Consider the following 111,170-nt stretch of genomic DNA (forward strand, 5'->3'; position numbering starts at 1 on the left):
ATTTTACACAAAATATTATAACCAAAAAATAAAAGAGGTGTTTGCTGTCAGATACAAGTAGGCTGCTCTAATCCTTTATGGGATTAATCCTTAAATTATCTGCGGTTTTTTCGCATAACGTTCCGGCGGTAACTGACGTTTTTGCTTTTGCGATAAGGAAACTGCGAAGCAGTTTCTTGCAAAAGCAAAAATGTGGCGGAACAAAAACGCACAAAGGGCGTAGCCCGACTGCGTTTTTGTGTAGCCCGAGCCGCCGTAAGGCGGCGAAGCAGTTACCGACCTGTTAGGCGACGTACCACCCGTATTTTATATACATATATTTTATTGTTTTATTTTTTGTTGAATAATTTTATTTAAATTTTCCCTACATTTATCAATCCATGTTTTTACATTTAAATTTTTACAAAGATTATCACAAAATAAACTTACATCTTCACCTGTAACGCTAATAACATTACGTCCATCAATTGATGCTTTTGAAAACTTTTCCAATATATCCAATAAAACAATCATCGAATTTCCATCATAATTAATTGACCAAATGTATTTTTCAATTTCCCTAAATACAAGACGATATTCTTCAGGCAAAGATTTATATAATTTCTTATATTCCTTATATCCAGCCCTACCATTTTTCCATTGTTTTATTGAATTAATTAACTTTTTCATTTTTACTCCTTATTATAATGTATTTAACCACCTAAAAATACTATATTCCCAAAATTTTATTATGTCAATCCCTTATTTATTCCATTTAGCGGCGATAGCCGCTTGGTATAATTTTCCAACCAATTTAGGGTGGTATGTTGCCTAACGTTCCGGCGGTAACTGACGTTTTTGCTTTTGCGATAAGGAAACCGCGCAAGCGGTTTCTCGCAAAAGCAAAAATGTGGCGGAGCAAAATACCACAAAGGGGCGAAGCCACGACTGGTATTTTGCGTAGTCCGAGCCGCCGTTAGGCGGCGACGCAGTTACCGACCTGTTGTGCGAAGCTTTTTGCGTAAATAAAGTTTTATACAATAATATATTATTGTATATTTATCCAACCTGATTTTGTATTTGCTGTATTAAGTCTAATACGTAAGTTAGATAGTACAGTATTTTTTTTAACCTCAACTGTTATCCAACCTCGTAATACATCACCCTTTTCAATTGTACCATTTACATCTATTTTTGGTTCTGCCACATCCCAAATACCAGGAGTATATGTAAAACCTTCAGAATCCTTTATCTCAAAACTGCCCAAAAAAAGATTAAGGCTTATGTCTGATTTCCCCTTCTCATTATCAATAAATATATCAAACCCAACAAATTTCATTCCCTCTTCTGGTTGAATGAATTCATTCTTTGATACAAGCTCACGTGCTTCTTTTATCGTAATTAAGCCGCCATTTTCTATCTTTGCTGAATCTTTTGAAATGTTTTCAGACTTTGCAGAACCATTTGAATTGTTTCCCGAAGCTGATTCTGCCGTCCCAGATTTCTTACCTTCACAGGCAAAGAATAAACAAACTAATGTAACAACTAAGATAAACCCAAAAATATTCCTTCTCATTTTACCCTCCTAACGGTAAATTATTTATATTTTACGATGAAAATGTACACCGCAATAATATACTATTTCAAGTTTTTAAATAATACAATATTTTCATTTTATCGTCAATATGTAGAATTACAATATTATACCAACTCAAAAAGTTTCGCACAACTCCATATTTAAGCAATGCGTGTTATTTTTCCAATAATAGTTAATTCAAAAGATTCGGTTTTTCTATTGCGCTTAATATTTTCTTTAAATTTTGGCCAATGCCTTAAGTCTCCATGCTATCTCCCAAAAATTATAATTCATCCAAGGATAGATGCTCTACAACAATACCATCATCTCCTTCCAGAAATTTGAGAGTCTTTGCAAGTTTGGGCAGAATATTATTATCAAGCAGCTTTATTCAATCCGCAATTTGCTTTTTTACAAAAGCGCTATTTTTACGCATATTGACAAAACCTACCTGAGAAATTATTTCTACGAAGTTAATTATTCTATTTCTATTGAACCAAACAACTCTATTTCTTTCCGTCCTCATACCCGGTTTTTCCGCAATTTGTGCGGGAGCCGTCTTTCCTATGGTACTCCTGACAAGCCTTACAGTTTCCGTGCCTTGCACAGCCATAGGGGCATTTACATTCATTGTTTTTTTCAGGCATATTTTTCTCCTTCTTTTATATACTCCATACAGTCTTTGGCCGACGGGGAACAATCAACCGCGCCCCGTCAAGGGGCGTAGCTGAACTAAATCCAAACGTTCTCTGACCACTAAAACATCACAGAATGTTTATTGTAAATACATGAATAATTGTGATGTTTTAGTGGTCAGACGGGCAAAGTGAGGTATGCAACAACCGCAAAGTCTGTAATGAACACTAATAAAACTCCTCGACTCCCGTCTTAAACTTTTTTATAAAATTAACAAAAACTATAAACCAGTAACAGTTTTTAGTTAATTTATTCTAAAGCGGCCGACGGGAGTCGAACCCGCGTCACGAGCTTGGGAAGCTAGGGTAATGCCGTTATACGACGGCCGCAATTTTTCAAAAAGCCTTCAGTACTTTAATCTTGCAGTTTTGCGCCCCGCGCAAAACTGCTAAGCCAGACCACATAAACGAAGTTTATGTGGTCTGGCAATGATCCAGGGCTGACTCGAACAGCCGACCTGCCGCTTAGGAGGCGGCCGCTCTATCCCCTGAGCTACTGGACCTGTATAAACAGATTATCACCCTGTATAGGTTATTGTCAACGAGCTTAAATTATCTGTAAAACGCTTGCAATAAACCTTGATTTTAACTAATATAATAGGATAAAATTGTTTGCAGAGGTTAATTTTGATAAAACGAGGGATATTCCTGTTTTTTATATTCATAGCGTGTTTAGCTCATCTTTTTGGCCAGGAAATAATAACTGCAGAAGCGTACCTTGGAATGGTATCGGATAATTACTCGACTATCAGAGATTATGAGGCTTCTGTCACTATCCGTTCTGGAAATAGCGAAATGGCGGGAAACGTAAGCTATCTGTCGCCATGCTTTATGCGTATTGATTTTACAAGACCGTCGGGGCAGGTTATTATTTTTAACGGCGATGTACTGATTGTCTACCTGCCTGAATTCAGAGCCGTGTTAAATCAGAATATTAACAGAAGACCGGGAACATCCGGAGCGGGATTGGCAACATCCCAGGGGCTTTCACTATTAAAGCGCAATTATGTGGCGTCGTTTGTTACAGGTCCCAATCCAGAACTTTTGGATGGCGGGTCGGGAGAGAGAGTCGTAAAATTGCGCCTTACAAGACGTTCTGTTTCGGAAGGCTTTAGGGAAATTATTTTAAATATAAATCCCGAAACAAAATTAATCCGCCGGATTGAAGGACGGACAATTGGCGAGAGTGAACTGCGTTTTGATTTTACGAATATCAGATTAAATGTCGGCATTCCTGAGGCGCGTTTTGCCTATGATATCCCGCCTTCGGCAAATATGTATGATAATTTCTTGTTTAGAGATTCTAATTAGAGCGGAGGAAAATTAATGGAATCTCTGGGCGAAAAATTAAAAACAACGCGCGAAGAAAAAGGGCTGACGCTTGATCAGATCAGCCGCGAAACAAATATTTCTATTCGTTATCTTGAAGCGTTAGAGACGGAAAATTTCGCTATCTTTCCGGGCGAACCGTATGTAATCGGCTTTATAAAAAATTATGGCTCGTATCTTGAACTTGACAATCAAAAACTAATATCGCTTTACAGGGCGCTCCGTATTCAAGAACAGCCGATCCCTGTAGAACAGCTTTTAAAAAGTCCACCAAAACTGCCAAGGTTTATCATTCCTATGGTAATAATACTGGCAGTTTTAGGCGCTGGCGGTTGGCTTGTCCGTTCTATAATTTTAAATAAACAGAATAATCCTGTTCAAAGAAAACCCGCCGGCCAAACATCCGCCGAATACATAATGGAAGGCAATTCCATGAAACGGCGTTTGTACAAAAATGACTCTGTTTTAATTTCTGTAGATAATGAAACATACAAACTGGAACTTTACAATATGGGCGAAGCTGTAACAATTCGCACTCCGGCGGGTCAGGAAATACTGGATTTAAGCCAGGAAGTTACAATCGATCTTAACAATGACGGAATTCCCGAATTGCGCGTAACGTTAATTGATTTTGCTAAAAATAAAGCCGATATGGGAGCGTTACTCGATTTCTATTTGATGGACGCCGCCGCTTACACGGGTTCGGAACCGGAACAACATTCTCCGCGAACAGAAAATACGGTAACCGCCGCAAGCACTACAATTTTTCCCGCTTCAGTAAGCGCGTATCCTTTCACTTTACAAATCGGTTTCCAGGGGTATTGCATGTTCCGTTGGGAAATCCTTAATGAAAGGGATCGCAGAGGTTCTACCCAGCGTTATTTCCAGCGCTCGGAAGTTCTTGATATTCAGGCTCAAAACGGCATTCGCATTTGGGCGTCTAACGCTCAGGTTGCGAAACTTCAGGTAATCGGCGGCGGGCGTGTGGTACCTGTAGAAGTTGGCTCTGCTGGCGAAGTTGTCGTAGCTGAAATCCGCTGGGTAAGAGATGATGAAAACCGTTACCGGCTTGTTCTGATGCGGCTGGAACTATAATTCTCCACCGTTAAATAAATGCGCTATTTTCTTGATCCTTTCGGCTGTGTAAAAAATCAGGTTGACGCTGAAAACATGATGGCTCACCTTAACAAGGAAGGATGGGAAAGCGTATCCGAAGCGGAACAGGCAGATTTAATTATAATCAACTCCTGCGGATTTATTGAAAGCGCGAAACGCGAATCAATTAACGCGGTTTTCGAATGGCGTAAACTCTACCCCGGCAAAAAAATACTCCTTGCAGGCTGTCTCGCGCAACGTTATGCGAAAGAACTGGGCAAAAACATGCCGGAAGCGGATGAGTTTTTTGGCGTGGAAGATATTTCGCAAATAACCCAAATAGCTGCAAGCCTTGTAAACGGCGAAGCGAAATTATCACATAACGCTATTCCGTCTGCGGGAGAGCGTCCGCTTTTATCACTGCCCGGTTCGGCTTATGTAAAAATAAGCGAAGGGTGTAACAACCGCTGTTCTTTTTGCGCCATTCCGCTTATTCGCGGCGGCCTTGTAAGCCGTAAAATACCCGATATTTTAGAAGAATGTAATACGCTATTGGATCGCGGTATTAGGGAAATATGCATCATCGGACAGGACATTGGCGCTTTTGGGACAGATGCCGCTAAAGGCTTCGCCTCAGTCTCGAACTCTGCTTCAAACGCCGCTAAAGAGTCTGTCTTTAACATTGCCGACGAAATTGTTACAGGCGCAAATACCGCCTCAAATTTGCCGGAACTGCTTGAGGCGATTTCTTCCCTAAAAAGGAAAGAGCGTTTTTGGGTGCGCCTGTTGTACATTCATCCCGACCATTTTCCTTTAAAAATACTCAATCTTATGGAAAAAGATACGCGTTTTCTTCCCTACTTTGACATTCCCTTCCAACACGCATCTTCCAAAATACTTACCGCTATGAACCGTCACGGAAACGCTGAAAAATATCTTGCGTTACTCGAAACAATCCGCGCAAGACTGCCAAATGCCGTTATACGATCTACTTTTCTGTTGGGTTTTCCCGGCGAAACAGAAGAAGATTTCGCGCAGTTACTCGATTTTCAGGAAAAAGCCAATTTAGACTGGCTTGGCTGTTTTGTGTATTCAAGAGAAGAAAGCACTTCGGCGTATTCGATGAAAAAGCGCGTTCCCGTTAAAACCGCGGAAAAACGCAAACAAGTAATTGAAGAGCGGCAAATCCCTATTACGGAAAAAAATATGGATCGCTTTGTTAGTCAAAATATGGAAGTGTTAGTTGAAGAGCAATTTGCCGCAGACGAAACCGACACCGACAGAAATGCCGCCGGCAGAAATGCCGCTGACTCTATCTCATCAGAAGAAAGTGAGACTCTCTGGCTGGGGCGGCTGTACTGCCAGGCGCCGGACATTGACGGCGCGGCAGTAATTGTAAAAAGTAAAACAGGCAAATCAAATCCCCAGCCGGGAACTTTCGTAAAATGTCGGGTTGTATCGCGGCGGGGATTTGATTTGGAAGTGAGCGTTTAAATAATTCTCCAAAATCCTAAGCTGTTTATTTTGACATAACGCTAAATCGTGTCACGTTTTAGTCCGCGGAAATTAGTTGTTTAAATTTGATTTTTTTTATATATTTAGATATATTGGTAAATAGTGCAAATAAGATTTATTTATAAGTGATATTAACGAGTTATATTATGGAAGGAGAATTCATTATGATAAAATGTAAAAAATCATCAGTTAAGTTATCGATACTTGTAACGATTTTTGTTATTAGTTTATCCGGCTGTTTTAGCGAATGGCAGGGAGATTTGGCGAAAATCGTTATTTCATTCGGCAACGCGGAACGTGCCGCTTTTTATAATACAAATCCCGAAAACCCTTAACCAACTTAGGCATGATATTGTACTTACAAGCGCTACGGGAAAACTGGAGTTCAGTTTTACAGGCACAACCTTTGAAGCCTATATAGCTCCGGGTAAGTGGAATGTATCGGTTTATTCCTGGTTGGGAGATGATATTTATGCGGTAGGCTCCGAGGATGTAATTTTAAAATCAGGGCAGGATAACAGAGAAAAAATAAAAATGTATCAGGCGCACATGGTAAAATTTAACTCCGATGGCGGGAGTAATGTGCCGGATCAGATAGTGCGTCACGGCTTCCCCGCTAAAAAACCTGACCACAATCCTACAAATCCCAATAGTACTCTCAACTTTGGTGGATGGTATTATGGGACAGATGATGAAAGGCAACTATTTGATTTTGATGATGTTGAAATAAATAAAATAACGAAAGACATTACTCTTTACGCGTACTGGAGCGAAGACTATTTCGTAACATTCCACTCCAACGGCGGCATTTTTAAAGAGGGATCGTCAATACACACGTCAATACAAAAACAAGTAGTTAAAGGCGGCAGGTTGACCGATTTGCCCCCTAATCCTACTCGTAGAAGTTATGAATTTACTAAATGGACGTTGGGACTTAATGGGCCAGAGTTTAATTTAAATAGTGTAATAAACAGTAACATTGATCTTTACGCGGCATGGGGAGACTTCATTACTGAAGCTCGCGGCAGTACGCTAACGGACAAATTAAACTGGCTTTATGATAATGCGATTGTGGCAGGGAACTATACCGTTACTATTACAGACACTCAAAACCTTAATTCTGAAAGCTTGCTTAGTTACAAGGATGATTATGATCATGCTATAGAAAATGTAAAAATCACCCTAACTGGCAAAGGTACTGTTCAGTTAGGAAGCAGTGCTACAAGTTATGGATGGATTAAAATTGATTCTGGAGTTACGCTTACGCTTGAAAGCATTACGCTAAAGGGCTTTACAACTAACGTTAATCCTGCGGTTTATGTAAGCGGCACGCTGATAATGAATAGTCTTGAGGCTGCAATCACTGATAATACAAATAATAGCGCAACAGAGATGACCGGCGGCGGCGTGTATGTTGCCAACGGTGGAAACTTCACCATGAACAATGGAAATATTACCAATAATAGCGCTGATAATGGTGGCGGCATAGTAGTTAGCAATGGCGGACAATTTACTATGAATGGGGGAACAATCAATCTGAATAATGCTGACTCCGGCTTGGGTGGCGGGGTATATGTAAACGGTGGAACCTTCAATATGAGTAGTAGCGGTAGCGCGGAACTCTACCATAATACAGCCAAATACGGCGGCAGCGTGTATGTTGCCAACGGCGGAATATTCACTATGAGCGGCGGAGAAATCAAAGAAAATACAGCCACTTATGCCGGCGGCGGCGTGTGTGTTGCCAACGGCGGAATATTTAATAAAACAAGCGGTACAATCTATGGTTACATTTCAACTAATAATAAAAGCAATAAGGTTGAAAATAATAATCAAATTTTAGAGAAGAAAGGTCATGCGGCTTGTGTCTTAGATCAAAATAATGGAGTACCTTTATGGAAGGATTCTGATGTTGTAACGACTGCTCCTTTGGCTTATAACGGCTCAACTACTCCACCAACCTATAGCGGAGGTTGGGATGAAGAACAATTGACTCCAATTACTATTATTGTATCAATTGGCGATATAAATGGAGCGACTGACTCTGAACCGCTGAAAAATGAGCCTGTTTATGTTGATATAAATGATTCTGCGGAATTAACAGTAATTGGACATAGCGCGGATTTTGGCTATACATTTGCTTGGTATATAGGAGGAAGTCTTCAAACAGAAGTAACAACTTCTTCCTATACCTTTACTGCTGAAACGGCAGGAATATATGACATAACCGTAGTTGTAAAAGACAATAGTCTTGATTGGGAATGGAGCGTATCTGGCTCCTGTACAATAATAGTACGCTAATTGGGGGAAAAAATGAAGGAAGTAATTATTAATATGGAAAAAATATTAAAGCGGACAACGGTTATTATGGGAATAATAATCTTTGCGTTGGTGTTTTCAACCTGTAAAGAAGGTCTTGAGAACTTGCAGGAGCGTACAACTCCCCCTGCGGGAATGGTAAATGTTACAATTAATATTGTTAATAATAATGAAAGGACAGTATGGCCTAGGGTGAATATAGAGGATATAACCAGTATTAAAATATCTATTTATGATTATATAGATGAAAAAATAGGAACATTCATAGGTGAATCTTCCCCTGCATTTAATATTAATATGCCTATCACTGTGTATGTTTCAGTGCCGCTGGGGGGGGGATTATATATTTTTTGTGGAGGCTTATAATAGAGATAATAAAAAAATATTTGCTAACGTATCTGATCCTGTTTATACCTCTTTTCAAAGTGCTACTAGTATTCTACTTAATCCCGTGGAAAGTGAAGGAGGAACAGGCGCGATAGACCTCACTTTTACATTCCCTAGCTATGCGGGGGTTACAAAAGTTATCGCATTTTCCAATAAATATTTGCCTGACTTCGAAACGACAAATGGCTCTAGGCAAGAGTTTGATATAAATAATACAGTTGTCTTCGAAACTACAGGCGATGAAACGACATTTCGTTTTTACAAAGATAATGTTGATGCAGGCGATTATTTTGTCACTTTTATATTTTACAAAGGCATTAAAAGATTAAGAGTAATCTCTGAAGTTGTAAAGGTGTGGAATAATTTTACTAGCGCTAAGGATATAGATGTAAAGATATTTCAAATAAATGTTCCGACAGTTGATAGTTCTACCAGTGCTCCTCTAGCTTTTACAGACAGATTGGATTGGATTAAGACCCACGCACAGAGTGATGTTGAGTATATTATTGAGGTGATTAGTGTTTATGGTGCGGATTTTGTTGAGACAATTGCTCCATATACTCTTTATCTTAACAACGGCGCTAGTAATGTAATTGTAACCTTAAAAGGAATTAAAGATGATGAGAGGTCATCAACCCCAACCATTAAGCTTTTAAGTAAAGGCTCGCTATTTATTGTGAACCAGGGCATTACGCTAAATTTGGACGGATACATTGACCTTGAAGGAATTGATGGTAATATCGTCCCGCTTGTTAATGTAAGTGCAGGGGGGCATTGGTTATACGTGGTGGATTAAATTCAGAAATAGTTATTCATTTTAATAAAACCAGCACCTATGGCGGCGGGGTATATGTGGCTGAGGGCGGAACCTTCACCATGTATGGCGGACAAATCGTTTACAATTCTGCATCTAGCGGCGGTGGTGTGTACAATTTAGGAACCTTCAATATGTATGGCGGAGGAATCCACGACAATTTTAACACCAGCAACGGTGGCGGTGTGTACAACGAAGGAACCTTCAACATGAAAGGAGGAAATATTTACGAAAATACAGTCAGTATTAACGGCGGCGGTGTGTACAACGAAGGAACCTTCATCATGGATGATGGAAAAATTTACGAGAATAAAACCACTGGTACTGGATCGATTACCAATACCTATGGTGGCGGAGTATATATTAGCGCTAATGGAAGTTTTACCATGAATAGCGGAGAGATTTATAGTAATGAAACCACTAAGGGTGGCGGTGGTGTATATGTGTCAAGCTTAGGAACCTTTATCATGCAAGGCGGTAGTATCTATTCCAATAAAACAAAAGGAGATAATAGTTTTGGTGGCGGTGTGTGTTTGAACGAATGGGCAAATTTCTCTAAAACAAATGGGATTATTTATGGAGGAACTGGTATTAAACCTAATATGGTGGTAAATTCGAATAATACTACTATTAATAATAAAGGTAACGCTGTGTGTATTATAGACAGTAACATGGCCGTCATTATATACAAGGATAGTGACTCTGACGAGAATGATATTCTGTCTTATGACAATGAAAATGGAGCTACCCCTTCTGCTGCATGGATATCATCACCTTAATAGCATAAGGACTATAAACAACATGAAAAAGAACGTAATTATAACAATCTTTCTCCTCATCATCTGCGCCGCGTTACACGCGCAAACCGCTGATGAAATACAGACGTATTTAAAAACTCCTGCCGTAAGTTACGCGCAGGCGGCGCGTTTTGTGCTGGAAGCGGCGGATGTTACGGGAGATTATGATAAAAAAGACGGACAGGACGCGGTACGTTTTGCGATTGAAAAATATTGGCTGCCAAAAAAAATCAATGCACAGGACGCTATTACTTTGGAAAAATTTTCTCATCTTGTAATGAAAGCTTTTGGCTTGAAGGGCGGGCCGATGTATACTTTGTTTAACAGCGCCCATTACAGTTACCGCGAAATGGTTTTTCAGGATTTGATACAGGGGCGAATCGATCCGCACATGAAAGTGTCAGGCGAAAGAATGCTTTTTATCGTCAACCGCCTGTTGTACCGTATCGAAGACAACCCTTGGGAATTTCCGCGCGAGTTGACGGCGGAAGAAATCAGGAAAGAGGAAAATATCGCGCTGGCGGGGCAAATAACCGCCAAACTTGAAGCGATGGAAGTCGCAAATACTGATGTTCGCATAACGGAAGAAGGCGTAACAATCAGCATTTCCAACATTCAATTTTTGGCTAATTCTTCGGAGTTGCCGGAAAAAGAAAAAGCGGAAATTGCCGAAATCGCGCGGATACTCAGTTCCATTCCCGGCAGAAAAATCCTTGTTGCCGGGCATACCGCGCTTGCCGGAACACCGCAGGAAAGACTTCGCACGTCGCGTGAAAGAGCGCAGGCGGTAGCGGATTATCTTGTGCGTTTGGGAGCGCGAAAAGCGAATGAAATCGTCGTTAGGGGATACGGTTCTGAAAAACCCATCGCTGACAACAACACGCCCGAAGGCATGGCGCTTAACAGACGTGTGGAAATTACATTGCTGGAGGACGCTCAATGAAAAAATTATTACTCATCCTTGCCGCTATTTTTCATTTAGGCGCGTTTTCGCTTAACGCTTTTGATTTTGGGCTTGTTTTCAGCCAGAGTGCGGACATTGACGTGCCGTCCTTTGATTTTGAAAAAACCAATTTCGACATATATGGCGTTTTAATGCCGAGGTTTACCGCGCTGATTGGAGAAAAAGGCAGTTTGTTCATTTCCGCCGCGATAAATTATGAAGTTGAGAGCAGTACTGATTATTTTGCGATAATACCGGAACTGACAAGAACCGATATTAACTTTAATTTGGGAAGCATAAATTTAAATATAGGACGGATGTTCTACAGCGATCCATTAAGAATTACAGCAAACGGCCTATTTGACGGAGCTCAGGTTTCATTTATTACACGTAACGGAAATATCAGCGTCGGCGGCTGGTACACCGGCCTTTTATACAGGGATAGAGCGGCGATTACAATGACACCTAACGAATTGAAATCCAGTAATGATAAAGTTGATTATGAAGATTTTGTCAACACCTACTTTGCCCCTCCCCGTGTTTTAGCCGCCCTTGAATACGATAACCCGTCTCTTGCCGGATTCCTCGGCTTAAAAGTTTCGTTATTATCCCAGTTTGATGCGGGCGACGAAAATTTAAACAGCCAATATCTGACGGCGGCATTATCTGTTCAGGGAAAATCCCTTATTTTTGATTTAGGCGGATGTCTGGAGTTAATCGAGTATAACGATGAAATAACTCCCGCGTTTGCCGCGGATGTTGCACTAACATTTATATTACCGACAAAACTGGAAAAACAGATAAAATTATCGGGGCGCTATTCAAGCGGGGTTAGCGAAGATAAATCAATAGGCGCGTTTTTGCCCATAACAACAGTTTCTCAGGGAGAGCTTACAGAAGCAAAACTTTCAGGCTTGTCTTTATTATCCCTAGACTTTACGGGCAGACTGACAAACTCATTATCCGCGAATATGGCTATCACGTATTTTATCAGGAATGATTTGGGAACATACAAGTATTATCCCGTAATCGAAGAAGACTCAAAAGGATTTTTTCTTGGAGCGGAAATATTCGGGCGGCTTATATGGACTATAACTTCAGGCATCCGCTTAAACTTTGGAACAGGCGTATTCATACCCGCGTTAGGCGACGCCGCCCCCGACGCGGATATTTTATGGCGCACAAAACTTAATTTGGTATTTTCAATATATTAATTATAGGAGTAAGAAAATGAAAAGATTATTGTTTGTAACAATCTTTATTTTAACAGGTTTGTATGTGTTCGCTCAGGACGCGTTCATTGAAGAGCTTACAGGCACGGTAGAAATCAAGCAGTCAAAAGACGCTTCGTTTAAAACAGCTAACAAAGGCGATAAAATTTTTAAGGACACTGTTATAGCAACAAGTTTTAAAAGTTACGCCATAATTAAAATTGGCGGCACAACAATAACGGTGCGTCCTTTAACGACTTTAACGTTAGCTGAAATACAAAAGATAGAAGAAACTGAAACTCTGAATGTAAATTTGCAATCGGGAAGGGTCCGCGTAGACGTAAAGCCGGCTGCCGGAACAAAAGCGTTAACCACGGTAAGTTCGCCGTCTTCAACAGCGTCTGTCCGTGGAACCAGCTTTGAATTTGATACCAACAACCTTTATGTAAACGAAGGCAAGGTCAGTTTTGCCGGTAACAACGGGCAGTATGTTATTGTCAGCGCGGGCGGAAGCAGCCAAGTGGATCAGACTGGACAGGTGACAACGCCAAGAGACGAAAGAACCGCAAACTTAATGCCCCCAAGCCCGGTAGGAACAAGCGCGAGAGAAATGTCCGCATCAACCCCAGCCGCCGCGAATACGCCTTTTACTTTCGAGCTTGAATATCAGCCTTAACAGTGAACTAATCAAAAAATTTCACACAAAGGACACAGAGGAAGAGAAGAACACAAAGAGGAATTAAAGGTTTTTGTCCGTTATCTTATCGTGAAACTCACGCTTAGATTTGAACAAAAACACCTTCCCTCTTCTTTGTGATCTTTGTCTCTTTGTGATCTTGGTGTGAATCTCTTGCGATAAAACTTATTTCTGTTACAATTAGCGAATGCGCGAAGCTGACTATCCTTCTTATCTTGACACGCTCAATAGCGAACAACGCCGCGCCGTTCTGCACACGGGGAAACCGTTGTTGATACTGGCGGGCGCGGGTTCCGGCAAGACAAGAGTGATTACCACAAAGATAGCGTGGTTAATCAGGGATAAGGGAATGGATCCGCGTTCAATTCTGGCGGTGACATTTACAAACAAAGCGGCAAGAGAGATGGCTGAACGCGCAAAGCAAATTGACGAGCGCGCGGGAGACGCGATGCTGCGGACTTTTCACTCTTTTGGAGCGTGGTTCCTGCGGCGTAATGGCGCTCTTGCCGGTCTTGATTCGGGTTTTGTCATTTACGATGATGATGATGTCGTCTCCCTTCTTTCATCAATTTTGGAAAACACGCCTAAAGCCGACGTGAAACATTACGCGCACAACATTTCCAGAGCGAAAGATTATTTTCTCACCCCCGACGATCCCGCGCTTGCGATTATCGATCATAGTAAAAAGTTCCGTGACATTTACAAACGCTACGAAGAACGCATGGCGCAAATAGGCAATGTCGATTTTGGCGACTTGATAAAAAAACCGGTTGAGATTCTCCGCAGTCAACCGGAAGTGGCGCGGCGTTTCCGCGAGCGGTTTCGGGCAATAATGGTAGACGAGTATCAAGACGCGAACGTGGCGCAATTCAGTCTGTTAAAAGAACTGTGCGGTCCCGATACTTATGTTTGCGTGGTCGGCGATGACGACCAATCCATTTACCGTTTCCGCGGCGCGGAAGTAAAAAACATTCTTGAGTTTCCCAACCGTTTTTCTGGCGCGGACGTTATTCGCCTTGAGCAAAATTACCGCTCAACATCAAACATTTTAAAAGTAGCGTCCTCCGTAGTCGATTACAATCACGACCGTTTGGGAAAAACCCTTCGCGCCGAAAAAGGAGACGGCCCTCTGCCCGTACTTGCCTACCTTCCCGACCAAAACGAGGAAGCGTCTTTTTGCGCGGATAAAATCATCGCCTCCGTAAAAAAGAAAGAAACAAATTGGTCGGATTGGGCAATCCTTTACCGCACCAACGCGCAATCAGCGGGGTTTGAAACTCATTTCCTGCGGAAAAACATTCCCTACCGTGTTGTCGGTTCATTAAAATTTTATGAGCGCGAAGAAATAAAAGACTCCATCGCGCTTTTGGCTTTTCTGGTAAATCCCCGCGATGAAGTAGCTTTTCGCCGCATAGTGAACAAACCCACAAGAGGCGTAGGCACGGCAACAGTTGATAAGCTGACAGGAGCTTCTGGCGAACACGGCGGCAACTTGCTTGAATCAAGCCGCGCATTGGACTGCTCCGCAAAAGCGCGTAAAGGCCTTGATGAGTTTATAAAGGTAATTGAAGACGCGAAAAAATTGTTAGCTCAATCTGCGCAACATCAGGAAGAAAATGTAAATGACGAAACGAAACACCTCACTGTAAAAAAAACCGCGATAAAGAAACTCAAGGCGGAAACTCAGTTACTGGAAAAACGCTCGTCAAGAAAACAGACTGAACTTATTTCGGGCGATAAACTTTCGGTTCTTGTTACAAAAATTATTAATGATTCCGGCCTTGCCGAATATCACAGAACGCAGGATGATGTTTCCGGAAACAACAAAATTGGCAATTTACAGGAACTTGTGAATTCGGCAAGTGATTATCCGCAAACCTACGAAGGTCTTGCTGAATTTCTTGAGAACATAGAACTTGACCGCTCAATGGAAGACAAAGCAAACGAGGACAAATCCGGCGGCGCGCAAAACGCCGTAACGCTGATTACTTTTCACAACACCAAAGGTTTGGAATTCAAGCGCGTAATAATGACAGGGCTTGAGCAAGGCATCTTTCCAAGAGAAGACAAAAAAGACGACGAGCTTGAAGAAGAGCGCCGTCTCTTTTATGTAGGAGCCACCCGCGCCATGGACGAACTCTATTTAACAACCTGCGCTGAACGGCGAATGTACGGAAAAACCGCGCAAATGCAGCCGTCGTTATTTTTGCGCGAGATAGACAGAAATTATTTGCAAATAAAAGAGATTGAGGTAACGCGGAGTTTCACCGCGCCGCAGTACTCAGGCGGAAGACCATTCATCGGGAGAAATTTTAACCCGCTTAATCCGCAAAACTTACGCGCAAGCGGCGCAAGAAGCGGCGCAGATAGTGGCGCAAGCGGTTACGCAGGCAGAGCAAGCGGCGCAAATAGCGCGTATAGCGGAGCAACCCGCGCAAATAGCGACGCAAATAGCGAACTTGAAAAACGCGCCGGTTGGCAAAGGGGACAGCGCCTGTTTCACGAAGATCACGGTTACGGCGCGGTCATGGGAGTAATGGATAGTGAAGACGGCCCTGTTGTGCATGTCCGTTTTGATTCAGGACAGGACAAACGTTTTTTAAGCGAACATCAGGGCAGAGCTTATGAAAAAATTAGAGATAGTGATTAAAAGACTTTGCGTTTTTGCTATGACAAATTAAGGCTAATGAGTATAAAATAGATAGTATGGAAATAAAAGACGATCTTAATCTTTTAAGAGAAATCCCCACTGTTCTTCGCGCAAGAGGCTTCCGTCTTTATTTATCCAACGGCAAACGTTTAGTCGATCTTTGGCTAAACGGCGGCGCGGCAGTCTTGGGTCACACTCCGCCAAACATTTTACGCGAACTGAAAAATACCGCGAGCAGAGGCTTATATGCGCCCTTCCCCCACTTCACCGAAAGCCGTTACCTGAAATCGCTGTCAAAAATTTTCCCGGGACGTGTTCTTCGCCTATACGCCGCGCCGCCGCAGAAATTATCCCTACTTTTCAACAACGGAGACGCCAAACTTTGGCGCCCTTTTTCCAACCCAACATCACCATTCGCGGTGACAGATAACGCCCCTATTCTTATCCCCGTACTCCCCGGCATTCAACTCTGGCGCGGCGGACTGCCGCTTGGCTTGTGCATAACAGCCATTGAATCTGGAAACCAACTTGCCAATTTACCGCAAAGCGACATTCTTCCCCCCGTACTGCTTGCAACCGCTACGCGCGGAATCTACGACCTGTTCGCCGCGCCGAATAGGGCAACCCCTCAATTACAGCGCGTTGAAAAAGTTTTAAAAAAAAGCCGATGGCAACAGCGCGGCATTTATCTTGAGTTGAGAGAAAAAGCAGAAACAGAAAATTGGACAACGCTATTTCAAAAATTTATGGAAGCGGGATTTTTATTGCCGCCCGCTCAGTCATTTCCGCTGATTCTTCCGGGAGAGCTATCTGACGGAGAAGAGGCGAAATTGGCGGCGGTGTTGGGAGAGGGGTAGAAAGAGGTTTTCATAATTTCACACAAAGATCACGAAGGAACAAAGAACACAAAGAAGGAAAAAGATATTTGTCCCTCATCTTATCGTAAAACCAACGCATAGCCCTCGAACAACAATACCCCCTTTGTGATCTTATCTTCCTTTGTGTGCTTTGTGAGAATCTTTTCGAGTAAATTCTAACTATTCCTCTTTTCCCGTTCTAGTACTATTCTCATAATTAATAATTTCCAGCAGCTGCCGCTTAAAATAGCCTTTAAAGAAGGGATTTAACTGGCGGTAAAGATTTACAATTTCCTCAATTTCCCGATCCGGCTCGCTTGCGAACATTTCCCCTTTTCCGGTTTCCAGCCATTTTGCGCTGATGCCGGTAGTTAGGTTGATGAGCTTGATCATACGGGAATTGATTTTACGCTCTCCTATCTCCATAGAACATAAAAATCCCGTACTAACACATATTTTTTCAGAAAATTGGGCTTGGGTTAAGTGCAGTTTCTTTCTGGCGTAGGCTAACCGCTCATTTACCTTCATTATCATAGTTTAGCAAATATCATCATAGAGAACAAGAAGAGTAAATTTTCAAGGCAAAATTACAGTTTTAAGCAGTTGACAAATATTTTCTATGAGAATATTATTATTCCTATGAAAATATCGGGAAATATTATTTTGGACGGAGATAATTTAATTCTTATTTACTCAGGTTTAGGCAGTATCAGCGACAAGGGGCGAAAACATCTTAAAAACATCGCTCAATCACTTATTGCAATACAGAATCGTCCGGGGACTCCTGTGCCTGACAGTATTGGAAGGGAAATCATGAGGGATTCAATGAAGGATTTATTAATGGAGGTGAAATGAAAAAATTTAATTAAGCGTTTAGTTATGTGCCATAAAATTTAAATTTATTGGGGATAATTAAATTATTTAATTATTACGGAACACCCAAAATATTGAGATTTTATAAATTTAAACACATAATATATACTTTGTTGCCAAGGTAAGGAGGAAAAACTATGGTAAACAAAAGATTTTGGCTGGGAATACTGGTACTGGTGCTAGTATTAGGATTTACGGTTATTGGTTGTGGGGAAGAGGATGTCCCACCGCCACCACCACAGCCACCGCAGCCTGGTGATACCTCTTCCAACCCGATAGACCGTGTTGAAAGCATTGATCTGGGAGATATGACTTCGGAAAACAGCGGTTGGAAGCAATTACTTAATTCTATTCAGAGCAGTATGAAGTATATCAATCTTGATCTTTCCGCCTGCACAATGGACGGAACGTCATTTGATCCGGCCCCCACCGTAATAGATGCAACAGGAAGGATAGTTTCTATTATTTTACCTGAAGCCGCAACAAGCATAGCGGATGGGACTTCTTCTTCAGGGACTTTTAGAGACTTCTTTAATCTTATATCCATAAGCGGGGCAAATATAAACACAATCGGAAAATATGCTTTTAATTATACTGGTAGTGTAAGGCTTCAAACTGTGAACTTTCCAGAGGTGACAACCATTGACGAGGGTGCATTTTATTTGTGCAGTAACCTAACTACTTTGAATTTTCCAAAAGTAACAACTATTGGCAAGAGTGCATTTGGTGGGTGTATTAAGCTAACTACTTTGGATATTCCAAAAGTGACATCTATTGGTGAAGAGGCTTTTATGCGTACATATTCAGAAAGTACATATTTGACTATTACCATGGGAACTACCGCACCTACTCTTGGTACATCTTTATTTAGATTTCTTAGTTCTTCTATAACCGTTACGGTTAAAGTTCCTGCCGGCGCTACCGGTTATACTCCATTTACTGGTACAACTATTACTGTCTCTTCCGGTAATACACAAAATTGGGCTAACGGTTTCCGCGGAGCTGGTTGGAACGGGTCTGCTTTCGTGGGCGAATATATTTACCAAAACATCACTTTGACTATTCAATCGCAGTAAGGTAATGGAGTATAAAAATGCCCAAACCAATTTGCCTTGACAGGAGTAAATACAATGGAAATTGAGCCTGTTACTGTAAAAACTCCGAATAAAGGCGATGTGGTTTGGGCTTTTCGTTTTCCTTATTTCCATTGCGGTATATATGAAGATGAAAATTCCGTTATTCATTTTACACCGACTGAAAATGCTTCAAAATCAAAGGAAACCGCTATTATATGTAAAACATCTCTTGAAAAATTTGCTGATGGTTTTCCTGTTTTCGTTGTTGAATTCCCAAATGAGAAATGCTTTTCTCCCGATGAAGTTATAAACAGGGCTCGCTCACGTTTAAATGATACTGGTTATAACTTGCCTTTGAATAACTGCGATCATTTTGCCACATGGTGTAAAACAGGCAAGCATAACTCTATTCAAATTGGTTTTATCAAGGAAATGGTTATAGCTATATGCAAAGCATTGGACAATTCAGGGAATAAGAAAACAGAATTTGCAAAATATGCGGAAATTGCCATTAAAATATACGAAATTGCGGAAATATTTGTATCGCTTGAAATCAAAAATAAACTATAGAATATTGAATCGTATGTGGAGGAGCATAAAACTTCCCTCTTTCCCCCTTTGTGATCTTTGTTCCTCCGTGTTCTTCGTGAGAATCTTTCCTAATAAAATACCTATTGATTAAATACAATTATTATGATATAATATTGATATATAATTTTTAGGAGGGTTTTATGCCTACAATTAGACCAAGTGCGGATTTAAGGAATAAATATAATGAAATTTCTGAATTATGCCATAAATACGCTGAACCTGTCTTTATTACCAAAAATGGAACAGGCGATCTTGCTGTAATGAGCATTGAGACGTATGAATTTTTGGCAGGCAAACTGGAGTTGTATACATTAATTGATAAAGGTCTTGCACAAGTTAAAGAAGGACGAGTTAAGCCAATGAAAGGGGCAATAAAATCTATTCGAGAAAAAATTAAAAAATGAAGTATTCGTTAAATATTACGGATATAGCCGAAGAAGATATTTTATCTACAGTAAGATACATCGCCAATGAGTTAAAAAACAACGTGTAGAATGTTGATTTTTTCTATTCTCTTCTTTGTGGTCTTCTTTTCCTTTGTGTTCTTTGTGAGAATCTTTTCGAATCAAATCCCTACGTACGTTGTACTAACCACTTTTTTACGATATAATTAAAGCAGGAGGATCGTATGGGAAGTGTATCCGCAGAAATCACCGTTAAAAACGCAGGTGATCTAATTCGTCTCAAAGATGGACATATAACCGAAAAAGAAGTCCGTACCGTAACATTAACCGCCGTAGTCGATACCGGAGCCACAACATTGGTAATCACAGAGGACACATTCAAACAGTTAGGAGTGTCGGAAGTTGAAAAACGCGAAATAAACCTTGCCGGAGGCGGAAAAATAGAATGTAAAGTTACCGATCCTGTACAAATTCAATGGAAAGACCGTTTTGCTTCGGTTAATGCGGTAGTATTACCCGGCGGGAAAACGCTTCTTGGCGTAATGCCATTGGAATTTATGGACCTGATAGTTGATCCTGTCCGCCGTGAACTGGTCGGCGCTAATGGCGATAAAGCAGTTTTAATGGCAATGTAAGAAATTCCTCAAAAATAAATACCTACTGTTCCAACCGCACAAGCCGCCACTGTTCACGCTCAATCTTGTACAGGTCATAAACATAACCACGACAAAAAGAAATTATCTATTGACAGTATTTTATTTTCATAATAAAATGTAAGGAAAGTAAGGAGTTTTTATGGAAGTTGCAAGAATTACCTCAAAAGGTCAAGTAACAATACCTCGTGATATAAGGGTAAAAATGGATTTGAAAAAGGGGGATAAGATATTATTTTTTGAAGAAAACGGGAAATATTTTCTTCAAAATTCGGCATCAATTGCATTAAAAAATTTTCAAAACATTATGAAGGGCGAAGCAAAACAAGCCGGGTTTAACGATCCTGATGATGTTGTAAAATATATTAAATCTCGCAGAAAAATAAAAAATAAATAATATGCGTATAATGGTAGACGCAAATATTATTGTTTCGGCAGTATTATTTCCAAAATCAATAATCTCAACTGTACTTAACCATTTGATAGACAATTATTCTTTAGTATTAAGTGAGTATACTATTCGTGAAGTAGAAGATGTATTTAATGAAAAATTTTCACATAGAATATTTGAAATGAAAAGTTTTTTGCAAAAAACACCTCATGAATTATTTATTTTTAACAAAACCAACAATAAAAAATATCCAAATATAAGAGATATTGATGATTTACCTGTATTGGCAAATGCAATTGAGTCAAAAGTTGATTTGTTAATTACAGGAGACAAAGATTTTGATGATGTAAAGATTGCGAGACCAAAAATAATAAATCCTCGTAAATATATAGATGAATATATGTCCCAAATTGAAAATAATCAGGAAAAGACAATAATACATTCACTGGAAAAAATAAATAAAAAATACGGAGCTGTTTTAAGACGGCTTGGTGAATGAAAATGGTCAAATTTTTGACATTATCTGAAGTATTGCTCATATTGGATGATCAAAAAAAAGAGAAAAATAAATAAATAATAAATCGAATTTACGTTTTTTCCCTCTTCTTCCACGGATAAACAGGCGGAATCAACCACCATGTCATTAGAACGGCTATCCCAAAAACACAGTAAGCAATTGTGAATACAATTTGCGGAAAATTATAAAAGATTAATAGATGAATCAACCTCGCGATAAATGATCCACTTGCAACATTTTGTTGTCCTGCCGCAATACGGAGTTCGTATTCCCAATCCGTCAACGGGCATGAAATTCCAAATAGCGTTTCTAAAACAACGAGAAGGATCATCGCAAGATGAATTGCCCTGAACCAAAAATTTTTGATAAAACGCCATTTAAAAATGCCTCCGAGTATAATTACAAAAAGTCCGCCGACAACAGTTATAACATATCCAAAGTGAATCGACACAATCAAGTCGGCAATTAAAGTCCTATTCATATACAACCGCTTCCGTACAACTCCCTATCATTTACTCGTTCTGCACAAACTCCGGTAAAGCCCCTCCTGTTCAATCAATTCCGCATGGCTCCCCGATTGTACAATTCGCCCTTTTTCAAAAACGTAAATAACATCCGCGTTACGAATGGTAGAAAGCCGATGCGCGATTGTTACGATGGTGCGGCTTCCAGCTATTTCATTGATCGCCTGCTGTATCTGCTCCTCGGTGTGTACGTCAACAGACGCGGTCGCCTCGTCAAGAATAAGCACCGGAGCCTGGCACAGTACCGCTCTTGCTATCGCTATGCGTTGCTTTTGTCCGCCTGACAACTTAACGCCGCGTTCGCCTATCTGCGTCTGATACGCTTCCGGCATCTGCATTATGTCATCATGAATCCTTGCGGTCTGCGCCGCTGTTTTCACCTCTTCAAACGAAGCGTCCGGTCTTGCAAACGCGATATTCTCTTCAATAGTTCCGTTAAATAAAAACGTGTCTTGCAAAACTAAAGAGATATTACTTCTCAGGCTTTCCAAAGTAATGTCACGCAAATCATGTCCGTCAAGACATACCTTTCCGCCTGTCGGATCATAAAACCTTGATATAAGTTTGCTCAATGTGGTTTTTCCCACGCCTGTCGCTCCTACAAACGCAGCCATTTGCCCGGGTTTAATTTCAAACGATACGTTATCAAGAACAGAAACGCCTTGAATGTAAGAAAAACTGACATTCTCAAAAGTAATTTGACCCTTCACTTTTCCGATTGCTTTTGCCGTGGGGCTGTCCTTGACGCTTTGCGGCGCGTCTAAAATTTCAATCACGCGCTCCGCTCCGGCAAGCGATTGCTGGGCGGATTCCAAAAGCTGGGCGGCGCCTGTAATCGGCGCGTAAAAAAGGGCAAGGTACAAAAGAAAGCCGACAATTTCAGAGACGGAAAGCTGATTTTTATACGCTAAAAATCCGCCGAAGCCGACGACAATTACGCTGCCAATGGAAGTTAAAAACTCCACGCTTGGATGAAATATGGCGCTTAACTTCAAGGCGCGGAGCATGTTATTTGTAAAATCCTTGCCTTTTTTTAAAACTTTTTCAGACGCGTAAGTTTGTCTGCCAAAAGCCTGTATCTCCTGAATACCCGATAAATTATCCTGTAGCTGCGCGGATAATTCCCCCTGCGACTTCTGCGTTTTTTGAAAATTGGGGCGCACCTTGCGGATAAAAAACCACCCTGATAGCAGAATGAACGGAATGGGAATACAGGTGATAAGCGCAAGACGCGCGTTTAAATTAAAGAGAATAATTGTCACGCCTGTGAGTGTGACAAAATTTGTTATAATATCGGGAGTGATGTGGGCGTAAATCAATTCAAATGTAGCGACATCGTTCATTACTCTGCTTAACAACTCGCCCGTTTGCTTGTTGTGAAAATAGTCCATGGAAAAAGATTGAATCGCGTTGTAGGCCTTTATCCGCAGTTCAAGCACAAGCCGCCACGCCGCCCTGTGCGAACAGTAATTGGATAAAAAACGGAACAGAATGCGTATCAGGAATAAACCTAACAATCCGCCCGCCATCCACAGTACGGAGATCAAATTTTCCCGCGTCATGCCGGCTGCCACAAGTCCCGTCATATTCGCCATTATTCTTGGGGCAATCAGATTGACTGTCGTCAGCATAAGCGTGCCAAAAATAGCCAGCAACAGCCAGCCTTTGTATCTGACAGCTTCTTTTGCTATACGCCATAAAGTTTTCATTTTTTCCTTATAACTCTAACCGCGTAAGGCAGCCGTTTTACGCTCAATTTGGCATTGGTCATGTTTAGATTATAGTCAAAAACCTTGAATTTGTCTTGTATGGCGGCTTTTAGAGCCGCTTTTGCCTATTTACCGACTACTTGAAACTCCTTCCAAAATCCGCGATAATCTTATTACATGAACAAGTTTATTTTCGTCTCGGGCGGCGTTTGTTCCAGTTTGGGGAAGGGTGTTGCCGCTTCTTCAATAGGAGCCTTGCTTGAAAGCAGGGGGCTTAATGTCCGAATGGTAAAATGCGACCCCTATATCAACGTTGACGCTGGAACAATGAGTCCCTATCAGCATGGCGAGGTCTACGTTACCGACGACGGGGCGGAAACCGACCTCGATCTAGGCAATTATGCCCGCTTTACAAAAGGCCGCCTGAGCAAGGCAAACTCAATAACAACGGGACAAGTTTATGAGGCGGTAATCCGCAAGGAAAGGGAAGGTCAGTACCTCGGCAGATGCGTGCAGGTAATCCCCCACATCACCGACGAAATAAAAAGCCGTATTTTGGCGGTATCAAAAGAAGAAAACGACACCGATGTCGTCATTGTAGAAATCGGCGGAACTGTCGGAGACATTGAGTCCATTCCGTTTTTAGAAGCGGCACGTCAAATTATCCACGAGCAAAATAAAAACGATGCAATCTCAGTTCACCTAACATTAATTCCAGAAGTGGCGAGCGGCGAATTAAAAACAAAACCGACACAACACTCCGTAAAGTCAATGCAGGAAATGGGAATTCAACCCGACATTTTAATCTGCCGCGCTCCGGTAATGTTGGAAGAAGCGACACGGCGGAAGATCGCGCTTTTTACCAATGTTGACATTGACGCTGTGTTTACTTCACCGGATATTGATACGACCATTTATCAAATACCGATGGTTTTCTTTGATCAAAAACTTGATCAGGTGATTCTTCGCAAGATGGGCGTTGAAAGCCGCCATGCCGATATGCGCCCGTGGCATTCAGTGATGGAACGTTTCATGGCGCGTAAGGGAAAAGTGAGGATCGGCGTTGTCGGAAAATATATGGAGTTACACGACACTTACACATCGTTATACGAAGCGCTGTTTCACGCAAGCCTTGAGTGCGGAGTGAAAATGGAGCTTGTAAAAATAGACTCGTCTAAACTGGAGGAAACTGAAAATACTAACGCTATTTTGGGGCACGGAGACTCCGCTAAAAACAGCATGTTTCAGGTTGACGGCATTTTGGTTCCCGGCGGCTTTGGCGAGCGGGGAATCGGAGGCATGGTAAGAGCGGCGGCGTGGGCAAGGACAAATAAAGTTCCGTATCTGGGAATTTGCCTAGGTATGCACATAATGTTAATTGATTGGGGACGCAATGTGCTTAATTGGGCAGACGCTGATTCAACTGAATTTACCCGTGACTCTAAACACCCTGTTGTGAGTCTTCTTGAGGAACAGGTAAATGTAAAAAATTATGGCGGTACTATGCGTCTTGGCGCGATGGAAACGGTAAACGAAGACGGCACTCATATTTTAGCGGCATACGGTGAAAAGCGCATAATGGAGCGCCACCGCCATCGCTATGAATTGACAAACCAGTACCGCGAAGAAATGACAAAGACCGGACTTATACTTGCCGCTTTTAATTCAGACGGTTCTTTAGTTGAATGTGTTGAATGGCCTGATCACCCATGGGGCGTAGCTGTTCAATTTCACCCCGAATTTAAATCTAAACCGACCGCGGCGGCTCCACTGTTCAGGGATTTTATCGCCGCGGTTAAGAAGTGCAAATGAAAAAGAGAATAAATCCCGTGTATGGGGCAATTTGCATATTGATATTTCTCATAACGCTTTCATGTACGTTTGATTACGGGGAAACAGACTCTTCGGAAAGAGTACTGCCCGATTTAGTAATGATAAATGTTGAATATATACGCGTAAGGTCGGCGGATCCGATAGCGAGGGTTTATGCGGAACGCGCGGAACGTTATGAGAAACAAGGCGTCATGAAACTGGAAAACTTTACTTTTGAACAATACGGAGATAAGGGCAGCGAAGTAAACACAATGGGAAGCGCGGGAAATGCTTCGGTAGATATTAATTCCGGCGATATTCAGATGACAAACGGAGTAAGGCTTGAAGTTGAATCTGAAGATATTATAATAGAAACAAACCAGCTTGATTGGAAAGATGAATCGCATATTCTTTCAACGGGAACTGAGGACGAGGTTAATATTTACCGCGAAAACGGCACGCATTTTTTAGGCACAGGCCTAACTGCGGACGCGCGCAAGCGTACATTTGAATTTTTTAGCGATGTAAGCGGCTCTTACATTCAAGAAGACGATAAAGACGATGAAATCGGTAAAGTTGGTGAAACCAATGAAACCAATAAAGCCGATGAAACCGAGAAACAGGAAGTAACTGGTGATGAATAACTATAAATTATCAAATTTAAATCTTTATAAACCTGTACAAGAAAAAAAGAAATATCAATATATACGTTTGTGCGGCTTGTGTTTAATTTTCTTCTTTTTCTTTCGCGTTCAATACGTTAACGCTGACACTTTTACTTTTAAAGCGGATAAAATGTCCGGTTCAAAGGCGCTGGGCAACGAGACGACAATTTTAATAGGGCATGCGGAAGTCCGCTCTGACAATCTGCTGTTACGCGCCGACAAAATAGAAATACAGGGAAAAAATAACCAATTTATCGTATGTACAGGTAATGTGTGGGGACATGAAGAAGATAAGAATATTTTATTTTTTACAGACAAACTTCGTTACGACCGCAAATTAAAAATAGCGCGGCTTGAAGGCAATTCATCTATGGAGGACAGAGATAATGAGATTGTAACAAGAGCGCGATTTATTGAATATGACGATAAAAAAGAAATCGCTGTTTTTCAAATTAACGTGCGCCTGTTCAAAGACGACATGGTTTGCCGTTCCGAATACGCGATTTATCACCGTAAAGAAAAATTACTAGATCTTTCAGGTTTTCCTGTAGTATTTAAAAAGGACGATGAATTCCGCGCGGATAAAATCCGTGTGGATTTAGACACGGATGACGTTATTATGGAAGGAACCGTTTCCGGAACAATAATGAATTAAATCTTATGACATATAACAAAGCTTTAACAAAGGAGAACGTCCCGGAAACAGAAATCCCGTCTGATATTTTAGCGGCAATCATAACATCGGCGTTAACAAGGTACAATGCCGACAATGAAAATGAAGTTGAAGTTGAAATTCCGCTTGCTATTGAAGTTATAAGTGAAAAAAAACCTGAGCCGAAAATCCAGGAACATACGTTAGGCGTTTCAAATTTATTTAAAAGCTTCGGGAAAAAACTGGTTGTAAAAGGCGTTAATTTTACAATGAAAAACGGCGAAGTAGCAGGGCTTCTTGGCCCAAATGGAGCGGGTAAGACTACAATTTTCTACATGATTGTAGGTTTCTATCAGCCTACAATGGGTTATGTGACAATGGATGGCGTTGATATAACTCAAAAACCGATGTACCGCCGCGCAAGAATGGGCATTGCCTATCTTCCGCAAGAAAAGTCAATTTTTCGCAAACTTACCGTTGAACAAAACATCTGGGCAATTCTGGAAAGCCGACAGGACATTGAAGAAGACGAAAAAAAAGAAAAACTGGAAAGCCTTTTAGAAGAATTCGGCATCGGGCGCATCCGCACTCAGTTAGGCTACACTCTTTCTGGCGGTGAGAGCCGCAGAACGGAAATTGCCCGCGCCCTTGCTACAGAGCCGAAGTTTCTGCTTTTAGATGAACCTTTCGCCGGAATTGACCCAATCGCGGTTTACGAAATTAAACAAATAATCCGCAAACTTGCCAAAAAAGGCATTGGCATCCTTATTACAGACCACAATGTCCGCGATACTCTGGAAATTACCAACGAAGCGTTTATCATCGCGGACGGTAATATTTTTGCGAGAGGTGATAAAGACGTAATTTTGAATAATGAGATGGTAAGAAAAGTTTATTTGGGCAGTGAGTTTAGGATGTAGGAGGAGAAAAATGAAAGTCTTTCATATTTGTCTGGAAGAAGAGAAAGAAAAAGCCTTACAGCTTGTGTCTTTCCTTGAAAAAACAGGTGTTCCCTCGGAAACGCTTATTATTAAAACCAGGGATGAAGGACCGAAAGTCATTGAAAATTTCAGCCATGTTGCGGTTCTTTCGGCGCTTGGACCGGGGTGGATAGATTTTTTTGCGGGTTTTTTTTGCGGTTCGCATCTTCCTATTCTTGTTTGCGGGCAAAAAGCTATAGAAAACATTCCGGATGTATATTCCTTTTGCTTCAAATTTTTTGATACTGAAGAAAAATTACATGGCTATCTCGCCGAAGAATACGAAAATTTTAAAAAAAATGAAGCCGCGTCGGAGACAAATCATGCCAGGCAAACCTTGCTTGATATGGGCATTTCCGTGACAAACGACTCACTTTCCCAGTGTGTTGCCGAAGATAAAGCTGAGGAAGTTTCTCTCTTTTTAGCCGCAGGTTTTTCGCCCGATACAAAAGACAAAAAAGGAGTTCCCTTGATCAGTATTGCCGCCAGAAACGGGCAATTAAATACCCTTGAGCTTCTGCTCAAATCCGGCGCTCAAGTGAATCTCATTGCCGAAGACAGGGGTTCTACCGCTCTTTTTGACAGCGCTCTTGAAAAAAATAAAGATATGGTAAAAATCCTTATTGAAGCCGGAGCGGACGTGAATATTCAAAGCAAGGACGGACAGACCGCGCTGGTTGTCGTTGTAGGAGCCGGAGATGAGGCAATTGTTGAAATGCTGGTTAAAGCCGGCGCAGACCCTGACATTAAAGACGCCCTTGGCGTCAGCGCAAGAAAGTATGCTACGATTTTTGGTAATAAAAATATGTTGGCTATGTTTGAGGGTAATGAGTTAGACAAGGCGCCGTAAGTATCAATCAATAGTTAGCTATTAGCTTAAGATTTCACACAAAGAACACCAAGGAAGAAAAGAGCACAAAGAAGAAAAAAGGTTGCTGCCCGTTATCCAAGCGTGAAAATTTACACTTGGTTTGCGAACAACAACCTTCTAAAATACTGCAACCATGCAGTTTGCACAAAATGATTCGAGTATTATTTTAGAATTGTGCGTATATTTGGTCCAATCCTGATACCAAAATAGCCGTGCGTATTTGTGATAAGCCAAGTTGTCTCAGCCGCGGCTTGCGCGTCAGTAAGCCCTAATTCTTTTATATAATTTTTAAGCTGGGCCTCAGTCCATTCATTTGGAGTTACATTCTTAAAGTTTTCTGTTAATTCAAAATTGAAGCTTTCGAACCCATTATGTAATTCAGAATGTAAAAAATCTTTTTCTTTAATAAGCGTTCCAAAGTAAGAATCAGTAGCACTCCAGCCAAAGGATTTTACATAAACTGTGTATGTAGCTGATTCATCGTTATCATTGCCGAGTCCGGGCTTGTAGTATTTTCTTGCTGTAATGGGACCGCCTGTGCTGATGGTCAATTCTGTACCGGAAATAGAGAAATTTGCTGAACCTCTTGCTGCATCGGATAACGTTGTAAAAGTAATGTTTTGTCCGGCTAATTCATATTTAAATGTAGTGTCGCTGATTTTAAGTTGCCCGTCACTTGTAAATTCGAAAGCTACCACGCTATTTTCATTGTTTGCTGCAGCTTGCGATGTGTACCATTTTCCAATAAGTTCTTCGTTTTCAAGAAACATATCACAACCGGTCAGCATTATTCCGAATACCAGTATAACTAACGGTATTCCAATCCATAATTTTTTCATTTTCTCCTCCTTAAATAACCCTGCCGTAAGGCGGCGGTCATAGACTCGCTATGCTTATGGCAGATTTTCGTTTTTTTGTCTTTTTTCAACCTATTATACTAATACATAACTTGTGGAATAATGTCAAGTGTTCGCGCTCACAAAGCCCGTTCAAAAAACACTCAAAATTCGCGGGTTTTTTGCCCAAAATTCGCGTTTTTATCACTTTTTAAACTTTTTCGATTTTTTTTATTATATTCCCTTGACACCCAACGTAAATTTAGTGTATTCTTACAATAGATTTTGAAATTATCTTCGGTAAGGGGTGAATTATGTGGATATGGTTTATTATCCTCCCTCTTGCCGGGTTAACTTTAGGCTGGATTATTAGATGGCTATATGCCAGATTTCAACTTACGGCATCAGAGCAGTTCGCAGAACGAATAAAACAGGATGCAATAAAAGAGGCGGAGGCAAAGAAGAAAGAGATTCTTCTTGAAGCAAAAGAACAGGTTATCCGTGAAAGGAACCAGCAGGAGAGAGAGACCCGGGAACGCAGGGCAGAATTACAGCGGTATGAACGCCGCGTTGTAGTTAAAGAAGAAGCGATTGATAAAAAAACCGCTCAGATAGAAAGAACAGAGCAGTTATTCGCGGAAAAGGAAAAGTGGTTTATGACTCGCGAGGACGCGCTTTCCAAAGAGGAAATGCGTTATCGCGCCGAGCTTGAGCGTATTTCGGGGTTAAGCTCCGAAGAAGCCAAAGCTCTGATAATCAAAAGCCTTGAAAACGACGCGAAACACGACGCGCAATCGCTTATTAACAAGATCGAGCAGGAAGCCAATCTCGCGGCTGAAAAAAAGGCCAGAGATATCCTAGTAACAACAATTCAAAGGCTGGCGACGGAAGTTACGGGCGATGTTACCGTAACCACCGTCACTTTGCCCAATGATGAAATGAAAGGGCGGATTATCGGCAGGGAAGGCCGTAATATCCGCACCCTAGAAACCTTAACGGGCGCTGACATCATCATTGACGACACGCCCGAAGCGGTTGTTATTTCCTGTTTCGATCCGGTGCGCCGTGAAATTGCCAAGATCGCCCTTGAGCGGCTGATCCTTGACGGGCGGATTCATCCGGCGCGTATTGAGGAAATTGTCGTCAAAGTAAGCAAGGACATTTCGCAGAAAATTTTTGAAGAAGGCGAAAAAGTTCTCTTTGACATGGGCATTCACAACATAAAACAGGACGCTGTCCGCGCGCTTGGCCGGCTTTATTTCCGCACCAGTTACGGTCAGAACGTGCTTCACCATTCAAAAGAAGTGGCGGTAATCGCCGGTATGCTTGCGGCTGAAGTAGGCTGCAACCGCGACCTTGCCAAACGCGCCGCTTTGTTACACGACATTGGAAAAGGCACTGAGTCAAATTCCGACTTGAACCACGCCGAAATCGGTATGGACATGGCGCGTAAAATGGGAGAGGATCCTCGTATTATAAACGCCATCGGGAGCCATCACAATGACATTGAGCCGACGTGCATAGAGGCGGTTCTTGTACAGATAGCCGACGCGATTTCGGCGGCGCGTCCCGGAGCGCGAAAAGAAACCCTGGACAACTACATGAAGCGCCTTGAAAACCTTGAAAACATCGCCACCGGCTTTACCGGCGTAGACAAGTCCTATGCTATTCAAGCGGGTAGAGAACTTCGCATAATAGTAAACAACGAAGCGGTCAACGATGAGCAAACAAGAGAGATGGCAAAGGATATAGCTAAAAAGATCGAAAACGATCTTCACTACCCAGGCCGCATCAAGGTTACGATGATACGAGAGACAAGGATTACGGAGTACGCTAGGTAGGAAGAGGAGTGAAAAGCAGTGAGCAATGAGCAGTGAGCAGTGAGCAGTGAGCAATGTTGTTGTTCGTTATCTATGCGTGGACTTCACGATAAGATAACGGACAATAACCCCTTCTTCCTCTTTGTGTTCGCGAACCGAAGGTTCGATTGTACCTTTGTGATCTTTGTGAGAAGCATTTCGAAAACAGTCTAATGAATTGCCCCATAAATCAAATCCACCAAAACGCCGCTGACAAACGCGAATACTACGGTAAATAACAAATAGAAAAAAAAGTGTTTTACGCCAAGTACGATTTTTAACGCTCCAAGGTTTGTTATTTTGGTGGCGGGGCCTGTAATCATAAACGCGGCGGCGCTGCCCATGCTCATGCCGTTGCGTAGCCATGTTTGAAGAAGCGGGATGGTTCCGCCGCCGCACATGTACAGGGGTACGCCTATGGTAGCCGCCATTAATATGGCAAAGCCTCTTCCTGCTGGGGTAGTGCCGCCGAAAAGTCTTGCAAAACCTTCGGGCGGAACATAGCGCTGAAAAAGAGCGGAAAGTAATACGCCAATTAGAAAATATCCGGCGGTTGCTTTTACATTGCGGGCGAAATTTTTTAGAAAGCGTAATACAGGGTTTGGGTGGGTGTCTTTGTTTGCGGGGGCGGTAAGACCGGAGAAATTAAAAAATTGTTTGTTTTTAAAAAAGAGCCTTATCACCGCCCCTGCGGCAATGCCGCACAAAAAACAGATAACAAAACGTATAACCAGCGCATCCACTCCAAGAGCGGCGCTGTAAAAAAGAAGTTGCGGATTTAACAAAATGGAAGCCATCATGAAGGCGGCAAGCCAGTCTTCTTCCATTCCCTTTTCGGCGAATGACGCCGCTATCGGGATTGTTCCGTACATGCACAGGGGAGAGGCGATCCCTAAAAGCGAAGCGGGTATAACGCCGAGGAAGCCGAGTTTTTTTTCGCGCAGACGCGAAAACATTTCGTGGATTTTTTCTTTGCCAAATACGGAAATAAAAGAGCCAAGCGCCATTCCTATCGCCCAGTATCCAAAAATCTGTTCAAACTGAATCGAGAAATAATACCATATATAAATAAATTCGCGCTTTAAAACTTCAACCATCAATACGGATTAACCTGTAAGTCTTGCTTCCCAAGCCGATTTCTTCCGCGTGTTTTATCGTTAAAATACCGTTCCTTGATTCTATCCGCGCGATAAGGTCTTTGCCGTCTTTTGCCTTGTACACAAGATCAACGCAGGCCTGATCAAGAGCGACGGGATCAAGAGAGGCTAGTATGCCGATGTCTGCCATTGTCGGGGCGGCGGGTCTGCCGTTGCAATCGCAGTCTACGGAAAGGTGGTTCATCACGTTGATGTAGAGAATTTTTCCCTTGTTAGCGTCGGCAACCGCTTTGGCGGCTTCTGCCATTGATTCAAGGAAGTCGTTTTGATCGCCGCCCCTAATGCCGCTTTTGCTTTTTCCCGCCGAATGAATCCATGACTTGCCGGCTGATGACGCGTAACCGATGGACATATTTTTTAGCGCTCCGCCGAAGCCGCCCATTTGATGGCCCTTAAAGTGAGATAGCACAATGTGAAAATTAAAGTCTTTAAAACGCGCGCCTACAATATCTTCTTTTAAATGTTTGCCGCCTGTAACGGGAATACTAATCTCTGATTTTTCGTCCAAAATCACGACAGGCGCGATTGCCGTAAAACCGTGATCCTTCGCCACCTGATAATGGGCGGCTGTATTTGCGCGTTTTCCGCCGTAAGCGGTGTTGCACTCAACAATAGTGCCGTTCACTTTTTGCACTAAATTCTTAATTAGCAAAGGAGATAGAAAGTGGGGATTGCCCGGCTCTCCGGTGCTTATTTTTACCGCGACATTTCCGCTTGCCTTCAGTCCCAGAGCGTCATAAACCGCAAGCAAGCCTTCGGGGGTTATTTTGTCTGTCATGTAAACAACAGGCGTACCCGTTTGCGGCTGTTCGCGCGGTGTGTCCTGTGTTTTCGGTTTCTCTTGCGCCTCAGCGCGTAAACAGCCGGTAACCAATACCGCGCATAAAACCGCGGCGGTCAAAAAAAACGACGCTATTCTTTTACTTTTCATAACACCCTCCGTTTAAAATGAAATTACTTTTTCTTGATAATTCTCATCACTATATGCGCGGAATGTTTAGACGCGATTGGTAAAAATTCATCAAAGGTTAACGGCGACTGCGTACCTGCAATGTCAGATAACGCGCGGATTACTAAAAAGGGAACGGAAAAAAGACGGCAGCAATGCGCTATTGCCGCCCCTTCCATTTCCACCGCGTCAACATTGGGGAATAAGCGGCGCACCGCGGCTATACGCTCAGGCTCGTGCATAAAAATATCGCCGGAGCCAATCATGCCTCTGCGGTGGGTAAATTCGGCGGGAAGAACATTTTCCGCTTTTAATTCATCAACGGCGTTTTCCGCGAGCTTTACAAGTTTTTCATCCGCTGGAAAAACTTGAGGCTGACCGGGAAGCTGGCCGGGCGCATAGTTAAACGCCGTAACATCAACATCGTGGTATAGAAGTCCGGTGGATATAACAGCGTCGCCAACTTTTAAATCGGAATGAATGCCGCCGGCGGAACCGGTATTTATTATGCAGTCCGGGGAAAATTTTTGAATGAGCAGGGCGCAACCCACCGCTGCGTTTACTTTGCCAATGCCGCATCTAAGTATCGTAACATCCTTCCCTTCGAGCTTTCCCGTAAAAAATTCAAATATCCCTATTTTTTCCGTGGTAAATTTTCCCATAGTTTCGCAGAGAAAAGTCAATTCATCTTCCATCGCTCCGATAACGCCAATCATAACATCTCCTTTTACGTAATCGAAAAATATTCGCTTATCGGGCGGCGCCATTCGCTTTCAGTATCTTTGGGTTCCCATTCAAATATTTTCTTAATGACAAATTCTCTTGTATCAAGAGGATTGGTATAATGAATTATTCCAAAACGTCCGCCGCCAATATAGCAAATGCTGTCATTGTGTTCCAGTTTTTCCGTTTCAGCAATCCGCGCAAGTACGCAGTCAAAATGTACTGGGCGGCCTGTTTCTTTATCTGAAATGGCGGTAGTAATATCTTTTATTTGCTTTCCGCACCAGGGGCAGTCCGGAGTAGTGATGGGGTTTGCGGGAAGTTCCGGCGTTGTCCATTGAGGCCGCTCGTACATGCTTGTTTTGTTCTTGTCCGGTTTTCCGTCATAAAATAAATTTTCCTGATCGTTTGCCGAAGTATGTTTCTTTAAATGTTTTTGTGGATCATCTCTCCGTCCGGAGAAACGCTGACGATTTTTTCGGTTATTTCCGCCTTTTCCGCTGCCGCTCATAACACCCGCCTTCATGGGTAATATCCATAATTTCATTGCTCAATACAAGAGCCAGTCTTTGAATAGCGGCATGAAGGTAGTTTTCATCATTTATGCGCCGCCGTAATATCTCCAGCCTGATGTCAGGTATTTTGGAATTCAAAGCCTGTTCTATCATCATACACTCTCCGTGAAGGCTGACGCAAGATGGGTATATTGAAATCCTTCAGATTTCTTATTATTTTTGACAAATATAACGTCAAAACGAATTGCCATATTACTATATTTTCGATTTTCAGACAGAAAATACTTAGCGGTTTTAATGATTTTATTCTGTTTTTTGTTATCAATGCTGTATTGCAGGTCTTCCATGCCAAGCGAAGACCATGTTTTTACTTCCACAAAGACGATTGTTTCACCATCAAGGGCGATAATATCGATTTCCCCTGTTTTTGACCTGTAATTTTTATCGATTATTTTCATTCCAGCGGTTTCAAGAGCGGCGGCAGCCTTCTCTTCCCCTACTTTTCCCAATCCACTGCTATTAGGCATAATCAGCCGGATCTATCGCCTGCTTAATAAACAACGTTCTTTCTTCCAAAAGATCGACAATTGCCATACTTCCGGTAGTAAGGCCATTTCCCTTTCTGTCCGTCAGCATTTGGACTTTTGGCCGCATCGGAGCGTCAACGTGTATGCTTACAACCCTCGCTAAAGATCCGTCATTAAGGCGAAGAATTGAACCAATAGGATAAATCCCCATTATTTTTGTAAAAGCGATAATTACCGCTGGATCAAAACGGCGCGCGTTATCAGAAAGCAAGTTTCTTACCGCCTGATAGCCAATCATGGAATTCCTGTAGGATTTCTTGCTAACCATCGCTTCAAACGCGTCGGCTACCGATACAATCCGGGCGCCAATATCAATAGCCTGACCTACAAGTTTATCAGGGTAACCCTGGCCGTCCCACCGCTCGTGGTGCTGAAGGGCGATTAAATTTACCTCATGAGGACCGAATAATTCTTTTGTAACGATTTTTGACGTGTGCAAAGGATGGCTTTTTATTTGTTCAAGCTCTGCTTCGGAAAGACCGCCTTTTTTCTCGGTTATGCCTTTTGATAATCTGAGCATACCAATATCGTGAAGCAACGCCCCCGCGACAACATTATGTATTTTATGATTAGGCAGTTTAAGTTCCTGAGCTGTCAACGCGGAAAGAATCGCGGTATTAACGGAGCTTTTTGCCAATTCATTTCCTGAAACTTCTCCGCCAAGAATAAAGCCCACAAAACTGTCCGGATTCTCCCGCAAATCCTGAAGCAATCGAATGCAGATATTATCGACCGTGCGCATTTCAGTATCTGTTCCTGATTTTAAACCGGTAAATAAAGCGTTTAGTTTATCAATAATGGTTTTATATTTTCTGTACGGACTGGAATTTTGACGGACGTCAGTTATGGAAAATTTAATATTTGCTTTTTTTACAGACTTTTCATCTTCTTCGGGAATTTTCTTTGAAGGTTTTTTTTCAGGAATAATCTCCTCAGGAATAATTTCCTCAGGAATAGTCTTTTCAGGAATAGTTTCTTCAGGAAGAATTTCTTCCCGTTCGCTTATTGCTTCTTTTATTTGTTCTTCTAATACTTTAAATATTACTTCGGTTGATTCATCTTTTAAATTCAACTTATGTTTAGTCTCTGTCATTTCTCCGTCTGTTCTGACATATTCAATACCCCACGTATTTAATACGTCTATATCTCTTTGGCGAAGGGGAACATTGGCTGATACGAGCATATATTCACCTTCTGAATACACCGGCGCGGAGAAAATCTGTCCGGGTCTAAGGTCGCTGGTATTTACAACATTCATTCTAGTTTCCTTGGGGATTAAAATTGATAAATTTACAGTTCCCCTTATAAATTTCGGCTTAAAATGAGGAGGTGTAAAGAAAATTTACAAGAAGTTATTCAGCGGCGGTATTGCTACCGGCGGCTGCGGCGCCGGTAACAGGCACATGCGCCCCTTTGGAACCCTTCTTGATAATAAGTTCTTTAATTTTAGCGCCCTTGCCGATTTTCTCACGGATATAGTAGAGTTTTGCCCGTCTGACTTTTCCGGGGCGCACTACCTCAACCTTTACAATACGCGGTGAATGAAGCGGGAAAACCCTCTCTACGCCAACCCCGTAGGAAATTTTCCGCACTGTAAAGGTTTTTCCAACTTTGGAATTTTTCATGGCGATAACAAGGCCTTCGTAAGCCTGAACACGCTCGGTTTTTCCTTCAACAATTTTAAAGTGAACCTTAACTGTATCTCCAACTTTGAATTTGCCCGGTTCTTTTTTCATTTGGTCGGCTTCAATAGCCTTAATCTCGTTCATCTCTCTCTCCTTAAACTTCCCGACTCAATCGGTCTATTATTTTAATAATTTCATCGCTAAAAACCCTGCTTCCGTCGGGAGCCGGTTCTCTGCCTCTCTGTATCAAGTCCGGTCTTTGACGCAGGGTTTTTTCAACCCGCTTTTCAAGCCGCCAAAGACGTATCTGCTCATGATGACCGGACAGCAATACTTCAGGGACTTTCATTGTATCAAAAACTTCAGGTCGTGTAAACTGGGGATACTCCAAAAGTCCGCCGGAAAAGCTTTCCTCATCAAGAGATTCCGCGCAAATTACGCTGTCCACAAGCCGGTAGGTAGCGTCAATTACTGCCAATGCCGCCACTTCGCCCGAAGAAAGAACATAATCGCCCACCGAGATTTCATCATCCACGTAACGGTCGATTATCCGTTGATCGATACCCTCATAACGCCCACAAATCAGTATTAATTCCTTTTCAGCCGCCAATTCGCGGGCAGTTTCCTGATTAAATGGGCGGCCTGAGGGTGAAAGGTAGATAACGCGCGGTTTTGCGGCTGTATTTTCGCCGGGAAGTACGCTTTTAATAGCCAAATCTAACGGTTCTGGCAGCATAAGCATCCCCGGACCGCCGCCGTAGGGCGCGTCATCGCAGGTTTTATGCTTGTCTGTAGCAAAATCGCGTATATTTATTGCCTGATAGTCAATAATTCCCCGTTTTATTGCCTTTGCCATGATGGAATTGGCGAAGAAAGCGTCGGGGATTTCTGGAAATAGGGTTAAAAGTGTGTATTTCATTCTAATTAAACCTATTTATTCTAGCCTGTTTTGGGGCTGTTTTGCAAGTTTTAGGATTGTTTTTTCTAAGTGAGGGCAAGATGTAGACTTGAGAATTTTCTTTAGTACAGGTGGGCAGGCTACGCGCAGTAGCTCACATAGAAATATATGTCAGTATCGAAAGAATTTTTTATCAGTTAAGCGTTGTCTTGTAGTGGAAAATTTTTTCCCTAGAAAAGCAGAAAAAACGGAAACAAATACTGTGCGTGTCCCAATGTCTGCGATACCGGCGGTTGACAAAAACGGCGAACATTAATATATTCAGAATATGACAAAAACCGCACTATTAATGAGAGAGATTGAAACCATGCTGGAAGAAACGGCCGTTGAACTGCTTGACTTTGCCATGTTTTTAAAGGGCAAGCAAACACTGTCGAAACAGCCACATAGAATAGCTACAAAAGACGCTTATGGCATTTTCAAAGGAATTAACACGCATTTTGAGCGGGATGAAGATCATTTACGCTACCGCTGTCTTGCGGGACGCTGATCTATACACTCAGGACAAACATTTTGAAAATCTTGATCGTGTCCATTATTTCTCAAAATATTCTAAACAGTGATAAAGGTGAGTGTCAGGTACAGTTGCGTTTGCCACAAGTATTTTATTTGGCATACATCTTAGAACGCAGGTGGGGCATGGTAGCTCGTGGGAGCAATTCGCTATTAATAAACAAGGGGTTTTCTTAAGTTTCAGTAACAGGATTATCCCAAGGGTTTACGAGTATAAGATCGGGTATTTTCTTAAAATCGCTAATATTACGAGTAACCAAAGTAAAACCTTCAAGCAAAGCGGTTGCCGCGATTATTGCGTCCGGTAATTTAATTTTAATCTGTTTGCATAATTTAATAGTGCGTTCAATAACATTGTTGCTTAAAGGATAAATTTTAGACATATTTATAAATTCTTCCAAAACAGCTTCATTTTCCGGAGTATCGTTGAATCTTAATACTTCTATCTGTGAAATAACGGAAATATTAGGTCTATTACTGATAATTTCAGACACAATCTTCATACCATGTGAAGGAATTCGCCCTGCGAGGTATCCGATAATAACGTTTGAATCTAAAAAATATCCCTGTCCCATTCGTTCCGACCTTCCTGCAAGGTTTTTTGATAACATTCATACTGTTTATCAGAGAGTTTTAACGCTCCTGCTAGATGAGTATATGGATTCGGACTGGAAGTGGTTTGAGGCGGAACATTTACCCGTATTAGATCAAGATGTTCCATATCTGAAAGGAGATTTAACGCTTTGTCATTAATAACTTCAACTGTTACTGTCATATTACAAGTATATACTGTGTTATAAAACTTTTGCAAGTTACTTAAAGATTGGGGAGTTCTACTGTTGGTTAGGGAGAATTTACCCCGATTTAAGCTGTTTTTAGGCTTAATGTTATCTTTTTATTCGTTTTCATCATTATTGGCATTTGCCGCCTGAAGATACATCTTAGAACGCAGGTGGGGGCATAGTAGGTAACTCATCTGTGTCATTATTTTGGTGTCAGATACAGTTGCGTTACTGGGAGATTATCTTACTTACCAGACTTACTATTTACTATTCACTATCCACTATTCACTATCTGCTATTCACTAATCACCTACTTGACAGTTTTTGTAATTACAATATAATTACAATATTGAGGTGTAATTATGTTGGCTTCTGTTATCCAAATTGGCAATTCTCGCGGTATCAGATTACCTAAAAGAATTTTCCATGAATTGAAAATAAAAGATGAAGTGGAATTAATTATCAATAAAGATAAATTAATAATTAAAGGCGTAAAAAAAAGGCCACGGCAAGGTTGGAGTGAAGCCTTTTCAAAAAAGCCGGATGACAAAGCGGAAAAATTATTACTTCCTGAAAATATTGACGACGAAACTTTTGAATGGGTTTGGTGATGGAACAATACTCAATCTGTCTTGTTAATCTGGAACCAACGATTGGGCATGAGATAAAAAAGACTCGTCCTTGCGTGATTATTTCCCCGAATGAAATGAATCAACACATTTCAACTATTATTATCGCGCCAATGACGACAAAATCGCACGCTTACCCTACTCGCGTACCGTTGACATTTAAAGGCAAAAAAGGCTGGATTGTCCTGGATCAAATCAGGGCTTTAGATAAAAGACGCGCCATTAAAAAACTTGGAAAGCTCAGTCCAAATAAAATAACAGAAGTAAAAAATGTTATTAATGAAATGCTCGTGGAGTGAGACTGTTTAAATGTAGTAATTAGCGGATAGTTTTGTTGTTTGGGAGATTTATCTGGCTTACAAAAATTGCTATTCACTACCACTACACCGCCCCTAGCGTATAAATGTCGCCTGACGGCACTATGAAAAAGCGGTAACAGACAGTTGCGTTACCTAATCCATTCGGAAATCCGCATTTCTGGCGATATACGTTTCATTTTTTCAGTATTACCATCAACGCCATCATTAATAAATACTCCTGTAAATTTATAATTATCATTGGGCTTTTTTGAAAAAATAGCTCTTTCTACATTCAGCGGATTGCTTATATGGCCTTTTGGCTCACCGCAAAATATTTGGTGCAAGTGCAGTTCATCCGGCATAGTATTTATCCAAACACCATGACGTTTATCAAGAGGAGGAAACCATATATATTTTTTCTCACTAATTTTGAAGTAACATTTTCCAAAGCACGCAAAACCTTGTTTATAATTTTTATTAAAAAGGCTATTAAAAACATCGACCTTATTTTTAAAACTTATATTATCGTTTATATGAAGTATATCTCGTTCAAGAATACCATGTAGAATATTCTTATCTACAACATCAGTTATATTATGAAATACTTTTCCTTTATCCATTTTCCTTCTCCTTGTTTGTTTTTCTCAACTTTATCTTCTAAACAGGGAACGACAGCTAACAGCTCTGCTCCCTGTTTGATAAGACCTTCACCACCAGTAGTGTATAAATGTCGCATAACGGCACTTGGCAAAAGTGGTGACAATCACCACTGCGTTACCTACTACCACTTTTCCCTAACGTACCCTACCTTCCCCGCGCCTTCCGCGCGTTTTCAAGCAATGTCTTTGCATTGGCATCGTTCGGGTTAATCCGTAGCGCCGCCTCATAGTCCGCGATGGCCCGGTCATAGTCTTTATTCATGTGATACGCCATGCCCCGGTTGATATACGAAAAGGCATCATTGGGGTCTAGCTTGATAGTCTGACTATGGTCCGCGATGGCTCGGTCATAGTCTTTTTTCATGTAATACATGTTGCCCCGACTATAATACGCAACGGCGTAATTGGGGTTAAGCCGGATCGCCTCGCCGTAGTCCGCTATGGCCCTGTCATAGTCGCCCTTGGCATCGTATGCAGAGCCCCGGTTGTTATACGCGACGGTGTAATTGGGGTTCAGCCGGATCGCCTGATTATAGTCCTCGATGGCACGGTCACAGTCTTTATTCATGTGATACACCATGCCCCGGTTGTTATACGCGACGGCGTAATTGGGGTTCAGCCGGATCGCCTGATTATAGTCCTCAATGGCACGGTCATAGTCGCCCTTGTTATAGTACGTATTACCCCGGTTGTTATACGCGACGGCGTAATTGGGGTTCAGCCGGATCGCCTGATTATAGTCCTCGATGGCCCGGTCATAATCGCCCTTGGCATCGTATGCAAAGCCCCGGTTGTTATACGCTTCTGCGAAATAGGGGTATAGCTTGATAGCCTGGTTATAGTCCGCGATGGCCCGGTCATAATCGCCCTTGTTTTTGTACGCAATGCCCCGGTTGTTATACGCATTGGCATAATTGGGATTCAGCCGGAGCGCCTGGTTATAGTCCGCTATGGCCCGGTCATAGTCGCCCTTGTCGCTGTACGCATTGCCCCGTTCAATGTAGATATGGGCGTTATTTGGATCAAGTTGGAGCGCGGCGGTAAAATCCGCTATTGCTAAATCGTAAGCGCGAGTCTGGTCCGCCGTAGCCTTTCCGTTGGTTGAGATTGTATTGATGTAGCTGAAATTAGTGCCTACGTCGGTTACTCTTGACACGCTGGCGTACCATGCCCTGCCTCGCAGACTATAGGCTGCGCCCATGTTCGGGTTCAGCTTCAGAGCTTCGGTAAAGTCGGCGATTGCCATTTCGTAATTGCCCCGGCTGGCAAACAAAATACCTCGGTCAAGAAAGGTTCCGGCTGTCTGCGGCGTGGTTGTTTCGGTTACTCCGTACTTGGCGGTTTTAACAGTAGTCTTTTGTTTGGCAAGGGTCGCAATCATGTTTTTCGTTTCCCTGTCGTTACGCACCATAAGCCGAGTAACGCTACTCAGCGTGTCCTTTTCCACTTGGATCGCGCTTGCCCTGAAACGGTAGGAACCGCCGAGGCCGGTCAACTGCCCGGTTATGACCATCTGCGCCCCAAGGAACTTGCCAACGGACTGGGCGGTCTCATCACTTACGTCCCCGGACATCTGGAAGTTAAGCTCCTTGTACACGTAGGCAAGGTTCTGCCTGTCCGCCACCTCAATGCCTCGGTCAACGAGCGCACCTGTGAGTTCTTCCATAATAAAGTCCGAAAGGTTGTCACTCTCGGATTCAAACGCGACGATAGCCACGCGGCTGCCTTTGGGCAGGTTCGTCGCGATTTTATCCGCCGACTGCTCCACAGCCTCCAGCAGGGAAACACCCGCCCCACTCCCGCCGCCTTTGCTAACACTACCTATACTGGCGCAGGACGACAATAAAGCCATAATCAAAAGAAACAGAATTCCCCATCGTTTTTTCATAGCGGTACCTGATACTGTTTTAGCATTTATATCACTCAAAAAAACTTTCTCATTTTTATTATCATTGGGCTTCATTTCTAGTCTTCGCGTTCCTTTATAACCGACATCCACACGACTATAAAGTTTATAGAGCGTAAGTTTCTTTACGCCGATAAATTTACTTTTCATGTTATTCCTTGCCTACCCGTCCAAGGTTTCCCCCATCCTCATACGAAGACAGATCTCCTCCATCCTCAACTAAAACCTTGTTTTTCCTCTGGATTTCCAGAAGTTCGCTTGCCGTCATATTTACCCTAACACGCATTTCGAGAGGTAAATCCTTGTAGGCTTTACTAACATAATCAGATACTTTTTGGTCTTTGCTGTTCATATTACACTTCCTTTTAAGTACCCATAGCAATATATTAAGATTGCATAGAGTATTTGTCAATAGTTCATGCGAACTATTGTTTTATGCCTTTGGGCATAACTATACACGGCCAAATAAATGGCAGAAAAATGAGATTGCTTGCTTTTTCCTTTTTATTCTTCTATATTGATAAGGGAAAAAGTATGATTGCTACGATTCAGGACAGGTTTATCGCCGTAAGGGAAGCATTAGGCATAACACAAAGAGACTTTTGCAAGGGCATCTTTGTGAGCCAGTCCTATTACGCTCAAATAGAGGGTGGAAAAAGACCTGTCAATGACCGTATTATCGCCCTGATTTGTTCACAGTATGGCGTGAAAAAAGAGTTTCTTCTTACTGGAAAAGGGAAAATGTTCAGAGAAGACCTGCCTGATATACAACTTAAACAACTTTTGGATGTTTTTCATGAACTTGACCCTCCTTTTAAGGACTATATTGTCTTACAAATTAAACAACTGGTAGAAGCTGTTAAAAAACAAGGGGCGGATTCAACCCATAAGGGTAAAAAGCGCTCCCATGATTAACAGTAATTACATATAATATAATAATACGAGTGTATAATTTTTTATACAGAGCCGTAAAACGTACATGTTTAGGCGCAAAGGCGTTGAACATCAAAAAAAGGGAAAAACAGCAATGGAACCGATAAAAACAACCGGTTTTTAGAGATTCCCATTTTTCATTCTAAAACACAAAGATAAGGAAGCTCTCTACATCGCAGTTACCCTTTATGAGCAACAAGAGGAACTTTCAACGCAGACCTCGTGCCAGAAACAGAGTCTGCCACTATCCGCTGGCGCGGTTTTTTGGTAGCCTTTAAAACCGTTGTTTTGGCATTGGATTTGGTTTTAGGTTTAGCCTTGGCTTTTGTTCGCAGTTCTGTAAAATAGCCTTTCGCTTCCATTTTTTCAAATGCTTTGGCAAATACAGCTTCATCTTTTTTCGTCATTTTTGTTCCCTTATTATAGAACGGGTAAAAGCGATTATTAAGCTTTGGCTTATTCGCCCTCTCGGTTTTATTATATAAACCGTTTCCCTATTAACTTTAATTTCTAATGCTCCTTCAGCGTTTTCAATGAATGTAACTGGTATACTCTTTGATTCAATCAGGATTTTTGTTGATAATACCAACTTTTCATCCCTTCCTTTATCTTTAGTATACGCACTCCTAAAATCATTTTCGGCAAAATCAACTTCCCACTGAACTTTTGTAGACGTATGTGCCTCATAATACTTGGGAAATCCATCTCTTATTGCTAATATCTCCCTTGTGTGGTTAAATTTGATTGCCACAATATCTCCCACCGCCCCAATATATTATGTATATCACTATGTTGATTGTATGTCAATAAAAAAAGCGTCGGTAATTTCGGGAAATAGGGTTAAAAGTGTGTATTTCATTCTAGAATCCAAAGATAAGGAAGCTCTCTACGTCACAGTTACCCTTTATGAGCAAAAAGAGGAACTTTCAATGCAGATCTCGTGCTTGAAACAGAGTCTGCCGCTATCCGCTGGCGCGGTTTTTTGGTAACTTTTAAAGCCGTTGGTTTGGTAATAGATAAAAAAAAGCGAATTACTTGCCCACTAAAACACATCAAAAAAAGACTTGATAAAACAGTCTTTCTTTGGTATTATTAAAGTACTTACCTTTGGAGGTTTTTATGAATGTTAATTTAAAAGAAGATGTAAAACCAATTTCCTATATAAAGACAAATGCGGCGGAAATGATTGACTATATCAATAAATGTAAAAATCCAATAATTATTACTCAACATGGTGAAGCAAAAGGGGTCTTTCTGGACATTGAATCATATCAGGATATGATCAATGCATTATCTTTAATGAAATTATTACAGTTTTCCGAGAAATCTATCCGAGAAGGAAAAGTTTATGATAATGACCAAGTATTTTTAGAATTAAGAAAAAAAATTGGTCAAAATAATGGATAAAAAATATTTCATAAAATGGACTGCGCCCGCAAGGGAAGACATAAACGATATTATTGATTATATCTCAAAAACAAATATAGATTATGCAATAAAAATATTAGACAGTATAGAAAAGAATGTTAAAAATTTGGATATGTTTCCCGAGCGGTATAGAATTGTTCCTGAATTGGAAAAATACGGATATTTAATTTATAGAGAAATAATAGTTGAATATTGGAAGATAATATATAAAATTGAAAATGATTATGTATATATAATGCTGGTAATAGACGGAAGAAGAAATTTAGAAGATTTGTTGTTAAAAAAAATAATTTTAAGAGAAAATGAAATATAAAGCAAAAAGATATACGTTCTAAAGTTTGAGCGAGATTATTTCTACTTTTTTCTAAGAGGTAAAACGATGTATGCCCAAAGAATTTATTTAGTACAGTCAGGGCAGGGCTGCGGGTGGCAAAAACTCTGGGGGAACCCGACTCCGAGCCTTTCCGGCGACTGAACAGCGTAGGTAGAAAGCTTTATCTAGGGTTTGTCGCCGGACATTATTCTCTGAATTTTCTTTGTTTTATTCCAAAGTCTCTACGTCGGGGAACCCACAGAAGATGTTTTTGCCACCCGCAGCCCTGCCCTGACTGTACTCAAGGATTTATTGGGCATACATCTTATGGCGCTAATAGAAAAGGTGTCAATCATCATCCAATTTGTAGAAACACCTACAGTGTTTACGCAAGCCTCAGGGTGTCAATCACCTAATAGTGCCCTATGTTATTCAACCACAATGAGTATATCACTTATCCACATATTATCAATAAATGGAAGGTCTGTACGCTTTGTTCCAACCCAATAATAAGGTCTGAACATAGAATTATTTATATGACGACCTGCAATGTAAATTGTGTCGTTTTTAATAGTGATTCCATCAGCTAATGATTGCGAATCCAAGTCTGTACGAGTTGTATTTGTCCAATAACAGGCTTTATCAATATTGGACTCTTTATAATTACCTACGGTGTATACTGTACCACCTACAACCATAATTGCAACAGCAGAAGGGTATAATACCCCAGCAGGAATATTCAGGTTTGAACACGATGTGCCAATCCAATAACAAGGCTTCCTAAAACCAGAATCAACATAACTGCCCGCAGTATAAACTATGCCGTTTTCTATTATAATTCCTTCAGCCCAAGAATTCGATGCTTCAGCAGGATGCAGATTTACATACTCTGTTCCAATCCAATAACAGGCTGTAGCCCAACCTGTCGATCTTGTATAATAACCTGAGGTAAATATTTTTCCGTTATAAACTGTGATTCCAGTGATAACAGGACTTTTTGCTCCAGCAGGGATATTTAAGTCTGTTCGTACAGTATCTATCCAATAACAGGCTTTTAAAACACCAGATTCTCTATAATAACCGCCTACATATACTGTACCATCTATAACTGTGATTACATTTGCCTTGGAACTCTATGCTCCAGTAGGATGCAGATCTGTACACATTGTACCTGTCCAATAACAAGCCTTTGTTGAATCCCATCCCAAATACCCTGCTGTATATACTGTACCGTTTGCGATAGTTATTCCACTTGCGGTAGAAGTTGTTTCTCCAACCGGGGTTTTGAGATCTGTACGCACAGTGTTTTTCCAAAAACATGCTCTCCAATTATTATTAGAATTTGCATAATAACCAACCGTGTATATAGAAATGTTTTTAGTATCCTCTCCAAAAATGTTTGAACAAATAGAGATTAATATAAAAAACAAAATTGTTTTAATATACTGTGTTTTCATTAATTTTACTCCTTTATATAATACCATATATTACTCATACGGTAGTATTTAATTATTTAAAATAAAAAATTTTAATAATCTTTCCGTAGTTGTCCTTCACCGGAAAAAAAGTAAACTTCATTACTTTGTCCAGTTTGATATTCATTATCATGAGTCATGTAGAAAACATGTAGGGTTCTTGGATTAATATATGATAAACTAATAACAACAGCACGTGAATAATTCCAACTTTTGCTTACAAACGAATAAATAAGATTATTTCCAGCGTAAAGATAATAATCTTCATCAGTCTCAGACGGAATCCATAACTCTTTACCGTTGTCATCCCAAGTTTTGTTATATGAAATTACTCTACTATTAGTTATTTCTATCTTTAAGAAGACCTGATCTCCGCCACCAGAGCCACGCCCAATAAAATTACCGCTCCATGTACCATTAAATTGATTTCTTACAGCCGGATCAGCATAGGTAAATCCTATGAAAACAAAAGATAATAAAATTATTAAAAATACCTTTTTCACATTATCCTCCATGATATTTACAATCTTCAATAATTAACCAACTAACTAGCAATAAAACTTGAAACCGTAAAAATTTATTTTTAATTAAAAACTCCTTTCTTTTATATAAATCTTATATTTCAATAATATATAGAAGTATAAGATTGTTGTCAAGTGAATATAAACAAATTTGAATTAATAAAGCGAATATCATATTATGGAAGAAAAGAAACTCAAAGGGATTTTAGGGAAAAATATAAAGTTTTTTCGCCTTCGCAGGCAGTTTTCACAGGCTGATTTAGCTGAAAAAGCCAATATTTCAATAACATTTTTATCAAATATTGAACGAGGTAATAACTATCCGCAAGCAGGAACACTTTGTAATATAGCAAACGCTCTTGAAATTGAAATTTGGGAATTATTTAAAGGAGACATTTCCTTTAATGAGCAAAATACCATAATTAATCGAATTTCCAAAGATTTTAAGAAACATGTAAACATTGCTCTTGAAACAGTTTATAAAAGTTATATAACATAATCCGAAAATGAAATGCAATTCGTAAAATTGTTAAAAATATTGATTAATTCCTAATCCCTCTTTGTGTTCTTTGTCCCTTCGTGATCTTAGTGTGAAATTTTTCGAAAAATTTTCATTTTCGGTCAAGCAAAACAGCACTCTCACGCCATATATAGGAGCCTGACCGCTTGCAAGTGGTCAGGCGGGAAAAAACTATTATGGAGTTGTTTATGGAAACAATCAATCAAAATCCTGCTATTTACGAGTGGGGCCCCTTCCCTTTCAGGGACGGGGAGCGTATCTTGGACATCCGCTATGACCCGGTGTTCAAAGCCGTATTCACCAAAGACACGTCAGCGTCAAGAGGCGCGTTGTCTGACTTGATTTCTGCGCTTATAGGGCGAACTGTTGAGGTGGAAACCATTATTGCCAATGAGCCGCCTGTTGACGATTTGAGGCAGCGGTATTTGCGTTTCGACGTAGCCTGTAAAACAAAGAATGGCGAGCTTGTTAACGTTGAGATGGCATTCAACCCAATCGCGAGCGAACCTGTACGGCTTGAGTATTATGTTTCAAAGTTATTCGTAGGACAGGGCATTCACGGAATAGATAAAAAATATAATGATTTGAAGGAAACCTATCAAATCGCGATTCTGGCGAATAAGAAATTTTACAATGATGAAAACTTCGTTCACAATTTCTCGTATTGCGATTTGAACAATCGTATTTCGCTGGGCGGAAGAACTAAAATAATCACCATAGAATTGGTAAAAACAGAACTCGTAGCCGAAAAGTCTGTTGAAGAAATGACAAACGCGGAACTGTGGGCGGTATTTTTTCAATATTTGACAGATCCTGAAAAAAGGGCTAAAATAATTGAGATAACCAACCGAGAGGAGGGCATAGCGATGGCGGTAGACACTTTGATAAATATCACCAAAGACGAAATAGAATATGCGCGAATGACTACTCTGATAAAAAGCGAACTTGACTGGCGGAGCGGCATGGCAGATGCTGAAGAAAAAGGCCGTAAAGAAGAAAAACTCGAAAACGCCCGAAAAATGAAAGCTGATAATATGCCCGTATCTCAGATTAGTAAGTACACCGGTCTCTCCTCGGAGACTATTGCCCAGTTGTAATAAAGAAGTGGTTAGTAATTAGTGTTATTGCTAGTAAACTGGAATTGTTGCCAATACTCTTAGCTTACTAACAGCACAAACTACCTACTAACCACTACTATCCCTCTTTCACTCCAAAACCCAAAGATTTTTAATCACCACCCTACCCCTCTGCGGGCTAATCTCAGAAAAAAACTCCTTTCTAAAAGGAACCAAACGTTTTTCGCCGTTCAAAAGTTTAATTTCCGCCAGTTCCCCGTTACCGCCTTCGATTATATCGGTAATAGAACCGACAATTATCTCGCTTGCGCCATTTTCCTCTTCCGCGCCGGAAAAAATTACCGGAAGCCCTTTTAAATCTTCTATATAAAACTCATCATCGCCTAAGGGAGCGGCTTGCTCACGTCCGGCGATTAATTGCGCCCCGTTTATGGTTTTAGCCTTTTCAGGGCTGTCAAATCCGGCAAAACGCATCAGTACTGAGGGCGGAGCGGGGGTAATTTCTTCAATTTGAAGAGATTGCTCTTTGCCGTCCTTGCTAACGACTACCGATTTTAATTTTAGAAGGTGACCGATTTCCCCGGATAAGGGATTAACTTTTACAAAACCTTTAACGCCAAAAGGAGCACCAACTAGTCCAATAATGAACTTTTCGGTCATTTGCCGTATCAGTCCAATATTTCCAGTACTGTGTGTTTACCGGTTCTGGCGCTGGCCGCTTGCAACACAGTCCTTATTGCCTTTGCGATGCGTCCGTGTTTGCCGATTACTTTGCCAATATCTTTCTCAGCTACCCGCAGTTCCAAAATAGTGGATTTTTCGCCCTCGACAATATTTACCTGCACCTGTGAAGGATCGTCCACAAGGGATTTCGCAAGATATTCGATTAAATCTTTTTCCATTGTATTACCTTTGCCCATTACGGGCATACAAACAATATGTGTTTCTTTATTATTTTACGGAAACATTCTTTTTGTTGAAGAGTCTGCGTACCGTATCGGAAACAATCGCGCCTTTCGCAAGCCATGCTTTAGCCTTTTCCACGTCAAAAACAATCTGCTTGTCTTCCGCTTCGATGGGGTGATAGTAGCCAAGCTCCTCAATGGTTTTTCCATCCCGAGGCGCTTGTTTGTCCATAACAACAATGCGGTAATAAGGCCGCTTCTTTGTTCCAAATCTTTTGAGCCGTATTGTGGCGCTCATAAAAAGTCCTCCATAGTCTGACAGTTTGAATTGGGCGGCAGCTCAGACATACTGCCAGTAAGTAAAGTGTAGCGATTTTACGGGGGTTTGTCTAGCGGTATAAAGTCGAACATATCAATATTAACCATGTTGGATATTATTAATGTGGAATTGTCAAATTATCAAAAATATGATAATATTATTTTTATAGGAAAGATATATGAGTAAAAAACAAAAATCCTCAAATCCAAATTCATTTTTGGAAAAATTGACGAAAGCGATTGGGATACAGCTGACGCAGAGTCTATTTTTTATTTCAGCATTGATGGTGCTGCTGGTTTCGATAGTGGTGAATATTCATGTAAACCATTACGAGAAAATGATTACTGAGGCGACTCAGAATCATTTAATGGCAGTGGCGCAGGCGGCGGCGCAATATGTCAGCGTTGAAGAATTGGATCGTTACCATACTGTTGAAGATACAAAAAATCAGAATTATCAGGAGTTAAAAAGGCGGTTGGATCAATTTGCCAAAAAATATAATGTTCTGTATGTCTCCTATCTGCGGCAATACGATCAAGACAATTTCCAATAAATTATTGACAATGACTTTGATCCCAAAACCATAGTAGGTCCCGGAACTGTTAAACCAATTCAGGATATCGCTAGGGCAGCTCTTTCCGGAGATGTAACAGCGACAGACCTGGGTAACTATAACGAAAGCTGGGAAGACCTTCTTGCCGGTTTTGCTCCGGTGTATGATAAAGACGGCAATTTCTACTGTGTCGCGGACGTGGATATAAGCGACAAAGTTATCAGGGAACAGCGCGGTTATTCATTGACTATGACGATATTGCAGATTCTCGCCCTTTCCGTTTCAGTTCTTTTCGGCGTTTTAAATACGATGTTGTACCGAAGGAAAGCGCAGGAAATTGAAGAAGCCCATGTCAAGCTTCAGTATTTCAACAATAATATGCGTCAGGCTTTTTCAACATATTTGTCAGAAGATGTCGTAGAAGAAGTTATATCCGACCCCACCCGAATGCAGCTTGGCGGAATTAACCGGCACATGACAGCTTTGTTTTCCGATATAAAGGGATTTACCGGTATAGCGGAAAAACTTACGCCAGCTCATTTAGTAGATCTCCTTAACCATTATCTTTCCACCATGAGCGATATTATTCTGGAAGAAAAAGGGACTATCGACAAATATCAGGGAGACTCAATTGTTTCTTTCTTTGGCGCGCCTCTGGAACTTGACGATCACGCTCTGCGGGCATGCACTGCCGGAATAATGATGAAGCGGATAGAGAATGAAGTGAATAGGTATGTCCTTGAAAACGGAATAAGCCCTTCGCCGCTGTTGACCCGTATCGGCATTAATACCGGAGAAATGGTAGTAGGAAACATGGGAACGCAAAAAAAGATGAACTACACTATCATCAGTAACGCGGTAAATTTGGCTTCCCGTCTTGAAGGAGTGAACAAGCAATACGGAACTTGGGTGCTTGCCTCGGAATCTACGGTACAGGAAACAAAAGGCAAGTTGCTTACCAGACGGCTTGACCGTGTTAGAGTTGTGGGCATTAACGAACCTGTGCGTATCCATGAAGTATTGGAATTAAAAGCCGACGCGTCTGACGCTTTATTTGAACAAATTTATCTTTTTCATAAAGCGATGGATCTTTTTGAAGTACGCAACTGGAAAGACGCGGAGAGCGCGTTTAAAAAGGTATTGGAAATATACCCCGAAGACGGCCCTTCCAAACATTTTATTGAACGCTGCCGTCAGTATCAGGAATATCCGCCCGCTGCCGATTGGGACGGGAGTTTTAATATTACGGAGAAATAGGAAGTATCTGCCATTAAAACGGCAGATACTTCCACGCTAAGCGACATTAAAACGTCGCTTAGCGTAGCGGTTTACGGCTTTTGCGCAGAGCGCAAAAGCTTAACATTCCGCCTGCGGCGGAACGTCGTAAACCGCCATTGGGGAATTAGCGAGTTGCCTCAATATAGAAATGTTACCGAAATGACTGGTGAGTTGCTTAAAGGCATATATCCTGTTATAGTTAGTTAAAGGAGAGCGGTATGGAAAAAATAGCTAGTTTTCAGGTTGATCATCTTCGGTTAAAACCCGGAGCTTATGTTTCACGGAAAGATCAATTCAAAGATGTGGTGCTTACCACGTTTGATCTTCGTTTTAAAGAGCCGAATAAGGAGCCGGTAATGGATCAGCCGGCGGTGCATACAATTGAACATTTATGCGCGACATTTCTTCGTTCACACAAAGTATGGAGTCCAAAAACAGTATACTTCGGCCCAATGGGTTGCCGCACCGGTTTTTATTTAATTCTGGAAGGAGACTATAAATCCCTTGATATTCTTCCCCTATTAACAGAAATGGCTGAATGGATAGAAAAATTCGAAGGCCCCATTCCCGGCGCTTCCCCCGCCGAATGCGGCAACTGGCGCGATCAAAATATCGACATGGCAAAATGGGAGTGGCGCAGATACATCGCGCTTTTGAAGAAAGCGTCTAAGGAAAATTTGGAGTACCCTAGCGAAATGGTGTAGGGGTTGCGGGGTGAAGCAAATTTGTAATTTTATTTATTATTTTGATAACAATAGAAACTACAGTTTTTTGTAACTATCTCGTTTTTACATTTATTAAAATATTTCTCACCAAAATAATTGATTAAAAAAAGAGGAAAAGGTGACAATGCAACAATCTGATTTTTAGGCAAGATAAAATTTTTGTATTGCTTTTCCTGTATTTGTTTTATAATTATCGCATTGTTTTCAAACCAATGTTTTATACTTTGATAATCAGAAACCGTCTCATAAGTATTATTCACCAAACAAAATGTTCGTTGAATGTTAATTATAGTTAAATAATGCCAAGTGTTTTCATCATATTTTTTTATATCTTTATAATTACTTATTTTATCAATAATATTTTTATAGTTAATATTATTTGACATATCAAGAAACGCGTCTTTGAAACAATCAGCAGGGTTATTTGTACAATGTTTAATGGCTTCTGTCATAGGATAACTAAGCCAAAGTTTTCCTTGCTCAAATTCATTATTAAAAGTGTTAAGTAATTTATTTATCATTTCATTGTAATCTTGCGGTGACATTGTATCTGAATGGGAATGACCGTCATGATCGAAAAAGAGATGTACCTCTGATACATTTCTTCTATCAATATCTCTAATATCTGAATCGGGTCTTTGTTTGAGAACTTCTACAATATCAAGATTAACATCATCCTTAACTTCATTCCAAAGTTGATAAATTTCAGCTTTAAAACTGCTTCTAATAATTTGTTGTCCATTGGAAGCTGGGAAAAAATATTTTTCGATGCTCTTAAATATTTGTCCCTCAATTATTTCTCCTTCAAAAATAAGCAGTATAGTATTACTCATCAAAAGCGCCCGCACGGTACATTTTTTCTATATTATGGGCAAACCGCAACTCTTTATCTGTCAATGAGGATAAAGCTTCGATCTTGTCTTTATGCATCAAAAAGAGGCAATCAGGGCGCATAATATCATTTGACATTACACCGGTATCATGCGTAGTAAGAATAAATTGGCAGTTATCTATTTTTTTTATTTTATTTATGACATATTCAGACAAACGCTGGTGATAAAAAGCGTCAAATTCATCAATGAATATAAATGAAGGCGATGAGGTTTTCTCGAATATCGCATTTTGCAACCAATAAAATAACACAGTCAATGACTTCATTCCGGTAGAACAATTGTCAAAGAAATCAATAATAGAATTTCTTTTCTGTGTAGTTTCATATTTAAAATAGACTCTTGTCCGATTTGCCATTTTTGTGAATATTATGTTTGAAGGAACATCTGCATCTGCCAAAAAAGATCTGAAATTATCAAAATGATTTTTACTTACTATCTCGTCAAATAATTGATGACCGCCAACTTCATATCCTGCATAATTTCTATCATCAAGATTGCGAAAAAACAACATTCTGTCTACAAAATCAAAAAATGAAAAAAGGGCATTTGTTTCATCAGATTGTTCTAAAGAAGCATTTGATTTTATATATTTCAATATTGAAATTGTTATTTTACTGATATCTTTATTCAATGTCTGAGCACCAGGCAAATTTATTTCTAACGGTTCGCCAGTAATTCGATTATAAGAAACAACACATTTTTCATTTATAAATAAACGTTCATAACAAATAGATTCAGGCGCATTTTTCCCATATTGGTATTCAATCATAGTCTCATTAAATCTAAATTTATATTTAAATTCGACTAATTTACTTCCGCTCTCTGCATTACAATAGTTATTGGTCAGGAGCAAAGTTTTATCTTTATCTGTAAGGTTGATAATAATATCCATTATCGCCAAACCTAAATTTGATTTCCCCACTCCGTTATAACCGTAAATCAAAGCTTTATGGGCATAGCCATCCTTAACGCATTCTTCGTTAAATCCATAATTGGACGAGGTAAGATCGAGCGTTATAGCATCTTTGAAACCACGGTAATTCTTGACAGAATAAAAACACAACATATATATATTATCGTAATCAATAGGCAAGAAATTTACAAGTTGCCGTAAAAAAATTACGGCACCATTTTATAATTATAGCCATTTTTTAGTAAAAGTAACATAAATATTACGAAGATAATAAATATATAAAACTTTACAGCGAACAAGTGAATAGTGATTTTTTGTCAGAATGTTATGCTTGAGCTTCACGATTAAGCTAACAAACAGAAACCTCCTCTCTCCTCTTTGTGATCTTCTCTTCCTTTGTGAGCTGTGCACTGCCGGCAGCCTAAAGGCAGCCTTGCTTTAATTACAGACAGCAGCATTTATTGATGCTACGCTATGTGGCATTATTGATCCACACGGCTACGCCGTGCGTTTATTGAGCGTGTGTGAGGTCTTTTATCTACCTCCCTAATCCTTCCACGGAAAAATAAAATTCTTCAAAGTGCGATTCCCTGTTTTTTCGCGTTCATCTATCAACAACGCGTCCCATGGGATTTTTTTGCGGTCGGCTTCGGGGTTGGCTTCTAGGTAATCGTATTTTAACAAACGCAGGCGGAGGGCTTCGTCAAGATAAAGAAGAACGCCTATGGGGCCGGGAAACATAAAGACAAATATTACGGAAATCATTAAAGCAAGAATATTGTGAATAAATAAAAAAATTGACATGCCGGTATTGTCTAAAGAAATTAACATGCACTTTCTAAATGATTTCATTATATTAGCGCCTAGCCTGGCGTAGACTGCAAAATAAAATTGAAAAGAAAGGAAGGCGAATATCAGTACCCAGATAAGCAATGCCGATAAAGCTAAACCGATTAATGAAGCCATAGCGGCATAAAACGGAATTACAATTGATACTACAATATAAATAATAAATAGAAACACAAACATGGCAATGCCGGCGGGCCACGCTGTTTTAAGGTTTGCGAGAAAATCGCTAAAAGTAAAAGTCCCATAATCAGAAATTGACTTTATTGTAAAAGCTGCCGTGGCAAGATATATCGAGCAAATAAGGGTTCCCAGAATGGCAAATACTATAACCAACAAATTAGAGCCGAAAATGTTGGGGAACAATAAGGGAAGAATCGGAATTGCGGTACAGGCCAAAAAGCCTAAATTAAGCGCGACAACCTTGATCATATTGTCCCATAAATCGTATATAGTTTTTTTTATTAGAAAGCCAATCATAGGGAAATAATAACAGAATAGCGTATTACAGTCCATTGCCCCAGTTCGCGTTTTTTTGTATAATTGCGTAAAAGCGCCATTACAGAAAAAGGCGGATAAAAAGCAGCCTGTCTGTATCAGGAGAAAGAAATGATAGTGATGAAATTCGGCGGAAGCTCAGTGGCGAACGCGGAAAGAATACGCCATGTTACAGGCATAGTAAAAACACAAATGCCAAAACAACCGGTGCTTGTGTTATCTGCTATGGGAGATACGACCGACCATCTTCTTGAAGCCGGAAATCTGGCGTTAAAAGAAGGAAAGGTTGATATTAAACGCATAGAAAAACTTCATCAGGAAACTATCAAAAATTTAAAACTGCCCGCTCAGAAAGAAGTCGTAAGCCTTTTTGACGAGCTTACCCGCCTGTTATCGGGAATCGCCCTTATCAGGGAACTTACTCCACGGACAAAAGATTATCTTGTCTCTTTTGGCGAGCGGCTTTCCGTGCGTGTCACTGGCGCTTTTTTAAAAGCTTCCGGCATGAACGCAATGGCTTTTGACGCGTGGGAGATGGGATTTATTTCCAATTCCGATTATACCCGCGCCGAGTTGCTTAAAGAAAGTTGGGACTTGATTCCAGAAAAAATTCTTCCGCAGATAAAGGGGAATGTTCTTCCCATTGTAACGGGGTTTCTTGCGAAAGACGAAAAGGGCAGTATCACGACGCTTGGGCGCGGCGGATCGGATCTTTCGGCGACAATGATCGCTGCGGCGTGCAGAGCCGAAGAAGTTCAGGTTTGGAAAGACGTTGACGGAATACTGACAGCGGATCCAAGGATTGTAAAAGACGCGAAGCCCGTACAATTTGTCACTTACGAAGAAGCGTCGGAGCTTGCGTACTTTGGGGCGCAAGTACTACATCCAAGGGCAATGCAGCCGTGCATGAAAACTGGAACTCCCGTTCTTGTAAAAAATTCGTATAACATCGAAGCGCCCGGCACTCGGATTGAAAACGCGTCAACGGCTGCAAAAAAAGGCCCGCCCGTCCGCGCCATCACTTCAAAGCACAATGTAACGCTTGTGGATATTGTCTCTACAAGAATGTTAGGCCAATACGGTTTCCTTGCGGAAGTTTTTTCAATCTTCGCAAGACACAATATTTCGGTCGATATGGTAGCCACCAGCGAAGTGTCGGTATCCCTTACATTGGATACCGCTTATGATTTAGCCGAAGTGAAAAAAGAATTAAATAAAATCGCGGGCGTGGAAATTAAAACAGGAAAAGCGATAGTTTCCGTCATCGGCAATGTTAAGCGCTCTTCTGAAATACTGGCAAGGGCTTTTAGAATTTGTCAGCTAATCGGCGTGTCCGTGCAAATGATTTCTCAGGGCGCGAGCAAGGTGAATATCAGTTTTATAGTAAACGAAACAGAAGCGGCGGAAGTTGTTAAGTCGCTTCATCTGGATTTTTTTGAGTCTCAAAAAAGCCCCGCTTCAAGCGGCGCGGAGGAGAAGGTATGAATATCGCGTTAATCGGTTACGGCAAAATGGGAAAAATGGTAGAACAGGCCGCCCTCGCTAAAGGGCATAAAATTTCCGTCATTGTAGATCCGTTTGCAACTAATGCCCAATCGGCAATAAAAATATTAAAATCAATCGCGGAAGCAGACTTTAGTTCCGTTGACGCCGCTATTGAATTTACCCAGCCTGATACAGCGGCGGCAAATATCCTCGCCCTCGCGGAAAGAAGAATCCCAATAGTCGTAGGAACTACTGACTGGCATGTTCACCTGAGCAAAGTAACTAAGACGATTGATATTGCTGACACTTCCATGATTTGGGCGTCCAATTTTTCAATTGGGGTAAACATATTTTACCGTATCGCGTGGTACGCCGCTGAGTTAGCAAATAATTTTCCCGAGTACGACGTAGGCGGCTTTGAAATTCATCATAACAAAAAAATTGACAGTCCTTCGGGAACGGCAAAAATTTTAGCGGAAGGAGTACTTTCCAGAATCAGCCGTAAAAAAAGAATGGTATGGGAGACGATGAACAACAGGCCGGAAGATGACGAGTTTCACTTTCCAAGCCTGCGGATGGGCAACGTCCCCGGCACTCACAGCTTGTTTTTTGATTCTCAAGCGGATACAATCGAAATTACCCACACGGCCCGCACCCGTGAAGGATTTGCCTCAGGCGCGGTACTGGCAGCGCAGTGGCTTACCGCGGAAGAGCGGCACGGGGTTTTTACAATTGATGATATGATGAGTGATTTATTTAAGGAGAATTTATGACAGATTTTCGCGGTGCATATACGGCGCTTGTTACGCCGATGACGGAGTCGGGGGAAATTGACTATGAAGGTTTCCGCAGGCTTATCAAGTTTCAGATAACGGAAGGTATCGACGGCATTGTCCCCCTTGGAACAACCGGCGAAAATCCCACTCTTGACGAAGACGAAGAAGACAAGCTGATAGAAATCGCCGTAAAAGAATCAGCCGGTAAAATAAAAGTAATCGTAGGCGCCGGCTCAAACGACACAAAGCACATGGTTAAGTACGTTGAGCGCGCGAAAAAATTCGGCGCTGACGCGGCTCTTGTAGTAACTCCCTACTACAACAAACCCAACGACAGCGGTATGTTACGCCATTTTGAAGCCGCCGCAAAACCCGGCATCCCTATCATCGTTTACAATATCGCCTCCCGCACTGGCAAAAATATCCCCACTCCCCTAATGAAAGAAATCGCCAAAATTCCGGGCATTGCCGGGGTGAAGGAATCTTCCGGTGACATTAATCAGATGGGAGACGTTATCAGGGAAATCGCGACGCCGCGCAAAAACACTCAGGATAAATTCTGGGTTCTTTCAGGTGACGACAGCATGACTCTTCCTTTAATAAGCATGGGCGGCGAAGGAGTAATCTCGGTCGTCTCCAACCTGTTACCCGCAAAAGTAAAGAACATGACGCAAGCCGCTCTTGACGGTAATTTTGAAAAAGCCCGCGCTATCCATTACGAAATCCTACCCTTTATGAAAGCGGCTTTTATCGAAACAAATCCTGTCCCAATCAAACAAGCCCTTGTCTGGGCGGGTCTTCCAGCGGGGCCTACGCGCCTTCCTCTTGGCAAACTTGAGCCGTCTAGCGAAGCGATTCTTAAAAAGGCGATGACGGAGTTGGGGATTTTGAAGTAGGATTGATTGGAAAGAGGTTCTCACAAAGAGCACTAAGGGACAAAGATCACAAAGAAGATAATATCAGCTTTGCTGCCATTGTTTTATTTTTTCGGTAACGGTTTTTTCAAACAATTTATAATCATTTTCAAACTTTTTAAAATCAATTAAAATTTCCTGATACAGACGTTCAAGAGTTTTGTTGCTATTGGTCATAAATGTAACAGTATTTGTTGTAAAAAGTTCGGGAGTGTCAACATTAAGAGCCAGAGCGATCCGCTCCAGCATACCGGCGGAGGGGAATTTTTTGCCTACTTCTATCATAGCTATATAATTCGGGGCTGTATTCATTTTTTCTGCCAATTTTTCCTGTGAAAGCCCCAGAATTTTGCGGTATTTCTTCATGTTTTCTGCCAAAATCAGGCGAATATCGGTCATATATCCTCTAAACTTATCCATTAGATTGGTATTTTTTCATTTTATCTTTACTATAGGGTATTGAATATTTACTGTAAGGTGTGTTATTATCATATAGGTTGGTGTATGAGAATTTGTAGCTAAATCTAAGTTTTAATTAAGAAAATATGTAGGCATAAAAGTGTCTTATAAAAGGAGTTATTTATGAGAACGACACTTACCGGAGTTACCATACCGAAAGTGCTACCAGTATTGGGGGTAGCACTTTTCTATAATTTTTACAAAAATACCAATTTTTGGTTTTTTGAAAGGCATATCTGTATGGATCTGTCATATTTTATTTAGGTTTAAAAAAATAAGCCTAGGGAGTTTTTATTATGAAGAAGGTGAATGTGTTTCTTTTGGGATTACTGGCTGTTCTGCTGGCAATGAGTCTGGTTTTCATTGGATGTGGAGAAGGTGAAAAAGAGTCTATAAAAAACCCAGATCCTCCACAAGGCGTAACTGCGACATCTGATTCAACAAATAGTATCACTGTTGTTTGGGGGACTGTCTCAGGAGCCTCCGGATACAACATTTATCGTAGCAGTGCGCTTACAGAAGTTTTCATAAAGATTGGTTCTTCTAAATCAAGTGTATATACAGATACCGGGTTATTACCTGGTACAACATACTATTACAGGGTATCTGCCTATACCGAAAATGGAGAAGGCTCTCAATCATACCATACATCTGCAACAACAAAATATGGCGCACCTACCGGCATAAATGCAACGGCTGTATCGGAAAGTAGTATCACTGTTAGTTGGAACGCTGTCTCAAATGCTACATACTATTATATTTATCGTAGCGATATTTCTTCCGGCACTTATACTCAGGTTGGTACTTCGGTGACAACCTCATATACAAACACCGGACTAACACCTAACACAACATACTATTATAAAGTAGCTGTCTACACAGCACTTGGCATGGGAGTTCAATCAAACTCTGTTTCTGCAATAACAAAACAAAATGCGCCTACCGGCGTAACTGCAACGCGTGCATCGTCAAGCAGCATTACTGTTAGTTGGAACGCTGTCTCAAATGCTACATACTATTATGTTTATCGTAGCGATAGTTCTTCCGGCACTTATACTCGGGTGGTACTTCGACGACAACCTCATACACAAACACAGGACTAACACCTAACACAATATACTATTACAAAGTAGCTTCCTATAACAGCAATGGAGAAAGTGTTCTATCGACAGCCGCAGTAGCTACGACGTACTAATAACAGAACATGCCTGGCGGCAACGCTGGGCGCCAGATACCGCTTTTGGGGTATATCAAATAGTGATGTTACGTATGATTGATCATAAATGTCAATCAATAATTTTGAATTAGTTAACCTGCATTGAAACTACATCATTTGGAAAAAAATATTAAATAGGAGGCAAAAAATGAAGTCTTGTAAATTATTTGGGCTTATCATCCTAACATTGGCAATCGGGTTTTTGACAGCGGTTTGCGACAGCTCCTCAGACGGCGGCAATCCTGACAAATCCAACACTGGTTCCAATACTGACGGTACTGGCAGCGGCGCCGTTAATAATAACTCAGGAGGTAATACTTTATCGGGTATGTATTATCGCGAGTTTGAATATAATGAAAATCAAATTCATTTTAACAGCGACGGTTCTTATACATTGACTAATTCCATGGGTACAGAAACAGGCACATACACTGTATCAGACAATAAAGTAACTATTAAGAATTTTACTTTTAATATTTACGATTCAAATACTCTTACAGTTTCGTCTATCGGCAATTCGAATACTTTTCCTATTACGTTTCTTAAAGATGGCAGTTATTATCCTGTTTCTGGTACATATAGCGCAACCGTTGGCGGTACTCGCTTCTACTGGACTTTTGACAGCGATGGCACTTGTGCGCTTGACACAAGCGCAAACAGCAGCCCAAGCCGCTTTAAATGGTCATACACAATTTCAGAAAGAATGGTATATGCGACTTATATGCCTGTCAACAATACTAGCGAAAATTATAAATTTGTAACTATAGATTCAAATACTATTAAAGATACAAATGGGTACCTTTGGAGAAAGCAGTAAACGCGACAGGGGGTTATGCGAATGGATATAATATCACGTTGGAATATAAATGAAGCTAATAATTTATTTCATAAATTTTGTGTTTTTTTATGCCGTTATAACCAGCGGCATAACCTAAATAAAGCGGGATAATCCAGTTTGACCCTTCAAAATCAGGGTATTGGCACTGGCACTGGCTGTGGAGGAGTAAAATAATTAAATTTAGTTTAGAAAAACAACGTATTTTTGTTTTTTACTAGCAATAATGCTTATATTAGTGATATAATTAGTTTATATTTAAAAATTATAAATTAACCAAGACTTGGAAGTTACAGTAAAAAGAAGGTTTTCCATGAACGGGAGGGGGGGAATGGAAAGTCTTTGGCTCCTTGGCATATAAAAATGCTCAAGGAGGGATCTGTATTATTCCCCCAGCGTTATTAGTTTGAATTAACTGGATGGTTGGAAGCCAAAACGGTTATAGCCGTTTAATGGTTAACCTTCAAATCCAAATTAGGGGGAAAAATGGAAAAAAGCGAATTTCTGCATAATTTTACTAAAATTTATTTTTCTGAAGTTGTAAAAGAAACTATCCTTATTGAGAATTGGGAAGAAGGCGATTTTCAATCACGATATGTTGAGTATGCTGATACTTTTACCAGGGCAAGCAATGGATATTTTACAGATGACGCAACAGATAAAGAAATAATTTTCAATCTTTCAAATGATAAAAAGAATATAGTAAAAGCATTTAATGATAAAATTAGTGAACATTTTTTAAATGAAATGAAAAAACAAGGTATTGATGAAACAACAGCAAAACAATTCATTAATCAGAATATTCCCTTAGGAGATAAAATTAGGCCTGATATCCTTGAAATTTTTAGATCTTTTGAGGAAGAATCCCTTAAAACAATAATAGGAGTTGCTTAAATGAGCCAGAGAAAAAATTTATTATTACTTTTAAAACTTCATAATATTATTACTAAAACTAATATGAGTTTAGAGGAAATTGTTAATAATCGAACTATAGATCCAGATATTTCTCTCATTGACAATTCTGATCTTGGCGGCAGGGTTAGTTACGGTAAAAAAATTCCAATTACAAATTATTATTCTCTGGGGGAGCATCTTGGCAATAGATTATCAGCAAAAACTCAATGATATTGCAGAAGATATATTTTCTTATGCTGATGAATTATGGGTTATTAAAGATATATTTGACAGGGAGCTTTTCAACAAAGTCAATAAGAAAATAACAATATCATCTCCCCATTACAACTTCCGTGACGCTTTATTTCATTATATTAAAATGTATGAGGCGGCGCAAAATAGCAATGAAGAAATATTTAATAAGCAATATGCTTGTGTCGCGGAACATCTAAACAGGGGATTAAAGGATTTTATTGTTTATCTTTGTTTCAACTACTATACTAATATATTACATAAAATGCTTGATTCAGGAGATCCGTCAATAAACGGTAAAACATTATTAATTCTAAAAAATATTTATCATGCTTTTAAAAATCTTGTAGTAAAAATGCGTTTAGGAGGACAAGACGTACAACAGCTTGAAGAACATGAAACTATATGGTTAGAGACTACAAGTAAAATAATAGAACAATTGTCAAGCCTACTGCAAGAAAACATACAATTGAATAATTTATATAAATATTATGCTAAAATAGTAGCAGAAGAAATCTCAGAAAAAATTCATATTTGATAACAACCGACCCTACCCGTTTTGTCCGCTATTTTTCGGCGCCTTAATCCCCTGCGTTTTAAATGCCGATTCATACAAATCCACGTACTTTTTCGCAGAAAGCTCCCACGAAAAATCTTGCGTCATCCCGCGTTCCTGCATTTTTTTGATTTCCTTCTTTCTGTTGTGCCATGTCCACACTGCCCATGTGACTGTGTCGTAAATTGAAGAGGGGCTTAGGTAATCAAACATAAAGCCGGTGCCGCTGCCTGTCTTTTCGTCGAAATTTTCTACGGTATCCGCAAGACCGCCTGTTCTGCGGACGATTGGCAGTGTTCCATAAATAAGCGAATACATCTGGTTCAGGCCGCATGGCTCATAACGGCTTGGCATCAGGAAAAAGTCGGAACCCGCTTCGATAAGATGGCTGATTTTTTCGCTGTAACCGATTTTTGCCTTGAAGTTTGATAATCGCGAAGAAAGACCTGAAATTTCGTTTTCGCACCAGTATTCGCCGGAGCCTAGCAGAACCATTTGCATTTCAAGGTCGCGGCAAATTGACCATGCAGAACCGTAAGTGGGACCGAAAAGATCGCCCACTCCCTTTTGATCCGTCAGGCGCGTAACCATTCCGATAATAGGCACATTTGGATCGGGGGGCAGATTAAATTCCCTTTGCAGGGCTTCTTTTGCTTTTGCCTTGCCCGACATATCTTTTACGGAGTATGGTTCGGGAATATGTTTGTCTTTAGAGGGGTTCCATACGTTTGTGTCAATACCGTTTAATATGCCGCAATAGTCGGCGCTGCGGTAACGTAAAACTCCGTCCAGTCTGAAACCGCCGGGTTGCGTTTTTGTTTCTTCGGCATAGTTAGGTGAAACTGTGTTGAGTTTGTCCGCGCTGTAAAGGCCGGCTTTAAGCATGTTAAGCATGCTCCAGTCTTCAAAACCGGCGTTGTAAAAAACATCCCAGCCAAGCCCTATATAGTCATAATTAGCCTTGTTGTAAATGCCCTGATAGCCGAGGTTGTGGATTGTAAGAATCGAAACTGTTTTTTTAAAGCCTTTGTCGCCGCCGGGGACTCTTTCTGCAAATTTCAGATAGACGGGCGCGATTGCCGACGGCCAGTCATGGGCATGAAGCACGTCGGGGTACCATTCAATTTTACGGCAAAGCTGAAAAACGGCGCGGCAGAAAAAAGAGAAACGGCGCGGGTTATCCATAAAATCGCTTTCTGCAAGGCTCCCGTAAATGCCGTCCCTGCCAAAGAAAATTTCATGATCAATAAAATAAACTTTTACGGGATTTTTTTTGCCTGTTCCGGGCATATCGGTGCAATAAACCGCGCTCCATTCTTCAATGCCGCCGCCCATTGGCGTACCCATCGCGCCGGGAAGAAGTTTTAATTTGGCGCGGTCAATCGAATAGTAGCGCGGTATGACGATTTTAACTTCATGGCCAAGTTTTGCGAGGTTTATCGAAAGAGCGGAAACCATATCGGCAAGGCCGCCTGTTTTTGCCCAGGGAACGGCCTCGCTGGAAACCATCAATATCTTCATTAGAAGTTATCCGCTATTTTAAAACCTTTAGCGCTAAGTATTTGGTGTCCTTTGTCGTGATCCTTCAACTTGAAAATTACTACGGCTTTTCCGACTTGCCCCTCAAGCGACGCGTAAAGGTACTCGATATTTACCTGCGACTGCTGGAACAGTTCCATCAGTTTGGCAAGGCTGCCAGGCACATCTTCAATTTCTACCGCTACCACATCGGTCTGCCGCGTGGTAAAGCCCGCTTGAGTCAGAGTGTCAACCGCTTTTTCGGTCTTATCGGCGATAATGCGTAAGATTCCAAAATCCGCGGTGTCGGCAATACTGATTGCCCTAAGGTTTACTCCGGCGTTGGCGAGAGTTTTTGTAACCTCGCTTAACCTGCCCGTCGTGTTTTCCAGAAAAACCGATATTTGTTTAATTCCCATAACTAACCTCTTTTTTTTAGCCTGACCACTTTTAAGTAGTCAGGCTGGTTTAATCGAAGTCTCCGCAACGCGGAGACCATACTCCTTAATATAAATTATATTTTTCTGTTATCGATAACTCTCTTTGCTTTTCCGATTGAACGTTCAATTGTTTTTGGTTCAACCAGTTTTACTTTCAGTCCGATTTGCAGTTTGCTCTTCATTACATGTTCAATACGGTTGCGAAGATTTTCAAGACCGCGCGTCTCATCGCTGAAAAGTTCTTTCTTCACTTCGACCTGCAATTCCACTTCGTCAAGATGGCTGTCGCCTCTGTTTACAATGATGAGGTACTGTGGCTCTGTTCCTTCGATCTCGATAAGCGCTTGCTCGATCTGGCTTGGGAATACGTTTACGCCGCGAATGATCAACATGTCGTCTGTGCGGCCAAAGAGGCGGTGCATCCGCCTTGTCGTGCGTCCGCATGAGCAGGGTTCTTCAATTATGAAAGTGATGTCCCTTGTGCGGTAGCGCAGAAGCGGGGTTCCCTCTCTTGTTATCGTGGTGAAGACAAGCTCGCCTTTTTCTCCGGCGGGCAAAACTTTTCCCGTGCTTGGATCGATAATTTCCGGGTAGAAAAAATCTTCGTTGATATGGAGTCCGTGCTGGGCTTCACATTCAAAAGAAACTCCAGGCCCGATAATTTCCGTAAGGCCGTAAATGTCGTAGGCTTTCATGTTGAAACGCTCTTCGATTTGAACGCGCATATTTTCGCTCCACGGTTCAGCGCCGAAACAGCCTTTGCTGATAGGCAGTTTACGAAGGTCTATTCCGGCTTCAACGGCTTCTTCGGCAAGGTAGAGGGCATAGGAGGGAGTGCATGTGAGCATGGTCGATCCGAAATCGCGCATGACCATAAGTTGCCTCTCGGTGTTGCCGCTCGACATGGGCAAAACTTCCGCGCCGATATTAAGAGCGCCGTAATGCGCTCCCGGCCCGCCCGTGAAAAGCCCGTAACCGTAGCAGTTCTGAACAATGTCATCGCGCGTACAGCCGGCTGCCGACAGAGTTCTCGCCATTGACTCCCGCCAGATGTTAATGTCTCCGATGGTGTACTCATTGACGACTGGCTTTCCGGTAGTGCCGGAACTCATGTGGACTTCCACGATTCTTTCCTGAGGACAGGCGCGAAGACCGTGGGGATAATTTATCCGCAAGTCGTCCTTCGAAGTGAAGGGTAATTTTTCAATATCCGCTAAACTGTGGATATCCCGAGATGTAATTCCCGCCGCGATTAATTTTTCGCGATAAAACGGCACTTTTGAATAAATGGATTCCACAAGATTTTTTAACGCGGCAAGTTGAAGTTTTTTTCTCGCTTGTACATCCATACATTCGTATTCAGGGTTAAAAATCATATTATCTCCTTATAATAATATTGGCGCTGGTGAAGCAAGTTTTTCATCCGTTTTACATAAACGGCGGCAAACGTCCCTGGCAAGATTCATAATTATCAAGGCAAAAACTTTGATATCCATCTTGTAAATTTCCCGCAAAGCTTTATTGGAAATCGTCATAACCGTAGCTTGCGAAATGGTTTTAATCGACGCGATAGCCGGCATAATATCAAGCACTTCCATTTCCCCGAAAGCCTCGCCTTCGCTAAAGCGGGACAGTTCCACATCTTTTTTGCTTACCGATACCTGCCCCTCAATTATGAAAAATATCTTGTCGTTTGGGCTTCCCTCGGTAATAATGTATACATCCGGGTCGTATTTCTCTTCCTGCATAAGCGGGATAATGGCTTCAACCTGTTCTTTTAACAGTCCGCCAAAGAGTGAATATTTCAGCAGAATTTCAGGTTGTACCATTGTCTTATTTTATCAATATTAAGGGGTTTCCGCAAGGGCGCAAAGAACAATATTTTAATAGTAGTATTGATCTATATAAAAAACACAAATATACTTAATTTATTATGATAAATACAAACGATAATCCGGATATGGTTATCTGGGACGAGAAGTATGCCACGGGGATTCCACTAATTGACAGCCAGCACAAAGAGCTTTTTTCCCTTACCAACGAGCTTTTCCACGCCTGTCTGGGCGAAGAAGAGGCGCTTAAGGAAGTGTTCAAAGAGACAATGGGGCGAATGGTTGATTATGTCCGTTTCCACTTTGGCGCCGAACAGGAATTGCTGCAGAGGGTAAAATACCCCGGTTATCAGGATCATAAAAAGGCGCATGATATTCTGGTACGGGACATTCTTGAATCGGTAAAGGAATATAATTACGGCAAGAAATTTGTACCCAACCAATTTGTACGCATCCTTAGGGACTGGATATTAAGCCACATCGCTCTTACCGACAAGCTCTATGTCGCTTATATCACGGAACAGAAAACGAAGGGTTTGCTTAGCGATAAAGTAATTAACGGGTAATTTTTTTAAATTTACGAATAAATCTAATCTATGTCTCAATTCCAAAAATTCACGCAAAATTACCAGGACGTATTTTGCGATTTATTTTTAAAGCTTTAAGTATCCCCATAGAGGCCTGCCATTCTTAATTTAAAAGTATGGAGGATAAAATCATGCAAGAAAAATTGGATAATAAAAAATCCCAAAAAAATAATTTTATTTACTCCGATATTTGTAACACTCCTAAATCATCTGTACATATAAATAACATTTTCGTTCAGAGAATATTGGCATATCGACATGGGACTCGTTATTACAGATTTCCCCATAAAGAGAAAATATTACCGATTTGTTCTTAATACTAAATTTAAATTGTTAATTCTTGAATGTGTTGTCTGCTGTTTATATACATTGAATTATTAGCTAATTTTTTGCTCAATTCCCTCATTCTGTGAAAAACCAACCAGTCTTTTAAGGCAATATTTACTGCCTCAGTTGGAACAGAACTATGGGTGTATTCCATTACTTTATCAAGTAATTCTTTGTTTACCGTTATTGATACTCTCATATAATAAAAATACGAAAATTTAATATAAATGACAAGTTTTTTCCATTCTTATAAAAGTTAATTTCGCTTGACTAATGGCATATTTTCCTTGTAAAATAAGACATGAAATCAATAAACAAACTATTAATTATTTTTGCGTTAAGCATAACAATCACCGCATGTAGTACTTTTAAACGCGCGAAAGTCGAAGATTTTACGGTAAATATGAACTCACCGCAAGTTACAATAGGAGAAGTGGAAGTACAGTTTGAAACACTGATGGGACTGGGCAAGTTAAAAAAGCAAAGTGTTTCCGTATTATATTTCCCTAAAGAAGACGTTGTTTGTCTTAAATACAGGTATGAATTTTACACATTCCATCAATTCTGGAATAAAAAAGGCCGGCTTAATTTTATCAGCGCTCTGCAAAAATATAACGAGGATTATGAAGCGCGTGATCTGCAAAAAGGCAATAAAAAGTCACAGCTTAAATACGGTGTTGTAAGAAGTTATCTGGTTTGGCAGATGTTAAGTTTCACTGTACAGGCGAGCGGCAGTATGAATATAGAATTAGGTTATACTTTTAAGGATAAATCGCCGTATTTTTCATTACATCAACGCTCCGCTGAATATATTGATGATAAATCAAGAGATAATAACAAAACAAGTTCGGTTATAACCATGTATTTTACAAGAGCGCAAGCCGCGGAATTATCAGCATTATTTGAGCATTACATAATTAAAGATGAAATACCTGATGAATACCAGGAATCTTATATTCCCGCGAAAGAAAACAACCCTGATAAAGACGCTTACTAAAATATATTTTATCAGTTGCCGCCAATAATTCTACTCGACTATTTTGCCAAGTAGGGTTAAAATAAAATATGATACAAAAAGAAGAAATTGAACGCTGTACGGCCCTTATAGCCGAATGTCGAAAAGAAATGGCGAGGCGGATTTCCGGGCAAAAAGAAATGATCGACGGGCTTTTAACGGCCCTTGTCGCGGGCGGGCATATTCTGCTTGAAGGCGTGCCGGGGCTTGCTAAAACCCTCGCCGTTAAAAGCCTTGCGGAAATTACAGGTCTTGAATTTAAACGTATTCAATTTACCCCCGACCTTTTGCCCGCAGACTTAACAGGGACGATGATCTGGGAACAGGCAAACGGCAGATTCTCGGTCCGTCGCGGCCCTGTTTTTGCCAATGTAATTCTGGCGGACGAAATTAACCGCGCTCCAGCAAAGGTGCAGTCCGCTCTTCTTGAAGCAATGGAAGAAAAACAGGTGACAATCGGGGAGGAAACCCATCCCTTGCCAGACCCTTTCTTCGTCCTTGCGACGGAAAATCCCATCGAGCACGAAGGCACTTATTCCTTGCCGGAAGCCGAGCTTGACCGTTTTTTAATGAAATTGCTTGTTTTCTATCCTCAGCCTGTCGAAGAACTGGATATTGTAAAAAATAGCCCGTCTCTGTCTTCAGTTTCAGCTAACAAAGGCGCGACGCTTAATCCTGTGCTGAACAGGGAAAAACTTAATTTTTTGCGTAACGCCGCGGATTCCGTCCACATTGACGAAGAAATAAGCAAATACATAGTGTCGGTTGTAACAGCGACGCGCCCTGCGTCAACAAGGCAGGTTCCCGCGGTTCCTCGGACGGAAAGCGCTAAGACTGACGCGGAGGGCGTATACCGTTATGTGTCATTCGGAGCCTCTCCGAGGGCTTCTATCGCTCTGTACCGGTGCAGCCGTATTTTGGCTATGTTTGAAGGGCGCGGCTTTGTAAGCCCCGAAGACGTTAAAACGGCGGCTTTTCCGGTTTTACGGCACAGAATCGTGCTTTCTTATGAAGCGGAAGCGGAAGGCATGGACGCAGACGCCGTAATAACAAGAATATTAAGCCATGTCCCTGTTCCGTAAATAAATTTTAATATGGAAACAAGCGATTTACTGCGGACTATTATTAACCTTCCCATTTTTTCAAGAGGGCTTGCCGATGAAATGCTTGCGGGAAATTTCAGTTCTATCTTTAAAGGACAGGGAATGGAATTTGACGAAGCGCGGCATTACGAGCTTGGCGATGATATTAGATCAATAGACTGGAACGCAAGCGCGCGTTTTGGCATTCCGTTTGTAAAAATGTTCCGCGAAGAGCGAGAATTAACTATTTTAATTTTACTTGATATTTCTCCTTCCATGCACCGGACGCATATCGCGCAACAGGGGTTAAGCCCCTACGAACAGGCGCTAATCTGCACGGCGTTAATAGCTTTTTCCGCAGAGCATACGGACCAGCGCGTGGGAGCGTTTTTATTTGACAGAGATATAGAAAAAGTTTTTCCGCCGCGCAAAGGACGTAAGGCTATCATGTCTATTGTAATGTCCGCGCTTCAGTATCAGAACAATATTATGTCGCGCAGATCGCAGTATGGAAGCGATATAGCCTCCGCGCTGACAGGGGCGCAAAGGCTCTTAAAAAAACGCTCGCTTGTCGTGCTTATTTCGGATTTTTTCAGCATTAACTGGGAGCGTGAAATGGGCAGCCTCTGCAGAAAGCACGATGTAATAGCGATAAAAATTTCCGATCCTGACGAGCTTCCCTTTCACGGCCTTATAACTCTTGAAGACCCAGAGACTGGAGTGCGGATAGAAGCTCCCACGGGGCTTGATTCATTCAAGGTAAGCTGGGCTAATTGGCTTGAAGAAAAATCGGCTCATTGGGAAGCGGAGTGTAAAAAGAACGGAGCGGCATTTTTAAAATTATCCACAGAAGCGGACGCGCCTTCCGCGCTGATAAAATTTTTCGGAAGCCGCACCATGGGCAAATACAGAAACCGGAAAAAGAAATGAGAAAATATTTATTTTTTATTTTATTCATTTTTATAATAGCCTTAACTTTACACGCGCAAAGCAGAAGCGCGTACCTTGTCCCGCGTATTATTTATGTGGGAGACTCGGCGTCCTTTGTCTTGCCGCTTCCTGCTTCTTCGCAAGATGAGGATTTTGTCATTACACCTTATGATACGGACTTGCTCCCGTCAGATCCGTATATTGATTTTCACAGAATAATTTTGGAGAGGCGCGTTACGGGAAGCAGATTGATAATTGAATTTACCCCCTTCGCCGCCGGAGTCCTAGAACTTCCCGATATAAAAATAGGAGGCGATAATTTTTCCGGCTTTACAGTTACGGTAAATTCGCTAATAGACAGTCGCTCGGCTCCCGTGCTTTCCTCCGCGGCTTCCGCTCTAGCGATGCCGGGGACGGCGGCAATGCTTTACGGCTCGATGGCAATCGTTGTCATTTTTATTTTGTTTGCGCTTTGGTTCATCTTTAAAGGACGCGCCGCGATTAATAAATTACGTGAAAAATTAAAACGGCGCAGGCTTTTTAAGTCGATAAAAAATACCGAGAAAAATCTTTACAGGCTGGTTTTAAAAGGCGCGGAAAAAAGAAAAATCCTTGATAAACTTTCATCTGAATTTAAAGATTTTCTTTCTATATATATCGGACACAACTGCCGCGCCATGACTGCCAGCGAATTTACGGAATATTTTTCGCAGGAAGACAGCGCGTCCTTCCTTGGAAATTTTTTCCGAAGTTGCGACAAATTGCGCTTTTCCGGTTCTGAAATTGACGCGCAGGCTGTAATCAATTTATTGTCAGAACTACATAATTATACATATGCGCTTGAAAATAAAGAAAAAGACAAAATAGGGGAGGCGGCGTGAATTTCGGCTTTGATAACATATTTATACTTATCTGCGCTTTCTTTATAATTCCAACAGCCGTAATTGTTTTTTCGCGCATGAAAGACCCTTTCGTGGCTGCTATCCCTCTTGGCGCTCCCGGAGGAGTTCCCTTTAAAACTTCGCAGATAAACGGAATTGTCAGATTATTAAAGTTTCTTGAATTAACAGGAATATTTTTACTTTTTTTCAGCGCGGCCGGCCCTTCAATGAAGACCGCGGAAATTGTCTGGCTGAACAGGGGAGCGGATATAATTTTTATTTTAGATGTAAGTCCTAGCATGGCCGCGATTGACATGGACGGAAAAAGCCGCTTTGAAATTGGCAAGACATTGCTTGCCCAGTTCGCGCAAAAACGTCCCACAGACAGCATCGGCCTTGTCGCCTTCGGCGAGGATGCCGCCTTGCTTCTGCCGCCGACTTCTGACCGGTACGCGCTTGAATTGCGTCTTGAACAGCTTCGCATAGGAGAGTTGGGAGACGGAACCGCTGTCGGCATGGGAATCGCTGTTGCCGCGTATCACCTTGACAAATCAACCGCAAAGCGGAAAATAGCGGTTTTAATTACAGACGGAGAAAGCAACGCCGGTTCAATTCATCCTGAAACAGCGGCGGATTTGTTACGCGAACTTGGCATTTCATTTTGGGTTATAGCCGTAGGCTCAATGGGGGAAGTGCCGATAGATTACGTTGATCCGTACACTAAAATACGGCGGACGGGTATTTTTGACTCGCGTTATGACACGGAAAGCCTAAGGCGCCTATCCGCCGCGGGAGGCGGCACATTTTTAACCGCCGTAAACGCGGATGCCTTCGCCTCCGCTTTTTCGCAGTTAGACGACGCTGAAATCACAGTGCAAAGATCGCGCGTCATAAACCGCATGACTTCCGTATCCTTTCAATTTTTATTAGCAGCCGTTATTTTATTGGCGCTTGTAAAAATTACAAGGCGTTTTCTATTGAGGGCTGTTATATGATTTTTGATAACCGTCTTAAACATAAATTGTTGGTCTCGGAGATTTTATTTATTTTATTTTTAATATTCACATTTATCGCGCTCATCGGTCCAAAATGGGGAATAGGTTACGCGCCAATGGAATACCGCAAAGGCCTTGACGTTGTTTTTGCGATTGACATTTCGCGCAGCATGGACATCCGTGATGTGCAAACAGTTTCTCAAACAAGGGCGCGAACTGGTTTTCAGTCCCGTCTTGAGCGCGGCATTTCAATCGCGAGGGAGAGCGTAATATCCGTCTCTGGGGCGCGTTTTGCCGCCGCTATAGGCCGTGGAAGGGGATATTTGGCAGTCCCATTGACTTATGACAGCGAAGCCGCGTTAATTTTCCTTGAATCGCTGGATGTTACTTCCATGACTGGCAGAAGCACAAATCTTGAGTCGTTAGTTGACGCGGCGGTTGAAGCTTTTCAAGACTCTTCCCCCGCAAGGAAAGTAATTGTTCTTGTCTCGGACGGCGAGGCTCATGCCGGCATTCTAAGAAATGCGGTTAACCGCTGCGTCCGCGACGGCATTATACTAAACACTGTGGCGGTTGGCAGCGACGAAGGCCGGCAGATAACGGCGCAGGTTAATAACCCTGATTCCTCGTCCGTGATCAGCCGCAGGGACGCTTTTGTAATGAGAGCGGCTGCCGAAAGAACGGGCGGCATTTACATTGACGGAGGCCGTGAAGACTCAGGCGCGGCTCTTTCTTCGCAACTTCTCTCTCTTGCTCAGGAAATGGGGAGCGGAAACAGGAAACAGGAGCCAAAGCAAAGAAGGCCGCTATTTATCATACTCGCTATTATTTCCTACGGCGCGTCTAAATTTGTTACGCGTCAATCGCAAAGAAAACCTCTGCGCCGGTTATCCGCCGCTTCGATAATAACGCTTTTATTATTCACATCCTGTTCCGAGGGCAAACTTCTTCTCCTGCAAGCAAATTATTTAAACGCAATGGGCAGGTACGACGAGGCGCTTGTCCCGTATTTAAAAGCGTTAAACCATGAAGACTCCGCTCCTTACGCCGAATACGGTCTAGGTCTTACGTTTTATCAGCTTGACGAAGGAAAAGCGGCGTTAAAACGATATGACGATTCTCATAAATTACTGGAAAAATATTCGAGTAACGAACATAGGGAGCTTCGTTACAGAAACCACTACAATTCCGGCGTAATATTTTTTGAAGAGGGAGATTATCATTCCGCCGCCGAATCTTTTAAAGAGGCGTTAAGAACAGACCCAAAAAGACTGGACGCAAAACGCAATTTGGAATTAAGCCTGATGTCAATATCAATGGAAACAAACACGGGTAGTAACGCGAAAAATCGCGAAGAAAGCAGGGAAATTCTTTTTGAGTATTTAAAACAAGACGAACAGCAAAAGTGGAAAAGCAGAGAGTGGGAGCCTGAAGAAGATTTTACGGGGCCGGATTATTAGAATTGTATTAATTGTAAAACAAACAGGGGGAATCAATATAATTTATCGAATTCCCCTATGTCTTGTTTTATTTGCTTTTTATATTTGTCGCAATTTCTTTTGTATTATTGGCAAGCGCCGCAAATATCCTTAATTGTTCCGCAATATATCTAGATATTATTATAATAAAAAAGCCAACAATTGGTCCAATAAAAATTATCAGCGCTCCCATCTTCATAAAATTCATACCAATTGCGCTAAAAAGATATTTCGCATCTGAGCCAAGGGCAATATTTGCTATTAATCCAACTCCGGCTCCAACAATACCTAAAAATGTTCCCACCCATTCGCCAAATGTTTGCAATATTTCAGAAAAAATCGGCGTTGCGACAAATTCAGACGAGCTGATAATTGAAATTTTTGTACGTCTATTCCACCATATTTGAAATCCAATCCAGCAAGCAAAAACAATCACCAACCATGCAACAATAAATGTAAATACATATTTTGCCCCAAATTCAAAAAGACCTGAATCAATAACCATATAAAGAATAACAAATGGAAGGATTAAGTTTATCACCGCCATAATAATATAAACAAGAGAAAATATTTTTCCCTTGCTAATAAAATCCAAATACGGCTTTGAAAAATTGAAAAACAAATTATTGGTCCTTTGATCAAATTTTTCATTACCCCCGCCAGTTTCTAAATCACTCATAATTTACCTCCATAGATTTTTTGGAATTATTTCCAAATTTAATAATAATTATAGTTAATTTTAATAATTTGTCAACTTATTATATAGAAGAAAATTTTACCGGACTGGATTAAAAATTACTTCGAAAGAGTTCACACAAAGATCACTGAGAAACAAAGATCACAAAGAGGGAATAGGGGTTTATGTCCGTTATCTTATCGTGAAGCTTACGCATAGCTTTCGGACAAAAACCCCTGATCTTCCTCTTTGTGTCCTTCTCTTCCTTTGTGTTCTTTGTGTGAACTCTTCTCACTTCAATGCGCGAATAATCATAACATCGCCAAAATTCATCCGCTTCGCCAAGAAATCCGCTATTCTCTTAACAGTCTTTGGCGCGACTCCCGCCGCGAGACCACCCCATGAATGACAGCTAACAACTTTAAAACCGACGATTTTTAGCATTTTTGACAATGTGTATCTTGAAAATAAATAAAGGTGGTCAAAAATAGCGGAACGCCAGCGGCTGCCGAAAAGACGGGATTGAAAACCGCTGATATCGGGAGTTGTAATAAAAATATTGCCGTTATTTTTTAAAATACGGTATGTTTCTTCCAGAAAAGTTTTTGGCTCGTTAAGATGTTCAATCAGATGGGAAGCGAGTATAACGTTGAAACTGCTGTCAGGAAAATTATTTTCTTCAAGAGGGATATTTCGCACGTCCAGTTTCCGCTCATTTTTAGCGTAAATAGCGGAAGGAGAGATTTCCACGCCTGTTACGCGCCATCCTTTGCCGCGCAGAGACGCGAGAAGCGCTCCTGTGGCGCAGCCAATGTCAAGGATTGAAGGGCTTTCGGCGCGTAATTTTTTTGCGGCAAAAAGTATTTTTTCCAGTTTGAGAAAACCAGCGTCTTTTAACGCTAACTGTTGAAGTTTAAGGAAGGCGGCTTCGTTTTCAAGTTCGTAGGAAAGATAATCATTTCCGTAAGTGTCGCTGTAACGCTCCAATATTTCATTTTTATCGGGCTGAGGGTTTCTTTGCACAAGACCGCAGTCTTTGCACTTTACAAATGAAAATCCCTCACATTTAAGCGCTGGTTTAAAAATGAGACTGCCGCAAAGGGCGCAGGGGCGAGTATCGCTTTTTCCGGCACTGACCGGCATTGACCATGTTTTCATTAATTACGCTTAATTTATAATCAGGCGGTTTATCGCGTTACGTGAAGCGCCGGATATATCCTGCACGATAATTTCCATGGTTACCTGTCCGCGGGTAAGAAAAATTTCCGCCGCTTCAAAAGATGTGAGGCTTGAGTATATCTGCTTTGCGGGGACAAGGCCGTTACGGTAAACCATTAACACCCCGTCTCTTGCAGAAACTGCCTCAAAGTTCAGGGAGCTGACTTCCGTGCCGTTTATCAGGCAGATAATTTTTTGCGGCGCGTATTGACGGGAAGCGGCGTTCTGCGTCAATGGGACTCCTCCGGGCGCGTTCACAATTACCGTGTAGCGTCCTTGCGTTAAACTGCGAGATTGCATCATCTGTCCCTGACTGTTTCGTAAATCTACGGAAAGTATTTGCGGAGGGCGGGTTTCTTGCAAAGGGGTAATAATCATCGCGGGGTTTATCCAGCGGCGCTCGCGCCTGTCAAAAAGAATGAAATAAAAGCCGCTCTGCGTTGACCAGCCGGAAACGCCGGAAGAGGCGATTATTTGCTGTTTTTCAATTTGCGTTTCAGTAATTGGAATGACAGGTTCCGCGTAACGGCTGTAAATGCTGATTAATCCGTCACCGTGATCAACAGCCGTCCACGCGCCTAACGGAGAGGGAAGACGCGACGCGTTGTCTTTTTTTCCGCGCGAAAAAATAACTTCGCCGCTTTCTGCGGCAAGCACATCCGTGCCTCCGCTGAAGATCATCCCTAAAACGGGCAGTCCTCTGTCATTGGAGCCGAAATTACGGTCAAGAGCGGCGTTCTCGGAGGGCCAGTTTAGCGCGTGTACGGAAAAAATAACGCAAATATAAATTATTACTGCCGTTATGCGAAATGCAAACTTTCTCATTTTATTTTTCCTCCAGAGAAAAGGAGATTAACGCCGATCCGCCGCCCGCAACGACCGTTGAGCCTCTTCTGCCCAGAAAAACATCATCGCTTTTAAACGAAGCTTTTAAAAAAACCGATTCCAATTCCGTGTTTCCCAAAAAACCCAACAAACCTTCTTGCGGAAATTGGATTCCGATAAGTTTCTTTTCCTGACCAGGATGTGAAGTAATTAAAAAGAAGATTCCATTGTCTCCCGAACCGTCAACGGCGGCAATTCTTCCGTCCAACGGAATAAATATTCCGCGTCTTGATTTGATCGTGTAACAGCCGATTCCTCCCGCTCTTTCAAAAACAATGCGGCGGTCATCATTAATAAATAAAACATATACAGGCCGCCTGAATCCCGTTCCTAAAAATTCATGGTATACGACTTTGTATTCGCCGCCCGCGCTTCCAAACCGCTCAAACAGCAAAAAACGCTGTTGATCAATACCGTATACAATCCCGATATACGAACCGTCTTTGGAAATCGCGCAGCCTAAAATTACCGAATAGCGCGAACCGCCCGGCTCGAAGTAATAAACGCGCTCACCGTCAGAATTAAAAACTTCGACGGCTCCGTCAAGGGAACCTGTCAATACAAGCCCCGAAGCTGCGTCCATACAGGTAAGGGGCGCGCCAAATTCATAAGTCCACAGGACATTTCCGTTTTCGCTGATTTGAGATAACGAATTCTGATCGCTGCCAAGAATAAAAATCCTGTCATCTAGCAAAACAGGATACCCTCTTGTATTTTCAATGTTAATTTTTTCGTCAGTTAAAATATTGTTAATCACAATATTAGAAGGTTCCGCGCCGTACTCAGTCCACATACTTGGACTAAGGCAAATATCGTTAATCATCGATCTGTTGACGGCAAATTGCCCCTGTGAATCGACATAACCAAACCGGGAACCTAATGTGAAAGGAAGAAGCTCGCCGGATAAAACGGGATAGTCAGTTTCATTCTCGCCGTCCGTAGGAATATTTTCATCCTGCGTATAAGATGTTTGCGGGCTTGTCGCCAATGATTTTATCCAACTTTGTGCAAGCACTGTTTCGCGTGGAATTGGCCTTGCGGCCGCGAGAAAATAGATAATAAAAATCAAAATTATTATGAATACTTTAACTCTATTCTTTTTCTGCGCCAAGACATTACCCCTAACCTAATATTAAAAACACAAAAAACTGAAGTTTTTAGTGTTTTTAATTTAGTGATTTTCATTATATAATAGAAAATACAAGGAGACAAGCATGATCGATAAAAATCAAATGGATAAATTATTTACGCAGGCGCGGCAGATTGCCGACAAGGCTTACGCCCCCTATTCAAAATTCAGGGTAGGCGCGGCTCTGCTATGCGAAGACGGGACTGTTATTACAGGCGTGAACGTGGAGAACCGTTCCTTTGGCCTGACAATCTGCGCCGAAAGAAACGCCGTTTGTGCCGCCGTCGCCAAAGGTCACCTGCGCTTTACCGCCCTTGCCATCTCAACCCCCGACTCCGTTGAGCCTACAGGTCCTTGTGGCGCCTGCCGCCAGGTGTTAAGCGAGTTTATGGCAGCCGACGCCCCCGTCCTCTTTGCCGGCAGCGGCGCAAATCAAGTAAACACCACCATAGGTGAGCTCTACCCCTTTGATTCATTACACGAGCTAAAGAGCAGTGAGCAATGAGTAGTGAGCAGTGAACAGTGAGTAGTGAGTAGTGAGAAATGTAAGTAATCTTAGCGTGGCAGTTCACGAGCAGATAGCTAACAACAACATTGCTCACTGCTAATTGCTCACTGTTAATTGAAATCCTTGCTTTTTACATGAATATATTGACATTTATTACCGTATTATGCTATAATTTACATTATGGCAGATGACGATATACTCACTCTTGAAGAAGTCGCGAAGTACCTGCGCGTTTCTGAGCGGACAATTTATGATTGCGCTCAAAAGGGGGAGATTCCGGCGGGAAAGATAAGAGCCGCGTGGCGTTTTAAAAAGTCTGAGATTGACAAATGGGTCAATGAGAGGCTTGTTTCCACTTCGTTAAATCCGCAGATTACTCCTGTAAACGCCGAGTCGATTTTGTCGCCGCATCGCGTAATTTTTATGAATTACTCAAGCAAGAGAGACGCGCTTCTAGCTCTTGCGGAAAATCTCGCAGCCGCTCCTCAGGTGAAAAACAGGCAGGAATTGTCTACGGAGATTTTAAAACGCGAAGAGTTGATGAGTACCGCCATCGGCTGCGGGATTGCCATTCCCCATGTGCGCCTGTCCTCGATAACTGACCTTGTCGTTTCTGTCGGCGTAAGCAGGGCGAATATTGTCGATTTTCAACCGTTAGACGACGAGCCTGTAAGACTGGTTTTCATGATTGCCGCCGCTCATAACCAGCACGCCTATTATCTGCAAACCTTGTCATGGTTCAGTACCAGATTAAAAAATAAAAAGCTGAGGGATTCTATTTTACAGGCGCAGACTGAACAGCAGGTGTATGATTTGCTGGTACTCGGTGATAAATAAATCGCGGGAATTCTCGCTAAGCGCAAAAGAGGAAGTAAAGGTTTGATTTTTCCATTTGCTAATTGTTATTTGTATTGCTATACTATAAATCAAGGAGTAATAAATGCCGCAAACGCAAACCATGACTTTAAGTGAAAAACTTGATATATTAAATAAATCTGTAGCTCTGAAAAAATCAGGTGATCTTGAAGGTTCCAACCGTCTAATAAAATCAGTCCCTTTGCCCCCTTATCTGGCAAAAATAGCCAAAGAGAAAATAGGTTTGGATTTTCTTATAAACGGCGGTTGGAATTTGTCGGAAGTAGAGGCTGAATTTGGACTTGATTATCTTAGCCGATAGTATTTATAAAGCGGCAATTTTAATTGATTCAGGTCGCAAAGGCTTTGCCATCAGGGGGAAAGAGCAGGAAGGGCGTATATCCTATGAAGATGGTATAGAGAGGGCTATGGCTGTCTTTCAAGAGGCACAAATCTCTGCCGACCCCCAAGCCTTGATCCTTGCTGAATACACCTTTATATATCAGGAATTCCAACTTTGCGAAAAATCCGATAAAGATTCAATTAATAGCCTTAAAAGAGCCATACAATTTTTCGATGACGCATTTTTAGCACTTCAAGTTGTAGAGGATAAGGCCCTTTATCAAGGCACAGAAAAAACAATCCCCCACGATTCAAAATACCGTGTAAAAGGCTTTCCGAAGGACTCCTTCCATATCGCCTGTAGCGGACATAAAACCAGAATACAAAATATTTTGAAAACCCCAGGGCTAGACCCCATCGAAAAAGCCCTGCTTAAACAGCGGCTTGCAAATCTGTCTACCGCGCAAACTGCGTATACGGAAAAACAGAAGGAAGCATTGGCAAAATAATTATGAATGCTCCTAATTCCTAATTCATGTTAAAATTTATTAATAGGTATATCTACTCCCAATTTCTTTTTTAAATCAGATAAAAGATTGGAAGACATTAAAACAATTCCATCTTGGAATTTTGGAAGCCCACCAACTTCATAAATTTCTCCATACTTTTTTAATTTTTCATCATTGCTAAAAATTTTATTATATTTTACACAGATTGCCCCTATTTTATCTGTATTAACCAACAATTCATTTTCTCCTCTTCCGTCAGTACTCAGTATTTTAATTTTTATAAAGTTCATATATAAAATCCTCCTTCTATTTTTTATCATTTTTTTTTATTATTATCAATATACTTTCCCCTATTCAAAAACAACGCCTAACCAATAATTAGGATCGCTAACTTCTTCCGCTATCAATCCAATGTCTACGTTAGCCGTAGTCTCCGCGACAAGCCACTTTGTTCCATAGGATTCAAAACGGGCGCCTGTTCCGTTCACATCGACAAGACCCATTGCGTGGCTGTATTGGCGCGAGATCATCATTGCGGCTCTCATGTCGGCTTTTGAAAGTAAAATCGCGCAAATCATGGCGCGACTGTCGCCGGAAGGGAATTTATTTCCAAGTTCCAGTGTTGCGAGGGAAAGATTGTCAGGCATTCAATGCGACATTTTTACTTAATTCTTCGCTTTATTACGGTTTGATTTTTACCCATCCGGTCGCTGGAACAGTTATGGTTGTATCCGTATTTAATGTAAAGTTTGGAACTTTGTAATAGACAGTCCTGTAACCATCAAGAACACCGCCGCTGATTGTAATTCCACTATCATTTGTTACAGAGCTGACACGATAGTATTCAGATGATTCCGCATAAATTCCATAATTACTTAAATATCCTTGTGGCGCATCCCATTCTAATGTATTAAGGCTTGTAATTCTTAAATTACTAGGAGCTAAAAATTGTTCCCATTGCGCGTATAACACAATACTAGAAAAAACCTGTAAGTAAGAATTTGCTGAGTAGCATTTTCCTGTTCCATTAGAAGAAGTGTTCCAACCATAAAATTGTTTGCCTTCATAATTTAAATTTCCTTTATCTGGCAATTTAATCCTATTCCAATGATTTTCATAATTTTCATCTTCCACTATTATTGTTGCGGGAGGCGTACCGCTTGCGCTATTAGCATTGAATGTTACATTGTATATTTTTGGTTTATTATTTATTTCACACGAAATAAATAATACAAAAAGAATTGCACATAATTTTATATATATTTTTACTTCCACGTATAACCTTTCTGTATTCACTCTGGTTTAAATATTGACCAACCGTTAGCTGGCATAGTTAATGTCAAGTCTAATGCCAAAGTAAAAGAAGGCACGAAAAACCAAATGGGCCTGTAACCGTCAATTACACCGCCTGTTACTGTTATGCCATTAACGGCAGTACCCGATGTTACACGGTAATATTGCGTGGACTCCGCATACGCCTCATATAATCCTTGATTAAAAGTGCCTAAAAGTTGCGAATTATTGGTCGTTATTGGGTTGTTTAATAAATTGTTTCCCCAACTATCCGCGTTTTTCATTTTTAAATATGCGGATGGTATAGCCATAGCATAATTGTTTCTTAATGTTAATCTTGCTGGCGGCCAATAACTATCGGTTATTATATGCCTGACATCGGTATTAACTATCTCTAAATTAAAATTATTCTGCCTGTTTTCTGTATCGTATACAGTTACAGAATAGTTACCCGGGCTTAACGGTATCTGACAACTTGCGTCTTTATACAAATCTGATACAAGTTTGTTTTCCCCGTTATTAATTTTAATTGTTTTTAGCGGTACATAGCTGTTATTTGTTAAAATAAAAAATATGGGATCAGTTAATGAAGATGAAGTTAAAGTCCTACATACAGCCGTATTTGAAAATTGATAACTTTCAGCGTCAATGTTAATAGGCCTTATTGAATACCTATATTCTGTATCCGGCGTTAATCCTGTATGTGTAAATGTTGTACCTACAACGGTTTCCGCCGCATATTTTGTTGATGATGATCCTTTTTCATAATATACTTTATAAGCGGTAGCCTCTACATTTTTGTTCCATGAAATGTCAATACATGTAGAAGAATGCGCTGTCGCGGTTACTCCGGTTACCGTTAATGGCGGCGCCAGTGTTGTTACTGAAATAGGAGTCGCCAACTCTCCGCGTCCGTCGCTGTATACCGCCGCTACAGAAAAGTAATATGTAGTCAAAGGGCTGACAGTTTTGGTATATATATGCCTAAAAGATAAAGAATAATCAGCATCATTATTATATGGAATAAATACATTTTCCTGTACCCAATTTCCGCCATCTGTTTTATAAAAGACATAAAATCCCAAACATGGATGAGAGTTAAGATTTGTAGCCCTACGCCATGATAATATAACGCTTGTCGCTGAATTGACAGCAACGCTAAACATTGTCGGAGCCGGCATAAAATTTCCCGCGCCCATTATACTTGTAGATACTACATTGCTGGCGGAAACGTTAGAATGTCGCCCTAATACTACATCAAAAGCCGAACCGTTATTTTTTGTTGTGACAACCCCAAGAGCTACCATAAATTCAAATGTACCGCCTGCAGAAATATCCCAACTTGTATTTTTATAACTTGATGTTGACGAGAAACCAAATGGGACAAAATTATTTGTTGTCCAAGAACCTGCATTAGTAGCCCTGCGTAATATGACATAGGTTACAAATATTCTATCTTCATATAAGTATACTGGTGTATAATAAGGATCTTCTAAATTTTCATAACCTTCTACAGCATCCCATGTTAAATTAAATAAACCGTCAAAAAGAAGAGACAGATTTTTTGGCGCGGGAAATATGTCATTTATCCAGTGCGCGTAAAACGTAACATTTGAAGTAACTCTAAAAGTACTACCGGGAGAATAACGTCTCCCTGTACCATCAGGAGATACATTCCAACCATAAAATAATTTTCCTTCATAACTTAAATTACCCTTATCCGGTAAATCAATATAATCCCAATAATCTCCCGTACCATAATCATAATCACGTTCTTTAACGGTTATAGATGCGGGAGGAGTACCGCTTGCGCCATTTGCGTTAAATGTTACAGTATATTCCGCATTTTTATATTCATCACATGAAACAAAGAAAATTAAAAGAAAAGACGCTAAAAGTACACCTATAATAACATACAATTTTGTTTTCATAATTATTTACCAAATCCTAAATGCTCATTTACTTTAATCGCAAATGTATTAAACCAATACGGTTTTGTATTATCAATGCTTTTTATCGCGGAATATACAAAACCACCGTCATTTAACCTTACAATGGAGTTATATCCTGTAACCGCGTTATCAAATATTTCATTTACAATTATCCCTGTATCTGTATCTATTCTTAATACCCATCCTTTTCCCGCTTGCCACCCATAAAACAAAGGATCAATAACAGAACCATCGTTACTTGAACCAACAGCGGTAAGCAGATTGTCCTTAATATTCATGTCAAAAAGGAAATTATCATAATTATTGCCGTATTTTTTTAACCATATTTGCTCAAATGAAGAATTTAATTTCAAAATATATGCTTTAGAAGACGCTCCTTCTGTAGCATTACCTGAAATGTAAACATTTCCCGTTTTATCAGAACAAACAGAAAAAGGCCGCCAACTCTCATTTGCCGTCCCCATAGTTTGTACATCATCTATATTCCCATCATTTTTATTTATTTTCAAAATTATTGTTTTTGTAGAACTATTATCGCTTGCGGTACCGCATATAATATATGAATTTTCCGTTTCAATTCCGCAAATTGATAAATTTGCATAATGCAGTGGATAGCTGTATTCCGTTGACCATACCGTATTGTTTCCCATTTGGCATTTATAAATAATCGCTTTACTTGCAGTAAAATGTTCATCATTAGCGCTTGTATACTGTTTTTTATTTCCAAGCACAAGAAAATTATTACCGTCAAGTTTAACTAAATTTGTTCCTGTGTAACCTAACAGATTATTTTCCGGCACTATATCCATTTTTACTATAAGTTGACCTTGCCCATTAATAAAAAACAAACATATTCCTGAACGTTTTTCGTTTGAATAAGTAGTTAGGATGACGAAATTATTACCCAAATTAATCATATCGTTAAATGTAGTTTGGTATGCTAAATTCGATGTTCCCACATAAAAATTTGTATTGGGAATAAATGATGATGTCCATTCATTATCTTTAGCGATAATTAACGGTATTTCATAAGGCGCGGCAACGCCTGTATTTTGAATTATTACAGGTATTACGCCAAAACCCCATTCTCCACTGATAAGAGAATTGTTATATGTTAATATTTTATTTTTTGGATAATTGCTTCGCCAGTTAGAAATATCCAATCGCCTGATAATGGACATTAAATGTGTATTTAATACTGTGTCATTAAAATTTCCGTCATTGTATGTATTTATTTCTTTTTTCCATGTGTTTGTTATTTTAGGTTTTATTCGCCATACAATATCAGGAATAATTTTGGGCAGTGTTTCTTCATTAATGATAAATTCATATACATATCCTTTTTCCAGCGTAATTGATGGGAAATTCCATCTTGCTGTATTGCCGATAGTAAAATTATTTAGCGTAACAAGATTGCCGTCAAAAATAAAAAGTGCGTCCGTTCCGGGAAAAATATCCCGCATACTAGCGTCATAGGGGTTTACAGTTACTATACCTCGTTGTAACCAGATTACATTATCACTATAATTTTTAATTAAAATAAATATGGAATCCGGAAAAATAAAATCTAATTGTAAACCTTCAAGAGAAGGCACACTTAATGTGTTTACATTTCCTTTTTCAAGTTTAATCAGTTTTACAAAATCAACATTAAATGGGTAGTATGGTATTGTCGAACTTCCTATGGGTATTAGATATTCAAAATATAGAGTTGTTCCATTCTCCCCTTGTGCAGTAGGTTGTAATTCTTTTTGTGCAGAACTATTTTTCTCAATACGCCATTTATTTTCCGGTGCCATATCAAATAATGGTGGAATATCAATATACACATTAACCGCATATTCTGTGTCATTATTTATTTTTAGATAAGTTTTCCAGTCTTTTGATGGATTGTTTGATTCTATATCGTTATTGCAAGCTGTTATGGCTAGAATAACATGAAGACAAATTAAAATATGGATTGCTTTGACCATAACAACAATATTACAAGAATACAAACGGAGCGGTAATTCTTGTCCGCTCCGTTTGAAAATTTTAACAAGCCTACCAAACCCAATCTCCAGTTCTGGTAACAGGAGAAAAAGCCAAGGTATTCGCATTAGCTCCAGTAACATTTATTGTGTAAATTTTACCTTCTAAATAAACATTACTTACATTTATATCGGTGCCATCTGTATATGAATCAGTTGGTAACGGTATATTCCCTGCGTCTGCTGAAGTACCAATCTTGAATTGCCCTTTTTGGGCATACGGAGTAAATGTTTGTTGTACTCTGGTCATGTATATCGGGAATATCATTGAACCATTAGGATTTATTACCTGACCGCCCGATTCTGTTGTTTGTCGAGTTAATCCGTCCCACAGTCCAATTCCAACTCCACTATTGTTTTGCACTATCAAGAAAGCAGCGCCAGCTTGAACCTTAATCCCTGTAACAAAATCTAATGCATTGATAGTTACTTCATCTGTTGAAAATAAACTGAATTCCGTAAACCATGCTTTACCTTTCAAGGGGCCTTCTTCCAGAAACACAGGATATCCTGACATTACCTCACCCAATGTAGGGTTGAATTTTCTAAATACAGGGAAAACCATATAATCATTAGCATCAACATAAAAAGTTGTATTATATGTTTGTCTTGTAGTATAACCAATTGTTTGTCCGTATTCTTGGCTGTTTTGCCGTAATTCGACATTATAATCAGTTGCATTTTGTAATACTATTCTTTTAGTACCCCCCAAAATTCCGCTTATCCTATAAACATTAGCGTTTATCGAATTTGTATTGTAAAAAGCGTAAAGCCTTGTAAAAGGCTTATTCTCTAGTACAGTAAGATTATTTTTATTTGCAAGGTAATCTTCTTCAGTTACAAGAAATAATACAAAATCACTAGTGGTAGAAAAAAGAGCTGCATCTTTTTTTAAACCATGTTCCCCGCCACCAGCAGGAATACCACTAATCAAAGTATTACTGCTTGGCGTGTTTTTAAATGCTACAAGCTTTTTATTAGTATCATTCTTGACCTTTATTGAGAAATTTGGCGAAACATAATTAGTGTAATCTATGTCATTACCGTTATTGTCTTCAGAGTCATTATTGCACCCTGCCAACATTAGCCCAAAAATCAACGCCATAACCACCATTTCTGCTAAAACTTTTCTTTTCATATACACTCCTTAGAAGCAATATTTATTGGATAAAAGCCTTATATTGGCGGCTTAAACCCAATGATACAAGGCACAAGCCTTGTTTTAAGCCAATACAGGCTTCTTAAAAGAAATATAACTCGCTAATAGCGAAAAATCAAGTACATACAATGGTTTATTTATAAATTCTTCTATAACAAGGTAAATATATGTATTAATTTAGAATTTCATGGAAGAAAAGGAATTAAGGGCTATTTTTGCCGAAAATATCAAGAAATTTCGTAATAAAAGGGGTTGGAACCAATTATTATTGGCAGAAAAACTCGATATTTCATCGAATTTTCTATCGGAAATAGAAACAGGGAAAGCTTGGATTTCTCCGATTACTTTAGTAAAAATGGCAAATGCCCTTGAAATCAACGTATTTGAACTGTTTATGCCGCTAAACCTTCAAAATACCACCCAAAATGAACTTGAAGCCGAAAAAATGAGGCGTTTTGCTAAAGATTTAACATTAGCCCTTAACGTCTCTACTTCCGAAGCTTTTAAAAACGCCGTGGATAAAGTCTGTAAAGAATATCTGTGTTAATTCGGGCAAAGTAACACAAAAATAGTATCTGATACCGGAGTCGCCTAACTCCGTAATCCGCACCCCACCTTTGTTCTTTGTACTCTTTGTGCGAAATTTTTTCAAAAAATTTTCATTTTCGGTCAAGCAAAACAGCACTCTCGCGCCATATATAGGTGAACCTTCTTTTTGAAAGCTCAGAAAAAAATTACTTTTGGTGAGGTAAAACATGGAAAAAGAATTAGAATTTCTCAAAGAACGCCTGAAAAATAAATTTGTTAAAATGGCGGAACCAATGAAACAAGTTGGCTATACATACGAAAACTACAGTAGATTTTTCCCTAATAGTATGGTTTTTACGCCTATAGGTGAAATTGCATTAAGAAAAGACCAATTCAAAAAACTTAAAATAAAAGGGCGGCAAAATTTATTAAGCGCTATGTATCAAACATTGACTGATCCTATAGTTATAATAAACGAAAATAGAAAAGGAGAAAAAGCAAAATTATTTGCTAAATCATTCTTAAAAAATAAAAAGCCAATTGTATCTGTAGTAATCTATGAAAAAGGTATAAATACTGCCATATCAACTCATGATAGAAAACTAAATAATATATTAAATAAAATTAAAAACCCTGCTGACTTGCTTTATGAAAAACAAACCAACAGGGATGCGGGACCGGCTGGGAAAGATTCTTATTCCCTGAATCTAGTCATTTCTGACGACACCCAGTCTTTATCAAATATACCTTAAACTCCCCCTAATGTCAATGATAAAAACTATCAATTTTTGCTTAACGAAGGCTATGCGTAGACTTTACAATAAGATAACGGACAAAAATCCCCTAACCCCTGCCCTCATCTAAAGCTAATATATGTATTTCACACACATCTCTCTTGGTTCGTGTACGTACCAAAGGTACGCTTCGTGGTAAATTCTTTCCCCTATTCAAAAACAACGCCTAACCAATAATTAGGATCGCTAACTTCTTCCGCTATCAATCCAATGTCTACGTTAGCCGTAGTCTCCGCGACAAGCCACTTTGTCCCATAAGATTCAAAACGGGCGCCTGTTCCGTTCACATCGACAAGACCCATTGCGTGGCTGTATTGGCGCGAGATCATCATTGCGGCTCTCATGTCGGCTTTTGAAAGTAAAATCGCGCAGATCATGGCGCGGCTGTCGCAGTCTCCACGGCCTTCGGTAATGGCTGTTACAAGATTTATGAAATCGCTCCCTCTGGGGTTTCTTTCGTATTTATATCCTTGCACTAAAGTAAAAGCTCTCTGCGCGAATGCCCTTTTCTCCGCATCTCCACCGGAAGTGGGGCCGCCCCAACTGCGGACAATCATGGAAGCGGCGTTTGCAATTCTGTCATAAGAATCGCGGTAAATAGATCGATAATAGCGAATCCAAGCATTCTGCCATTTTTGCGAATTAACATAATTTTGAAGAAGCTGGAATTCACGCTCGATAAAAACCTGCGCGGCCTCGGCGTCATTTTCGCGTACCATCACATTAATATTGCCCGGTTGAATAACAACCTTTTTCTGTCCTCCCCTTGGATAACTGTAATCAATGACAGGGCCGGGATAGCGGCGCTCCTCACGTGAAGGGCAGATTGAGTCCAATGCCGATATGTGAAACAATTCCAGTTCTTTTACGGCGGAAAGGCCGTATGCGAGAGCGAGGAGCATTGGCTGCTGTCCTTTATTTTTGTCAAGTTCCACCGCGATTGCCCAGCCGTGATAATCGCCGAATTTCAATTCCATTATTGCCGCCTGCCTGTTATTGTAGCGGTAATAATCGACATCGCCTTTATTCCCGATACTCTTGTTTACATCGTTCATCAAATCATGCAGATTTTCATAACGACCGTAATAAACGGCGGCGTCAAACATTGCCCCGCCCGGCCCTTTGAACGAAAAACGGTCTTTTGCGTCTCCGTCAACATATTCATAACCTTCGGGAAGATCGATAAAAAAGCCCCATGTTGGCGAATACATGGGTTCCGCAAAACTTAAAACAGGAATGAAAAACAGTAAAATAAAGAAACGTTTCATGTTAATATTATCGGAATGAAAAACATAGAAATTTTGTATGAAGATGATAATATTATGGTTATTAATAAACCTGCCGGGCTTGCCGTTCAAGGCGGAAAAGGGGTAAAAACCTCTCTGGACGCGATTCTAGCCGAGCTTCGCAAGCCTGCGCCGCTGTTGGTTCACAGGCTGGACAAGGATACTTCGGGGGTACTGCTTACGGCTAAAGGGCGCGAAAATGCGGCTCGTTTTTCACGCATGCTTAACAGCTCAAAAATCACTAAACAGTACATCGCAATTTGCGCCGGTCTCACCAAAAATGAAAAGGGCGTAATCACCGACAAACTGTTAATCCACGGCAATTTAAAAAGCTCTGAAACCAGATATAAAGTTTTAAAAACTTCCGTTTTTACGGCGGAAAATCTTGAATACTCCGCTTTGGAACTGGAGCTTGGCACGGGAAGAATGCATCAAATCCGCCGCCACCTTGCCATGCACGGCAACCCCATACTAGGCGACGATAAATACGGCAACTTTGCCCTCAACAAAAAATTACGTAAAAGCGCAGGACTAAAACGCCTGCTCCTTCACGCTTCTAAGCTAATCATTAAAGACGAGATCAATATTGATATTAATGCCCCCTTACCGGAGTATTTCTTTGATTTTTATGGAGAAGAATTTCACACAAAGAACACAAAGTAAGAGGAGAACACAAAGAGGAATCAGAGGTTTATGTCCGTTATCTTATCGTGAAGCTCACGCATAGCCTTCGGACAAAAACCCCTCTTCCCTCTTTGTGATCTTTGTACCTTTGTGATCTTTGTGTGAACCTCTTTCGAATATAGTTGACTTAAATGCGATTTTTTTTCACAATTAAAAAAGTTATGGAAGATAATTGTCAGGCACCTGTAACACGCCACTGGTTAGAAAGTTTGAGTACGGAGCAATTAATCAAACTCGCCGACTCTAATGGAATAGATATACCTCCTGAGCTGGAAAGAATTTTCATCATTGAAGAAATATTGGAGGTTTCCAATGTTGACAGGCCGGAAACAGCCGATGACATTGAAGTGAATCATTCCTATTCGGAAACAGCCATTCTGCCAAAGCAATATAATATTTCATATATCGAAGTAATAATTAGGGACCCTTTTTGGGTTTTCGCTTTTTGGGAAATAAAAAAGCACGACCGTGAATTCCATGAGAACGCGGACGATTTTAACGGATACTGTCTGCGGGTTATTCCTTTTGATAAGGACGGAAAAGAAAATAAGTCGAATGAAAATTCCTTTACAGTATCAATAGACTCTGAGGACTACTGCAGATATTTAGGTATTGTAGAACATACGGCATATACCCCTGATTGTTATGTAATTCAACTTTGCGTAAACAGGGGCGATAACTTGCAAACAATCGCGGCTTCACAACCGTTTTACCTGCCAAAACCGTATAATAATGATATTATTGCGGATATGTGCCTTAACCCTTTAATCCGCCTTTCGGGAGCGAAGGATTTGGCAATTATAAAAAATACTGACCGTCAATCTGCGGTTAAGAGGCAGTAAAAATGGAATTCCGTTATGCGATCTCTCTTGTTTTAGAAGCCCACTTGCCGTTTGTAAGGGAATTTCAAAAAGAAGACGATCTGTCTTTGATTGGCGAAGAAAGCCGTTTTTTTGAGTATGTTAATGAAACATTGATTCCCCTTCTTGAAACATTGTACCGGTTGGAAATTGATCATATTCCGTTTCACCTCGCCATTGCGGTCTCTCCCATTCTTATTCATTTATTAACAGACGAACATTTGCAAAAAAAATACTTGGCCTATACCGACAAGCAAATTGAATTCGGAAGGCAGGAACTAGAGCGAACTGCAAATAACGACGAGTTAAACAAACTTGCCCAACGTTATTACAACATAACGGTAGACAGAAGAATCGCGTATACGGAACGCTACGAAAAAAATCTTTTAAAAGCGTTTGATTTTTACAGGCGAAAAGGCAAGGTTGAAATTCTTGCATCCTGCGCGACTCACGCTTTTTTACCGTTTATAAGCCATAACAGCGAATCTTTACAGGCGCAGATGGAAATCCCCATTTCAGGCTACCGCCGCCACTTTGCCGGAGTCCCTCAAGGTTTTTGGTTGCCCGAACTTGGATGGTCTCCCGCGCTGGAACCGTATTTAAGAGCGTATAATTACTCTTATACCGTTGTAGACAGCCACGGTCTTTTATTCGGGGTTCCGTCTCCAAGCAAAGGAACTTTCTTCCCCGTAAAAACACCTAACGGCACGTTTGTCCTTGCGAGGGATCTGTATGCAGCCCGTGAAATAGAAAAAATTGCCGCGGATGAAATATACCGTAACAATGACAGGGACGCCGGTTATGAACTGCCCCCTGAAGCGGTAAGCGCGTTTTTAAGCGCCGAAGGAGAACGGCATAGGACGGGATACAAGTACTGGTCGCGCATTAACGGCAATGGCAATTATAACCCTCAGATTGCTTGCAATCACGCGGCTGAACAGGCAAAAACATTTATACGCGACACAGTAGCCCGCCTTGAAGAAGCGTCAAAATACATGGAAGAAGCCCCGTTAAGCCTGTGCGCGCATAACGCCGGCTATTTTGGAAATCTCTGGCACGAAGGCTTTGAATTTATCGAAACGCTTTTCCGCACAGCCTGCGATTATAAAGATTTAAAATTTGTCTTTCCCAGCGAATATATATTCAAGCAGAACCTGTCCTCTCTTCAGGTTGTCTCTCCGGAGTTTTCCTCAAGCGGTGTAAACGGTTATGCCGAAACATGGCTTGACGTATCTAATGACTGGATTTACCGCCATCTTGCGCGTTCCATGGAGCGTATGACTGAACTGGCTGAACGTTTTCCCGATGACACAGGCCTTAAAGAGCGGGCGCTAAATCAGGCAGCGCGTGAAATACTGCTTGCCCAATCTTCCGACTGGCCCTCTCTTTTATTCAGGCAAGATTCAACCGAATACGCATGTAATCAAGCAGGGAACGCCCTTCGCAACTTTACAACAATTTACGAAGCCCTCGGCAGCAATTACATCAGCACGGAGTGGCTAACCAATCTGGAACGAAGGCACAATATTTTCCCGAATATTAACTATAGGGTTTTTAGAAGGAAGAAGTAGGATTTATTTGCAAAGATTTCTCACGAAGATCACAAAGGGGGGAATGGGGAGTGGGGTTGTTGTTTCAATGAGCAATTTCGTTGTTTGTGGGCGTGGCTTTTTGGCAAGTCGCTATGCTTGCTAACTTCGCTCATTATGTCACTGTTCACTACTCACTGCTCACTACTCACTATTCACTTCTCACTGCCTCAGTCCATCATTACAAACGACTCGGCGAACACCTGTTCCAGCGTTATATTCAGATCGGGGAAAATAGCTACTGGGATTTTATCGGCGCTTTTATAGGTATGGAAAATAGCCCCTTCCTGGAACCGATACACAGTAACCCCGTTGTTTTCGGGGTCTACAATCCAGTATTCCCGAATCCCCGCGTCTTGATATAACTTGAGTTTTCGTTCCATTTCGATTGCCGTATTTGAGGGCGATAAAATTTCAATGACAAGATCGGGAGCGCCTCGGCAGCCTTCGTACCCGCGTTTCTTTTCATCGCAGATAACGGTTATGTCAGGCTGAACCACGGTATCATCGCTTTCATCTTTCTTGTAAAAAAGCCGCACGTCAAAGGGAGCGGGATACACCCTGCATGGTTTTCCTTGTAAATAGTTATAAAACTGGCTAAATATGGCCCCAAGAATTTCCTGATGCCGTGTATTCGGCGCGGCCATGGCATAGGTTTCGCCGTAGATAACCTCATAACGCTCACCCTCGGCAAGCTCCCATTCCTTGTAATCCGCGTAGGTAAAAGGACATTTTTCTTTCGGTAACGCTCCCATGATTCCTCCAGCCGAGATCATAGTACCAGTTTTCTTGTAAAAAGAAAAGATGTGAGCAAGGGAGATAGGTATCGTCGATCATCACAACCGCTGTTTGCGCTGCTATATGCGCTGCTATATGCGCCGCTGCTTGCGTCACTGCTTGAACTGTGTAATACTCTAACTTATGAAAGTAATAGCTTTTAACGGCAGTCCGCATTACGATGTGGTGATACAGAACGCGCTTGAATTGATGGACATTGACTTTGACAAATTTTATTCGGTAAGCAGAAAAACATGATAACATCTACCCTGATGATTGTTTCTCCAATATTAATTGCCGCCATTGGAGGCATGATCTGCGAGCGGGCGGGCGTTGTAAATATCGCGCTTGAGGGGCTTATGTCTTTTGGGGCGATGACTGCCGCAGTTACGCATGTGCTTTTGGAAACAAAAATAGGGTTCTCTATTCCTGTGGCGTTTTTTTTTGCCGCTTTATCGGGGGGGCTTTTTTCGCTTATTCATGCGTTTGCATCTGTTACGCTAAAAGCGGATCAGGTTGTTTCAGGTACGGGAATTAATCTTCTTTCAAACGGGGTTAATGTATTTGTCTGCCAATTGTTATTCCGCATGGATCGCAGTATGAGTTACATGAACGGAATGCAACTCGGCATTTTTAAAATTTATCCTACTCTGTGGATCGCGCTTGCTATTTTGGCGGCTTCGTGGTTTGTGCTTTACAAACGCCCTGCCGGTCTTCGCCTGCGGGCAGCGGGGGAACATCCTCAGGCGCTTGCCGCCGCCGGAGTAAATGTTATAAAGATACGCTATATAGCGATTGTCATTTCGGGGCTTCTTGCGGGGCTTGCGGGAGCATGCGTCGTTCTTACGCAGGATATTCAATTTACAGTGAACGTAATTAACGGAAAAGGGTTTATCGCTCTTGCGGCGGTCTCTTTTGGGCGTTGGTTGCCATTGGGCGTTTTGGGCGCGAGTTTTTTGTTTGGGTTTTCATCAAGTTTGGCGGTAAATATTTTTAACATAAGAAGCCTTGATTTTATGCCTTCGGAAATATTTAATATGCTGCCGTATTTAATCACTTTGCTTACGCTTGTTATTTTTTCGGGAAAAGAACATGCGCCCAGAGCCGTCGGGCAGCCTTATGATATATCAAGTAATTGACGATAAAAGTTTTTTGTTGTAATCTGTAAATATGTACAGTACCTTAATAGCGTATATTCTCTTTTTTCTGTCCGGGTTTGGCGCGTTAGGGTTTCACCGTTTTTATCTTGGAAAAATCGGCACTGGACTTCTGTGGATGTTTACGGGCGGACTTGGCATGATTGGTTCTATCTTCGATTTTTTTACCTTGCCGTCACAGGTAAGGGAAGCCAATATCCGTCAGGCTATTATAGACGAATCTTTAAGACGTAAAGTTGAAAACAAACGCTGGCGTAATGTAGACGACGGTAAAATGCATATTATCAACGATAAAGAAAGTGTAGAACACGCGATACTAAAACTGGCAAAGGCAAATAAGGGCATTCTAACGGCGAGCGAACTGGCGTTATCCGCACATATTTCCATTGACGAGGCAAAAAAAGACCTTGACGCGATGGTTACCAAAGGATTTGCCGAACTGCGGGTGCGCCAATCGGGAAGCCTTGTTTATACGATCCCTGATTTAATGGACAGTGACGAACCGTTGGTGGACTGAAAAATTACCATGTAATAATTTTCAGATTTTTACCCAATACTAATATTTTATTACGAAAGAACGCGAATAAAGGACCGGTAAAAAACGCCATAATAACAGTTCCCACTCCGGGCATATTTCCTAACATGAATCCTATGCTGACACAGATCAAATCCGTTCCAATTCTAATCCAACGATATATATTTTGTTTTCCGATTTTTTCCGTAATGATAAGGCCAATGCCGTCATAAGGTGAAACGCCTACATTGGTATTGAAATACATTCCTGAACCTATAGCTACAAATAAAATTCCAAAAACCATCATGCCGACGCGTAAACAAAAAAACGCTATTCCTTCAATCAATATTAAATCGCATAAAAAAACTCCTAAATCAGACACATAACCGGTAAGCGTTATGGCCGCGATAGTTCCCAAACCAATTTTAGATCGATCAAAAATTATAACAATTACTATCAATAAAAAACTGGATATGGCAAATGTAGCCCCAAAAGTAAGACCAAGTTTTTTAAATACCGCAAGATACAACCCATTCATGAAACACATATAAGGATCAATTCCAAAATTAGCGTAGCGCATAAAACCAACGCCAATTCCTATAATAAAAACGCCTGTGACGCACAGTATTGCTTTTAAATAATATTCCCTACAAAAATATTTCGACAAAATCATTTCATCCTTCTTTATTTAAGCACTACCTCAGTGCGTCCGAAGCCGCCCATCTCGGGGCGTGAAAAATAAAAATCGGCTACTGCGGGGTGGTTTCTTAGATAGTCGTGTACCCCTTGCCGCAGGATACCGTATCCTTTGCCATGAATAATAGCGAAATTTTTCATGCCGAAAAGTACAGCCGCGTCTACTTGTTTGCGGACGGCTTCCATAGCGTCTTCAAAACGCATACCGCGAATCATTATTTCATAAGAGGCTTGCGTAGACGCGCCATACTCAGCTTCCCATGATTTAAACGCGGTTTTTTTACCGGCAGTTTTCGCGGCCTGTTTTGCGGGATCAGCGGGCATTAGCTCGCTTTCGGGGAAACTTATTTTTAGCGAACCTATTTTTACAAGCCATGAAAAGTCCGCGTCCTGTGATGAGCGCGAACTTTTTTTGTCCGCGCGAATAATTACACCGCGCTGTTTTGATGGGCCGGCGAAAACTTCCATGCCGGGGGCAAAGGCGGAGTTATCGGCAACATCAGAGTCGGCGCTCGCGGCGGAGGAGTAGGTAGAACCGTTGGGAGAGCCGTAGCGCTTTTCTTTGGTTAATTTTTTGATAGCGCGTTCTTCGGCTTCAAGCGTTTCGCTCTCTGTTTCCGCGTTACGCGAAAGCTCATTTAAAAAATCTTTTACTTTAAGCGTTTTTTCGCGGTCAACCTCGCCTTCTTTTAACTCGCGAACAAGATTTTCAAGAGTTTTTCTGCTTTCACTTAAGAACTGCTGGAGTTTCCCTACCGACTCGCGTTTTAATTCCGCTTCTTTCTGACGTAATTGCAATTCTTTTAAATCGGCTCTTCTTTTTTCTTCCGTTAATTTGTTTTGCTCTATAGTACTCTTTTTTTCAAGACCGGCAAGTTCCCTTTGTTTTTGTTCAAGACTTTTTATCATCTGGGAGACATCGGACTTTTCTTCGTCTATGTAACTTCTCGCTTTAGATACAATTTCAGGATTAAGACCGTTAGCTGACGCAATATCAAGCGCCCTGCTTTCACCGGGCAGTCCGTTAATAATTTTATATGTGGGCGATAATGTATGCGCGTCAAATTCCACGGAAGCGTTTTCTACGCCCGCTCTTGTATAGCCGTAGTGTTTTAAAATTCCGTGGTGAGTCGTAATGATCATCCTCGCGTTTTTTTCTATCAGGTAATCAAGAACCGCCATAGCGATTGCGCCGCCTTCCTGCGGATCAGTTCCTGAGCCGAGTTCGTCAAGAAGAATAAGAGATTTTTCAGTCGCGTGAGCCGTTATACCCGAAATATTTGTAATATGGGCGGAAAAAGTTGAAAGAGACTGATTGATAGACTGCTCATCGCCAATGTCGGCGTATATTCCGTCAAATACGGGAAGTATGCTTTCCTCGTCAAGCGGAAGGGCAAGGGCGCTCTGATTCATCATGGCAAAAAGACCGAGCGTTTTAAGCGCGACAGTTTTCCCTCCCGTGTTGGGGCCAGTGATGATCAATGTGCGGATAGTAGTGCCCATTTCTATATTTATGGGAACTGCTTTTTTTAACATAGGGTGACGCGCCTGTTTTAATAACAGGCGACAGCCATTTTGCCCCGTATCAGTGTTAAGCGCAAAATGACCTTTAGTTTCAGCGGAATACCTTGCCTTTGCCCTTAAACATTCAAGCTCAATAATTGTTAGGTGAAACATTTTAAGACTTACAACGTGGATGGAAATATTTTCCGTAAGTTCGCGAAGAATTTTATGGATTTCCGCGTCTAAATTCCGTTTTTCAAGCAGAATATCATTGTTTTTTTCTACAACGTCAAGCGGCTCCACAAAGACTGTCTGCCCGCTTGATGACACTTCATGCAAAATGCCGGGAATTCTCCCTCGATAATTTACTTTTACCGCAAGCACGGCCCTTCCGTCCCTCTGCGACGGGAGCGGCGATTGCAGCATCCGCTTATAATCATCGCTTGACGCATAACGCGAAACCGCGCTGTTAAGTTCTTTTTCTAGGCTGCTAATCCGTTTCCTAATGGCGCGTAACGCGGGAAGATCGCGCAAATTACCCTCTCTGTCAATTATTTTAAAAATTTCTACAGAGACGGGACTGCAAACGGGTAAAATGTCCAGTATCGAAAAAAGCGCGTCTTTACCTTCTGTTGGCTGTTCTTTGCCTTCGTTTCTGTCTTTATTAATCCATTTTGTAAATTCACTGGCGCGTTCAACAAAAAGCCCGACGGCTAGAATTTCGTCAATATCCAAAACCGCGCCCTGCGTTTCAATTTTTGGAATAAGGAAACCTATTGTTGGCAATCCTAAACGAGGCTCGTCATTGCGTGTTTTGAGTAACGTATAAATGGCATGAACCATAGATTTTATTTTATCAACTGAATCATCGTATATGGGCGATGAGTTCTTTATTATCAAAGCCGCTTCTTCGCTGAGCGACATTGAAGCTACTTTTTCCATTATTCGCGGATATTCAAGCAGAGTTTGGGTTTTTTCCCTCAATGATTCTTTGTTAATCGTCATTGTCTTTCCCTTCAAGATCGTCAATTATGCGAAGAAAACTTTCGTATCTGTCTTCGTGAATAACTCCGGCGTGAACCGCTTCCATTATTTTACAGCCGCACTCGGTTCTGTGAGAACATGAAAGCCCAAAACTGCATTTTCCGGCAAGCGGTGCGAATTCGCGAAAATAATTTATCACTTCGCTTGAATCTATTCTGTCGGGAATAAAACGGCGCACGCCGGGCGTGTCAATAAAACAGGTTCCGTCCGTTAGCTGAAACATGTATGACATTGTAGTCGTGTGAACGCCCCTGTTGTACTTTTCGTTTAATTCTCCCTCTCTTATATCAAGCCCCGGCTGTAGCGCGTTTATAATGCTTGATTTTCCCACTCCCGATTGCCCCGCAAGAACGCAAATTTTTCCGCTAATTTCGCGCCGCAGTTCTTCAAGACCTTCGCCCGTTTTTGCGGAAATACGCAGTACCTTGTAACCGATGCGTTTGTACTCTTCAAGCCGCTCATCAACATCCACGTCGTCATATTCAATGTCTATTTTATTGCAGATAACGATAGCTTCAATCCCCGCAATGTCAGCCTGTAAAACTAGTCTGTCAAGAAAACGAGGTCTAAATGGGGGGGAGGTTGGAGTGCATATGCAAAGCACAAGATCGACATTTGCCGCCAAAAGCTGGCTGGCGGAGCCTTTTTGGTTAAAGCGGCTGAAGTAATTGCGCCTTTCTTCCACAGAAAGAATCATCGCCGTATCAGAATCATTTTCGCGCTCTATTACAACCCAGTCTCCGGGAGCAATCGGGTTATAAAAATCATCGCCGCCTTTTAAAACTTTTCCTTTTATTCTACATTCAATTTCTTTAGCGCCGTTTTCCGTATCAACACGCGCCGTTATGATGTTACGCGATCCGCGAATAACAAGTCCTTTTAAAATTTCTGTTTTGCTTTTCATAATTTGCTTAAAAAACAAAGATCAAAACCCAATGTTTTTGCGCGGTTCTGCCATGATGCGTCTGCCGTATCTGTTCCTGTTAATATTAACCGGTTAACATGATGATTGTTGTTATCTGTTCTTAACGCGCCTGAATTTTCATCGAGCAGGTATTCTATGCGTTTTGTTACTCCGTCAATTGAATTAAAGATTTTTATAAATGGCGCAGCTTCACTTTGGAATTCGTTAAGAAGAAATAAAAAATGAGTGCAGCCAAGAACAAGGGCGTCAACTTCTTTCGCGCGAAAAAGATCAATATATTTTTTTACGATTTGCTTTTTTTCATTTTCATCCGCAGAGTCAAAACGCTCTTCAACAAATTCAACCAAATCCGTCGCGGCAATGCCTATGATTTCGCATTTTTTCCCGCATTCATCCGCAAGATTTTGATTGTACGGATCCTCAATTGTCCGCGAAGTGCCCAGGACGCCGACCTTTCCGCATTTAGTGGCGATAGCCGCTGGTTTTATCGCTGGGACGGTTCCTACAAAAGGGACTTGTGAAAAACGGCGCCTTAGCGAGTCAAGAGCGGAAATTGACGCGGTATTGCAGGCCAGTACGATTATTTTTGGGTCAATTTTCATTAAAAGTTTTTCTGTTAATGAAATTAAAATTGAGGCCAAATCTTCTTTATTGCGCTGTCCATAGGGAAAATTTTCCCTGTCAGCAAGATAGCAGACTTTTTCCCAAGGATTGCGCTTTATAAAGTCGCTGCAATAAGGGAATCCGCCAATGCCTGAATCTATAAATAATACCGCTCTTTTATCCATAATTACTTAAATAAATTATCAAATGCCAATTTATTGGCAGAATTGAAAGCGCCGGCTTTTTCATTTTTTTGTCCCGGGCTTTTAACGCGGTACTTCTGATCGAGTGAAAACCAATCGCAAAAGTTTGCGCGTTCTTTGTCAGATTGAGGCTCGGCGCTTGTTTCACGGCAGTCGCCGCGAGAGCCGGGAAGAAAAAAACGGCAATTTTTGCATGAGCGCATATCTTTACCGCAAGTTACACAACGCAGAGAACGCCCGATTGGCTCGGGATCGGTAATAGCTTCACCGCAGTACCAGCACATATTACTATTTTAACTATTATAAGACTGGTTGTAAAGATGAAAATAGTTTATAATTAACGCATGTTTACAGTAAATCCATGCGCCGCTGGCTGCGGGAGGCCGGCAATTACAGGTTATAATCTTTGTTTTCTTCATCAGGCGAATCCTGAACAGGAATACAACCGTATTTGCGCTTACATCGAAGAGAATATGACGATAAAAGACCTTGTAGTATCGGGGATGCGTTTTGAAAATGCCGATTTTTCAAATCATCATTTTTACGGCTGTAACTTTAAGGAGACTACGTTCATAAATTGTAATTTTTCAGACGTTAAATGCAGAATGGATTTTTTTGACTTTGGCGAGTTTATTGACTGTGATTTTTCAAGAGCCGACATTCAATTTGTTTCATTTGCCGGAGCCAGTTTTCAGAAATGCAAGTTTGACGGCGTTGAACTTGTGCATGTTAATTTTGAAGGCGCTCCAATTAACGACGTGACGTTTGTTAATTCAAATTTGTACAACAGCAGGTTTATCGGCGCCGATTTGGTGAACACCTCTTTTGCAAACTGCAATTTAAAGCGGGTGCATTTTGCGAGCGCAAAGCAAAAAGACGTTACATTTAAATTATCAAACACGGTGGAAGCCGTATTTGAAATGGAAGAACAATGAAATTATTTTTTCACTACTGTTCATATGGTTTCAGCAACTGTTACATTCTTGGAATGGAAAACGCCGCTAAGGGCCAGCAGAACGCCGCGATTATTGTCGATCCGGGAAGCATGGAAAGAGTTACGCTTGAAACGATAGAGAATAATAATTTTAGCCTTAAAGGCGTGTTGATAACGCACGATCATTTAAACCATGTGCAGGGACTGCGAACTTTAACCCGGATTTATAACACGGGAGTAATCGCATTAAATCAAAATATTATGGAACATAAAACGACAAGGGTAAAAGACGGCGATAAACTTGTTATCGGCGGTTTTACCGTCGAGATTATTTCAATCCCAGGACATTCTTCCGATTCTGTTGTTTATAAAATCGGAGACCTGCTTTTCACGGGCGACGTGCTTACGGCAGGTCTTGTGGGAAGCACGGCAAGCGCTTACGGAATGGCTACGCAGATGAACAAACTGCGTAGCCGTGTTCTTTCACTCCCCGGCGATTATACCGTGCTTCCCGGACACGGACCACCTTCAACCCTTGAAGCCGAGAGGCGCTTTAACGCTGACATCTTCAATTATGATCAAAGCCGCACAAAACGCCCAGTCTTTAAAGTGGACATTTAGCACATTATGTCCCAAGATCTCACACAAAGAACACAAAGGAAGAGAAGAGCACGAAGAAGAGATCAGGGGTTTTTGTCCGTTATCTTATCGTGAACTTCACGCATAGCCCTCGGACAATAACCCCCTGATCCCCTTTGTGATCTTTGTTCCTTCGTGATCTTTGTGAGAACCTCTTCGTGTGAACCCCTAGCGTTTAAACTTCAACGATTCCAGCGTGGTGTCGTTTCTGATCATTCCAAACCAGAGTTCGGTGTTTGTGTTTTCGCGTAATACTTTGTAGAACGCGGCTATGTCATTTACTGTTACGCCGTTTACCGCCGTTATTCTGTCGCCTTGCTTTATGCCGATAATATCGGCGGGGCTTCCTGAGATAACCTGCGCCGCCAATAAACCTTTCGCGTCCTTGTCAAGTTCCATAGTCTGCCTGATTTGATCGTTCAGCGGGACAACAGTAACGCCGGGCCAAAGTTTTTTGTTATCTGAAGCAACTTGCTCCGTGCGGGTTTCTATGCGTACTTTTATTTCTTTTGTCTGCTTGTCCCGGATAACTGTAAATGTCGCGTTATCGCCAGGCCTTAAATCGCCGACAATCATCTGAAGCTGCTGAACGCCTCTGGCTTCCTTGCCGTTGACATGGGTAATAAAGTCTCCGGGTTTTATGCCGCCTTTGTCGGCAGGGGAGCCGAGGAACACTTGAGCGGCAAGAGCGCCGCGTTTGTTTTCAAGACCGAGTCCTGTTATTGTTTCTTTGCCTGCTTCTATTAACGAAACGCCAAGCCAGCCGTATTTTGTGGTACCGGTTTCGATAAATTCATCAATAGAGCGTTTAACGTTGTTTATCGGAATGGCAAAACCAAGCCCGACATTGCCGCCGCCTGACTGGTTGCTTGCGATCCATGTGTTGATGCCGATTACTTCACCCCTGATGTTTACAAGGGGCCCGCCTGAATTTCCCTGATTAATAGGCGCGTCTGTTTGTATAAAATCATTGATATTGCCGCCCGGCCCTCCTGTGCGTCCGACCGCGCTTACGATTCCCATTGTTACAGAAAATGAAAATTGTTCCCCAAGCGGGTTGCCCATCGCGATCGCCCAATCTCCGACCACGACGGTGTCGGAATCGCCCAATGCCGCAAGCGGATAGTAATCGTTTGTTTTGAAAGAAACCAGCGCTAAATCTTTACGCTCATCCTTGCCGACAAGCTGCGCGGTATATTCCCTACCATCCCTTACGGCAACTGTGATTTCATTCGCTTCATCAACGACATGGTTGTTTGTAAGAGCGTAGTAGACTCCGTCCTTCTGCCGCACAATTATTCCCGAGCCTAATCCTTGGGAGCGGTACTCGCGTTCCCTGTCGTTTTGTTCCCTGTCGCGCGGCCCAAAGAAAAATTCCCAGGGGATTCCGTTAAAACTTGGAGCCTGTTGCCGTCTGACGGAGACGGTTTTTAACTCGACAACCGAAGGCAGCATTTTTTCCGATACCGCGTGAAAAGTAGTCTGCAACGCCTCAGCCACGGCAAGGGCGTCTTCGGGGATAACTACCTTGCTTTCCTGCGCCCGCGCGCGCGTTCCCGGCGTAGAGCAAGAAAATGACAAAAATGCCAAAGAAAAGCCAAAAATGGCGCCAATAAGCACCAAATTGAATACTAATAGGTTCTTGGAAGAGAGTTTTTGAATTAAGTTCATAATGACTCCTGTGATTTAAGAATTTATCCTTTTATAATATCAAATAATCGAATGAATTAATAGTTACAAAATTAACGCTATAATTGTATTCCCGCCACTACGAAGGGAATTATAAAACCAGGCATAGGATTGTCCGAAGTGAAGGCGTGAATGAAATCAACTCCAATCCTTATGTAAAAAGGATTAAAGACAAATACCAAAAAAGAAAGATCAAATGTAATTGAAGGAATAATATTGATAATGGATTCCCCTTGATAACCGCTGGAGTATTTATAATAGAAATCAAGCAGCGTTGAGAAACCAGCTCCCAGATTGACGTTAACCGCGAAGGCTTTTTTGAAAAAATATTTTTGATATAAAACGCTAAGGTGGGTATTTAAGAAAAACGCCTGTGTCGAGTAAATTTTTCTTTCATTCCTGAAGAACGATAAAGCGCCGGAAATCTCCGCTCCCAAATATCCCCATACATGTTTTATAGGGATGTAACTAATTTTAAAAGTAGCGCTTTGCGGGTAGAAGCTATCAATAAACGGGGCTTCAAAATTATCGGAATCTTTAAAAATGTATCCGTATAGAGGAACGAAAGGAGCGTACCCCAGAGAGATATTCAGGTCAAAAGGTTTTTTGTTTGTTATTACAAACGGTCCTAACTGTACGTCAAGACCGCCCGGGTTTTTAACATATATGGAGTATTCGCCGATAACAAGGGATCTGCCGGAAAAAACAAGGCGGGCGGAATCTCCGTTGGCAATATGCCTCTGCGGTCTGATTTTCGAGCCGTTCTGTACAAGGTAAATCTCCGAATTGGGAAGCAGGTTTTGCCCTTGAAGGTTAATCTCCCAAACATTGTCCTCGTCAAGATAAAAAAAGCGCGGATTAAAATTTGTCAATTCCGGTTGGAGGGCGCGGATTATTTCAAAATCATGCCAATCGGAGGAGGAAGCGTAATTATTAACGAGATCATAAATATCGACACGGTAACGGTACTTACCGGCGGTAAGCGAGACTTCGGCAAAATTTTGCTTGACGCTGACCCGTTCCACTTCGTTGTAATTTCCGTCATCGTCTTGTTTTTCAACGATTACTTCATAGCGGAAAACATAATCGGCCGCAGTCCAAATAAGCCGTTGGATAAAACGGGAATCGTTTTCGTTACGGTCGATATAATAGTTCTGTTGTTCGGTTTCATCCTCATCGCTGGAGCTTTCATTGGACTGTCCGAAGGCAAACGGCAGGCAAAGGCCGATGAGCAGTATTGCAGTAATAAGAAACCGTATTTTATTTGCCATAAAGAACACCTGAGTTCATAGTATTTACCTGTGAAGGGACGGGAATATTGACAGTAAACTTATTTTCCTGCACTCGTCCGCGCTGTTCAATAAAATCATCATCCATAACATACACAGCCTCTACTTGCCATAAAAACTCACCCCGACCCAAAAGCTGTATATCGTCCACGGCGTAAGCGTTTTCATTAATTACCGGCGTTTGTAACACAGTTTTTCGCGTAACGCCCGATCCTTGAAAGATCGTCAGTATGTAGCCGTTAGCTCCCTGTGTCGCGTCCCATGAAAAAGCGACTTTCCTTGACGCCATTATCTGTTCGGCGCCAATCATGGTTGAATTGACGGGAAGCCGGTTTTGGGGAACGGGCAGCAACGGAATGGGCAGCACCCGGAAACGGAACGGCGCGGCTGCGGAAATATCATAGCCGTCCACGGTTTCAGCTTGAATTGTCCAATAGTAGTTTCCAGCGCTTAAACGCGGCAAAGGAACTTCCCTTGGGACATTGGCCTGCATATAGATGATATTCGTCATGCGCTCATCCGTGGCTATGACAAACCGAACATTGACGGGAGTTTCCCGTGAAGACCAGCGTACCGCGCCCGGCTTGCGTGACGCGTCAATGCCTGAATACTCCCATCCGTAGCGCGGAAACTCAAGAATTGCCGGACGAAGATGCCTTATATTTATTGAGCCTGTGGAAGCAAGGCCGGTACGCCGTGAACTTGAGGATTTTTCCCGCGCAAAGCCTTGTACCGTCCATGTATATGAACCTTCACCTAGAGCGTCCATGTTTACGTCAAGCTTCGTGTCGAAGACTGTCGTTTCCATGACAGGATTCGCGCTGCCGCTCCGGTACAATTTAAAGGTATAATAATCAGCGTCAGACGACTTCCAACTGAAATCTACTGGCTGCCCCTCCCTAATAGTTATCTTTCCGCTCTGCGCCGTAAGAGCGCCGCTTTTAGGCTGACTCAGTTCCGGCGGCGGCAATGATTCTACCACGGTAAATCGGTTATGCTTGCTATAAAGACGCTGCGTATCAGGGCCGCCGGTTATGCGCCAATAATAAACTCCCGCTTTAAGCGAATAAACGGTATAAGCGTCGCCGGGAGCGGATTCATCAATTATGACTGAGGTAAAATCAGCGTTATTTGAAATTTGGAAGTACGTGTCCGTAAGGTTAGTTTTCCATGTAAAGCGCGTGTTGGGCAAAAGATTATCCGCCACCACGTAATTGTCAGGCGGGAAAATAGGGCTTTGGATGATTTCGCCGCGCAGGGCGGTGAAAGACCTCGGTTGCGAGGTTGGGGATGCATCCCCGTTGGAGTCAGTCTGCCGGACTGTCCAGTACCATGTTCCTGAAGTAATGGAGGTTTCATCCGCGCCGTAGCGGTAAAACGTATCGGCGGTAGTTTTTACGATAATGGGCGAACTCATATCCTTGTTAGCAGAAATAGTCAAAGTATAAGAAGCGGCTTCGTTTTCTTTTTTCCACGAGAAAAGAATGTCCCGTCTGCCTGTTTCTATGTTAAAGACTGCTTCGTCAGCCGGGGCTGTCAGTACGGGAGCGGACAATTCCGCGCCGCGTTTAATGGCAAAAGAGCCTGTCCGTGAGACGGATGGATTTCCCGAAAAGTCACGGCTGTACACCGGAGTAACCTTCCAGTACCATGTTCCGTCTCCAAGCGCTGAAGAAATAAAGGAAAGCTGATCCCCTGTTCCGGAACGCACAGTGATGTTTAACGCGGGATTTTGCAAGGAGGGATTATCCGCCACTTCCAGAATATATGATGAAGCCGACTGAGATGAAGTCCATTGAAAGCGTAAAGAGGGCAGACGGTTGCGGTAACTGAACACCTGTCCTTCCTGCGGGCTTATTAGAGAGGGAATCGGGTTTGAAACGACTGTAATTTTTGAATATGGAATTTCAGACGCGCCCTCCGACAGCGGATAAAGCCGCCAAAACCATGTTCCTTCGGGAAGAGTCAGGCTGATCCGGCTGTCACTTGAATTTCCGGCAAATAATGTGCGGTTAAAACTTCTGTCCCGCGCGACCTCAAGCCGCGTAAGTCCGTCAGGCTGATAATTTATTTTATTCCATGAAAATTCCAAGTTAAGCCCTTCATTGGTCTGGCTTAAAAAACGCGCTCCTGGAGGCGGAAAAACCGCAGTCGCGCGCGGAACGGCCTGAGCTTCCCCCTCCGCGTTTAAAAGCAGCGAGTCTCCCGCCGCTATTACGCGTGATTCCGCCGTACCCTGCGCTTTTGCCTTTTTACGATCAGAATTTTCCAGAACGGCGGTTCCTTCACTGACGGCAATATCAAACGCGCCGTTTTTTAACGCGGATGCCTGCAAGACCGCTCCCGCGTCTACGGTAAGGAGTTTATTTCCTGACGCGATAACCATTGCGGATGAAGCGTTGACGCTGATTTCACCGCCTGAAAAATCAATTCGTGACGCGTCTTTATCCGCGAATATCTGTATCAAAGTGTTTGATGTTAAATCAACAATATCGCCGCCTGAGAAAGTAATAGTCGCTTCTGACAAATCGGCGGTGCGTATAACATCCCCGTTGTACACCGGCGAGTCATTGCGAAGCCTGTCCCATAATACCCTGTCGATAAAACGCCTCTGCGCCGTGTTGTACCGGAAGGTTATGATTCCCACAGGCTGCTCTCCTGTTCTGGAAAAGGCCGCGTTAAGGTCTTTCCAGAAAAATAAAAAACACAGGCAAAATCCCGCGGCACACAAGACGGATGTCAGCGCGTCAAAGAAAAAAGATGACTTGGCCTTCATGCCTTTTCCCCTATCTTGTATTTCTTTTCTTCCGCGTTAGTGTCAACTTTAGAAATATCCGGCGCTTCAATGCCCAAAAGTTTTCTGACATCCGCCAGAGTCCGCTGGGCTTTTGAGTTTATAGGATTAACCACGGCGAACATCCGCACTGGTTTTTCTTTTCCTTTAACTTTAATAGGCGGCATTTCCTCAGTAATGAAACGTTCTCCGCACAGTTTCCATGTGTCTTCAGTTATCAGAATGTCAGTTCCCAGCGGTTTGTTTAGCGCTTCGGTACGGCTTGCAAGATTGACAGGATCGCCGATAACCGTGTATTCCATGCGCTGTTCGCTGCCCAACTGCCCCGCGGTTACTACGCCTGAATTTATCCCGCAACCGATGCGTATCGGCGGGTTAGCGGGATCATCCGCTGTACGGTTTTTGTTCATCTCATAAAGGGCCTTGCGCATCATCAAAGCTGAAACAACGCAGCTATATGCGTCTTCTTTTGGATTGCCCGTAGTGTATGCGGTTCCCCAATGCGCCATAACCGCGTCACCGATAAACTTATCTACGACTCCGTGCGTTTTTTCAACACATTCAACCATGCGGGTAAAGTATTCGTTGAGCCAGTGGACAATTTTGTCGGAAGCCTCATTCCCGAAAGCTTTGGTAAAGTTTTCGCTTTTTTCTGTAAAGCCGCGTATGTCAGAAAAGAAAATTGTCGCGTGCTTTGGCAGGCCTCCCGGCTTTATCTCGCCTTTCATGGCGCGGACAGCGATTTCCTTATTGGTAAACCGTCCAAAGATATTCAACGCGCCGCTCATCCGTTGGAAGCTTTTGGTAAGGAAGCCGACTTCGTCTTTTGTTTTTGCCGTCAAGTGCAAATCAAAATCGCCGCCTTCAATCTGACGCGCCGCCGCCGCAAGAGACTTGAGCGGGACGCTGACTGTTTTACTGAAGAACCACACGAACAGAATAGCGATAAAAAGCACCGCTCCCGTCAAATACAAGTTGCGCCGCGTGGTTGCCGCCACTCCTTCAAAAACCACGTCATAAGGAATTGTAGTGATCACGGCGGCGTTTGCAAGTGAGATTTTTCGGAACGCCCCAAAATATTTTTTGCCGTCCGTATCGATGTACAGAGTCTGACGGCCCTGGTCCGCGCTTTCCAGCGTCATCGCGACAAAGGGCGAAGACGCGGCGTTTGCCCCCGCTTTGATCAAATCGTAATCCGCGTGTATAAGGTAGTCCCCCGCGTCATTTATCATATAGGAGATATTCGCCCCGCCGCCAAAGTTTTCGGTAACGGTGTTGGACGAGACAAACACAAGCGCGATTTCCTGTTCTCCGGCTTCCTGCCACGGGAATGCAAGGACAAGCGCGGGTATGCCAAAGACGGGCGCCGCGTTCAGTAACAAGGTTTCGCCCATGCCGCAGCGTTCAAGAGCGTCTTCTTCCACGGCGATAAAATTGCCTATTACGCTTGTATCCAGTTCGTTGGAAAAGAAAAATCTTTCGTTAATAAGGCTGCGCGTCAGCGTAAAGCCGCCTGCCTTTTTTTGACCGATGCCGATAAATGCAAAGTCCTGGTTGCGCTCAAAGAAGAAACCGGCGGCAAGGTTCGCCACAGGGGACGTTCTGCCCAACGCGTTAAGGGTGTCCAAAAGGACAAGGGCGTTGCTCCTAACCATGACAAGAAAAGTTTCCGCTTCCGAGGCTGACCTTCTGTTTGCCGTGAAGTTGTTATCCTCGGCTGTCACGCGCACGTCATTTGATACCAGCACCGACACAAGGACGGTAATCGCCCCCAGCGAAAATAAAAGCAGTATCGTAATAATAGTGATAAGCTTCGCCCCTATTGGCCGCGATATTTTATCGGTTTGAGTTTTAGCCGTCTTTTCCTCGCTCATTTGCGCTCCTTATCCATTGAACTTGTGAGAGAACACGCCCTTGCAAGTCCCTGTTATTTTTTTATTTCACTGCTCCCGGCGCTCCGGGGATGCTTCTGTTTTCTCCGTAAAAGTCCTTAGTGGGGAAACCGCTAAGCGTTGGTGGTATTACCGATCTCAAACCTTGTACTGGTTCAAAGGTAGCGGTATTAATTGGAGTTCCATTGATACCCAAAGCTGTAAAGGTCGTGTCTCCGGTTCCCGCTGTAAAACCGCTCTGCGTTGAACCGGGTCCCAAAGTAAAGTCAACCACATTGTATCCATTTGATGTTCCGTCACCATGAACCACTGGAGATCCACCTTCAGCAGTGTTCCCATAAAACAGGTTCCCTGTAAGGGTAAGGGTCAAAGTGCCACTGCCATTATAAATTGCACCACCGTTATTATCAGTGCTGTTATTGTAGAAGGTACAGCCTTTGACGTTCATGATTCCGTAATTGATTATAGCGCCGCCACCACTAGAACCTTGGTTTCCGCTGAATATGCAGGATTCTATCGTTATATTTCCGGAGTCATTATAGACAGCTGCTCCTTCATCTGTTCTGCCGTCCTTGAACCAAACACGGCTTATGGTTACAGTACAACTGTTGATATACAATATTTGGATATTGCTATCGCCATTAAAGGTTATGCCGTTACCTTCTATGGTAATGTTCCTGTTTATGTAAAGACTGCTTCTCAGCGTGACGGTTGTCTGCCCCGGCCTTACATTTGTCATGACGATCCTGTCCCCGTCCTTCGCGTTGGTAATGGCATTACGTAAAGTTCCTTGCGCTGACTCGCTGCCCTGTATGTCCATATAATTACTGACGGTTAATTCTTTCCCAAATACCGCCTGTACTCTGGCATGAATGTTCAATTGCAATGGATTTGTATTTCCTTGATAGTTCCCGTTTACCAGCCAGTACGCAAAGTGATACCCGCTTGCCGGTGTCGCCGTAATTGTAACCGGGCCTGAAACAAGACCGTCGTTGTTACCGGATGAAGGCGATACGCTAACGCTTCCCATCACGCTGTCATTCGCAGACGCGTCTATATAAATCCCACCACTATCGCTTACACTGCCTTGTACCGCTCCAGCGGCGGCTCCGGGGTTTATATCAGCCCCGTAGAAATCCTTTGTTGGATAATCTATAGGCAAAGTAGCTATAACATTTGCCGCCTGACTGCCGGGAAGGAGCTTAAATGTTTTCCCTGATACGGGGATGGCAGAAATTTGCCTGTCTCCGGTTCCCGCTGTCCAACCGCTCTGGTTTGAATCGGGTCCCAAAGTAACGTCAACCACGTTGTACCCATTTGATGTTCCATAATAATTAGATACCACCGGACTTGAAAGAGCGGTGTTCCCGTAGAACAGGTTCCCTGTAAGGGTCAAAGTGCCGCTACTTCTATAAATCGCCCCGCCGTCATTACTAGCGCTGTTACCGTAGAAGGTGCAACCCTTGACATTCATAGTTCCGTAATTGTATATAGCGCCGCCGCCATAGTTACTCCGGTTCCCGCTGAATATACAGGATTCCAGCGTTACGTTTCCTGAGGAATTACATATAGCCGCTCCATAATCATATGATACCATGCCATCCTTGAACCAGACACGGCTGATTGTTACTGTACTATTACTGATATACAGAAACCTGCCAGACCATGAACTTGCCCGCGTTATGGTTACGCCGTTCCCCTCTATTGTAATGTTATGGCTTATGTTGGGCAGACTTCCTCTCAACGCGATGATTGTTACGCCTGGATTTACTCCCTCCATGCGAATCTTGTCCCCGTCCAGCGCGTAAGCTAGGGCGTGGCGTAAAGTCCCTTCTGTCCCCTCGCCGTTAGAGTAATCGTTAAAGTCATTAACGATAAATATTTTTTCAAATACAGCCTGTACTTTGTTATTATGGCTTGAAACGGTTAATAGCAACGGACCAGTATTCTCTTGTTTGTTCCCATTT

The 111,170-nt window shown here is 41.7% G+C and carries 126 protein-coding genes and 2 tRNA genes (1 of these 128 running past the window's edge); 65 read left to right on the plus strand and 63 right to left on the minus strand.

All coding sequences use genetic code 11. From position 1 onward, the window contains the following. Positions 1-321 precede the first annotated feature (321 nt). The 6 genes from ACYVRA_RS13060 to ACYVRA_RS13085 form a co-directional block, all read right to left on the minus strand. Positions 322-669 carry a DUF1048 domain-containing protein gene (locus tag ACYVRA_RS13060; protein WP_461253157.1) on the minus strand — a complete coding sequence of 116 codons (348 nt, stop codon included), beginning with the start codon at positions 667-669 and terminating at the stop codon, positions 322-324. Between the two features lie 141 nt (positions 670-810). After that, positions 811-1,020 (minus strand): hypothetical protein, encoded by a 210-nt coding sequence (locus ACYVRA_RS13065; protein WP_461253158.1) that lies wholly within the window; start codon positions 1,018-1,020, stop codon positions 811-813. Between the two features lie 7 nt (positions 1,021-1,027). After that, positions 1,028-1,555, minus strand: coding sequence for a DUF4352 domain-containing protein (locus tag ACYVRA_RS13070; protein WP_461253159.1), 528 nt, complete (start codon positions 1,553-1,555; stop codon positions 1,028-1,030). A 506-nt stretch (positions 1,556-2,061) separates the two neighbouring features. After that, positions 2,062-2,202, minus strand: coding sequence for a hypothetical protein (locus tag ACYVRA_RS13075; protein WP_461253160.1), 141 nt, complete (start codon positions 2,200-2,202; stop codon positions 2,062-2,064). A gap of 307 nt (positions 2,203-2,509) precedes the next feature. Continuing rightward, positions 2,510-2,580: transfer RNA gene (locus ACYVRA_RS13080), tRNA-Gly, on the minus strand. A 100-nt stretch (positions 2,581-2,680) separates the two neighbouring features. Then, positions 2,681-2,753: transfer RNA gene (locus ACYVRA_RS13085), tRNA-Arg, on the minus strand. A gap of 124 nt (positions 2,754-2,877) precedes the next feature. On the opposite strand from ACYVRA_RS13085, the gene ACYVRA_RS13090 reads away from it, so the two are divergent. From ACYVRA_RS13090 to ACYVRA_RS13150, 13 genes are all read left to right on the plus strand, one after another. Next, positions 2,878-3,561: a LolA family protein gene (locus ACYVRA_RS13090; RefSeq protein WP_461253161.1), complete on the plus strand. Its 684-nt coding sequence runs from the start codon at positions 2,878-2,880 to the stop codon at positions 3,559-3,561. Positions 3,562-3,576: 15 nt separating this feature from the next. Beyond that, the gene (locus ACYVRA_RS13095; RefSeq protein WP_461253162.1) at positions 3,577-4,674 is read left to right on the plus strand and encodes a helix-turn-helix domain-containing protein; all 1,098 of its coding nucleotides are present in this window, start codon (positions 3,577-3,579) and stop codon (positions 4,672-4,674) included. Between the two features lie 18 nt (positions 4,675-4,692). Next, positions 4,693-6,168: a 30S ribosomal protein S12 methylthiotransferase RimO gene (gene rimO / locus ACYVRA_RS13100; RefSeq protein WP_461253163.1), complete on the plus strand. Its 1,476-nt coding sequence runs from the start codon at positions 4,693-4,695 to the stop codon at positions 6,166-6,168. A 185-nt stretch (positions 6,169-6,353) separates the two neighbouring features. Continuing rightward, positions 6,354-6,524 carry a hypothetical protein gene (locus tag ACYVRA_RS13105; RefSeq protein WP_461253164.1) on the plus strand — a complete coding sequence of 57 codons (171 nt, stop codon included), beginning with the start codon at positions 6,354-6,356 and terminating at the stop codon, positions 6,522-6,524. Next, the gene (locus tag ACYVRA_RS13110) at positions 6,487-8,490 is read left to right on the plus strand and encodes an InlB B-repeat-containing protein (protein ID WP_461253165.1); all 2,004 of its coding nucleotides are present in this window, start codon (positions 6,487-6,489) and stop codon (positions 8,488-8,490) included. Before ACYVRA_RS13105 ends, ACYVRA_RS13110 begins: the two co-directional genes overlap by 38 nt. Positions 8,491-8,502: 12 nt before the next feature. Beyond that, positions 8,503-8,874: a hypothetical protein gene (locus tag ACYVRA_RS13115; protein WP_461253166.1), complete on the plus strand. Its 372-nt coding sequence runs from the start codon at positions 8,503-8,505 to the stop codon at positions 8,872-8,874. Then, positions 8,861-9,691, plus strand: coding sequence for a hypothetical protein (locus ACYVRA_RS13120; RefSeq protein WP_461253167.1), 831 nt, complete (start codon positions 8,861-8,863; stop codon positions 9,689-9,691). Before ACYVRA_RS13115 ends, ACYVRA_RS13120 begins: the two co-directional genes overlap by 14 nt. Continuing rightward, a complete protein-coding gene (locus tag ACYVRA_RS13125; protein WP_461253168.1) occupies positions 9,670-10,488 on the plus strand; it encodes a hypothetical protein in 819 nt (272 codons plus the stop codon). The genes ACYVRA_RS13120 and ACYVRA_RS13125 overlap by 22 nt, the downstream gene beginning before the upstream one ends. A gap of 22 nt (positions 10,489-10,510) precedes the next feature. Beyond that, on the plus strand, positions 10,511-11,449 hold the full coding sequence (locus ACYVRA_RS13130) for an OmpA family protein (RefSeq protein WP_461253169.1): 939 nt from the start codon (positions 10,511-10,513) through the stop codon (positions 11,447-11,449). After that, on the plus strand, positions 11,446-12,663 hold the full coding sequence (locus ACYVRA_RS13135; protein WP_461253170.1) for a hypothetical protein: 1,218 nt from the start codon (positions 11,446-11,448) through the stop codon (positions 12,661-12,663). Before ACYVRA_RS13130 ends, ACYVRA_RS13135 begins: the two co-directional genes overlap by 4 nt. A 16-nt stretch (positions 12,664-12,679) precedes the next feature. Beyond that, positions 12,680-13,336 (plus strand): FecR family protein, encoded by a 657-nt coding sequence (locus ACYVRA_RS13140; RefSeq protein WP_461253171.1) that lies wholly within the window; start codon positions 12,680-12,682, stop codon positions 13,334-13,336. A gap of 208 nt (positions 13,337-13,544) precedes the next feature. Continuing rightward, positions 13,545-16,007 (plus strand): ATP-dependent helicase, encoded by a 2,463-nt coding sequence (locus ACYVRA_RS13145; protein ID WP_461253172.1) that lies wholly within the window; start codon positions 13,545-13,547, stop codon positions 16,005-16,007. A gap of 56 nt (positions 16,008-16,063) precedes the next feature. After that, positions 16,064-16,864, plus strand: a complete 801-nt coding sequence (locus ACYVRA_RS13150; RefSeq protein ID WP_461253173.1) for a hypothetical protein — start codon at positions 16,064-16,066, stop codon at positions 16,862-16,864. A gap of 180 nt (positions 16,865-17,044) precedes the next feature. Here ACYVRA_RS13150 and ACYVRA_RS13155 read toward each other — a convergent pair whose 3' ends face one another. Beyond that, positions 17,045-17,398, minus strand: coding sequence for a helix-turn-helix domain-containing protein (locus ACYVRA_RS13155; protein WP_461253174.1), 354 nt, complete (start codon positions 17,396-17,398; stop codon positions 17,045-17,047). 105 nt (positions 17,399-17,503) lie between these two features. Here ACYVRA_RS13155 and ACYVRA_RS13160 point away from each other — a divergent pair, with 105 nt between their 5' ends. The 7 genes from ACYVRA_RS13160 to ACYVRA_RS13190 all read left to right on the plus strand — a co-directional run bounded on the left by ACYVRA_RS13160 (position 17,504) and on the right by ACYVRA_RS13190 (position 21,351). Further along, complete coding sequence (locus tag ACYVRA_RS13160; protein WP_461253175.1) at positions 17,504-17,719, plus strand: hypothetical protein; 216 nt, start codon at positions 17,504-17,506, stop codon at positions 17,717-17,719. Positions 17,720-17,874: 155 nt separating this feature from the next. Further along, positions 17,875-18,813: a leucine-rich repeat domain-containing protein gene (locus tag ACYVRA_RS13165; protein ID WP_461253176.1), complete on the plus strand. Its 939-nt coding sequence runs from the start codon at positions 17,875-17,877 to the stop codon at positions 18,811-18,813. Positions 18,814-18,867: 54 nt separating this feature from the next. After that, positions 18,868-19,383, plus strand: a complete 516-nt coding sequence (locus ACYVRA_RS13170; protein WP_461253177.1) for a lecithin retinol acyltransferase family protein — start codon at positions 18,868-18,870, stop codon at positions 19,381-19,383. Positions 19,384-19,544: 161 nt separating this feature from the next. Beyond that, entirely contained in the window at positions 19,545-19,808 is a 264-nt protein-coding gene (locus ACYVRA_RS13175) for a type II toxin-antitoxin system prevent-host-death family antitoxin (RefSeq protein WP_461253178.1), read from the plus strand. 224 nt (positions 19,809-20,032) lie between these two features. Continuing rightward, the gene (locus tag ACYVRA_RS13180) at positions 20,033-20,443 is read left to right on the plus strand and encodes an aspartyl protease family protein (protein WP_461253179.1); all 411 of its coding nucleotides are present in this window, start codon (positions 20,033-20,035) and stop codon (positions 20,441-20,443) included. 160 nt (positions 20,444-20,603) lie between these two features. Beyond that, the gene (locus ACYVRA_RS13185; protein ID WP_461253180.1) at positions 20,604-20,858 is read left to right on the plus strand and encodes an AbrB/MazE/SpoVT family DNA-binding domain-containing protein; all 255 of its coding nucleotides are present in this window, start codon (positions 20,604-20,606) and stop codon (positions 20,856-20,858) included. A gap of 10 nt (positions 20,859-20,868) precedes the next feature. Beyond that, positions 20,869-21,351, plus strand: coding sequence for a putative toxin-antitoxin system toxin component, PIN family (locus ACYVRA_RS13190; protein ID WP_461253181.1), 483 nt, complete (start codon positions 20,869-20,871; stop codon positions 21,349-21,351). Positions 21,352-21,439: 88 nt separating this feature from the next. Here the strand turns inward: ACYVRA_RS13190 and ACYVRA_RS13195 are convergent, their stop codons facing one another. Then, positions 21,440-21,850, minus strand: coding sequence for a DUF2784 domain-containing protein (locus ACYVRA_RS13195; RefSeq protein ID WP_461253182.1), 411 nt, complete (start codon positions 21,848-21,850; stop codon positions 21,440-21,442). Between the two features lie 27 nt (positions 21,851-21,877). After that, positions 21,878-23,602, minus strand: coding sequence for an ABC transporter ATP-binding protein (locus tag ACYVRA_RS13200; protein ID WP_461253183.1), 1,725 nt, complete (start codon positions 23,600-23,602; stop codon positions 21,878-21,880). A 177-nt stretch (positions 23,603-23,779) separates the two neighbouring features. Between ACYVRA_RS13200 and ACYVRA_RS13205 the strand changes: the two genes are divergently transcribed. The 5 genes from ACYVRA_RS13205 to ACYVRA_RS13225 all read left to right on the plus strand — a co-directional run bounded on the left by ACYVRA_RS13205 (position 23,780) and on the right by ACYVRA_RS13225 (position 28,561). Further along, a complete protein-coding gene (locus ACYVRA_RS13205) occupies positions 23,780-25,414 on the plus strand; it encodes a CTP synthase (RefSeq protein ID WP_461253184.1) in 1,635 nt (544 codons plus the stop codon). After that, positions 25,411-26,058 (plus strand): LPS export ABC transporter periplasmic protein LptC, encoded by a 648-nt coding sequence (gene lptC, locus ACYVRA_RS13210; protein WP_461253185.1) that lies wholly within the window; start codon positions 25,411-25,413, stop codon positions 26,056-26,058. The genes ACYVRA_RS13205 and lptC overlap by 4 nt, the downstream gene beginning before the upstream one ends. 76 nt (positions 26,059-26,134) lie before the next feature. Next, the gene (locus ACYVRA_RS13215; protein WP_461253461.1) at positions 26,135-26,734 is read left to right on the plus strand and encodes an LptA/OstA family protein; all 600 of its coding nucleotides are present in this window, start codon (positions 26,135-26,137) and stop codon (positions 26,732-26,734) included. A 5-nt stretch (positions 26,735-26,739) separates the two neighbouring features. Continuing rightward, on the plus strand, positions 26,740-27,651 hold the full coding sequence (lptB, locus tag ACYVRA_RS13220) for an LPS export ABC transporter ATP-binding protein (protein ID WP_461253186.1): 912 nt from the start codon (positions 26,740-26,742) through the stop codon (positions 27,649-27,651). 10 nt (positions 27,652-27,661) lie between these two features. Continuing rightward, positions 27,662-28,561: an ankyrin repeat domain-containing protein gene (locus ACYVRA_RS13225; protein ID WP_461253187.1), complete on the plus strand. Its 900-nt coding sequence runs from the start codon at positions 27,662-27,664 to the stop codon at positions 28,559-28,561. 182 nt (positions 28,562-28,743) lie between these two features. Here the strand turns inward: ACYVRA_RS13225 and ACYVRA_RS13230 are convergent, their stop codons facing one another. After that, the gene (locus ACYVRA_RS13230; protein ID WP_461253188.1) at positions 28,744-29,421 is read right to left on the minus strand and encodes a hypothetical protein; all 678 of its coding nucleotides are present in this window, start codon (positions 29,419-29,421) and stop codon (positions 28,744-28,746) included. Positions 29,422-29,732: 311 nt separating this feature from the next. On the opposite strand from ACYVRA_RS13230, the gene rny reads away from it, so the two are divergent. Continuing rightward, positions 29,733-31,259: a ribonuclease Y gene (gene rny, locus ACYVRA_RS13235; RefSeq protein ID WP_461253189.1), complete on the plus strand. Its 1,527-nt coding sequence runs from the start codon at positions 29,733-29,735 to the stop codon at positions 31,257-31,259. A gap of 188 nt (positions 31,260-31,447) precedes the next feature. On the opposite strand, the gene ACYVRA_RS13240 is transcribed toward rny, so the two are convergent. The 9 genes from ACYVRA_RS13240 to trmD form a co-directional block, all read right to left on the minus strand. Beyond that, positions 31,448-32,374, minus strand: a complete 927-nt coding sequence (locus ACYVRA_RS13240) for a permease (RefSeq protein ID WP_461253190.1) — start codon at positions 32,372-32,374, stop codon at positions 31,448-31,450. After that, on the minus strand, positions 32,367-33,365 hold the full coding sequence (locus ACYVRA_RS13245; protein ID WP_461253191.1) for a DUF362 domain-containing protein: 999 nt from the start codon (positions 33,363-33,365) through the stop codon (positions 32,367-32,369). The genes ACYVRA_RS13240 and ACYVRA_RS13245 overlap by 8 nt, the downstream gene beginning before the upstream one ends. A 23-nt stretch (positions 33,366-33,388) precedes the next feature. Continuing rightward, positions 33,389-34,099: a 5'-methylthioadenosine/S-adenosylhomocysteine nucleosidase gene (gene mtnN / locus ACYVRA_RS13250; protein ID WP_461253192.1), complete on the minus strand. Its 711-nt coding sequence runs from the start codon at positions 34,097-34,099 to the stop codon at positions 33,389-33,391. Positions 34,100-34,110: 11 nt separating this feature from the next. Further along, on the minus strand, positions 34,111-34,617 hold the full coding sequence (locus ACYVRA_RS13255) for a hypothetical protein (protein ID WP_461253193.1): 507 nt from the start codon (positions 34,615-34,617) through the stop codon (positions 34,111-34,113). Continuing rightward, on the minus strand, positions 34,589-34,777 hold the full coding sequence (locus tag ACYVRA_RS13260) for a hypothetical protein (RefSeq protein ID WP_461253194.1): 189 nt from the start codon (positions 34,775-34,777) through the stop codon (positions 34,589-34,591). Before ACYVRA_RS13260 ends, ACYVRA_RS13255 begins: the two co-directional genes overlap by 29 nt. Beyond that, on the minus strand, positions 34,774-35,148 hold the full coding sequence (locus tag ACYVRA_RS13265; protein ID WP_461253195.1) for a YraN family protein: 375 nt from the start codon (positions 35,146-35,148) through the stop codon (positions 34,774-34,776). Before ACYVRA_RS13265 ends, ACYVRA_RS13260 begins: the two co-directional genes overlap by 4 nt. Continuing rightward, positions 35,141-36,466 (minus strand): HD-GYP domain-containing protein, encoded by a 1,326-nt coding sequence (locus ACYVRA_RS13270; protein ID WP_461253196.1) that lies wholly within the window; start codon positions 36,464-36,466, stop codon positions 35,141-35,143. The genes ACYVRA_RS13265 and ACYVRA_RS13270 overlap by 8 nt, the downstream gene beginning before the upstream one ends. Before the next feature lie 94 nt (positions 36,467-36,560). After that, positions 36,561-36,977, minus strand: coding sequence for a 50S ribosomal protein L19 (gene rplS / locus ACYVRA_RS13275; RefSeq protein WP_461253197.1), 417 nt, complete (start codon positions 36,975-36,977; stop codon positions 36,561-36,563). 10 nt (positions 36,978-36,987) lie between these two features. After that, on the minus strand, positions 36,988-37,752 hold the full coding sequence (trmD, locus tag ACYVRA_RS13280) for a tRNA (guanosine(37)-N1)-methyltransferase TrmD (protein ID WP_461253198.1): 765 nt from the start codon (positions 37,750-37,752) through the stop codon (positions 36,988-36,990). A 307-nt stretch (positions 37,753-38,059) separates the two neighbouring features. Between trmD and ACYVRA_RS13285 the strand changes: the two genes are divergently transcribed. Beyond that, complete coding sequence (locus tag ACYVRA_RS13285; protein WP_461253199.1) at positions 38,060-38,281, plus strand: hypothetical protein; 222 nt, start codon at positions 38,060-38,062, stop codon at positions 38,279-38,281. Positions 38,282-38,477: 196 nt separating this feature from the next. On the opposite strand, the gene ACYVRA_RS13290 is transcribed toward ACYVRA_RS13285, so the two are convergent. Continuing rightward, positions 38,478-38,915: a type II toxin-antitoxin system VapC family toxin gene (locus tag ACYVRA_RS13290; RefSeq protein WP_461253200.1), complete on the minus strand. Its 438-nt coding sequence runs from the start codon at positions 38,913-38,915 to the stop codon at positions 38,478-38,480. Then, the gene (locus ACYVRA_RS13295; protein ID WP_461253201.1) at positions 38,858-39,079 is read right to left on the minus strand and encodes a hypothetical protein; all 222 of its coding nucleotides are present in this window, start codon (positions 39,077-39,079) and stop codon (positions 38,858-38,860) included. The genes ACYVRA_RS13290 and ACYVRA_RS13295 overlap by 58 nt, the downstream gene beginning before the upstream one ends. Before the next feature lie 369 nt (positions 39,080-39,448). Here ACYVRA_RS13295 and ACYVRA_RS13300 point away from each other — a divergent pair, with 369 nt between their 5' ends. Both ACYVRA_RS13300 and ACYVRA_RS13305 read left to right on the plus strand, forming a co-directional pair. Beyond that, a complete protein-coding gene (locus tag ACYVRA_RS13300; protein WP_461253202.1) occupies positions 39,449-39,697 on the plus strand; it encodes an AbrB/MazE/SpoVT family DNA-binding domain-containing protein in 249 nt (82 codons plus the stop codon). Beyond that, positions 39,685-40,014, plus strand: coding sequence for a type II toxin-antitoxin system PemK/MazF family toxin (locus ACYVRA_RS13305; RefSeq protein ID WP_461253203.1), 330 nt, complete (start codon positions 39,685-39,687; stop codon positions 40,012-40,014). Before ACYVRA_RS13300 ends, ACYVRA_RS13305 begins: the two co-directional genes overlap by 13 nt. Before the next feature lie 149 nt (positions 40,015-40,163). On the opposite strand, the gene ACYVRA_RS13310 is transcribed toward ACYVRA_RS13305, so the two are convergent. The 3 genes from ACYVRA_RS13310 to ACYVRA_RS13320 form a co-directional block, all read right to left on the minus strand. After that, on the minus strand, positions 40,164-40,634 hold the full coding sequence (locus ACYVRA_RS13310; protein ID WP_461253204.1) for a hypothetical protein: 471 nt from the start codon (positions 40,632-40,634) through the stop codon (positions 40,164-40,166). 184 nt (positions 40,635-40,818) lie between these two features. Beyond that, complete coding sequence (locus ACYVRA_RS13315) at positions 40,819-42,729, minus strand: tetratricopeptide repeat protein (RefSeq protein WP_461253205.1); 1,911 nt, start codon at positions 42,727-42,729, stop codon at positions 40,819-40,821. A 1-nt stretch (position 42,730) separates the two neighbouring features. Then, positions 42,731-42,931 carry a hypothetical protein gene (locus tag ACYVRA_RS13320; protein WP_461253206.1) on the minus strand — a complete coding sequence of 67 codons (201 nt, stop codon included), beginning with the start codon at positions 42,929-42,931 and terminating at the stop codon, positions 42,731-42,733. A gap of 182 nt (positions 42,932-43,113) precedes the next feature. On the opposite strand from ACYVRA_RS13320, the gene ACYVRA_RS13325 reads away from it, so the two are divergent. Then, complete coding sequence (locus ACYVRA_RS13325) at positions 43,114-43,494, plus strand: helix-turn-helix domain-containing protein (RefSeq protein ID WP_461253207.1); 381 nt, start codon at positions 43,114-43,116, stop codon at positions 43,492-43,494. Between the two features lie 197 nt (positions 43,495-43,691). Here ACYVRA_RS13325 and ACYVRA_RS13330 read toward each other — a convergent pair whose 3' ends face one another. Further along, entirely contained in the window at positions 43,692-43,919 is a 228-nt protein-coding gene (locus ACYVRA_RS13330; RefSeq protein WP_461253208.1) for a hypothetical protein, read from the minus strand. Next, entirely contained in the window at positions 43,916-44,263 is a 348-nt protein-coding gene (locus ACYVRA_RS13335; protein ID WP_461253209.1) for a hypothetical protein, read from the minus strand. Before ACYVRA_RS13335 ends, ACYVRA_RS13330 begins: the two co-directional genes overlap by 4 nt. 368 nt (positions 44,264-44,631) lie before the next feature. Here ACYVRA_RS13335 and ACYVRA_RS13340 point away from each other — a divergent pair, with 368 nt between their 5' ends. Together ACYVRA_RS13340 and ACYVRA_RS13345 are read left to right on the plus strand one after the other, a co-directional pair. Beyond that, the gene (locus ACYVRA_RS13340; protein WP_461253210.1) at positions 44,632-44,919 is read left to right on the plus strand and encodes a type II toxin-antitoxin system Phd/YefM family antitoxin; all 288 of its coding nucleotides are present in this window, start codon (positions 44,632-44,634) and stop codon (positions 44,917-44,919) included. Further along, positions 44,912-45,253: a type II toxin-antitoxin system RelE/ParE family toxin gene (locus tag ACYVRA_RS13345; RefSeq protein WP_461253211.1), complete on the plus strand. Its 342-nt coding sequence runs from the start codon at positions 44,912-44,914 to the stop codon at positions 45,251-45,253. Before ACYVRA_RS13340 ends, ACYVRA_RS13345 begins: the two co-directional genes overlap by 8 nt. A 428-nt stretch (positions 45,254-45,681) precedes the next feature. Here the strand turns inward: ACYVRA_RS13345 and ACYVRA_RS13350 are convergent, their stop codons facing one another. From ACYVRA_RS13350 to ACYVRA_RS13360, 3 genes are all read right to left on the minus strand, one after another. Further along, on the minus strand, positions 45,682-45,951 hold the full coding sequence (locus ACYVRA_RS13350; RefSeq protein ID WP_461253212.1) for a hypothetical protein: 270 nt from the start codon (positions 45,949-45,951) through the stop codon (positions 45,682-45,684). Positions 45,952-46,386: 435 nt separating this feature from the next. Beyond that, a complete protein-coding gene (locus ACYVRA_RS13355; RefSeq protein WP_461253213.1) occupies positions 46,387-46,710 on the minus strand; it encodes a hypothetical protein in 324 nt (107 codons plus the stop codon). Positions 46,711-46,781: 71 nt separating this feature from the next. Beyond that, on the minus strand, positions 46,782-47,231 hold the full coding sequence (locus ACYVRA_RS13360) for a hypothetical protein (RefSeq protein WP_461253214.1): 450 nt from the start codon (positions 47,229-47,231) through the stop codon (positions 46,782-46,784). Between the two features lie 196 nt (positions 47,232-47,427). On the opposite strand from ACYVRA_RS13360, the gene ACYVRA_RS13365 reads away from it, so the two are divergent. Together ACYVRA_RS13365 and ACYVRA_RS13370 are read left to right on the plus strand one after the other, a co-directional pair. Beyond that, the gene (locus ACYVRA_RS13365) at positions 47,428-47,748 is read left to right on the plus strand and encodes a helix-turn-helix domain-containing protein (RefSeq protein ID WP_461253215.1); all 321 of its coding nucleotides are present in this window, start codon (positions 47,428-47,430) and stop codon (positions 47,746-47,748) included. Positions 47,749-47,957: 209 nt separating this feature from the next. Next, the gene (locus tag ACYVRA_RS13370; RefSeq protein WP_461253216.1) at positions 47,958-48,866 is read left to right on the plus strand and encodes an Rpn family recombination-promoting nuclease/putative transposase; all 909 of its coding nucleotides are present in this window, start codon (positions 47,958-47,960) and stop codon (positions 48,864-48,866) included. Between the two features lie 108 nt (positions 48,867-48,974). Here the strand turns inward: ACYVRA_RS13370 and rimM are convergent, their stop codons facing one another. Genes rimM through rpsP form a run of 3 tightly spaced genes read right to left on the minus strand, consistent with a single transcriptional unit; the run spans position 48,975 to position 50,048 of the window. Beyond that, positions 48,975-49,505: a ribosome maturation factor RimM gene (gene rimM / locus ACYVRA_RS13375; protein ID WP_461253217.1), complete on the minus strand. Its 531-nt coding sequence runs from the start codon at positions 49,503-49,505 to the stop codon at positions 48,975-48,977. A gap of 8 nt (positions 49,506-49,513) precedes the next feature. Next, positions 49,514-49,747: a KH domain-containing protein gene (locus tag ACYVRA_RS13380; RefSeq protein WP_461253462.1), complete on the minus strand. Its 234-nt coding sequence runs from the start codon at positions 49,745-49,747 to the stop codon at positions 49,514-49,516. Between the two features lie 49 nt (positions 49,748-49,796). Continuing rightward, on the minus strand, positions 49,797-50,048 hold the full coding sequence (gene rpsP / locus ACYVRA_RS13385) for a 30S ribosomal protein S16 (protein WP_461253218.1): 252 nt from the start codon (positions 50,046-50,048) through the stop codon (positions 49,797-49,799). A 199-nt stretch (positions 50,049-50,247) separates the two neighbouring features. Between rpsP and ACYVRA_RS13390 the strand changes: the two genes are divergently transcribed. The 3 genes from ACYVRA_RS13390 (at position 50,248) to ACYVRA_RS13400 (ending at position 52,604) form a co-directional block, all read left to right on the plus strand. Beyond that, positions 50,248-50,622, plus strand: a complete 375-nt coding sequence (locus tag ACYVRA_RS13390) for a hypothetical protein (protein WP_461253219.1) — start codon at positions 50,248-50,250, stop codon at positions 50,620-50,622. Between the two features lie 159 nt (positions 50,623-50,781). After that, positions 50,782-51,879: an adenylate/guanylate cyclase domain-containing protein gene (locus ACYVRA_RS13395; protein WP_461253220.1), complete on the plus strand. Its 1,098-nt coding sequence runs from the start codon at positions 50,782-50,784 to the stop codon at positions 51,877-51,879. Between the two features lie 239 nt (positions 51,880-52,118). Beyond that, a complete protein-coding gene (locus ACYVRA_RS13400) occupies positions 52,119-52,604 on the plus strand; it encodes an S-ribosylhomocysteine lyase (protein ID WP_461253221.1) in 486 nt (161 codons plus the stop codon). Positions 52,605-52,633: 29 nt separating this feature from the next. On the opposite strand, the gene ACYVRA_RS13405 is transcribed toward ACYVRA_RS13400, so the two are convergent. The 3 genes from ACYVRA_RS13405 to ACYVRA_RS13415 form a co-directional block, all read right to left on the minus strand. Then, positions 52,634-53,458: a hypothetical protein gene (locus ACYVRA_RS13405; RefSeq protein WP_461253222.1), complete on the minus strand. Its 825-nt coding sequence runs from the start codon at positions 53,456-53,458 to the stop codon at positions 52,634-52,636. Next, the gene (locus ACYVRA_RS13410; protein ID WP_461253223.1) at positions 53,451-54,611 is read right to left on the minus strand and encodes an AAA family ATPase; all 1,161 of its coding nucleotides are present in this window, start codon (positions 54,609-54,611) and stop codon (positions 53,451-53,453) included. Before ACYVRA_RS13410 ends, ACYVRA_RS13405 begins: the two co-directional genes overlap by 8 nt. Positions 54,612-54,977: 366 nt before the next feature. Then, on the minus strand, positions 54,978-55,757 hold the full coding sequence (locus ACYVRA_RS13415) for a YesL family protein (RefSeq protein WP_461253224.1): 780 nt from the start codon (positions 55,755-55,757) through the stop codon (positions 54,978-54,980). A 129-nt stretch (positions 55,758-55,886) separates the two neighbouring features. Here ACYVRA_RS13415 and ACYVRA_RS13420 point away from each other — a divergent pair, with 129 nt between their 5' ends. Genes ACYVRA_RS13420 through dapA form a run of 3 tightly spaced genes read left to right on the plus strand, consistent with a single transcriptional unit; the run spans position 55,887 to position 58,932 of the window. Then, on the plus strand, positions 55,887-57,260 hold the full coding sequence (locus ACYVRA_RS13420) for an aspartate kinase (protein ID WP_461253225.1): 1,374 nt from the start codon (positions 55,887-55,889) through the stop codon (positions 57,258-57,260). After that, positions 57,257-58,033 carry a 4-hydroxy-tetrahydrodipicolinate reductase gene (gene dapB, locus ACYVRA_RS13425; RefSeq protein ID WP_461253226.1) on the plus strand — a complete coding sequence of 259 codons (777 nt, stop codon included), beginning with the start codon at positions 57,257-57,259 and terminating at the stop codon, positions 58,031-58,033. Before ACYVRA_RS13420 ends, dapB begins: the two co-directional genes overlap by 4 nt. Continuing rightward, positions 58,030-58,932, plus strand: coding sequence for a 4-hydroxy-tetrahydrodipicolinate synthase (gene dapA / locus ACYVRA_RS13430; protein WP_461253227.1), 903 nt, complete (start codon positions 58,030-58,032; stop codon positions 58,930-58,932). Before dapB ends, dapA begins: the two co-directional genes overlap by 4 nt. 63 nt (positions 58,933-58,995) lie before the next feature. On the opposite strand, the gene ACYVRA_RS13435 is transcribed toward dapA, so the two are convergent. After that, on the minus strand, positions 58,996-59,370 hold the full coding sequence (locus ACYVRA_RS13435; RefSeq protein WP_461253228.1) for a helix-turn-helix domain-containing protein: 375 nt from the start codon (positions 59,368-59,370) through the stop codon (positions 58,996-58,998). 335 nt (positions 59,371-59,705) lie between these two features. On the opposite strand from ACYVRA_RS13435, the gene ACYVRA_RS13440 reads away from it, so the two are divergent. The 5 genes from ACYVRA_RS13440 (at position 59,706) to ACYVRA_RS13460 (ending at position 63,144) form a co-directional block, all read left to right on the plus strand. Further along, on the plus strand, positions 59,706-60,512 hold the full coding sequence (locus ACYVRA_RS13440) for a fibronectin type III domain-containing protein (protein ID WP_461253229.1): 807 nt from the start codon (positions 59,706-59,708) through the stop codon (positions 60,510-60,512). Positions 60,513-60,773: 261 nt separating this feature from the next. After that, complete coding sequence (locus ACYVRA_RS13445) at positions 60,774-61,442, plus strand: hypothetical protein (RefSeq protein WP_461253230.1); 669 nt, start codon at positions 60,774-60,776, stop codon at positions 61,440-61,442. Positions 61,443-61,946: 504 nt separating this feature from the next. Next, positions 61,947-62,354 carry a hypothetical protein gene (locus tag ACYVRA_RS13450; protein ID WP_461253231.1) on the plus strand — a complete coding sequence of 136 codons (408 nt, stop codon included), beginning with the start codon at positions 61,947-61,949 and terminating at the stop codon, positions 62,352-62,354. Further along, the gene (locus ACYVRA_RS13455; protein WP_461253232.1) at positions 62,355-62,585 is read left to right on the plus strand and encodes a hypothetical protein; all 231 of its coding nucleotides are present in this window, start codon (positions 62,355-62,357) and stop codon (positions 62,583-62,585) included. Beyond that, entirely contained in the window at positions 62,554-63,144 is a 591-nt protein-coding gene (locus ACYVRA_RS13460; RefSeq protein WP_461253233.1) for a hypothetical protein, read from the plus strand. The genes ACYVRA_RS13455 and ACYVRA_RS13460 overlap by 32 nt, the downstream gene beginning before the upstream one ends. 12 nt (positions 63,145-63,156) lie before the next feature. Here the strand turns inward: ACYVRA_RS13460 and ACYVRA_RS13465 are convergent, their stop codons facing one another. From ACYVRA_RS13465 to ACYVRA_RS13480, 4 genes are all read right to left on the minus strand, one after another. Next, a complete protein-coding gene (locus ACYVRA_RS13465) occupies positions 63,157-64,683 on the minus strand; it encodes a glycogen synthase (protein ID WP_461253234.1) in 1,527 nt (508 codons plus the stop codon). After that, positions 64,683-65,099: an ACT domain-containing protein gene (locus ACYVRA_RS13470; protein WP_461253235.1), complete on the minus strand. Its 417-nt coding sequence runs from the start codon at positions 65,097-65,099 to the stop codon at positions 64,683-64,685. Before ACYVRA_RS13470 ends, ACYVRA_RS13465 begins: the two co-directional genes overlap by 1 nt. A gap of 95 nt (positions 65,100-65,194) precedes the next feature. Further along, complete coding sequence (locus ACYVRA_RS13475) at positions 65,195-66,496, minus strand: phenylacetate--CoA ligase family protein (RefSeq protein WP_461253236.1); 1,302 nt, start codon at positions 66,494-66,496, stop codon at positions 65,195-65,197. A 9-nt stretch (positions 66,497-66,505) separates the two neighbouring features. Further along, a complete protein-coding gene (locus ACYVRA_RS13480; protein ID WP_461253237.1) occupies positions 66,506-66,949 on the minus strand; it encodes a cyclic nucleotide-binding domain-containing protein in 444 nt (147 codons plus the stop codon). 104 nt (positions 66,950-67,053) lie between these two features. Between ACYVRA_RS13480 and ACYVRA_RS13485 the strand changes: the two genes are divergently transcribed. Continuing rightward, positions 67,054-67,518 carry a bacteriohemerythrin gene (locus tag ACYVRA_RS13485; protein ID WP_461253238.1) on the plus strand — a complete coding sequence of 155 codons (465 nt, stop codon included), beginning with the start codon at positions 67,054-67,056 and terminating at the stop codon, positions 67,516-67,518. Positions 67,519-67,864: 346 nt separating this feature from the next. Here the strand turns inward: ACYVRA_RS13485 and ACYVRA_RS13490 are convergent, their stop codons facing one another. Further along, entirely contained in the window at positions 67,865-68,065 is a 201-nt protein-coding gene (locus ACYVRA_RS13490; RefSeq protein WP_461253239.1) for a type II toxin-antitoxin system VapB family antitoxin, read from the minus strand. 102 nt (positions 68,066-68,167) lie between these two features. Here ACYVRA_RS13490 and ACYVRA_RS13495 point away from each other — a divergent pair, with 102 nt between their 5' ends. The 6 genes from ACYVRA_RS13495 (at position 68,168) to ACYVRA_RS13520 (ending at position 74,229) form a co-directional block, all read left to right on the plus strand. After that, positions 68,168-68,863: a hypothetical protein gene (locus ACYVRA_RS13495; protein WP_461253240.1), complete on the plus strand. Its 696-nt coding sequence runs from the start codon at positions 68,168-68,170 to the stop codon at positions 68,861-68,863. A gap of 68 nt (positions 68,864-68,931) precedes the next feature. After that, on the plus strand, positions 68,932-69,963 hold the full coding sequence (locus tag ACYVRA_RS13500; RefSeq protein ID WP_461253241.1) for an AAA family ATPase: 1,032 nt from the start codon (positions 68,932-68,934) through the stop codon (positions 69,961-69,963). Between the two features lie 12 nt (positions 69,964-69,975). Then, complete coding sequence (locus ACYVRA_RS13505; RefSeq protein WP_461253242.1) at positions 69,976-70,893, plus strand: DUF58 domain-containing protein; 918 nt, start codon at positions 69,976-69,978, stop codon at positions 70,891-70,893. Further along, positions 70,890-71,774 (plus strand): hypothetical protein, encoded by an 885-nt coding sequence (locus ACYVRA_RS13510; RefSeq protein WP_461253243.1) that lies wholly within the window; start codon positions 70,890-70,892, stop codon positions 71,772-71,774. Before ACYVRA_RS13505 ends, ACYVRA_RS13510 begins: the two co-directional genes overlap by 4 nt. After that, complete coding sequence (locus ACYVRA_RS13515) at positions 71,771-72,769, plus strand: VWA domain-containing protein (protein ID WP_461253244.1); 999 nt, start codon at positions 71,771-71,773, stop codon at positions 72,767-72,769. The genes ACYVRA_RS13510 and ACYVRA_RS13515 overlap by 4 nt, the downstream gene beginning before the upstream one ends. Beyond that, entirely contained in the window at positions 72,766-74,229 is a 1,464-nt protein-coding gene (locus ACYVRA_RS13520) for a VWA domain-containing protein (RefSeq protein WP_461253245.1), read from the plus strand. Before ACYVRA_RS13515 ends, ACYVRA_RS13520 begins: the two co-directional genes overlap by 4 nt. A gap of 67 nt (positions 74,230-74,296) precedes the next feature. Here ACYVRA_RS13520 and ACYVRA_RS13525 read toward each other — a convergent pair whose 3' ends face one another. From ACYVRA_RS13525 to ACYVRA_RS13540, 4 genes are all read right to left on the minus strand, one after another. After that, complete coding sequence (locus ACYVRA_RS13525; protein WP_461253246.1) at positions 74,297-74,926, minus strand: hypothetical protein; 630 nt, start codon at positions 74,924-74,926, stop codon at positions 74,297-74,299. Positions 74,927-75,214: 288 nt separating this feature from the next. Beyond that, positions 75,215-76,081 (minus strand): class I SAM-dependent methyltransferase, encoded by an 867-nt coding sequence (locus tag ACYVRA_RS13530; RefSeq protein WP_461253247.1) that lies wholly within the window; start codon positions 76,079-76,081, stop codon positions 75,215-75,217. 9 nt (positions 76,082-76,090) lie between these two features. After that, complete coding sequence (locus ACYVRA_RS13535; protein WP_461253248.1) at positions 76,091-76,966, minus strand: M23 family metallopeptidase; 876 nt, start codon at positions 76,964-76,966, stop codon at positions 76,091-76,093. A 1-nt stretch (position 76,967) separates the two neighbouring features. Further along, a complete protein-coding gene (locus ACYVRA_RS13540; protein WP_461253249.1) occupies positions 76,968-78,137 on the minus strand; it encodes a WD40 repeat domain-containing protein in 1,170 nt (389 codons plus the stop codon). A gap of 103 nt (positions 78,138-78,240) precedes the next feature. Here ACYVRA_RS13540 and ACYVRA_RS13545 point away from each other — a divergent pair, with 103 nt between their 5' ends. From ACYVRA_RS13545 to ACYVRA_RS13560, 4 genes are all read left to right on the plus strand, one after another. Next, on the plus strand, positions 78,241-78,660 hold the full coding sequence (locus ACYVRA_RS13545; protein ID WP_461253250.1) for a cytidine deaminase: 420 nt from the start codon (positions 78,241-78,243) through the stop codon (positions 78,658-78,660). A 183-nt stretch (positions 78,661-78,843) separates the two neighbouring features. Beyond that, the gene (locus tag ACYVRA_RS13550; RefSeq protein WP_461253251.1) at positions 78,844-79,500 is read left to right on the plus strand and encodes a PTS sugar transporter subunit IIA; all 657 of its coding nucleotides are present in this window, start codon (positions 78,844-78,846) and stop codon (positions 79,498-79,500) included. A gap of 103 nt (positions 79,501-79,603) precedes the next feature. Beyond that, positions 79,604-79,840, plus strand: coding sequence for a hypothetical protein (locus ACYVRA_RS13555; protein ID WP_461253252.1), 237 nt, complete (start codon positions 79,604-79,606; stop codon positions 79,838-79,840). Beyond that, on the plus strand, positions 79,815-80,369 hold the full coding sequence (locus ACYVRA_RS13560; RefSeq protein WP_461253253.1) for a hypothetical protein: 555 nt from the start codon (positions 79,815-79,817) through the stop codon (positions 80,367-80,369). Before ACYVRA_RS13555 ends, ACYVRA_RS13560 begins: the two co-directional genes overlap by 26 nt. Before the next feature lie 29 nt (positions 80,370-80,398). On the opposite strand, the gene ACYVRA_RS13565 is transcribed toward ACYVRA_RS13560, so the two are convergent. Genes ACYVRA_RS13565 through ACYVRA_RS13590 form a run of 6 tightly spaced genes read right to left on the minus strand, consistent with a single transcriptional unit; the run spans position 80,399 to position 86,782 of the window. After that, the gene (locus ACYVRA_RS13565; RefSeq protein WP_461253254.1) at positions 80,399-80,659 is read right to left on the minus strand and encodes a hypothetical protein; all 261 of its coding nucleotides are present in this window, start codon (positions 80,657-80,659) and stop codon (positions 80,399-80,401) included. Positions 80,660-80,719: 60 nt separating this feature from the next. Then, the gene (locus tag ACYVRA_RS13570; protein WP_461253255.1) at positions 80,720-81,016 is read right to left on the minus strand and encodes a hypothetical protein; all 297 of its coding nucleotides are present in this window, start codon (positions 81,014-81,016) and stop codon (positions 80,720-80,722) included. Between the two features lie 34 nt (positions 81,017-81,050). Further along, positions 81,051-81,665, minus strand: coding sequence for an InlB B-repeat-containing protein (locus tag ACYVRA_RS13575; RefSeq protein WP_461253256.1), 615 nt, complete (start codon positions 81,663-81,665; stop codon positions 81,051-81,053). Then, a complete protein-coding gene (locus ACYVRA_RS13580) occupies positions 81,662-83,593 on the minus strand; it encodes a fibronectin type III domain-containing protein (protein ID WP_461253257.1) in 1,932 nt (643 codons plus the stop codon). The genes ACYVRA_RS13575 and ACYVRA_RS13580 overlap by 4 nt, the downstream gene beginning before the upstream one ends. A 2-nt stretch (positions 83,594-83,595) precedes the next feature. Next, positions 83,596-85,728, minus strand: a complete 2,133-nt coding sequence (locus tag ACYVRA_RS13585) for a hypothetical protein (RefSeq protein ID WP_461253258.1) — start codon at positions 85,726-85,728, stop codon at positions 83,596-83,598. Further along, positions 85,658-86,782, minus strand: a complete 1,125-nt coding sequence (locus ACYVRA_RS13590; protein WP_461253259.1) for a hypothetical protein — start codon at positions 86,780-86,782, stop codon at positions 85,658-85,660. The genes ACYVRA_RS13585 and ACYVRA_RS13590 overlap by 71 nt, the downstream gene beginning before the upstream one ends. Positions 86,783-86,990: 208 nt before the next feature. Between ACYVRA_RS13590 and ACYVRA_RS13595 the strand changes: the two genes are divergently transcribed. Then, positions 86,991-87,350: a helix-turn-helix domain-containing protein gene (locus tag ACYVRA_RS13595; RefSeq protein WP_461253260.1), complete on the plus strand. Its 360-nt coding sequence runs from the start codon at positions 86,991-86,993 to the stop codon at positions 87,348-87,350. Between the two features lie 208 nt (positions 87,351-87,558). Continuing rightward, a complete protein-coding gene (locus ACYVRA_RS13600; RefSeq protein ID WP_461253261.1) occupies positions 87,559-88,083 on the plus strand; it encodes a PBECR2 nuclease fold domain-containing protein in 525 nt (174 codons plus the stop codon). 191 nt (positions 88,084-88,274) lie between these two features. Here ACYVRA_RS13600 and ACYVRA_RS13605 read toward each other — a convergent pair whose 3' ends face one another. Beyond that, a complete protein-coding gene (locus ACYVRA_RS13605) occupies positions 88,275-89,393 on the minus strand; it encodes a hypothetical protein (RefSeq protein WP_461253262.1) in 1,119 nt (372 codons plus the stop codon). Between the two features lie 15 nt (positions 89,394-89,408). On the opposite strand from ACYVRA_RS13605, the gene ACYVRA_RS13610 reads away from it, so the two are divergent. The 3 genes from ACYVRA_RS13610 (at position 89,409) to ACYVRA_RS13620 (ending at position 92,526) form a co-directional block, all read left to right on the plus strand. After that, positions 89,409-90,074 carry an RluA family pseudouridine synthase gene (locus ACYVRA_RS13610; RefSeq protein WP_461253263.1) on the plus strand — a complete coding sequence of 222 codons (666 nt, stop codon included), beginning with the start codon at positions 89,409-89,411 and terminating at the stop codon, positions 90,072-90,074. Positions 90,075-90,256: 182 nt separating this feature from the next. Continuing rightward, complete coding sequence (locus tag ACYVRA_RS13615) at positions 90,257-90,937, plus strand: DUF4912 domain-containing protein (protein WP_461253264.1); 681 nt, start codon at positions 90,257-90,259, stop codon at positions 90,935-90,937. A 2-nt stretch (positions 90,938-90,939) separates the two neighbouring features. Then, a complete protein-coding gene (locus tag ACYVRA_RS13620) occupies positions 90,940-92,526 on the plus strand; it encodes a 1,4-alpha-glucan branching protein domain-containing protein (RefSeq protein ID WP_461253265.1) in 1,587 nt (528 codons plus the stop codon). Between the two features lie 188 nt (positions 92,527-92,714). Here the strand turns inward: ACYVRA_RS13620 and ACYVRA_RS13625 are convergent, their stop codons facing one another. Next, positions 92,715-93,299 (minus strand): Uma2 family endonuclease, encoded by a 585-nt coding sequence (locus tag ACYVRA_RS13625; protein WP_461253266.1) that lies wholly within the window; start codon positions 93,297-93,299, stop codon positions 92,715-92,717. Between the two features lie 276 nt (positions 93,300-93,575). Between ACYVRA_RS13625 and ACYVRA_RS13630 the strand changes: the two genes are divergently transcribed. Next, the gene (locus tag ACYVRA_RS13630) at positions 93,576-94,460 is read left to right on the plus strand and encodes an ABC transporter permease (protein WP_461253267.1); all 885 of its coding nucleotides are present in this window, start codon (positions 93,576-93,578) and stop codon (positions 94,458-94,460) included. Between the two features lie 31 nt (positions 94,461-94,491). Continuing rightward, positions 94,492-94,995 (plus strand): TM2 domain-containing protein, encoded by a 504-nt coding sequence (locus tag ACYVRA_RS13635; RefSeq protein ID WP_461253268.1) that lies wholly within the window; start codon positions 94,492-94,494, stop codon positions 94,993-94,995. Positions 94,996-94,999: 4 nt separating this feature from the next. Here the strand turns inward: ACYVRA_RS13635 and ACYVRA_RS13640 are convergent, their stop codons facing one another. From ACYVRA_RS13640 to ACYVRA_RS13660, 5 genes are read right to left on the minus strand one after another with little or no spacing between them, the layout of a single operon-like run. Then, complete coding sequence (locus ACYVRA_RS13640) at positions 95,000-95,665, minus strand: YczE/YyaS/YitT family protein (protein ID WP_461253269.1); 666 nt, start codon at positions 95,663-95,665, stop codon at positions 95,000-95,002. Between the two features lie 11 nt (positions 95,666-95,676). Then, a complete protein-coding gene (locus tag ACYVRA_RS13645; protein WP_461253270.1) occupies positions 95,677-98,196 on the minus strand; it encodes an endonuclease MutS2 in 2,520 nt (839 codons plus the stop codon). After that, a complete protein-coding gene (gene rsgA, locus ACYVRA_RS13650; protein ID WP_461253271.1) occupies positions 98,186-99,139 on the minus strand; it encodes a ribosome small subunit-dependent GTPase A in 954 nt (317 codons plus the stop codon). The genes ACYVRA_RS13645 and rsgA overlap by 11 nt, the downstream gene beginning before the upstream one ends. After that, entirely contained in the window at positions 99,136-99,948 is an 813-nt protein-coding gene (gene murI, locus ACYVRA_RS13655; protein WP_461253272.1) for a glutamate racemase, read from the minus strand. The genes rsgA and murI overlap by 4 nt, the downstream gene beginning before the upstream one ends. Before the next feature lie 2 nt (positions 99,949-99,950). Next, a complete protein-coding gene (locus tag ACYVRA_RS13660) occupies positions 99,951-100,250 on the minus strand; it encodes a hypothetical protein (RefSeq protein ID WP_461253273.1) in 300 nt (99 codons plus the stop codon). A 60-nt stretch (positions 100,251-100,310) separates the two neighbouring features. On the opposite strand from ACYVRA_RS13660, the gene ACYVRA_RS13665 reads away from it, so the two are divergent. Beyond that, positions 100,311-100,901: a pentapeptide repeat-containing protein gene (locus ACYVRA_RS13665; protein ID WP_461253274.1), complete on the plus strand. Its 591-nt coding sequence runs from the start codon at positions 100,311-100,313 to the stop codon at positions 100,899-100,901. Next, complete coding sequence (locus tag ACYVRA_RS13670; protein ID WP_461253275.1) at positions 100,898-101,521, plus strand: MBL fold metallo-hydrolase; 624 nt, start codon at positions 100,898-100,900, stop codon at positions 101,519-101,521. The genes ACYVRA_RS13665 and ACYVRA_RS13670 overlap by 4 nt, the downstream gene beginning before the upstream one ends. A 186-nt stretch (positions 101,522-101,707) precedes the next feature. On the opposite strand, the gene ACYVRA_RS13675 is transcribed toward ACYVRA_RS13670, so the two are convergent. The 5 genes from ACYVRA_RS13675 to ACYVRA_RS13695 form a co-directional block, all read right to left on the minus strand. Continuing rightward, positions 101,708-103,210, minus strand: coding sequence for a Do family serine endopeptidase (locus tag ACYVRA_RS13675; RefSeq protein WP_461253276.1), 1,503 nt, complete (start codon positions 103,208-103,210; stop codon positions 101,708-101,710). 77 nt (positions 103,211-103,287) lie between these two features. Beyond that, positions 103,288-104,499, minus strand: coding sequence for a hypothetical protein (locus ACYVRA_RS13680; protein ID WP_461253277.1), 1,212 nt, complete (start codon positions 104,497-104,499; stop codon positions 103,288-103,290). Continuing rightward, entirely contained in the window at positions 104,489-107,293 is a 2,805-nt protein-coding gene (locus ACYVRA_RS13685) for a hypothetical protein (RefSeq protein WP_461253278.1), read from the minus strand. Before ACYVRA_RS13685 ends, ACYVRA_RS13680 begins: the two co-directional genes overlap by 11 nt. Continuing rightward, positions 107,290-109,185 carry an adenylate/guanylate cyclase domain-containing protein gene (locus tag ACYVRA_RS13690; RefSeq protein ID WP_461253279.1) on the minus strand — a complete coding sequence of 632 codons (1,896 nt, stop codon included), beginning with the start codon at positions 109,183-109,185 and terminating at the stop codon, positions 107,290-107,292. Before ACYVRA_RS13690 ends, ACYVRA_RS13685 begins: the two co-directional genes overlap by 4 nt. A gap of 61 nt (positions 109,186-109,246) precedes the next feature. Then, positions 109,247-111,170, minus strand: partial view of an InlB B-repeat-containing protein gene (locus tag ACYVRA_RS13695; protein ID WP_461253280.1) — the end only. 3,785 nt of this gene lie beyond the right edge of the window; the window shows 1,924 of its 5,709 coding nt (coding positions 3,786-5,709); its start codon lies off the right edge, out of view; it ends in the stop codon at positions 109,247-109,249.

This window comes from Treponema sp. R8-4-B8 (assembly GCF_054786175.1).

What these genes read in the sequence shown, in the direction of transcription:
- ACYVRA_RS13180 (WP_461253179.1), top strand. Translation starts at nt 20,033, where the DNA reads ATGGGAAGTGTATCCGCAGAAATCACCGTTAAAAACGCAGGTGATCTA.
- ACYVRA_RS13550 (WP_461253251.1), top strand. Translation starts at nt 78,844, where the DNA reads ATGGCAGATGACGATATACTCACTCTTGAAGAAGTCGCGAAGTACCTG.
- ACYVRA_RS13240 (WP_461253190.1), bottom strand. Translation starts at nt 32,374, where the DNA reads ATGGTTGAAGTTTTAAAGCGCGAATTTATTTATATATGGTATTATTTC.
- ACYVRA_RS13465 (WP_461253234.1), bottom strand. Translation starts at nt 64,683, where the DNA reads ATGAAGATATTGATGGTTTCCAGCGAGGCCGTTCCCTGGGCAAAAACA.
- lptC (WP_461253185.1), top strand. Translation starts at nt 25,411, where the DNA reads ATGAAAAAGAGAATAAATCCCGTGTATGGGGCAATTTGCATATTGATA.
- ACYVRA_RS13615 (WP_461253264.1), top strand. Translation starts at nt 90,257, where the DNA reads ATGGAAGATAATTGTCAGGCACCTGTAACACGCCACTGGTTAGAAAGT.
- ACYVRA_RS13525 (WP_461253246.1), bottom strand. Translation starts at nt 74,926, where the DNA reads ATGAGTGATTTAGAAACTGGCGGGGGTAATGAAAAATTTGATCAAAGG.
- ACYVRA_RS13355 (WP_461253213.1), bottom strand. Translation starts at nt 46,710, where the DNA reads ATGAAAACACAGTATATTAAAACAATTTTGTTTTTTATATTAATCTCT.
- ACYVRA_RS13320 (WP_461253206.1), bottom strand. Translation starts at nt 42,931, where the DNA reads ATGAACAGCAAAGACCAAAAAGTATCTGATTATGTTAGTAAAGCCTAC.
- ACYVRA_RS13140 (WP_461253171.1), top strand. Translation starts at nt 12,680, where the DNA reads ATGAAAAGATTATTGTTTGTAACAATCTTTATTTTAACAGGTTTGTAT.
- ACYVRA_RS13420 (WP_461253225.1), top strand. Translation starts at nt 55,887, where the DNA reads ATGATAGTGATGAAATTCGGCGGAAGCTCAGTGGCGAACGCGGAAAGA.
- ACYVRA_RS13490 (WP_461253239.1), bottom strand. Translation starts at nt 68,065, where the DNA reads ATGAGAGTATCAATAACGGTAAACAAAGAATTACTTGATAAAGTAATG.
- ACYVRA_RS13530 (WP_461253247.1), bottom strand. Translation starts at nt 76,081, where the DNA reads ATGAAAACATGGTCAATGCCGGTCAGTGCCGGAAAAAGCGATACTCGC.
- ACYVRA_RS13535 (WP_461253248.1), bottom strand. Translation starts at nt 76,966, where the DNA reads ATGAGAAAGTTTGCATTTCGCATAACGGCAGTAATAATTTATATTTGC.
- ACYVRA_RS13675 (WP_461253276.1), bottom strand. Translation starts at nt 103,210, where the DNA reads ATGAACTTAATTCAAAAACTCTCTTCCAAGAACCTATTAGTATTCAAT.
- ACYVRA_RS13625 (WP_461253266.1), bottom strand. Translation starts at nt 93,299, where the DNA reads ATGGGAGCGTTACCGAAAGAAAAATGTCCTTTTACCTACGCGGATTAC.
- ACYVRA_RS13290 (WP_461253200.1), bottom strand. Translation starts at nt 38,915, where the DNA reads ATGTTATCAAAAAACCTTGCAGGAAGGTCGGAACGAATGGGACAGGGA.
- ACYVRA_RS13365 (WP_461253215.1), top strand. Translation starts at nt 47,428, where the DNA reads ATGGAAGAAAAGAAACTCAAAGGGATTTTAGGGAAAAATATAAAGTTT.
- rimO (WP_461253163.1), top strand. Translation starts at nt 4,693, where the DNA reads ATGCGCTATTTTCTTGATCCTTTCGGCTGTGTAAAAAATCAGGTTGAC.
- ACYVRA_RS13330 (WP_461253208.1), bottom strand. Translation starts at nt 43,919, where the DNA reads ATGACGAAAAAAGATGAAGCTGTATTTGCCAAAGCATTTGAAAAAATG.
- dapA (WP_461253227.1), top strand. Translation starts at nt 58,030, where the DNA reads ATGACAGATTTTCGCGGTGCATATACGGCGCTTGTTACGCCGATGACG.
- ACYVRA_RS13175 (WP_461253178.1), top strand. Translation starts at nt 19,545, where the DNA reads ATGCCTACAATTAGACCAAGTGCGGATTTAAGGAATAAATATAATGAA.
- ACYVRA_RS13145 (WP_461253172.1), top strand. Translation starts at nt 13,545, where the DNA reads ATGCGCGAAGCTGACTATCCTTCTTATCTTGACACGCTCAATAGCGAA.
- ACYVRA_RS13295 (WP_461253201.1), bottom strand. Translation starts at nt 39,079, where the DNA reads ATGACAGTAACAGTTGAAGTTATTAATGACAAAGCGTTAAATCTCCTT.
- ACYVRA_RS13690 (WP_461253279.1), bottom strand. Translation starts at nt 109,185, where the DNA reads ATGAGCGAGGAAAAGACGGCTAAAACTCAAACCGATAAAATATCGCGG.
- ACYVRA_RS13205 (WP_461253184.1), top strand. Translation starts at nt 23,780, where the DNA reads ATGAACAAGTTTATTTTCGTCTCGGGCGGCGTTTGTTCCAGTTTGGGG.
- ACYVRA_RS13070 (WP_461253159.1), bottom strand. Translation starts at nt 1,555, where the DNA reads ATGAGAAGGAATATTTTTGGGTTTATCTTAGTTGTTACATTAGTTTGT.
- ACYVRA_RS13165 (WP_461253176.1), top strand. Translation starts at nt 17,875, where the DNA reads ATGGTAAACAAAAGATTTTGGCTGGGAATACTGGTACTGGTGCTAGTA.
- ACYVRA_RS13400 (WP_461253221.1), top strand. Translation starts at nt 52,119, where the DNA reads ATGGAAAAAATAGCTAGTTTTCAGGTTGATCATCTTCGGTTAAAACCC.
- ACYVRA_RS13630 (WP_461253267.1), top strand. Translation starts at nt 93,576, where the DNA reads ATGATAACATCTACCCTGATGATTGTTTCTCCAATATTAATTGCCGCC.
- ACYVRA_RS13480 (WP_461253237.1), bottom strand. Translation starts at nt 66,949, where the DNA reads ATGGTACAACCTGAAATTCTGCTGAAATATTCACTCTTTGGCGGACTG.
- ACYVRA_RS13325 (WP_461253207.1), top strand. Translation starts at nt 43,114, where the DNA reads ATGATTGCTACGATTCAGGACAGGTTTATCGCCGTAAGGGAAGCATTA.
- ACYVRA_RS13485 (WP_461253238.1), top strand. Translation starts at nt 67,054, where the DNA reads ATGATAAATACAAACGATAATCCGGATATGGTTATCTGGGACGAGAAG.
- mtnN (WP_461253192.1), bottom strand. Translation starts at nt 34,099, where the DNA reads ATGATTGGCGTTATCGGAGCGATGGAAGATGAATTGACTTTTCTCTGC.
- ACYVRA_RS13285 (WP_461253199.1), top strand. Translation starts at nt 38,060, where the DNA reads ATGACAAAAACCGCACTATTAATGAGAGAGATTGAAACCATGCTGGAA.
- ACYVRA_RS13170 (WP_461253177.1), top strand. Translation starts at nt 18,868, where the DNA reads ATGGAAATTGAGCCTGTTACTGTAAAAACTCCGAATAAAGGCGATGTG.
- ACYVRA_RS13060 (WP_461253157.1), bottom strand. Translation starts at nt 669, where the DNA reads ATGAAAAAGTTAATTAATTCAATAAAACAATGGAAAAATGGTAGGGCT.
- ACYVRA_RS13660 (WP_461253273.1), bottom strand. Translation starts at nt 100,250, where the DNA reads ATGTGCTGGTACTGCGGTGAAGCTATTACCGATCCCGAGCCAATCGGG.
- ACYVRA_RS13405 (WP_461253222.1), bottom strand. Translation starts at nt 53,458, where the DNA reads ATGAGTAATACTATACTGCTTATTTTTGAAGGAGAAATAATTGAGGGA.
- rsgA (WP_461253271.1), bottom strand. Translation starts at nt 99,139, where the DNA reads ATGAAAAGCAAAACAGAAATTTTAAAAGGACTTGTTATTCGCGGATCG.
- ACYVRA_RS13435 (WP_461253228.1), bottom strand. Translation starts at nt 59,370, where the DNA reads ATGGATAAGTTTAGAGGATATATGACCGATATTCGCCTGATTTTGGCA.
- ACYVRA_RS13200 (WP_461253183.1), bottom strand. Translation starts at nt 23,602, where the DNA reads ATGAAAACTTTATGGCGTATAGCAAAAGAAGCTGTCAGATACAAAGGC.
- ACYVRA_RS13475 (WP_461253236.1), bottom strand. Translation starts at nt 66,496, where the DNA reads ATGATTTTTAACCCTGAATACGAATGTATGGATGTACAAGCGAGAAAA.
- ACYVRA_RS13565 (WP_461253254.1), bottom strand. Translation starts at nt 80,659, where the DNA reads ATGAACTTTATAAAAATTAAAATACTGAGTACTGACGGAAGAGGAGAA.
- ACYVRA_RS13310 (WP_461253204.1), bottom strand. Translation starts at nt 40,634, where the DNA reads ATGGATAAAGGAAAAGTATTTCATAATATAACTGATGTTGTAGATAAG.
- ACYVRA_RS13645 (WP_461253270.1), bottom strand. Translation starts at nt 98,196, where the DNA reads ATGACGATTAACAAAGAATCATTGAGGGAAAAAACCCAAACTCTGCTT.
- ACYVRA_RS13075 (WP_461253160.1), bottom strand. Translation starts at nt 2,202, where the DNA reads ATGCCTGAAAAAAACAATGAATGTAAATGCCCCTATGGCTGTGCAAGG.
- dapB (WP_461253226.1), top strand. Translation starts at nt 57,257, where the DNA reads ATGAATATCGCGTTAATCGGTTACGGCAAAATGGGAAAAATGGTAGAA.
- ACYVRA_RS13370 (WP_461253216.1), top strand. Translation starts at nt 47,958, where the DNA reads ATGGAAACAATCAATCAAAATCCTGCTATTTACGAGTGGGGCCCCTTC.
- ACYVRA_RS13225 (WP_461253187.1), top strand. Translation starts at nt 27,662, where the DNA reads ATGAAAGTCTTTCATATTTGTCTGGAAGAAGAGAAAGAAAAAGCCTTA.
- ACYVRA_RS13665 (WP_461253274.1), top strand. Translation starts at nt 100,311, where the DNA reads ATGTTTACAGTAAATCCATGCGCCGCTGGCTGCGGGAGGCCGGCAATT.
- ACYVRA_RS13340 (WP_461253210.1), top strand. Translation starts at nt 44,632, where the DNA reads ATGAATGTTAATTTAAAAGAAGATGTAAAACCAATTTCCTATATAAAG.
- ACYVRA_RS13305 (WP_461253203.1), top strand. Translation starts at nt 39,685, where the DNA reads ATGGGTTTGGTGATGGAACAATACTCAATCTGTCTTGTTAATCTGGAA.
- ACYVRA_RS13600 (WP_461253261.1), top strand. Translation starts at nt 87,559, where the DNA reads ATGGAAAAAGAATTAGAATTTCTCAAAGAACGCCTGAAAAATAAATTT.
- ACYVRA_RS13255 (WP_461253193.1), bottom strand. Translation starts at nt 34,617, where the DNA reads ATGAGCGGCAGCGGAAAAGGCGGAAATAACCGAAAAAATCGTCAGCGT.
- ACYVRA_RS13510 (WP_461253243.1), top strand. Translation starts at nt 70,890, where the DNA reads ATGAGAAAATATTTATTTTTTATTTTATTCATTTTTATAATAGCCTTA.
- ACYVRA_RS13520 (WP_461253245.1), top strand. Translation starts at nt 72,766, where the DNA reads ATGATTTTTGATAACCGTCTTAAACATAAATTGTTGGTCTCGGAGATT.
- murI (WP_461253272.1), bottom strand. Translation starts at nt 99,948, where the DNA reads ATGGATAAAAGAGCGGTATTATTTATAGATTCAGGCATTGGCGGATTC.
- ACYVRA_RS13230 (WP_461253188.1), bottom strand. Translation starts at nt 29,421, where the DNA reads ATGAAAAAATTATGGATTGGAATACCGTTAGTTATACTGGTATTCGGA.
- ACYVRA_RS13105 (WP_461253164.1), top strand. Translation starts at nt 6,354, where the DNA reads ATGATAAAATGTAAAAAATCATCAGTTAAGTTATCGATACTTGTAACG.
- ACYVRA_RS13605 (WP_461253262.1), bottom strand. Translation starts at nt 89,393, where the DNA reads ATGAAACGTTTCTTTATTTTACTGTTTTTCATTCCTGTTTTAAGTTTT.
- ACYVRA_RS13185 (WP_461253180.1), top strand. Translation starts at nt 20,604, where the DNA reads ATGGAAGTTGCAAGAATTACCTCAAAAGGTCAAGTAACAATACCTCGT.
- ACYVRA_RS13265 (WP_461253195.1), bottom strand. Translation starts at nt 35,148, where the DNA reads ATGCCTAATAGCAGTGGATTGGGAAAAGTAGGGGAAGAGAAGGCTGCC.
- ACYVRA_RS13635 (WP_461253268.1), top strand. Translation starts at nt 94,492, where the DNA reads ATGTACAGTACCTTAATAGCGTATATTCTCTTTTTTCTGTCCGGGTTT.
- rpsP (WP_461253218.1), bottom strand. Translation starts at nt 50,048, where the DNA reads ATGAGCGCCACAATACGGCTCAAAAGATTTGGAACAAAGAAGCGGCCT.
- ACYVRA_RS13115 (WP_461253166.1), top strand. Translation starts at nt 8,503, where the DNA reads ATGAAGGAAGTAATTATTAATATGGAAAAAATATTAAAGCGGACAACG.
- ACYVRA_RS13300 (WP_461253202.1), top strand. Translation starts at nt 39,449, where the DNA reads ATGTTGGCTTCTGTTATCCAAATTGGCAATTCTCGCGGTATCAGATTA.
- ACYVRA_RS13445 (WP_461253230.1), top strand. Translation starts at nt 60,774, where the DNA reads ATGAAGTCTTGTAAATTATTTGGGCTTATCATCCTAACATTGGCAATC.
- ACYVRA_RS13595 (WP_461253260.1), top strand. Translation starts at nt 86,991, where the DNA reads ATGGAAGAAAAGGAATTAAGGGCTATTTTTGCCGAAAATATCAAGAAA.
- ACYVRA_RS13500 (WP_461253241.1), top strand. Translation starts at nt 68,932, where the DNA reads ATGATACAAAAAGAAGAAATTGAACGCTGTACGGCCCTTATAGCCGAA.
- ACYVRA_RS13580 (WP_461253257.1), bottom strand. Translation starts at nt 83,593, where the DNA reads ATGAAAACAAAATTGTATGTTATTATAGGTGTACTTTTAGCGTCTTTT.
- ACYVRA_RS13345 (WP_461253211.1), top strand. Translation starts at nt 44,912, where the DNA reads ATGGATAAAAAATATTTCATAAAATGGACTGCGCCCGCAAGGGAAGAC.
- trmD (WP_461253198.1), bottom strand. Translation starts at nt 37,752, where the DNA reads ATGAAATACACACTTTTAACCCTATTTCCAGAAATCCCCGACGCTTTC.
- ACYVRA_RS13150 (WP_461253173.1), top strand. Translation starts at nt 16,064, where the DNA reads ATGGAAATAAAAGACGATCTTAATCTTTTAAGAGAAATCCCCACTGTT.
- ACYVRA_RS13620 (WP_461253265.1), top strand. Translation starts at nt 90,940, where the DNA reads ATGGAATTCCGTTATGCGATCTCTCTTGTTTTAGAAGCCCACTTGCCG.
- ACYVRA_RS13590 (WP_461253259.1), bottom strand. Translation starts at nt 86,782, where the DNA reads ATGAAAAGAAAAGTTTTAGCAGAAATGGTGGTTATGGCGTTGATTTTT.
- ACYVRA_RS13415 (WP_461253224.1), bottom strand. Translation starts at nt 55,757, where the DNA reads ATGATTGGCTTTCTAATAAAAAAAACTATATACGATTTATGGGACAAT.
- ACYVRA_RS13270 (WP_461253196.1), bottom strand. Translation starts at nt 36,466, where the DNA reads ATGAATGTTGTAAATACCAGCGACCTTAGACCCGGACAGATTTTCTCC.
- ACYVRA_RS13390 (WP_461253219.1), top strand. Translation starts at nt 50,248, where the DNA reads ATGAGTAAAAAACAAAAATCCTCAAATCCAAATTCATTTTTGGAAAAA.
- rimM (WP_461253217.1), bottom strand. Translation starts at nt 49,505, where the DNA reads ATGACCGAAAAGTTCATTATTGGACTAGTTGGTGCTCCTTTTGGCGTT.
- ACYVRA_RS13680 (WP_461253277.1), bottom strand. Translation starts at nt 104,499, where the DNA reads ATGGCAAATAAAATACGGTTTCTTATTACTGCAATACTGCTCATCGGC.
- ACYVRA_RS13160 (WP_461253175.1), top strand. Translation starts at nt 17,504, where the DNA reads ATGAAAATATCGGGAAATATTATTTTGGACGGAGATAATTTAATTCTT.
- ACYVRA_RS13155 (WP_461253174.1), bottom strand. Translation starts at nt 17,398, where the DNA reads ATGATAATGAAGGTAAATGAGCGGTTAGCCTACGCCAGAAAGAAACTG.
- ACYVRA_RS13315 (WP_461253205.1), bottom strand. Translation starts at nt 42,729, where the DNA reads ATGAAAAGTAAATTTATCGGCGTAAAGAAACTTACGCTCTATAAACTT.
- ACYVRA_RS13450 (WP_461253231.1), top strand. Translation starts at nt 61,947, where the DNA reads ATGGAAAAAAGCGAATTTCTGCATAATTTTACTAAAATTTATTTTTCT.
- ACYVRA_RS13570 (WP_461253255.1), bottom strand. Translation starts at nt 81,016, where the DNA reads ATGCCTGACAATCTTTCCCTCGCAACACTGGAACTTGGAAATAAATTC.
- ACYVRA_RS13470 (WP_461253235.1), bottom strand. Translation starts at nt 65,099, where the DNA reads ATGGGAATTAAACAAATATCGGTTTTTCTGGAAAACACGACGGGCAGG.
- lptB (WP_461253186.1), top strand. Translation starts at nt 26,740, where the DNA reads ATGACATATAACAAAGCTTTAACAAAGGAGAACGTCCCGGAAACAGAA.
- ACYVRA_RS13195 (WP_461253182.1), bottom strand. Translation starts at nt 21,850, where the DNA reads ATGAATAGGACTTTAATTGCCGACTTGATTGTGTCGATTCACTTTGGA.
- ACYVRA_RS13095 (WP_461253162.1), top strand. Translation starts at nt 3,577, where the DNA reads ATGGAATCTCTGGGCGAAAAATTAAAAACAACGCGCGAAGAAAAAGGG.
- ACYVRA_RS13190 (WP_461253181.1), top strand. Translation starts at nt 20,869, where the DNA reads ATGGTAGACGCAAATATTATTGTTTCGGCAGTATTATTTCCAAAATCA.
- ACYVRA_RS13670 (WP_461253275.1), top strand. Translation starts at nt 100,898, where the DNA reads ATGAAATTATTTTTTCACTACTGTTCATATGGTTTCAGCAACTGTTAC.
- rny (WP_461253189.1), top strand. Translation starts at nt 29,733, where the DNA reads ATGTGGATATGGTTTATTATCCTCCCTCTTGCCGGGTTAACTTTAGGC.
- ACYVRA_RS13505 (WP_461253242.1), top strand. Translation starts at nt 69,976, where the DNA reads ATGGAAACAAGCGATTTACTGCGGACTATTATTAACCTTCCCATTTTT.
- ACYVRA_RS13495 (WP_461253240.1), top strand. Translation starts at nt 68,168, where the DNA reads ATGAAATCAATAAACAAACTATTAATTATTTTTGCGTTAAGCATAACA.
- ACYVRA_RS13640 (WP_461253269.1), bottom strand. Translation starts at nt 95,665, where the DNA reads ATGATTTTGTCGAAATATTTTTGTAGGGAATATTATTTAAAAGCAATA.
- ACYVRA_RS13135 (WP_461253170.1), top strand. Translation starts at nt 11,446, where the DNA reads ATGAAAAAATTATTACTCATCCTTGCCGCTATTTTTCATTTAGGCGCG.
- ACYVRA_RS13260 (WP_461253194.1), bottom strand. Translation starts at nt 34,777, where the DNA reads ATGATGATAGAACAGGCTTTGAATTCCAAAATACCTGACATCAGGCTG.
- ACYVRA_RS13585 (WP_461253258.1), bottom strand. Translation starts at nt 85,728, where the DNA reads ATGTTACTGGAGCTAATGCGAATACCTTGGCTTTTTCTCCTGTTACCA.
- ACYVRA_RS13440 (WP_461253229.1), top strand. Translation starts at nt 59,706, where the DNA reads ATGAAGAAGGTGAATGTGTTTCTTTTGGGATTACTGGCTGTTCTGCTG.
- ACYVRA_RS13685 (WP_461253278.1), bottom strand. Translation starts at nt 107,293, where the DNA reads ATGAAGGCCAAGTCATCTTTTTTCTTTGACGCGCTGACATCCGTCTTG.
- ACYVRA_RS13245 (WP_461253191.1), bottom strand. Translation starts at nt 33,365, where the DNA reads ATGAAAAGTAAAAGAATAGCGTCGTTTTTTTTGACCGCCGCGGTTTTA.
- ACYVRA_RS13130 (WP_461253169.1), top strand. Translation starts at nt 10,511, where the DNA reads ATGAAAAAGAACGTAATTATAACAATCTTTCTCCTCATCATCTGCGCC.
- rplS (WP_461253197.1), bottom strand. Translation starts at nt 36,977, where the DNA reads ATGAACGAGATTAAGGCTATTGAAGCCGACCAAATGAAAAAAGAACCG.
- ACYVRA_RS13545 (WP_461253250.1), top strand. Translation starts at nt 78,241, where the DNA reads ATGATCGATAAAAATCAAATGGATAAATTATTTACGCAGGCGCGGCAG.
- ACYVRA_RS13610 (WP_461253263.1), top strand. Translation starts at nt 89,409, where the DNA reads ATGAAAAACATAGAAATTTTGTATGAAGATGATAATATTATGGTTATT.
- ACYVRA_RS13455 (WP_461253232.1), top strand. Translation starts at nt 62,355, where the DNA reads ATGAGCCAGAGAAAAAATTTATTATTACTTTTAAAACTTCATAATATT.
- ACYVRA_RS13380 (WP_461253462.1), bottom strand. Translation starts at nt 49,747, where the DNA reads ATGGAAAAAGATTTAATCGAATATCTTGCGAAATCCCTTGTGGACGAT.
- ACYVRA_RS13350 (WP_461253212.1), bottom strand. Translation starts at nt 45,951, where the DNA reads ATGGTTGTAGGTGGTACAGTATACACCGTAGGTAATTATAAAGAGTCC.
- ACYVRA_RS13555 (WP_461253252.1), top strand. Translation starts at nt 79,604, where the DNA reads ATGCCGCAAACGCAAACCATGACTTTAAGTGAAAAACTTGATATATTA.